The organism is Kosakonia sp. CCTCC M2018092 (assembly GCF_003864115.1).
In the GTDB taxonomy this organism is placed as follows: domain Bacteria; phylum Pseudomonadota; class Gammaproteobacteria; order Enterobacterales; family Enterobacteriaceae; genus Kosakonia; species Kosakonia cowanii.
Genome location: NZ_CP034225.1, coordinates 1,376,889 through 1,490,611 on the forward strand (window position 1 = coordinate 1,376,889; position 113,723 = coordinate 1,490,611).

The 113,723-nt window shown below is 55.5% G+C and carries 109 protein-coding genes, 1 tRNA gene, 4 pseudogenes and 1 riboswitch (2 of these 115 cut by a window edge); of the genes and pseudogenes, 61 read left to right on the plus strand and 53 right to left on the minus strand.

Annotation, left to right across the window (positions count from 1 at the left end):
* The 3 genes in view from EH164_RS06495 to EH164_RS06505 are tightly spaced (at most 14 nt apart) and all read left to right on the plus strand, a layout consistent with a single transcriptional unit that may run on beyond the window.
* Window positions 1-2,964, plus strand: the 3' portion of a protein-coding gene (locus tag EH164_RS06495) for a molybdopterin cofactor-binding domain-containing protein (protein WP_124967674.1). It extends 252 nt beyond the left edge of the window; 2,964 of the gene's 3,216 nt are visible here — the last part of the coding sequence; its start codon lies beyond the left edge, outside the window; the stop codon is at window positions 2,962-2,964.
* Window positions 2,965-2,975: 11 nt separating this feature from the next.
* Complete coding sequence (locus EH164_RS06500) at window positions 2,976-3,440, plus strand: (2Fe-2S)-binding protein (RefSeq protein WP_124967675.1); 465 nt, start codon at window positions 2,976-2,978, stop codon at window positions 3,438-3,440.
* A 14-nt stretch (window positions 3,441-3,454) separates the two neighbouring features.
* Entirely contained in the window at window positions 3,455-4,087 is a 633-nt protein-coding gene (locus tag EH164_RS06505) for an NTP transferase domain-containing protein (RefSeq protein ID WP_124967676.1), read from the plus strand.
* A gap of 5 nt (window positions 4,088-4,092) precedes the next feature.
* On the opposite strand, the gene EH164_RS06510 is transcribed toward EH164_RS06505, so the two are convergent.
* Window positions 4,093-4,971, minus strand: coding sequence for a LysR family transcriptional regulator (locus EH164_RS06510; RefSeq protein WP_241175010.1), 879 nt, complete (start codon window positions 4,969-4,971; stop codon window positions 4,093-4,095).
* A 112-nt stretch (window positions 4,972-5,083) separates the two neighbouring features.
* Here EH164_RS06510 and EH164_RS06515 point away from each other — a divergent pair, with 112 nt between their 5' ends.
* On the plus strand, window positions 5,084-6,313 hold the full coding sequence (locus EH164_RS06515; protein WP_124967677.1) for an alpha/beta fold hydrolase: 1,230 nt from the start codon (window positions 5,084-5,086) through the stop codon (window positions 6,311-6,313).
* Window positions 6,314-6,367: 54 nt separating this feature from the next.
* On the opposite strand, the gene EH164_RS06520 is transcribed toward EH164_RS06515, so the two are convergent.
* From EH164_RS06520 to EH164_RS22700, 3 genes and pseudogenes are all read right to left on the minus strand, one after another.
* The gene (locus EH164_RS06520) at window positions 6,368-7,306 is read right to left on the minus strand and encodes an omptin family outer membrane protease (RefSeq protein ID WP_124967678.1); all 939 of its coding nucleotides are present in this window, start codon (window positions 7,304-7,306) and stop codon (window positions 6,368-6,370) included.
* Between the two features lie 264 nt (window positions 7,307-7,570).
* Entirely contained in the window at window positions 7,571-8,482 is a 912-nt protein-coding gene (locus EH164_RS22695; protein ID WP_312117912.1) for a mechanosensitive ion channel domain-containing protein, read from the minus strand.
* A pseudogene (locus EH164_RS22700) lies at window positions 8,404-8,824 on the minus strand (hypothetical protein). Before EH164_RS22700 ends, EH164_RS22695 begins: the two are co-directional and overlap by 79 nt.
* 216 nt (window positions 8,825-9,040) lie before the next feature.
* Between EH164_RS22700 and EH164_RS06530 the strand changes: the two are divergent.
* Window positions 9,041-10,054, plus strand: coding sequence for an NAD(P)-dependent alcohol dehydrogenase (locus EH164_RS06530; protein WP_124971311.1), 1,014 nt, complete (start codon window positions 9,041-9,043; stop codon window positions 10,052-10,054).
* Between the two features lie 64 nt (window positions 10,055-10,118).
* Here the strand turns inward: EH164_RS06530 and EH164_RS06535 are convergent, their stop codons facing one another.
* The 4 genes from EH164_RS06535 to EH164_RS06550 all read right to left on the minus strand — a co-directional run bounded on the left by EH164_RS06535 (window position 10,119) and on the right by EH164_RS06550 (window position 12,429).
* On the minus strand, window positions 10,119-11,021 hold the full coding sequence (locus EH164_RS06535; protein ID WP_124967679.1) for a pyridoxal-phosphate dependent enzyme: 903 nt from the start codon (window positions 11,019-11,021) through the stop codon (window positions 10,119-10,121).
* A gap of 87 nt (window positions 11,022-11,108) precedes the next feature.
* Entirely contained in the window at window positions 11,109-11,519 is a 411-nt protein-coding gene (locus tag EH164_RS06540; protein WP_124967680.1) for a VOC family protein, read from the minus strand.
* Window positions 11,520-11,558: 39 nt separating this feature from the next.
* Window positions 11,559-12,044, minus strand: a complete 486-nt coding sequence (locus tag EH164_RS06545) for a DinB family protein (protein ID WP_124967681.1) — start codon at window positions 12,042-12,044, stop codon at window positions 11,559-11,561.
* A 154-nt stretch (window positions 12,045-12,198) separates the two neighbouring features.
* A complete protein-coding gene (locus tag EH164_RS06550) occupies window positions 12,199-12,429 on the minus strand; it encodes a hypothetical protein (protein WP_124967682.1) in 231 nt (76 codons plus the stop codon).
* A gap of 133 nt (window positions 12,430-12,562) precedes the next feature.
* Between EH164_RS06550 and EH164_RS06555 the strand changes: the two genes are divergently transcribed.
* Entirely contained in the window at window positions 12,563-12,778 is a 216-nt protein-coding gene (locus EH164_RS06555; protein WP_094421395.1) for a hypothetical protein, read from the plus strand.
* A gap of 39 nt (window positions 12,779-12,817) precedes the next feature.
* Here the strand turns inward: EH164_RS06555 and EH164_RS06560 are convergent, their stop codons facing one another.
* A complete protein-coding gene (locus tag EH164_RS06560) occupies window positions 12,818-13,693 on the minus strand; it encodes a LysR family transcriptional regulator (RefSeq protein ID WP_124967683.1) in 876 nt (291 codons plus the stop codon).
* 108 nt (window positions 13,694-13,801) lie between these two features.
* Between EH164_RS06560 and EH164_RS06565 the strand changes: the two genes are divergently transcribed.
* The gene (locus EH164_RS06565) at window positions 13,802-14,668 is read left to right on the plus strand and encodes an SDR family oxidoreductase (RefSeq protein ID WP_124967684.1); all 867 of its coding nucleotides are present in this window, start codon (window positions 13,802-13,804) and stop codon (window positions 14,666-14,668) included.
* 45 nt (window positions 14,669-14,713) lie between these two features.
* On the opposite strand, the gene EH164_RS06570 is transcribed toward EH164_RS06565, so the two are convergent.
* Complete coding sequence (locus EH164_RS06570; protein ID WP_054803840.1) at window positions 14,714-15,025, minus strand: EthD family reductase; 312 nt, start codon at window positions 15,023-15,025, stop codon at window positions 14,714-14,716.
* A 115-nt stretch (window positions 15,026-15,140) separates the two neighbouring features.
* Between EH164_RS06570 and EH164_RS06575 the strand changes: the two genes are divergently transcribed.
* Entirely contained in the window at window positions 15,141-15,584 is a 444-nt protein-coding gene (locus EH164_RS06575; RefSeq protein ID WP_124967685.1) for a GNAT family N-acetyltransferase, read from the plus strand.
* A gap of 153 nt (window positions 15,585-15,737) precedes the next feature.
* Window positions 15,738-16,511 carry a hypothetical protein gene (locus EH164_RS06580; protein WP_124967686.1) on the plus strand — a complete coding sequence of 258 codons (774 nt, stop codon included), beginning with the start codon at window positions 15,738-15,740 and terminating at the stop codon, window positions 16,509-16,511.
* A gap of 61 nt (window positions 16,512-16,572) precedes the next feature.
* Here EH164_RS06580 and EH164_RS06585 read toward each other — a convergent pair whose 3' ends face one another.
* Window positions 16,573-17,316, minus strand: a complete 744-nt coding sequence (locus EH164_RS06585) for an alpha/beta fold hydrolase (RefSeq protein ID WP_124967687.1) — start codon at window positions 17,314-17,316, stop codon at window positions 16,573-16,575.
* A 138-nt stretch (window positions 17,317-17,454) separates the two neighbouring features.
* Between EH164_RS06585 and EH164_RS06590 the strand changes: the two genes are divergently transcribed.
* On the plus strand, window positions 17,455-17,919 hold the full coding sequence (locus EH164_RS06590) for a hypothetical protein (protein ID WP_124967688.1): 465 nt from the start codon (window positions 17,455-17,457) through the stop codon (window positions 17,917-17,919).
* Window positions 17,920-17,935: 16 nt separating this feature from the next.
* Here EH164_RS06590 and EH164_RS06595 read toward each other — a convergent pair whose 3' ends face one another.
* Entirely contained in the window at window positions 17,936-18,340 is a 405-nt protein-coding gene (locus EH164_RS06595) for a helix-turn-helix domain-containing protein (protein ID WP_124971314.1), read from the minus strand.
* 72 nt (window positions 18,341-18,412) lie between these two features.
* Between EH164_RS06595 and EH164_RS06600 the strand changes: the two genes are divergently transcribed.
* Entirely contained in the window at window positions 18,413-18,898 is a 486-nt protein-coding gene (locus EH164_RS06600; protein ID WP_124967689.1) for a DUF2938 domain-containing protein, read from the plus strand.
* Window positions 18,899-18,915: 17 nt separating this feature from the next.
* On the opposite strand, the gene EH164_RS06605 is transcribed toward EH164_RS06600, so the two are convergent.
* Both EH164_RS06605 and hprR read right to left on the minus strand, forming a co-directional pair.
* Window positions 18,916-20,271, minus strand: a complete 1,356-nt coding sequence (locus EH164_RS06605) for a heavy metal sensor histidine kinase (RefSeq protein WP_124967690.1) — start codon at window positions 20,269-20,271, stop codon at window positions 18,916-18,918.
* A complete protein-coding gene (gene hprR, locus EH164_RS06610) occupies window positions 20,264-20,944 on the minus strand; it encodes a response regulator transcription factor HprR (RefSeq protein ID WP_124967691.1) in 681 nt (226 codons plus the stop codon). The genes EH164_RS06605 and hprR overlap by 8 nt, the downstream gene beginning before the upstream one ends.
* A 135-nt stretch (window positions 20,945-21,079) precedes the next feature.
* On the opposite strand from hprR, the gene uraH reads away from it, so the two are divergent.
* Window positions 21,080-21,490: a hydroxyisourate hydrolase gene (gene uraH / locus EH164_RS06615; protein ID WP_124967692.1), complete on the plus strand. Its 411-nt coding sequence runs from the start codon at window positions 21,080-21,082 to the stop codon at window positions 21,488-21,490.
* Window positions 21,491-21,496: 6 nt separating this feature from the next.
* Entirely contained in the window at window positions 21,497-22,039 is a 543-nt protein-coding gene (locus tag EH164_RS06620) for a heme-binding protein (RefSeq protein ID WP_124967693.1), read from the plus strand.
* 141 nt (window positions 22,040-22,180) lie between these two features.
* On the opposite strand, the gene EH164_RS06625 is transcribed toward EH164_RS06620, so the two are convergent.
* The 3 genes from EH164_RS06625 to EH164_RS06635 all read right to left on the minus strand — a co-directional run bounded on the left by EH164_RS06625 (window position 22,181) and on the right by EH164_RS06635 (window position 25,057).
* Window positions 22,181-23,212: a methionine synthase gene (locus EH164_RS06625; RefSeq protein WP_124967694.1), complete on the minus strand. Its 1,032-nt coding sequence runs from the start codon at window positions 23,210-23,212 to the stop codon at window positions 22,181-22,183.
* 25 nt (window positions 23,213-23,237) lie between these two features.
* A complete protein-coding gene (locus EH164_RS06630) occupies window positions 23,238-24,215 on the minus strand; it encodes a DUF1852 domain-containing protein (RefSeq protein ID WP_124971317.1) in 978 nt (325 codons plus the stop codon).
* 458 nt (window positions 24,216-24,673) lie between these two features.
* Window positions 24,674-25,057 carry a helix-turn-helix domain-containing protein gene (locus EH164_RS06635; RefSeq protein ID WP_124967695.1) on the minus strand — a complete coding sequence of 128 codons (384 nt, stop codon included), beginning with the start codon at window positions 25,055-25,057 and terminating at the stop codon, window positions 24,674-24,676.
* A 99-nt stretch (window positions 25,058-25,156) separates the two neighbouring features.
* Between EH164_RS06635 and EH164_RS06640 the strand changes: the two genes are divergently transcribed.
* Window positions 25,157-25,885 (plus strand): SDR family NAD(P)-dependent oxidoreductase, encoded by a 729-nt coding sequence (locus tag EH164_RS06640; protein ID WP_124967696.1) that lies wholly within the window; start codon window positions 25,157-25,159, stop codon window positions 25,883-25,885.
* 255 nt (window positions 25,886-26,140) lie between these two features.
* Window positions 26,141-26,380 (plus strand): biofilm development regulator YmgB/AriR family protein, encoded by a 240-nt coding sequence (locus EH164_RS06645; RefSeq protein ID WP_124967697.1) that lies wholly within the window; start codon window positions 26,141-26,143, stop codon window positions 26,378-26,380.
* A 56-nt stretch (window positions 26,381-26,436) separates the two neighbouring features.
* On the opposite strand, the gene EH164_RS06650 is transcribed toward EH164_RS06645, so the two are convergent.
* Window positions 26,437-27,339 (minus strand): LysR family transcriptional regulator, encoded by a 903-nt coding sequence (locus tag EH164_RS06650; protein ID WP_124967698.1) that lies wholly within the window; start codon window positions 27,337-27,339, stop codon window positions 26,437-26,439.
* Window positions 27,340-27,428: 89 nt separating this feature from the next.
* Here EH164_RS06650 and EH164_RS06655 point away from each other — a divergent pair, with 89 nt between their 5' ends.
* Window positions 27,429-28,445, plus strand: a complete 1,017-nt coding sequence (locus tag EH164_RS06655; protein WP_124967699.1) for an NADP-dependent oxidoreductase — start codon at window positions 27,429-27,431, stop codon at window positions 28,443-28,445.
* A 114-nt stretch (window positions 28,446-28,559) separates the two neighbouring features.
* Complete coding sequence (locus EH164_RS06660) at window positions 28,560-29,021, plus strand: GNAT family N-acetyltransferase (protein WP_124967700.1); 462 nt, start codon at window positions 28,560-28,562, stop codon at window positions 29,019-29,021.
* 97 nt (window positions 29,022-29,118) lie between these two features.
* Here the strand turns inward: EH164_RS06660 and EH164_RS22640 are convergent, their stop codons facing one another.
* The 4 genes from EH164_RS22640 to EH164_RS06680 form a co-directional block, all read right to left on the minus strand.
* A complete protein-coding gene (locus EH164_RS22640; protein ID WP_206430695.1) occupies window positions 29,119-31,359 on the minus strand; it encodes an immunoglobulin domain-containing protein in 2,241 nt (746 codons plus the stop codon).
* A 487-nt stretch (window positions 31,360-31,846) separates the two neighbouring features.
* Window positions 31,847-32,674 carry an MBL fold metallo-hydrolase gene (locus EH164_RS06670; RefSeq protein ID WP_124967701.1) on the minus strand — a complete coding sequence of 276 codons (828 nt, stop codon included), beginning with the start codon at window positions 32,672-32,674 and terminating at the stop codon, window positions 31,847-31,849.
* A 13-nt stretch (window positions 32,675-32,687) separates the two neighbouring features.
* A complete protein-coding gene (locus EH164_RS06675; protein WP_124967702.1) occupies window positions 32,688-33,014 on the minus strand; it encodes a hypothetical protein in 327 nt (108 codons plus the stop codon).
* 4 nt (window positions 33,015-33,018) lie between these two features.
* A complete protein-coding gene (locus tag EH164_RS06680) occupies window positions 33,019-33,552 on the minus strand; it encodes a sugar ABC transporter (protein ID WP_124967703.1) in 534 nt (177 codons plus the stop codon).
* A gap of 152 nt (window positions 33,553-33,704) precedes the next feature.
* Between EH164_RS06680 and EH164_RS06685 the strand changes: the two genes are divergently transcribed.
* Both EH164_RS06685 and EH164_RS06690 read left to right on the plus strand, forming a co-directional pair.
* On the plus strand, window positions 33,705-34,604 hold the full coding sequence (locus EH164_RS06685) for a LysR substrate-binding domain-containing protein (protein WP_124967704.1): 900 nt from the start codon (window positions 33,705-33,707) through the stop codon (window positions 34,602-34,604).
* A gap of 169 nt (window positions 34,605-34,773) precedes the next feature.
* Entirely contained in the window at window positions 34,774-35,334 is a 561-nt protein-coding gene (locus EH164_RS06690; protein ID WP_124967705.1) for a hypothetical protein, read from the plus strand.
* Window positions 35,335-35,755: 421 nt separating this feature from the next.
* On the opposite strand, the gene EH164_RS06700 is transcribed toward EH164_RS06690, so the two are convergent.
* Together EH164_RS06700 and EH164_RS06705 are read right to left on the minus strand one after the other, a co-directional pair.
* Window positions 35,756-36,187, minus strand: coding sequence for an SRPBCC family protein (locus EH164_RS06700; RefSeq protein WP_124967706.1), 432 nt, complete (start codon window positions 36,185-36,187; stop codon window positions 35,756-35,758).
* 162 nt (window positions 36,188-36,349) lie between these two features.
* Window positions 36,350-36,826, minus strand: a complete 477-nt coding sequence (locus EH164_RS06705; protein WP_023479803.1) for a GNAT family N-acetyltransferase — start codon at window positions 36,824-36,826, stop codon at window positions 36,350-36,352.
* Between the two features lie 92 nt (window positions 36,827-36,918).
* Here EH164_RS06705 and EH164_RS06710 point away from each other — a divergent pair, with 92 nt between their 5' ends.
* Window positions 36,919-37,851: a LysR family transcriptional regulator gene (locus EH164_RS06710; protein ID WP_124967707.1), complete on the plus strand. Its 933-nt coding sequence runs from the start codon at window positions 36,919-36,921 to the stop codon at window positions 37,849-37,851.
* 88 nt (window positions 37,852-37,939) lie between these two features.
* Here EH164_RS06710 and EH164_RS06715 read toward each other — a convergent pair whose 3' ends face one another.
* From EH164_RS06715 to EH164_RS06725, 3 genes are all read right to left on the minus strand, one after another.
* On the minus strand, window positions 37,940-39,871 hold the full coding sequence (locus EH164_RS06715; protein WP_124967708.1) for a methyl-accepting chemotaxis protein: 1,932 nt from the start codon (window positions 39,869-39,871) through the stop codon (window positions 37,940-37,942).
* Window positions 39,872-40,433: 562 nt separating this feature from the next.
* The gene (locus EH164_RS06720) at window positions 40,434-40,844 is read right to left on the minus strand and encodes an ASCH domain-containing protein (RefSeq protein ID WP_124971320.1); all 411 of its coding nucleotides are present in this window, start codon (window positions 40,842-40,844) and stop codon (window positions 40,434-40,436) included.
* A gap of 146 nt (window positions 40,845-40,990) precedes the next feature.
* Complete coding sequence (locus EH164_RS06725) at window positions 40,991-42,004, minus strand: magnesium transporter (protein ID WP_241175011.1); 1,014 nt, start codon at window positions 42,002-42,004, stop codon at window positions 40,991-40,993.
* A 55-nt stretch (window positions 42,005-42,059) separates the two neighbouring features.
* Window positions 42,060-42,238: riboswitch (M-box (ykoK) riboswitch) on the minus strand.
* Window positions 42,239-42,664: 426 nt separating this feature from the next.
* Between EH164_RS06725 and cspA the strand changes: the two genes are divergently transcribed.
* A complete protein-coding gene (cspA, locus tag EH164_RS06730; RefSeq protein WP_023479762.1) occupies window positions 42,665-42,877 on the plus strand; it encodes an RNA chaperone/antiterminator CspA in 213 nt (70 codons plus the stop codon).
* 125 nt (window positions 42,878-43,002) lie between these two features.
* On the opposite strand, the gene yajD is transcribed toward cspA, so the two are convergent.
* The 4 genes from yajD to EH164_RS06750 form a co-directional block, all read right to left on the minus strand.
* The gene (gene yajD, locus EH164_RS06735) at window positions 43,003-43,350 is read right to left on the minus strand and encodes an HNH nuclease YajD (RefSeq protein WP_023479696.1); all 348 of its coding nucleotides are present in this window, start codon (window positions 43,348-43,350) and stop codon (window positions 43,003-43,005) included.
* 90 nt (window positions 43,351-43,440) lie between these two features.
* Window positions 43,441-44,172 carry an SDR family oxidoreductase gene (locus EH164_RS06740; RefSeq protein ID WP_124967709.1) on the minus strand — a complete coding sequence of 244 codons (732 nt, stop codon included), beginning with the start codon at window positions 44,170-44,172 and terminating at the stop codon, window positions 43,441-43,443.
* 154 nt (window positions 44,173-44,326) lie between these two features.
* On the minus strand, window positions 44,327-45,505 hold the full coding sequence (locus EH164_RS06745) for an esterase (protein WP_124967710.1): 1,179 nt from the start codon (window positions 45,503-45,505) through the stop codon (window positions 44,327-44,329).
* 114 nt (window positions 45,506-45,619) lie between these two features.
* The gene (locus EH164_RS06750; protein WP_124967711.1) at window positions 45,620-45,982 is read right to left on the minus strand and encodes a VOC family protein; all 363 of its coding nucleotides are present in this window, start codon (window positions 45,980-45,982) and stop codon (window positions 45,620-45,622) included.
* Window positions 45,983-46,042: 60 nt separating this feature from the next.
* Here EH164_RS06750 and EH164_RS06755 point away from each other — a divergent pair, with 60 nt between their 5' ends.
* On the plus strand, window positions 46,043-46,789 hold the full coding sequence (locus EH164_RS06755; RefSeq protein ID WP_124967712.1) for a YafY family protein: 747 nt from the start codon (window positions 46,043-46,045) through the stop codon (window positions 46,787-46,789).
* Here the strand turns inward: EH164_RS06755 and EH164_RS06760 are convergent.
* Window positions 46,746-47,483 (minus strand): gamma-glutamyl-gamma-aminobutyrate hydrolase family protein, encoded by a 738-nt coding sequence (locus EH164_RS06760; RefSeq protein WP_124967713.1) that lies wholly within the window; start codon window positions 47,481-47,483, stop codon window positions 46,746-46,748. The genes EH164_RS06755 and EH164_RS06760 overlap by 44 nt on opposite strands.
* A gap of 70 nt (window positions 47,484-47,553) precedes the next feature.
* On the opposite strand from EH164_RS06760, the gene EH164_RS06765 reads away from it, so the two are divergent.
* Entirely contained in the window at window positions 47,554-48,327 is a 774-nt protein-coding gene (locus EH164_RS06765; RefSeq protein ID WP_124967714.1) for a helix-turn-helix transcriptional regulator, read from the plus strand.
* Between the two features lie 160 nt (window positions 48,328-48,487).
* Here EH164_RS06765 and EH164_RS06770 read toward each other — a convergent pair whose 3' ends face one another.
* The 3 genes from EH164_RS06770 to ygfK all read right to left on the minus strand — a co-directional run bounded on the left by EH164_RS06770 (window position 48,488) and on the right by ygfK (window position 54,462).
* Entirely contained in the window at window positions 48,488-49,933 is a 1,446-nt protein-coding gene (locus EH164_RS06770) for a nucleobase:cation symporter-2 family protein (RefSeq protein ID WP_124967715.1), read from the minus strand.
* Window positions 49,934-50,026: 93 nt separating this feature from the next.
* Entirely contained in the window at window positions 50,027-51,361 is a 1,335-nt protein-coding gene (ssnA, locus tag EH164_RS06775; protein WP_124967716.1) for a putative aminohydrolase SsnA, read from the minus strand.
* Window positions 51,358-54,462, minus strand: a complete 3,105-nt coding sequence (gene ygfK, locus EH164_RS06780; RefSeq protein ID WP_124967717.1) for a putative selenate reductase subunit YgfK — start codon at window positions 54,460-54,462, stop codon at window positions 51,358-51,360. The genes ssnA and ygfK overlap by 4 nt, the downstream gene beginning before the upstream one ends.
* A 412-nt stretch (window positions 54,463-54,874) precedes the next feature.
* On the opposite strand from ygfK, the pseudogene EH164_RS06785 reads away from it, so the two are divergent.
* Window positions 54,875-55,651 (plus strand): annotated as a pseudogene (locus tag EH164_RS06785) (XdhC family protein); the annotation flags it as partial.
* Between the two features lie 75 nt (window positions 55,652-55,726).
* Here the strand turns inward: EH164_RS06785 and arcC are convergent.
* The 5 genes from arcC to ygeW are packed head-to-tail and all read right to left on the minus strand — an operon-like array spanning window position 55,727 to window position 61,838.
* Window positions 55,727-56,659, minus strand: a complete 933-nt coding sequence (gene arcC, locus EH164_RS06790; RefSeq protein WP_124967719.1) for a carbamate kinase — start codon at window positions 56,657-56,659, stop codon at window positions 55,727-55,729.
* On the minus strand, window positions 56,656-58,077 hold the full coding sequence (gene hydA / locus EH164_RS06795; RefSeq protein ID WP_124967720.1) for a dihydropyrimidinase: 1,422 nt from the start codon (window positions 58,075-58,077) through the stop codon (window positions 56,656-56,658). Before hydA ends, arcC begins: the two co-directional genes overlap by 4 nt.
* A 51-nt stretch (window positions 58,078-58,128) precedes the next feature.
* A complete protein-coding gene (locus tag EH164_RS06800; RefSeq protein ID WP_124967721.1) occupies window positions 58,129-59,340 on the minus strand; it encodes a YgeY family selenium metabolism-linked hydrolase in 1,212 nt (403 codons plus the stop codon).
* Window positions 59,341-59,392: 52 nt separating this feature from the next.
* Window positions 59,393-60,592: a diaminopropionate ammonia-lyase gene (gene dpaL, locus EH164_RS06805; RefSeq protein WP_124967722.1), complete on the minus strand. Its 1,200-nt coding sequence runs from the start codon at window positions 60,590-60,592 to the stop codon at window positions 59,393-59,395.
* Window positions 60,593-60,650: 58 nt separating this feature from the next.
* A complete protein-coding gene (gene ygeW / locus EH164_RS06810; RefSeq protein ID WP_124967723.1) occupies window positions 60,651-61,838 on the minus strand; it encodes a knotted carbamoyltransferase YgeW in 1,188 nt (395 codons plus the stop codon).
* Between the two features lie 480 nt (window positions 61,839-62,318).
* Between ygeW and EH164_RS06815 the strand changes: the two genes are divergently transcribed.
* Window positions 62,319-64,088 carry a sigma-54-dependent Fis family transcriptional regulator gene (locus EH164_RS06815; protein WP_124967724.1) on the plus strand — a complete coding sequence of 590 codons (1,770 nt, stop codon included), beginning with the start codon at window positions 62,319-62,321 and terminating at the stop codon, window positions 64,086-64,088.
* 30 nt (window positions 64,089-64,118) lie between these two features.
* On the opposite strand, the gene EH164_RS22905 is transcribed toward EH164_RS06815, so the two are convergent.
* Window positions 64,119-64,301 carry a DUF987 family protein gene (locus tag EH164_RS22905; RefSeq protein ID WP_124967725.1) on the minus strand — a complete coding sequence of 61 codons (183 nt, stop codon included), beginning with the start codon at window positions 64,299-64,301 and terminating at the stop codon, window positions 64,119-64,121.
* Window positions 64,302-64,718: 417 nt separating this feature from the next.
* On the opposite strand from EH164_RS22905, the pseudogene EH164_RS06825 reads away from it, so the two are divergent.
* From EH164_RS06825 to EH164_RS06850, 7 genes and pseudogenes are all read left to right on the plus strand, one after another.
* Window positions 64,719-64,952: pseudogene (locus EH164_RS06825) on the plus strand (type VI secretion system contractile sheath small subunit); the annotation flags it as partial.
* Window positions 64,948-65,019 (plus strand): annotated as a pseudogene (locus EH164_RS22710) (hypothetical protein); the annotation flags it as partial. The pseudogenes EH164_RS06825 and EH164_RS22710, both read left to right, overlap by 5 nt.
* A 272-nt stretch (window positions 65,020-65,291) precedes the next feature.
* A complete protein-coding gene (locus tag EH164_RS22720; protein ID WP_124971326.1) occupies window positions 65,292-67,958 on the plus strand; it encodes a glycosyltransferase in 2,667 nt (888 codons plus the stop codon).
* Entirely contained in the window at window positions 67,958-69,406 is a 1,449-nt protein-coding gene (locus tag EH164_RS06835) for a radical SAM protein (protein WP_124967726.1), read from the plus strand. The genes EH164_RS22720 and EH164_RS06835 overlap by 1 nt, the downstream gene beginning before the upstream one ends.
* Before the next feature lie 3 nt (window positions 69,407-69,409).
* Window positions 69,410-70,201 (plus strand): hypothetical protein, encoded by a 792-nt coding sequence (locus tag EH164_RS06840; protein WP_124967727.1) that lies wholly within the window; start codon window positions 69,410-69,412, stop codon window positions 70,199-70,201.
* Window positions 70,202-70,304: 103 nt separating this feature from the next.
* Complete coding sequence (locus tag EH164_RS06845; RefSeq protein ID WP_124967728.1) at window positions 70,305-71,468, plus strand: MFS transporter; 1,164 nt, start codon at window positions 70,305-70,307, stop codon at window positions 71,466-71,468.
* A 16-nt stretch (window positions 71,469-71,484) separates the two neighbouring features.
* On the plus strand, window positions 71,485-72,279 hold the full coding sequence (locus tag EH164_RS06850; protein ID WP_124967729.1) for a hypothetical protein: 795 nt from the start codon (window positions 71,485-71,487) through the stop codon (window positions 72,277-72,279).
* A gap of 424 nt (window positions 72,280-72,703) precedes the next feature.
* Here EH164_RS06850 and EH164_RS06855 read toward each other — a convergent pair.
* The 6 genes from EH164_RS06855 to EH164_RS06880 all read right to left on the minus strand — a co-directional run bounded on the left by EH164_RS06855 (window position 72,704) and on the right by EH164_RS06880 (window position 78,021).
* Window positions 72,704-72,778: transfer RNA gene (locus tag EH164_RS06855), tRNA-Arg, on the minus strand.
* 136 nt (window positions 72,779-72,914) lie between these two features.
* The gene (locus EH164_RS06860) at window positions 72,915-73,901 is read right to left on the minus strand and encodes an acyltransferase (protein ID WP_241175012.1); all 987 of its coding nucleotides are present in this window, start codon (window positions 73,899-73,901) and stop codon (window positions 72,915-72,917) included.
* A 217-nt stretch (window positions 73,902-74,118) separates the two neighbouring features.
* Window positions 74,119-75,657: a DUF6056 family protein gene (locus EH164_RS06865; RefSeq protein ID WP_124967731.1), complete on the minus strand. Its 1,539-nt coding sequence runs from the start codon at window positions 75,655-75,657 to the stop codon at window positions 74,119-74,121.
* A 5-nt stretch (window positions 75,658-75,662) separates the two neighbouring features.
* On the minus strand, window positions 75,663-76,595 hold the full coding sequence (locus tag EH164_RS06870) for a glycosyltransferase family 2 protein (RefSeq protein ID WP_124967732.1): 933 nt from the start codon (window positions 76,593-76,595) through the stop codon (window positions 75,663-75,665).
* Complete coding sequence (locus EH164_RS06875) at window positions 76,592-76,954, minus strand: GtrA family protein (protein ID WP_124967733.1); 363 nt, start codon at window positions 76,952-76,954, stop codon at window positions 76,592-76,594. Before EH164_RS06875 ends, EH164_RS06870 begins: the two co-directional genes overlap by 4 nt.
* A 137-nt stretch (window positions 76,955-77,091) precedes the next feature.
* Window positions 77,092-78,021, minus strand: a complete 930-nt coding sequence (locus EH164_RS06880; protein WP_124967734.1) for a formate/nitrite transporter family protein — start codon at window positions 78,019-78,021, stop codon at window positions 77,092-77,094.
* 274 nt (window positions 78,022-78,295) lie between these two features.
* Here EH164_RS06880 and mlaA point away from each other — a divergent pair, with 274 nt between their 5' ends.
* Window positions 78,296-79,048, plus strand: coding sequence for a phospholipid-binding lipoprotein MlaA (mlaA, locus tag EH164_RS06885; protein ID WP_023479799.1), 753 nt, complete (start codon window positions 78,296-78,298; stop codon window positions 79,046-79,048).
* 55 nt (window positions 79,049-79,103) lie between these two features.
* On the opposite strand, the gene fadL is transcribed toward mlaA, so the two are convergent.
* Window positions 79,104-80,423 carry a long-chain fatty acid transporter FadL gene (gene fadL, locus EH164_RS06890; protein WP_124967735.1) on the minus strand — a complete coding sequence of 440 codons (1,320 nt, stop codon included), beginning with the start codon at window positions 80,421-80,423 and terminating at the stop codon, window positions 79,104-79,106.
* A gap of 377 nt (window positions 80,424-80,800) precedes the next feature.
* Between fadL and EH164_RS06895 the strand changes: the two genes are divergently transcribed.
* From EH164_RS06895 to sixA, 4 genes are all read left to right on the plus strand, one after another.
* A complete protein-coding gene (locus EH164_RS06895) occupies window positions 80,801-81,085 on the plus strand; it encodes a YfcZ/YiiS family protein (RefSeq protein ID WP_023479622.1) in 285 nt (94 codons plus the stop codon).
* 164 nt (window positions 81,086-81,249) lie between these two features.
* Window positions 81,250-82,560 (plus strand): acetyl-CoA C-acyltransferase FadI, encoded by a 1,311-nt coding sequence (gene fadI, locus EH164_RS06900; protein WP_124967736.1) that lies wholly within the window; start codon window positions 81,250-81,252, stop codon window positions 82,558-82,560.
* On the plus strand, window positions 82,560-84,704 hold the full coding sequence (fadJ, locus tag EH164_RS06905; RefSeq protein WP_370277068.1) for a fatty acid oxidation complex subunit alpha FadJ: 2,145 nt from the start codon (window positions 82,560-82,562) through the stop codon (window positions 84,702-84,704). Before fadI ends, fadJ begins: the two co-directional genes overlap by 1 nt.
* 209 nt (window positions 84,705-84,913) lie before the next feature.
* Entirely contained in the window at window positions 84,914-85,399 is a 486-nt protein-coding gene (gene sixA, locus EH164_RS06910) for a phosphohistidine phosphatase SixA (RefSeq protein WP_124967738.1), read from the plus strand.
* Between the two features lie 56 nt (window positions 85,400-85,455).
* Here sixA and smrB read toward each other — a convergent pair whose 3' ends face one another.
* Window positions 85,456-86,007 carry an endonuclease SmrB gene (gene smrB / locus EH164_RS06915; RefSeq protein ID WP_023479810.1) on the minus strand — a complete coding sequence of 184 codons (552 nt, stop codon included), beginning with the start codon at window positions 86,005-86,007 and terminating at the stop codon, window positions 85,456-85,458.
* 165 nt (window positions 86,008-86,172) lie between these two features.
* On the opposite strand from smrB, the gene prmB reads away from it, so the two are divergent.
* The 6 genes from prmB to EH164_RS06945 are packed head-to-tail and all read left to right on the plus strand — an operon-like array spanning window position 86,173 to window position 90,708.
* Window positions 86,173-87,105, plus strand: coding sequence for a 50S ribosomal protein L3 N(5)-glutamine methyltransferase (gene prmB / locus EH164_RS06920; RefSeq protein WP_054804316.1), 933 nt, complete (start codon window positions 86,173-86,175; stop codon window positions 87,103-87,105).
* A 36-nt stretch (window positions 87,106-87,141) separates the two neighbouring features.
* Window positions 87,142-88,227, plus strand: coding sequence for a chorismate synthase (gene aroC, locus EH164_RS06925; RefSeq protein WP_076770200.1), 1,086 nt, complete (start codon window positions 87,142-87,144; stop codon window positions 88,225-88,227).
* A gap of 3 nt (window positions 88,228-88,230) precedes the next feature.
* Entirely contained in the window at window positions 88,231-89,055 is an 825-nt protein-coding gene (mepA, locus tag EH164_RS06930; protein ID WP_124967739.1) for a penicillin-insensitive murein endopeptidase, read from the plus strand.
* Window positions 89,055-89,867 (plus strand): sulfite exporter TauE/SafE family protein, encoded by an 813-nt coding sequence (locus EH164_RS06935; RefSeq protein WP_023479690.1) that lies wholly within the window; start codon window positions 89,055-89,057, stop codon window positions 89,865-89,867. Before mepA ends, EH164_RS06935 begins: the two co-directional genes overlap by 1 nt.
* Window positions 89,864-90,403, plus strand: coding sequence for an elongation factor P hydroxylase (locus EH164_RS06940; protein ID WP_054804318.1), 540 nt, complete (start codon window positions 89,864-89,866; stop codon window positions 90,401-90,403). Before EH164_RS06935 ends, EH164_RS06940 begins: the two co-directional genes overlap by 4 nt.
* 26 nt (window positions 90,404-90,429) lie before the next feature.
* Window positions 90,430-90,708, plus strand: a complete 279-nt coding sequence (locus EH164_RS06945; RefSeq protein ID WP_023479659.1) for a YfcL family protein — start codon at window positions 90,430-90,432, stop codon at window positions 90,706-90,708.
* Window positions 90,709-90,973: 265 nt separating this feature from the next.
* Here EH164_RS06945 and mnmC read toward each other — a convergent pair whose 3' ends face one another.
* Window positions 90,974-92,974, minus strand: coding sequence for a bifunctional tRNA (5-methylaminomethyl-2-thiouridine)(34)-methyltransferase MnmD/FAD-dependent 5-carboxymethylaminomethyl-2-thiouridine(34) oxidoreductase MnmC (gene mnmC, locus EH164_RS06950; protein WP_206430696.1), 2,001 nt, complete (start codon window positions 92,972-92,974; stop codon window positions 90,974-90,976).
* A 155-nt stretch (window positions 92,975-93,129) separates the two neighbouring features.
* Between mnmC and fabB the strand changes: the two genes are divergently transcribed.
* From fabB to EH164_RS06965, 3 genes are all read left to right on the plus strand, one after another.
* A complete protein-coding gene (fabB, locus tag EH164_RS06955) occupies window positions 93,130-94,344 on the plus strand; it encodes a beta-ketoacyl-ACP synthase I (RefSeq protein WP_023479827.1) in 1,215 nt (404 codons plus the stop codon).
* Between the two features lie 254 nt (window positions 94,345-94,598).
* Window positions 94,599-95,783, plus strand: coding sequence for an MFS transporter (locus EH164_RS06960; protein ID WP_124967741.1), 1,185 nt, complete (start codon window positions 94,599-94,601; stop codon window positions 95,781-95,783).
* Between the two features lie 108 nt (window positions 95,784-95,891).
* A complete protein-coding gene (locus EH164_RS06965; RefSeq protein ID WP_124967742.1) occupies window positions 95,892-97,325 on the plus strand; it encodes a 6-phospho-beta-glucosidase in 1,434 nt (477 codons plus the stop codon).
* Window positions 97,326-97,421: 96 nt separating this feature from the next.
* On the opposite strand, the gene flk is transcribed toward EH164_RS06965, so the two are convergent.
* The gene (gene flk, locus EH164_RS06970) at window positions 97,422-98,429 is read right to left on the minus strand and encodes a flagella biosynthesis regulator Flk (RefSeq protein WP_034813031.1); all 1,008 of its coding nucleotides are present in this window, start codon (window positions 98,427-98,429) and stop codon (window positions 97,422-97,424) included.
* Window positions 98,430-98,542: 113 nt separating this feature from the next.
* Here flk and pdxB point away from each other — a divergent pair, with 113 nt between their 5' ends.
* The 15 genes from pdxB to hisP all read left to right on the plus strand — a co-directional run bounded on the left by pdxB (window position 98,543) and on the right by hisP (window position 112,783).
* On the plus strand, window positions 98,543-99,679 hold the full coding sequence (pdxB, locus tag EH164_RS06975; RefSeq protein WP_124967743.1) for a 4-phosphoerythronate dehydrogenase PdxB: 1,137 nt from the start codon (window positions 98,543-98,545) through the stop codon (window positions 99,677-99,679).
* A gap of 56 nt (window positions 99,680-99,735) precedes the next feature.
* Window positions 99,736-100,749, plus strand: coding sequence for an aspartate-semialdehyde dehydrogenase (locus EH164_RS06980; protein WP_124967744.1), 1,014 nt, complete (start codon window positions 99,736-99,738; stop codon window positions 100,747-100,749).
* Window positions 100,749-101,561, plus strand: coding sequence for a tRNA pseudouridine(38-40) synthase TruA (gene truA / locus EH164_RS06985; protein WP_124967745.1), 813 nt, complete (start codon window positions 100,749-100,751; stop codon window positions 101,559-101,561). The genes EH164_RS06980 and truA overlap by 1 nt, the downstream gene beginning before the upstream one ends.
* 25 nt (window positions 101,562-101,586) lie before the next feature.
* Window positions 101,587-102,246: a DedA family protein gene (locus EH164_RS06990; protein ID WP_023479742.1), complete on the plus strand. Its 660-nt coding sequence runs from the start codon at window positions 101,587-101,589 to the stop codon at window positions 102,244-102,246.
* A gap of 103 nt (window positions 102,247-102,349) precedes the next feature.
* Window positions 102,350-103,264, plus strand: coding sequence for an acetyl-CoA carboxylase, carboxyltransferase subunit beta (gene accD / locus EH164_RS06995; protein WP_124967746.1), 915 nt, complete (start codon window positions 102,350-102,352; stop codon window positions 103,262-103,264).
* Window positions 103,265-103,456: 192 nt separating this feature from the next.
* Entirely contained in the window at window positions 103,457-104,725 is a 1,269-nt protein-coding gene (gene folC, locus EH164_RS07000; RefSeq protein WP_124967747.1) for a bifunctional tetrahydrofolate synthase/dihydrofolate synthase, read from the plus strand.
* Entirely contained in the window at window positions 104,715-105,401 is a 687-nt protein-coding gene (gene dedD / locus EH164_RS07005; protein ID WP_124967748.1) for a cell division protein DedD, read from the plus strand. The genes folC and dedD overlap by 11 nt, the downstream gene beginning before the upstream one ends.
* Before the next feature lie 220 nt (window positions 105,402-105,621).
* Window positions 105,622-106,110 carry a colicin V production protein gene (gene cvpA / locus EH164_RS07010; protein ID WP_124967749.1) on the plus strand — a complete coding sequence of 163 codons (489 nt, stop codon included), beginning with the start codon at window positions 105,622-105,624 and terminating at the stop codon, window positions 106,108-106,110.
* Between the two features lie 116 nt (window positions 106,111-106,226).
* Window positions 106,227-107,744 (plus strand): amidophosphoribosyltransferase, encoded by a 1,518-nt coding sequence (purF, locus tag EH164_RS07015; protein WP_023479726.1) that lies wholly within the window; start codon window positions 106,227-106,229, stop codon window positions 107,742-107,744.
* A 94-nt stretch (window positions 107,745-107,838) separates the two neighbouring features.
* A complete protein-coding gene (locus tag EH164_RS07020; protein ID WP_023479639.1) occupies window positions 107,839-108,420 on the plus strand; it encodes a UbiX family flavin prenyltransferase in 582 nt (193 codons plus the stop codon).
* Between the two features lie 269 nt (window positions 108,421-108,689).
* Complete coding sequence (gene argT, locus EH164_RS07025; protein ID WP_023479789.1) at window positions 108,690-109,472, plus strand: lysine/arginine/ornithine ABC transporter substrate-binding protein ArgT; 783 nt, start codon at window positions 108,690-108,692, stop codon at window positions 109,470-109,472.
* A gap of 264 nt (window positions 109,473-109,736) precedes the next feature.
* Window positions 109,737-110,519, plus strand: coding sequence for a histidine ABC transporter substrate-binding protein HisJ (hisJ, locus tag EH164_RS07030; protein ID WP_124971329.1), 783 nt, complete (start codon window positions 109,737-109,739; stop codon window positions 110,517-110,519).
* 83 nt (window positions 110,520-110,602) lie between these two features.
* Complete coding sequence (locus tag EH164_RS07035) at window positions 110,603-111,289, plus strand: histidine ABC transporter permease HisQ (RefSeq protein WP_023479875.1); 687 nt, start codon at window positions 110,603-110,605, stop codon at window positions 111,287-111,289.
* Window positions 111,286-112,002 carry an ABC transporter permease gene (locus tag EH164_RS07040; RefSeq protein ID WP_023479676.1) on the plus strand — a complete coding sequence of 239 codons (717 nt, stop codon included), beginning with the start codon at window positions 111,286-111,288 and terminating at the stop codon, window positions 112,000-112,002. Before EH164_RS07035 ends, EH164_RS07040 begins: the two co-directional genes overlap by 4 nt.
* Before the next feature lie 7 nt (window positions 112,003-112,009).
* Complete coding sequence (hisP, locus tag EH164_RS07045; RefSeq protein WP_023479919.1) at window positions 112,010-112,783, plus strand: histidine ABC transporter ATP-binding protein HisP; 774 nt, start codon at window positions 112,010-112,012, stop codon at window positions 112,781-112,783.
* Window positions 112,784-113,022: 239 nt separating this feature from the next.
* Here the strand turns inward: hisP and EH164_RS07050 are convergent, their stop codons facing one another.
* Both EH164_RS07050 and EH164_RS07055 read right to left on the minus strand, forming a co-directional pair.
* Window positions 113,023-113,625: a hypothetical protein gene (locus tag EH164_RS07050; RefSeq protein WP_241175013.1), complete on the minus strand. Its 603-nt coding sequence runs from the start codon at window positions 113,623-113,625 to the stop codon at window positions 113,023-113,025.
* A protein-coding gene (locus EH164_RS07055) for a GNAT family N-acetyltransferase (RefSeq protein ID WP_124967750.1) crosses the window boundary here: on the minus strand, window positions 113,594-113,723 show its final stretch. It continues 368 nt past the right edge of the window; 130 of the gene's 498 nt are visible here — the last part of the coding sequence; the start codon falls outside the window, past its right edge; its stop codon occupies window positions 113,594-113,596. The genes EH164_RS07050 and EH164_RS07055 overlap by 32 nt, the downstream gene beginning before the upstream one ends.

Genomic DNA, 113,723 nt, shown 5'->3' on the forward strand with positions numbered 1-113,723 from the left:
TACCCGCCGATTATTGAAAATGAGGTGGCCTATCGCGGCGACGTGATTGCCGTTGTGGCCGCGGAGAGCTATCAGGCCGCCTGCCTGGCGGTAGACAAAATTAAGCTTACCTACTCGCCCTGCGAGCCGATCACCTCCCCGGAGGAGGCACTGAAACCGGGCGCGCGGCTGATCCACAGTTCGCTTGAGAGCAACGTCATTAACCGCCACCACACGGTAAAAGGGGATATTGAGGCCGGGTTTGCCGCCTCGACGAAGATCATTGAGCGCGACTATGAGGTTGGCTTCCAGGAGCATGCCTATATCGAGCCGGAGTCGATCACCGCGTGGCTGGATGCTGACCAGCACATTATGACCATCGCCGGATCGATTCAGAACGCGCACCGTATTCGCGGCATCGTCGCCAAATACCTCGATCTGCCGCAGAGCAAAGTAAATGTAAAACGCTCGGTGCTCGGCGGCTCCTTTGGCGGCAAAGATGACATTATTGATAACCTCGCCTGCCGCGCGGCGCTGCTGGTGCAGCTTACGGGGCGTCCGGTGAAGATGACCTATAACCGCGAACAGTCGATGCGCGAGAGCTACAAGCGCCATCCTTATAAATTGCATTACCGCATTGGCCTTGATGATGATGCCCGCATTCAGGCGATGCAGATCAATATCATCGCCGACGGCGGCAGCTACGCCGGGCAGACGGTGTTCGTCACCTGGCGCAGCTCGGTGCAGGCGGCGGGCCCCTATAACATTCCCAACGTGCGCGTCGATATTACCGGCGTCTACACCAACAATAACTACACCTCGGCTTATCGCGGCTACGGCGCGCCGCAAATCATCTTCGCCAATGAGTCCCTGATGGATGAGGTGGCAGAGATAGTGGGTCTCTCACCGGTGGAGCTGCGGCTGCGCAATATTCTGCGCCAGGGTGATACCAGCATGGCCGGTCAGCGGATGTGCGATCACACCGTCTCGGCGCAGGAGGTGCTGGAAACCTCGGTGCTGAAAGCCGAATTCGAGGCACGACGGGCGCACTATCAGCAACTGAACGCCGAGGGCGGGCCGGTGCGTTACGGCATCGGCCTTGCACTGAGCCATCGCGGCTGCTCACTTGGTGCGGAGGGGCTGGACGCCTCCTCCGCGCTGATGCAGGTCAATGCCGACGGCAGTATTAACATCTCCACTTCGGTCTCGGAGAACGGGCAGGGGTTGCAAACCACCATGTCGCTGCTGGCGGCGGACGCTTTCGGCATTCCGCTTGCGCACGTCACTTTTAGCGAACCGGCGACGGCGATGATTGCCGATGGCGGCTCTACCGTCGCCTCGCGCGGCACGTTGATGGGCGGGCAGGCGATCCTTAGCGCCGCTAACACCATTAAAAATCGGATGGCCGCCGCTATCCTGGCAACCCTGCACGCCGGTGAGATAGCGGATCTGGTATGGCGCGACGGGCACGTATTCAATCGTCATCAGCCGCAACACCGCCTCTCCTTCCAGCAGGTGATCGATATGACCCGCGCCACCGGCGCGAACTTATCCGCCTACGGCTGGCATGTGGCCCCGCCTATTCACTGGGATGAGGAGAAGGGGAGCGGAAGCCCCTATTTCACCTGGGTCTATGGCTGCCAGATTGCCGATGTGGCGGTCGATCTGCGCACCGGCAAAGTGACGGTCAACAGCGTGGTTGCGACCCACGATGTCGGCAAAGTGATCAACCCGGTCGGCTTCAATGGCCAGGTTTATGGCGGCGTGCTGCAAGGGATGATTGGCTACGGCATGCTGGAGGATTTCAACACCGAGCAAGGGGTGGTGAAGTCAGAGAATTTCGACACCTACCTGCTGCCGACCATCAAAGATATGCCGCCAATTATCATCAACGCCATCGAAAATGCCGATAAAGCAGGCCCAATGGGAGGGAAAGTGATTGGCGAGCCGGTGCTTGAACTTGGTGCCGCGGCGCTCAATAACGCGGTCAGTTTCGCCATCGGCCGCTTTAACCGCACGCTACCGCTGACCCTTGAGCAGGTCAGGCTCGGTTATAACCTGAAAAAACCGGCGCGCCAGAGCGAGCGGCTGTTCGATTGCGGCCCTAAAAAAGAGGTTCACCGGCTCAATACGGTGTCGCTGAAAGTGGCGCATACCTTAAAAGAAGCGTTAACCCTGATGGCGGAAAACGCAGCGCAGCCGATTGCCGGCGGCACAGATGTGCTGGTGCAGGCGCGCCTGCGCTGTGACGCGGTGCCGCTGGTCAATATTGCCGGGCTGGCTGAACTGAAAGAGATCTTCGATCTCGACGGCGGGCTGTCGATTGGTGCCGGGGTCTGCTTCAGCGATTTGATTAAACATCCGCTGGTGCAGCAGCGTTACCCGCTGCTGATTACCGCCTGTAAAACCATCGGATCGTTACAGCTTCGCAACCGCGCCACGCTCGGCGGCAATGTGGTCAATGCCGCGCCCTGCGCCGACTCCCTGCCGCCGCTGATTATCTATGACGCACAGGTGGAGCTGCGCAGCCTGCGCGGTACGCGCCGCTTGCCGGTGAGTGAGTTTGTTACCGATGGCTATCGCACCGCTATCGCTGCCGATGAGCTGGTAACGCGCTTTATTCTGCCGGTGCCGATGACCCAGCCGCTGGTGGAGTGCTACCTGCAACTGGGGCGGCGCAATGCGCTCAATATCACGCGGCAAAGCCTGACCGGACAATTTCATGTCGATAGCCGAGGCACCATCCGCATCTGTCGGCTGGTCGACGGCGCGCTGATGCGTAAACCGCAGCGGCTAAACCCGGTGGAGGAGGCATTAGTCGGCCAGCCTTTGAACGCCGCCTCGATTGATAAAGCGGCGCAGGCGCTGAAAGGGCTGGTGGACGAAGCCATCGGCGGGCGCTGGTCTGCGCCTTACAAAATCCCGGTATTTGTCGATATGTTCCGCCTGATGATGCAGGACGTAATAACCGAGCAGAGCAACTAAGGAGCGCGAAGATGCATCCAATTGAACTGAAAGTGAATGGCATCCGTATTCTCCGCGACGTGGACGATAACCTGCGGCTTATCGATCTGCTGCGCGACGATTTACGCCTGACCGGCACCAAAGAGGGGTGTTCCGTGGGCGAGTGCGGTGCCTGCACCGTGATCCTGGATGGCAAAGCGGTCTGCTCATGCCTGCTGCTCGCCGCCCAGTGCCACGGCGCAGAGGTCACCACCATTGAAGCCCTGCACCACGACCCGGTGGGCAAGCGCCTGCAAAATGCGTTTGTGCGCCACGGCGGCGTCCAGTGCGGCTTCTGCACGCCGGGCGTGTTGATGAGCACTAAAGCACTTTTAGCGGTGAATCCCACGCCGGATGATGACGCGCTGAAAGAGGCGCTGGAGGGGAATCTGTGCCGCTGTACCGGCTATCAGCCGATCATCACCTCCATCAAAGCGGTGCTGAAGGGCGAGGCGTGAAAAAGGAGCGTGTGATGAGTGAAAAGGCGCTGATTGAGTGCGTAATGCTGGCGGCCGGGTTATCAAGCCGGATGGGCGACTGGAAAATGATGCTGCCCTGGGGGGCGGGCACGCTGCTCGACAGTGCGCTTCGCAGCGCCTTCACGCTCTGCGACCGGGTGATTCTGGTCACCGGGCATCGCGGCAATGAGCTGGCGCGTTACTATCGCGGGCAGCCCGCCATTACGCTTGTCCACAACCCTGATTACGCCTCGGGGATGTTCTCTTCAGTAAAGTGTGGCGCGGCGGCGGTGACCTCAAGGCGCTTTTTTCTGGCGCTGGGCGATATGCCGGAGGTGTCGCCCACGGTCTACAGCGCGTTATGGCAGCATCCGGATCATGACCACTGCCTGGTGCCTGGTTATGATCAGGGCCAGGGTCACCCGGTGCTGCTTCCGGCGCAGGCGCTCGCGCTTATCAGCAACGCGCCCGCCGACAGCAGCTTAAAAACGATTGTTCGCCAGATCGGCACCTGCACGGTTGCCGTCGATGAGCCGGGGATCCATTGCGATATCGACACGCCCGCGCAGTATCGCCAGCGAGCCGAGCTAAACCGCTTGCTTGATACGCTACCGCGGCGGCGCATAAACCCGCATGGTGGCCGGTAATTTCGTCAGGTCATGTTTGCCCGGGCGAGGAGAGTCATTAAAAATTCCGCCACCGCTTTGATACGTGCCGAGGCGATAAGATCGGCATGGGTCACCAGCCAGAGATCTTCGCTCAGCACCAGATCTTGCGGGATCACTTCGACTAATCCCGGCTGCTGCGCGGCGATAAAGCAGGGCAGCACCGCCAGCCCAAGCCCGGCGTTGACGGCAGAAAGCTGGGTTACCAGGCTGGTGGTGGCAAGCGCAGAGGTTTTATCTTCAACCTGTTCATCAAACCAACGGGCAGCGGGAAGATGGCTGAACGAACTGTCCCAGGTAATAAAGCGCCGCCCGCGTAAGGGCGCATCTTCCGGCGCGGGGTGAGCGCGCAGATAGCTCTCAGCTGCGTAGACCGCCGAGGCCATCACTCCGGCTTTGCGGATCTTCAGCGTGTTTTGCTCCGGGCGCACCAGGCGCAGCGCGATATCGGCATCGTTTCGTACCACCGAGACGGTGTTGACCCCGGTAATCAGCTCGAGGCGAATCGCCGGGTAATCGGCCTGGAACTGCGGCAGGGCCGGGATAATCAGGTGGTTGGCAAGTGTCTCTGCCGTCGCCAGGCGCACGGTTCCCGCCGCTTCGCCATCGCCTCCGGCAAAGGCGTGCTCCAGCGCGCCAATCCGGCTCTCCACCTCTTCGGCATAATTCAGCAGCGCTTGCCCGGCATCGGTAAGAAAGTAGCCGGTCTGATGATGCAGAAACAGGCTGGTCCGCAGGCTGCTTTCCAGCGCGCTAATTCTGCGCGACACCGTCGACTGGCTCACCTTTAGCGTGGCCGCAGTTTTAGTCAGGCTGTTGGTGCGCGCAACGGCCAAAAAGAAGCGTAAATCATTCCAGTCCATCATCTCTTTTTTCTGTTTATGCAAAATGATTCGCCGATTTTATCTGTAGTTTTCAAAATATGGAAAAAATAGACTTCTGTTACGGCATTACTATTCGAAAAACAGGAGTGAGTAGATGGAATTCACAGCGAATCAGACCCCCGCCAGCGTGGTCGTGGAAACCTACCTTGCAGCTTTTGCTGCGGGCAGAGTCGATGAGATTGTCAGCCTGCTGGCCGACGATGTGGTGTGGCATATCGACGGCGAACCAGGCGTCTCGACAGTTGGATTGTTGCAGGGGCCTGAGCAGGTCCGGCGCTGGTTAATGGCTTTCCCGCAGAACTTCAGGCCGCGGGAATTTGTCATTGATGAGATTATCGCGCAGCACGACAGCGTGCTGGTGCTGGGGCGCTTTCGCCATACGGTGGTGAGCACGCAGAACACCGTCGGCAGCGATATGATCATTCACTTTACGGTTATCAACGGCAAGATTCGCCGTTATCAAATCTTTGAAGATTCGGCGCTGCTGGCAAGAGCCTTTAATGCGGATGATGAGTGGTCGCTGCAGCAGGTGCGCATCAATGGCACGCTCTACCGTTACCGCGATATCGGCGAAGGGCCAACGCTGCTTTTTGCCCACGGGCTTTTCGCCAGCCATCACATCTTCGCCGCACAGGTTCAGACCCTGAGCCACACTTATCGCTGCATTGTTCTCGATATGCCGGGACACGGCCTGAGCGGGTACGATCCCACCGGCTGGACGCTTGACGATCTGAGCCGCGATCTGGCGCTGATGATTGAGGAACTGGCGCTTGGCAAGGTCACCATCGTTGGGCAGAGCCAGGGCGCGATGGTGGCGCTGCGGCTGGCAGCGAATTATCCGAAGCTCCTGACAGGCCTCGTGCTGATTGGCACCAGTGCGCGTGCGGAGTTGCCTGAACGGCTGGAGATGTGGCGCAGGCAGCGCGAAACACTGCTCAGTGGTTCCGATGAGGAGCGCGAAGCGCTTTTTACCACCCTTCAGGCCTATGTAAACAGCGCAGAATGGCTGCAAAACCACCCTCATGAGGCCGCCGAAGAGCGCGCCATGATGGATGCTCACAACCGCGAAGGGTTAGCGCTGGCGCTGGATGCCGCCGTGTTTGACCGGGGCGATATCACCCACCTGTTGCCGACTATCGCTGCGCCGACACTGGTGATTGTCGGGGAAGAGGACAGGGCAACCCCGGTTGAGTTAAGCGAGGAGATCGTCGCGCTTCTGCCCAATGCTCAGTTGCTCACGCTGGCAAAAACCGGCCACCACCCGCCAACGGAAGCCGCCGATGGGGTGACGGCGGCGATTGCCGGGTTTATTGCAGCTAAATAGCGAAGATAAAAAAGCCCCGTCAGGGGCTTAATATGCGGTGGTCATATCGCGGGTTCAGAAGCGATATTGCAGACCTGCGGTGATGGTGTAGTTTTTGTTGGCAATACCCGCAGCATCGCCACCGATGAATTCCGATCCGCCGCTGTTGGTGTCAATAATCTGCGTCCCGCCTTTGCCCTCTTCATATTTGCTGTAAGTGAACTCAGCAAATACTTTCGCGTGCGGCGTGACGTAGTAGCCAGCATCAAGTGACGCGCCGTAATAGCGTGAGTTGCTGGTCTTCTCACGGAAGGTGAGGTCGCGCATATAGTGCTCATCGTTATCATGCGCGCGCACCCAGTCGCTGAATTTCAGCAGTGCATTGAATTCGAAATTATCAATACGGTACTGGCCCGCCAGCCCAACATAGGGCATGGTGAAGCGCTGGCTGTAACCAATCCCGCGTTCGCCTGCCGGGAAGTTGCCCACTGAGGCGCCGTTGTCATAATCGTAAGCGCCGCCGAGCGCCGTCCAGCTGAATCGCGTCTCCTGATAGCCTGCCACCACGCCCGCTTTATAATTCGCGTCCTGGAAAATCCAGCCTTTCAGGTTGAGATCGAATTCATTGGCGTAATTGACATCCGAGTCAGGATGGGTGGAGTGATCGGTCCAGCCTGACTGGCTTTCATTCAGCCAGTCGTAATCATCCATATGGCCTGCCCCGGAGGCGAGGGACGTCCAGCCGCGGGCGTTAAGGGTTAAAAAGGAGTAGGGGGTCCAGGAGAGATCGCCTTTCACGATGGCGACATTCTTTATCTTCCAGTTAAGCTGGCTGATTTTTCTCCCTGTTATTTCGTCATAGACTAGCTCATTCGATTTACCGCTCAGCATCCCGGCAGAGGCGGAGGCGGAAAAGCTTTCGGGGGAAAAATCGGGAATTAACTGCTCTGAGTCTGCGTACGCGGTACCTGAAATAGCGCCTATCATCATCACTACAATACGAGTTTTTTTCATTTTTCTTTGCTCATATCACAACGGTAATAATGATTTTTGCTACGGGTATAAAGTTCCGCAATGGAAAGGGTTTTTTCTTTTTTTATTTTTTGATAAAGATCCTAAGTGTGAAATATATCTTTTTTTGTCCTTTTCTTTTTTCTTTTATGAATTACGCGCATGCACATCTCTTCGGGAAAATATATTTTCCCGAAGAGATGTGGTGATGTTTATCTGAGGTAAGGCGCGGGAGGTGACCCGCGCTGCTGTGACCCGCTAAGCTTGTCAGCCTTCGCTGGATGGCGCGCTTTTCTGCATCGCGTGCTGCTGTGATAAGCGCCAGAAATCGTGGCCTGCGGGATACTGGTATAAGCGCAGGGAGAATTGTCCTGCTACCGCGGTGATATATTCAAATATTGCCGATTGCGTATTCTCATAATCGGCCCACAGGGTTGACGTGGTGAAGCAGTAAATTTCCAGCGGGATACCGGCCGGTGACGGTTTTAGCGTCCTGACGACAATATACATCTCTTTGACAATATCCTGCCGCTCGGCGAGATAAGCCATTAAGTAGTGGCGGAAAAGCGTCAAATTCGTCAGGCCATTATCGATAAACCAGCTGTCCGCCACGCCCAAGGGATCGCGACCATCAAGCAATTTTGACAGCGGTTCACTCACGCCGCGTATCGCCAGCATCGGCGCCAGCATCTCCTGCGAGAGAAACGTTACCGAGTGCTGATCGATATTGGTGCTGCGCATAATGCGGCGCGCGCCGGAGGAGAACATCGCCTGCCAGTTGGTATAGGTTTCGGTGAGGAAGTTTTTCGTCGGAATGCGGGAAATGGTGTTATCCCAGTTCCGGATAGTAATAGTGTGCAGCGCGATATCGGTGACTTCACCGCTCAGGTTTTTATCCGGCATCTCAATCCAGTCCCCGAGTTGCAGGACATCATTTGAGGAGACCTGCACGTTGGCGACCAGCGAAAGCAGGGTGTGTTGAAACACTAGCATCAGCACCGCCGCCACGGCACCGAGGCTGGAGATAATAATGGCAGGTGATTTGTTCGACATCACCGCGAGGATCATGATCGCGGCAATAACGTGAATTAAGATTTTACCTATCTGGATATAGCCCTTAATCGAGTGATTTTTACGCTTCGTCTTGCGCAGATAGGAGCTATTAACGATATCCAGCATCTCGTTGAAAAAAACTGAGAGGAAAATAAAGAACAAAATTCCACAGATGGTATTTATCGCCGTCACCAGCGAGGCTGGCATATTTTCCATAAATTGCAGCAGGTAATAAACTGTCAGTACCGGCACAAAGTTGGATAATTTTTCGGCGATACGGCGATCTTTTTCCAGCGGCACATCTTTTTTATGGCTGGCAAAGAAGACTTTACGCACCACCTTAATCAGCAGGAATTTGCACATCAGGTGCGCGAACATGCCAGAGACGATCAGCAGAATAATATTTAAAACAATGGCCAGCGCCGGCCTGCCTTCGATAAACGTCAATAAAGAATTCAAATACGCCATTACTTATCGCCTGAACGAGTATGCCATCTGTATAAGCCCTGGCTGGCGGGCATATATACAAAAATTTAACCAATTCGCATCATGACATAACACGGGGATATAAGTCCACGCCGGGGCGGCGGTGTGTGCCCGGTCACAAAAACGCTCGCCTTTAACAAAGTGATCCTATGATTTAGGCTGGTTAACGCAAATTTACGCTGTAACAGGAGAAGCATGATGAAAGCAGTCACACTTAACGCGCCGGGCGGCCTGGAAAACATTACCGTCTCAGATATCGCCGATCCGGGCAGACCGGGCAAGGGCGAAATTCGGGTTGCGATTAAAGCCAGCTCGCTGAACTTTCATGATTTGATTGTTGCCAGCGGCCAGTTCCCGACTGAGGATGGCCGCATTCTGCTGTCCGATGGCGCGGGCGTGGTCGAAGAGGTAGGCGAGGACGTTGAGGAGTTTGCCGTCGGCGATCATGTGGTTTCCACCTTTTTCCCCATCTGGCTGGCAGGCAAGCCGGGCCCCGAGGTGAGCGGCTTTGCCCATACTCCCGGCGACGGCATTGACGGCATGGCAAGCGAGTACGTTGTGCGTTCGCAAGACGCCTTTACCCATGCGCCGCAGGGATGGAGCCACAAAGAGGCCGCGACCATCACCACTTCAGCGCTGACCGCCTGGCGGGCACTGGTGGTGGATGGCAGCCTGAAAGCGGGCGAAACGGTGCTGGTTCAGGGCACTGGTGGCGTCTCCATCGCAGCGCTGCAAATTGCGAAAGCGATGGGCGCGAAAGTCATCGCCACCTCCTCTTCCGATAAAAAGCTCGACGTTGTGCGTGAACTGGGCGCGGATGAGACCATCAACTACAAAACCACACCCGAGTGGGGAGACAAAGTGCTGGAGCTGACCCAGGGGTTTGGCGTCGATCACGTCGTGGAGGTGGGCGGCCCGGCTACCCTGAAAGAGTCCCTGAAAGCGGTTAAAGTCGGCGGGCATATCGCGCAGATTGGTATCCTGTCCGGCGATGAGGCCAGCGTATCGGTGCTTTCACTGCTGGCGAAACAGGTGCAGATCAAAGGGGTGATTGTGGCAAGCCGCCAGGATCAGATCGATTTTGTGAAAGCGCTGGAAGTAATGAAGCAAAAGCCGATTATCGATCGCACCTTCAGCTATGAGGCGCTGAGCGAAGCCTTTGGCTACCTGCAAAGCGGTTCCCACCTCGGTAAAATCTGCGTCGAGTGGTAACAGGCCACAGCGGTAGGGGCGTGCGCCCTTACCGCCACGTTTTAACGCGCGGTGGCGCTCTCCTTCAGCCGAGCAGGCTTTCCAGCGTCACCGATGCTCCGCCGCAGACAATCACCAGCACGTTATCGCTGGGATTAAAGCGGAGTTTATTGTCATATAGCAGCGAGAGCGATACGCCGCAGGCGGGCTCGGTCAGCACGCGATGATCGTCCAGCAACAGGCGGCAGGCGCGTACGGCTTCCGCGTCGGAGACAACCTGGCTTCTCACCTCGAGACGGCTGGCAACGTTAAACGCATTTTCACACACCTGGCTTGCGGCAAGGGTCGTTGCAATGCCGCTCACCTTCTCCAGACGCACCAGCTTTCCGGCATTAACCGAGGCGTTAAGCGACGCGGTGCCCTCGGTTTCAACGGCATAGATCGGAATATGGCTCAGGTGATGTTTTTCCAGCCCCTGAGCGATGCCGGACAGCAGGCTGCCTCCGCCGACGGAGAGAATAACGGCATCCGGGATCACGCCTGCGGAGATAACCTCATCCACCAGCGTGCTGATGCCCGCCCACAGAAGTGGATTATCAAAGGGGTGAATATAAATGATCTCATCGTTGGCTAAAGAGAGGGCATAGTCGTTAGCCTCGCTCCACACCTTGCCATGCACCACGAGGCTGGCCCCTTCCTGCTCGATCAGCTCTCTCGCCCGCAGGGAGGTGGTTTCAGGCACCACGACGGTGACCGGCAGACCGAGTTTCCGACAGCTGTGCGCCACCGCGATACCCGCATTGCCGCCCGACGAGCTGATAAAGCCTTTTGCGCCATGCTCTGCGTAATAGCTACAGGCATGGGAAGCGCTGCGAAGTTTGAACGAGCCGGTGGGCTGGGCAGACTCCATTTTCAGCCACACATTGCATCCGCTGCGCTGGCTTAGCGGCAGCGAGTGCAACAGCGGGGTCTGAATGCTGATTTCCATGACATCGAATCCTTATGCATAAGCCCCATACGATAAAGGCCGTTCTGGACAGTTTTTTTAGCCTGACCAGTAATAACACAAGAACTATCAGGCTGGGTTATCTATTTCCGGGTGCCAGGGATGGCATACGCAGGCCAGCTTATGCCCCTGTGGATCCCGCAGATAGGCAACATAGAAATCCGGCCCGTAGGCCTCACGGAGACCGGGCGCGCCCTCATCGCTGCCGCCATTTTTAAGCCCTGCGGCATGAAATTGCCTTACCTGCTCTGCGCTACTGGCCCGGAAGGAGAACATCGTCCCGTTACCCGGCGTCGCCCTTTTGTTATCGAACGGCGGGCAGATGCAAAAACTAAACCCCTTGTCTGGCGGTTCGCCCCACATCGCCCAGGTTTCACTCCACGCGGGAATGCGCGGCACGCCCAGCACCTCGAAAATCGCATCATAGAAACGGGTCATCGTCGGTAAATCGTTGCTGCCTAGCGTGGTGTACATTAACATGGTTTGGCTCCTGATTTGCTTTCAGAAAAGGTGAAGCCGTCAGTGATTATGATCGCGCAGAAAAACCGTCAGCACATCTTTCGGCGCGACGCCGCCGCACTCTGAAATCATCCAGCCCACCGCGCCGCGATGATAGGTGCCATGGAACAGCACATGGTTGAGCATATCAATGGCGCGCATCTCGCCGTGGCCGCCGTCGACAAAACGGAAGGTGATGGCTTTTTCAAGATCGCAGGAGAGGGCACCAATATGCTCGATATACCACGCCGCGCAGTCGGCCATCTTCACTTCAAGCTCTTCCAGGGTGGGCGTTTCCGGGGTATTTAGCGCGGTGTAACCGTGCTGCTGACCGGTGAGATTGCCCCTGAAAATCATGTCGACGACATAAATATGGTTCATCAGCCGGATCATCAGGTGGCGCTTTTGCGGATGCGCCGTTTCGTCGATCGCCTTAATGGCCTTGAGGGTTTCGCCATCCATCCAGCGCTTAAATTTCACCAGGCTAACCAGTGTGTCCTTGTCCATCTTCTGCTCCACATGTGACTGAAGCGGTATCATACCGCGCGTGGACTGTTTAGCTGAGTAGATCCTTAAGCAAAAACCAGGGGGGTAGCATCAGCATATTTCAGCGAGCAGCGCTGGTTAACGTGTCGAAAAAGGCCGGGGCGTTAAGGTTTTTCTAAGCTTTCTCCGCCACACTGGGGGTATAAAGCGCACATGGTTTCGGTGCCGTTGTCGGATTATAGTCGGCAGGAGATGATGTCCCCTGCCACTTTTTTAACTTTTTATTAGCCAGAAAGTTTGTTTCGTCACTCCCTTTTTTATTTTTAATTGTCATAAAATCTTCAGCAGTATCACTATCTAACATCTTCTTTAAAATAGAAAAAATATTTAATTCACCTTCAGACAATCCTCATTAAATAGTGATGATTTTGCAGGTAAATTACTTTATAAATATATGGGACAACATCGCAGACCTTGCTCACGTAACTCCTCGTGCAGCGAGTAATTACAGGTGTGGCATCTACGCGGGAGGGAAGTGAATGGATATCATAAGTTCAGAACGTGTAAGTGAAGTCTATATGGTTATCGGGCACGCGGTATCCTCCTTAATTACAGCGGGAAAACGCGTTGAAAAAGAGGGTATTCTCGAACAGTTGAAAAAGGGAAAAGCGCAGGCGGTCGATGGGATGAACGAAGTTTATGAATCCGCTATCAGCCTCGTTGCGCGTGAGGGCGTTGCCGTCAGCGAGCAGTAATTGGCGCCAATGCTTCTTTCCTCACACTTCCCGCTCGCCTCAGGTAGAGAACCAGCCAGCGGGATAATATTCGCAGATAAACTCCACAAAGGCCTTCACTTTCGGGCTCTGAAGCCGACGTGAGGTGTGCAGCACCCACAGCTCGGTAAGCGTATCGGCCTCTCCCCAGCTCATCAGTTCCCCACTCGCAAGATAAGCGTTGACGATTGACTTCGGCACCATCGCCGCACCAGCACCCGCCAGAACCGCATCGCGGACGGTCAGCAGTGAAGAGAGGCGCATCACCGGCTGCGGAGTAAAGTGGCGCTGTCCGTTCTCAACGATCCAGTCATTTCCTTCTGTATGCGTTGACATGACAATGGCCGGGATCGTCGGCACGCTTTGCCCATCCACTTCGGGCAGGATGACAGAAGGCGCGGCGACCAGCACCAGCTTGTCCCTGGCGAAGCATCGGCCCACCAGCGAACTGTTTGCCTGCGGGTTTATGCGGATCGCCACATCAAAGTGCTCTTCCACCAGATCGCTCATGCGGTTTTCAGAAACCACCTCAATGTGGATCTGCGGAAAGCGCTGGCGAAATTCCGCCATCAGCCGCCCCAGCGCCAGCTGCGAAAAGAGCAGCGGGGCGGCAACGCGCAGCCAACCTGCGGGCGCGGCGTTATCTTCCCGCGCCGATTCAGCCGCTTCATCAATTTCACGGATCGCGCCCAGCGTGCGCGCCAGCAGGCGTTCGCCCGCCTCGGTGATCTTCAGCTTCTGGCCGCCGCGCTCCACCAGCCGCACGCCCAGCGACTCTTCAAGATCGGTCAGCCTGCGCGAAAGGGTGGCCTTCGGCTTCCCGCTGGCGCGGCTGGCGGCACCAATCCCACCTGCTGACGCGATGAGGTGAAACTCTTTTAAGGCATTCATATCCATTGGGTGTCTCATTTTTGGAACATAGTGTGCAAATAATAGCCTCTTCCGGGCAAAAATGGATCGGGATAGTCTCTGGTTACACCCACCAGACAGTACGGAGTAAACATCATGACTATTCTTGTTACCGGAGCGACCGGCCGCGTTGGCCGCCACGTTGTTGAGCAACTGTTTCGCCGCGGCGCTGATGTCCGCGTATTGACCCGCGATCCCGCAAAGGCCGAATTTGTCGGCAATGTGGAGGTGGTTAAAGGCGATCTGCTGGATATCGACGCCCTGCGCGCTGCTTTTAATGGCATCAGAACGGTATTTTTACTCAATGCGGTTGCCGCCGATGAATATACCCAGACGCTGATTACGCTCAATATCGCCCGGGAAGCGGGCGTCGAGCGCGTGGTTTATCTCTCAGTCTTTGGCGCAGACCACGCCGTCAACGTGCCGCATTTCGCGGTTAAATATGGTGCTGAGCGCATGCTTAGCGCGATGAACTTCAGCGCCACCATTCTGCGCCCCACCTACTTTATCGACAATGAGGCGATGATTAAGGAGGTGGTCGTTAACCACGGCGTTTACCCGATGCCGATTGGCAGCCGCGGGCTGGCGATGGTGGATACGCTCGATATCGCCGAGGTGGCGGCTATTGAGCTGATTCGGCGCGACCAGGCGAGCGAGAAGCTGCCCATCGAGACCATTAATCTCGTCGGCCCGGATACGTTGACCGGTAATGATGCGGCGGCAATCTGGCGCGATGTCCTCGGGCGCGAGGTGATGTATGGCGGAGACAGCCCGGATGCCTTTGAAGCGGGCATGGCGGAATTTATGCCGAAATGGATGGCCTATGAAATGCGCCTGATGGCCGAGCGCTACGTCAGCTACGGCATGATCCCAAATGAGGGCGACCGGGAGCGGCTGGTGGCGCTGCTTGGCCGCCCGCTGCACACCTACCGCGACTTCGTAACGGCACTTGCCGCACAGTAAAAATGAGAAGGCCGGTGCATCAGCACCGGCCTTATTGTTTAGCGCTTAAAGCGCAACGGCGCGCAACATGCTCGGCGTCAGATCGGTAAAGTGCGGCACATCGCCCGTTACTTCCGGCGCTTCTGGCGAGTTAAACGCCGCTTTCATCGCCTCCTCATCGCGGAAAACGCACTCGGCGATAGCGACGGTGCCCGTCTGCTCAACGGCCGGGAAGAGGGCGGCTGCGCTGAGCAGGCCATAGGGCTGGAACGCTTTGATCACCAGCGGAATATGACTGTTGACGTAATAGTCCCGGTCAAAACGGCTCTGCGGATCGCCGTAATAGGTGACGTATAGCGTGAAGGTTGAAGTGCTCATCGTGTGACCTCTTTCATAACGGGTTTCGGTTCATTTAAGCCGCTGAAAGTGTAGCTGGCATTGTGGGGTGCTAATATGCATTCCGCGCTGTTAAGCCATCACAGAGAGGGAAATCATGATAACGATTGAAGCGGGCATGCCCGTTCACTACCCGACGTTACTGAAAATCTGGGAGTCATCGGTGCGTGCCACCCACGATTTCTTACCGGAGGAGGATATTGAGGCGCTGCGCCCGCTGTTAGAAAATCTCTATTTTCCTGCCGTCGCGCTGTCGATTGCCCGGCTGGTTGAAGATGGCTCCATCGTCGGCTTTGTTGGCGTCAGCGACAACAGGATTGAGATGCTGTTTATCGATGCCGCCCGGCGCGGAAAAGGCACCGGGAAAGTGCTCCTGCAACACGCCATCGCGCAGGGCGCGGATGAGCTGGACGTCAATGAACAGAATCCGCAAGCGGTGGGTTTTTATCAACAGCAGGGTTTTGTAGTAGTGAGCCGCTCTGAGCACGATGGACAGGGCAGACCCTATCCGCTTTTGCATATGAAATTGCAGAAAACCTGATGCTGCCCATTTTTATATTCACGCTCCATGTTTCGCCCCGACCGTAGCGCAAAATTTCTTCACTTTATTTGCGTTACTTAATCCTCGCTTAAGAATACTCCGATAATGTAAGCGCTACGCTAGCCCATCCCGGGCTGTTCCGGAGCCTCTCCTATGCAAAATAAGTCCGCACATCAAACCGTCGTCAGCAAAGTTCCCGCCGTGACGTTGACGTTCTGGTTAACCAAGATTGCTGCGACAACGCTGGGTGAGACCGGTGGTGATGCAGTGACTATGTCGATGAATCTGGGCTATCTCACCGGAACACTGATTTTCGCCATCATCTTTTTAATCGCCGTGGTGGTGCAGATTGAACGCCACAGTTTTAATAAGTGGATCTACTGGTTTACGGTGGTTGCCACCACCACCGTTGGCACGACGCTTGCGGACTTCGCCGATCGCTCGCTGGGGATAGGTTATCTGGGCGGCACGCTGCTGCTGAGCTCGCTGCTGCTGCTTTCGCTGCTTGTCTGGCGTCTGACCTGCGGCACCATCGCTGTCAGTTCAGTCAACAACGGCGTCACGGAGAGCTTTTACTGGGTCACCATTATGTTTTCACAGACGCTCGGCACCGCGCTGGGTGACTGGACCGCAGACAGCGAAGGGCTGGGCTATGATGGCGGCATCCTGCTGTTTGTCGGCGCACTGGCGATTATCTGGGCTGCCAGCCGCTTTACCTCCCTGTCGCGCACCGCACTCTTCTGGGCCGCGTTTATTCTCACCCGCCCACTGGGTGCGGTAGTCGGCGATTTCCTCGATAAACCTGTCGCCGATGGCGGCCTTGCGTTGAGCCGTTATAGCGCGTCACTGACGCTGGCACTGATTATTATGGCGTTTCTCTGGTTACTGCCGCAGCGCCCGGCAATGAAAGTTGCGGTGACGAACTAAGCGTGTGATAACCACAAAGGGGGAGCAGGCCATGCGTGGCTGCTCCCTCTCGCTACAGAAGTTATGCCCGCCCGGGCGCGTGAGGGTTGCGGACAACGTTGAGGATCGCACTGAGCGTGGCAGCCTCTGGATGATTAGCTTCACTCAGGTGATCGCCCTTACCGGCGAAAAGCGAAATGTCGTAGCGCGTGGCTAACGCAGCCATTGCGGCATAATAGGGATCCTCAGCGCCTGCCCAAAAACGCAGGGGAACAGGGCAGGGGAAAAAGGCGTCCGCGTCCTGAGCGTGTTTTCTCAGTTCATTGAAAAAGTGCTCAGCCCCTTTTTCATCCTCAGGGGTGAGCGAGGCGGTGAGTTCCGGCGCAACCTGTCGGGCATAAGTGATAAACATCTCAAACGTCAGCTTGCCGACAGGCGTTTCAGGCAGGCCAGCCTCACAATCCCATCCCCCCAACACCACAGAGTGCAGGCGATCTGCGTGTGCATTTATCAGCTCCATCGCCAGCCAGGAACCGGCAGAGTAGCCGATGATATGCGCTTTTTCATACCCCAGTTCATCCATCAGATTGACGATGGCTAACGCCTGGCTCTGTTGCGTGTAGGAGGCCTGGTTCGCGGGTTTATCGCTCGCCCCGTGGCCGGGCAGATCCGGACACACCACCTGAAAATGGGGACTCAACGCAGAGATGAAGCCGTTATCCACCCAGCATCTGCTATCCATCAACAGACCATGAAGCATGATGACTAACGGGCCTTCTCCCTGCGTGCGGTAAAAGAGCCGCGGCGTTGCTGATGTATATGGCATAGCGATTCCTGTAATTTGAGCATTTGTTCAATCAATGATTAACGCTATGTTCTAACATGGATAATCCTTTGAAGGACAACAACAGGCGCGCAACCCCTAATATTGGCGAGGCCGTTGATCTGCAAACAGGGAGTAATGATGGCAAGACGACGTGAGCTTAAGGGCATCGCTAATGCGCTCAATTCGAGCTTTGTGAGCCGCAATAATGATTTTCATGGCTACTGGTCTCTGGGGCTGCTTAAGCACTTTGCGATCAGGCACCGATTCACCTCCGTAGGGATTGCATTGCCCGAAACCCGGCTCGAGGCGCGCGAGGCATTGATAAATCATCTGGTGCGCTATTACACGAGTATGCTGACAAAGCTGCTGAACAGACAGCGTATTCGACCGGATTGGGTGAATAACGTCGAGATCATCGTCGATTTTAGTCCCCGGGGAGTCGATACGGCATTAATTGAAGGCGCTGCCTCCGTTGAGCCTTTTGCCTGCCACTGCAAGATTACTGACGATCGCGGTCGCCACTACGCGTCAACCCTCTATGGCCGCTGCTGGATGCACTCGGCGAAGAAGGAGAGTCGCTCGACCCGCTATCATGATGAGTAATGCATTTGCGTTGACGTTATTTGCGCGCGATCAGCCTTAACCCTCGTCTCACCAGTTTTTTGAACGACGCACACTCGGTATGCTCAGGCGCCGGGCAGCGGGCGGCATGCTTTAGCCCCTCGCTGAATAACTGCAACTTACAAATCGTCTCGTCAATTGCCTGCGCGCGCTGCTGAAGTTGCTCGCGGTTGATAGCGACCCTGCCCTGCGGGTTTAACATTGCCGCCATCTCATCCAGCGAGAAGCCCGCCGCCTGGCCGAGCACTATCAGCTGCAACTTATTCAGCACGCTTTGCGGATACTGCCTTCGCAGCCCGTTGCGGCCAATCGGTTTGATTAAGCCCCTCTTTTCGTAAAACCGCAGCGCGGAGGGCTTTATGCCGGAAAGCGCCGCCACTTCCCCAATGTCCAGCTCTTTCACCGTTGACTTAAACCTCACTTCACGTTGCACACTCGCCGACACCTTAGCATCTCTTTATCAGGGGAAGGAAAAATGGATAACACTCTTGTGCTTCAGATTATCGTCACCGGCACTGGCGCAACGCTGCTGATGGATGGCTGGTCGATGTGTCAGAAAAAGCTTCTTCGCGTGCCGCCGCTTAATTATGGGCTGGTGGGGCGCTGGTTGTTGTGGCTCGCGCGGGGAAAGGGACGGCATAACACCATCCTCTCCACGCCTTGCATCAAAGGGGAAAGTTTTACCGGCTGGGCATTCCATTACCTCACCGGCATTCTGTTTGCGGCGATCCCGCTTTTGCTACAGGGTTCGGCATGGCTGCGCGAACCGCTTCTGCTGACGGGTGTGCTGACAGGCTTGCTTACGCTGCCTGCGCCCTGGCTGGTCATGCAGCCCGCGCTGGGTTTTGGCATTGCGGCCTCGCGCACGCCCAAACCGTGGCGGGCGCGGGTATTCAGCCTGCTGACGCATCTGGCCTATGGCCTCGGGCTGTATGGCGCGGCGCTGCTTTACGCCGCTTAATCCCGATCGGCGGCGTGTCAGGAAGGCAAACGCAGGCCGAAGATATTCTTGCCCTGCGCGTGGCGATAACAGGCGCTGCCGCCGTGCAGCGCGGCGATGGCGCTCACCAGCGATAACCCCAGCCCGCTGCCAGCGGTGTGGCGGACGTTATCTCCCCGCCAGAAGCGCTCGAACGCTTTCTCCGGCTCGGCAAGCGGCTCGCCGTCGTTCGCCACTTCAATTTCAACAGCGTTACCGCGATGAGCCGTGCTGACGGCGATCGTCCCTTTTCCCGGCGCATAGCGAATGGCGTTGGTCAGCAGGTTGGTTATCGCCCGCTGAAACAGCATCTTATCGGCGGTGAGGCTGCCCTGCGCATTCAGCTCGATAACCATTTCACGCTCTTCTGCCAGCGGTTCGAGGAAATCGATCACCATCTCCAGCGACTCACTGAGCGAGAAGGTTTCCTGATTGAGTTTGATATTGTGATGCGTGGCGCGCGCAAGAAAGAGGATGTTTTCCGTCAGCCGCGACAGCGCTTCCAGCTCCTCAATATTCCCTTCAAGCAGCGCCTGGTACTCGGCAACGGAACGCTGATGGCTCAGCGCCACCTGATTCTGGCCTAACAGGACATTGATCGGGGTGCGGATCTCATGAGCCAGATCGTCGGCAAACTGGGTGAGGCGGATAAAGTCCGTCGACAGGCTCTGACGCATAGCGTTAAGCGCCTTGCCGAGAGGGAGCAGCTCTTGCGGGATCGCCTGCAACGGCACCGGCTGATTTAACCGGTCGCTGGCGGTCTCGGCCACAATCTGGCTTAAACGGCCAATGGAGCGCAGGCCACGGCGAATCAGCAGCGGGCTGAGGGCGGCGCAGAGCAAAATGGCCGCCAGTGACACCAGAATGCTTTGCTGGCGGTAGCGCTCAAGCATCATTGCCCGCTCGCGCGCCACCCGGGCAAGCGTGACGGTGACCGGCCCACGCGGCGAGTTGGCCTGCAGGCTGAGCGCCGAGGCGTCCATATCATCCGCGCTGCGCCAGCGGTGCAGCTGCTGCGCGTTGGGCGGGGTGTTAACCGGGGTCGGTGCGATATCGGGCAACGCGATGCCGGTATGGTTAATGGTGACGTTTTGCGCCTGCTGCGGGCGGATGCTGAGAATATCCTGGCGAATATCGACCATACGGTTGAAGTAGAGCGGCAGCGACTCCGGCTGGGCACCATCTTCCAGCAGCTGGCGCAGTTGCGCGGCGCGGTTAATCAGCGTCTGATCGTCGCGCCACACCAGCTCGCTGCGCAGGGCGCTGTAGAGGATCAGGCTGATGCCGCCGCAGGCCAGCGCCATAATCAGTGTAAAAATCGCCGTCAGCCTGAGTGTCAGGGAGGGGCTATGCATCGCCTGGCTCCTGCACGGACAGGCAGTACCCCATGCCGCGAACGGTGGCGATCAGCTTTTGTGCAAACGGGTCGTCGACTTTGCGGCGCAGGCGGCGAATGGCGACATCAACAATGTTGGTTTCGCTGTCGAAATTGACGCCCCAAATCTCACTCGCCAGCAGCGTGCGCGGCAGGATCTCACCGTGACGGCTGGCGAGCAGCCACAGCAGCATAAACTCTTTGCGCGTCAGCGCGATGGGCATGCCATCTCGTGTCACCTGAAAACGCGCCGAATCCATCACCAGATCGGCGACGCGAAGCGTCGTGCTGTGCGGCTGGTGCTGACGAAGCTGATTCTTGACGCGCGCCAGCAGCTCCGCAAAAGAGAAGGGTTTGACCAGATAATCGTTCGCGCCCAGCTCCAGCCCTTTGACCCGATCCTCAACCGAATCGCGGGCGGTGAGGCAGATCACCGGCACCGGGCTTGCGGTGCGCAGGGTTTTCAGCACCTGCCAGCCATCCATGCCCGGCAGCATAATATCGAGGATCACCAGGCTATACGGGTGCGCCAGCGCCAGATGCAGGCCATCGCGCCCGTCCGCTGCGTAATCCACGATATAGCCCGCCTCTTCAAGCCCTTTGCGCACCCAGGCGCTGGCTTTCAGGTTGTCTTCAATCAGTAACAGTTTCATCGGCGCAGTGTGCCACGAAACGTTGAGCCGCCCCAGCCTTTCAGCGCCAGATGACAATATGGTCATCTTTCTGACAGGCAATTGCGGCAAGCGGGCAGGTATAAATGCCGGGTCATCAACACAGGAGAATCCAACATGAAAAAGTCTATCGCTGCGTTAACCCTGGCTGCACTGCTTGCCGCGCCCGCTCTCACCTTTGCGGCCGATAAAAACCCGCTGAGCGTGCATGTGCTGAATCAGCAAACCGGGCTGCCGGCCGCCAATGTTGCGGTGACCCTTGAGCAGAAGCAGGGGGACAACTGGACGGTGCTTAACACCGCCAGCACCAATCAGGACGGGCGCATCAGTGCTCTGTGGCCGGAAAAACCGTTTGCCGCGGGCGACTATCGGGTGATTTTCAAAACCGGTAAATACTTTGCTGACCAGAAACAGCCGAGCTTCTTCCCGGAAATTCCGGTGGAGTTTCATATTGATAATACGAAGTCGACCTACCACGTTCCGCTGCTGCTGAGCCAGTACGGCTACTCTACCTACCGCGGGAGCTAAGGGCCGATGAAACGTCTTATGCTCGCGCTGCTGCTGGCGGCAGGCCCCGCGACGACGCTGGCCGCAACGCCCGCCACCGTTTATGAGATGACGCAGGCGCTTGCCACGCAGCTGGCGACCGAAGCGTTATCGGTTTGCCATGGCATGCATCGCCAGGGCGTGGTGGCGGTGGTCGATCGCGGCGGCAATCTGGTAACGCTGATGCGCGATGACAACATCGGGCCGCACAATACGCAGGCCGCCTGGCGCAAAGCGTTTACGGCGCTCTCTACCAAAACGCCGACCCGGCAGTTTGCGAAGCAAGCGCAGGCTTCGCCAGAGACCGCCAACCTCAACACGGTGAATGAGTTATTGCTGCTCGGCGGCGGCGTGCCGGTGAAGTATCGCGGTCAGTGGATCGGGGCCATCGGCATGGCGGGCACCGGCGGCGCGGAGTCCGACGAACGTTGTGGGATGGAAGCGATCAATAAGCTTCCCGATCTCAGTGCTGCAATGGCAACGAATAAAACAGTCTCAGATGAGGGGACAGGAAAAATTCAGAGCCGTTGAAGTAGTCTGATGGCCGGATCGGCTGATGGCTGATTTAGCCGCCGCAAGCAGGAAACTAACTGTGGTTTTTACATACTGATTAAATGTCTGGCGAACGTCCCGGTCGCCAGACAGGTTTATTATTTTCGTCGTGCGTCAGATTTATTTATTCAGAATCTCGCGGCGAATAATATCCGCGCCTGCGCTTAAAGCATTAAGCTTGCCGGTGGCGACCTGACGCGACAACGGAGCCATTCCGCAGTTGGTGCAGGGAAAGAGCTTATCGGCATCGACGAACTGCAGCGCCTTACGCAGCGTCTCAGCAACCTCCTCTGGGGTTTCAACTGTACTGGTCGCCACATCAATGGCCCCGACCATCACTTTTTTGCCACGGATCAGTTCAAGGAGATCCATCGGTACACGGGAGTTATGGCACTCCAGCGAGATAATATCGATACCGGAGGTTTGCAGTTTCGGGAACGCCTGTTCGTACTGACGCCATTCTGAACCCAGCGTCTTTTTCCAGTCGGTGTTGGCTTTGATCCCGTAGCCATAGCAGATGTGCACGGCGGTTTCGCACTTAAGCCCTTCGATAGCTCTTTCCAGAGCGGCAATACCCCAGTCGTTGACCTCATCGAAAAACACATTAAACGCCGGCTCGTCAAACTGGATAATATCCACGCCTGCCGCCTCTAATTCACGGGCTTCTTGATTGAGAATTTTAGCGAACTCCCAGGCGAGCTTTTCACGGCTTTTATAGTGATTATCGTAAAGCGTATCGATCATCGTCATTGGCCCCGGTAGCGCCCATTTGATTGGCTGCTTCGTCAACTGACGTAAATAGCGGGCATCTTCAACAAATACCGGTTTCTGACGCTCCACGGCACCCACAACGGTCGGGACGCTGGCATCGTAACGGTTACGAATTCTGACGGTTTCACGTTTCTCGAAATCGACGCCGCTCAGATGTTCGATAAAAGTGGTGACAAAGTGCTGACGGGTTTGCTCGCCGTCGCTGACAATATCAATTCCGGCCCGTAACTGTTCGTCGAGGGACAAGCGCAGCGCATCCTGTTTCCCGGCGATAAGTTCTGCGTCCTGCAGTTTCCACGGCGACCAGAGCGTTTCAGGCTGGGCCAGCCAGGATGGTTTAGGCAAGCTACCGGCGGTAGAAGTGGGGAGCAATGTTTTCATAGCAGGTGACCTTATATTTAATAAATCAAAGCGGGTAGCGGGCAGACCATTGCTCAAGAATATCCCTGTAGGGTTCGATAAAATGTTTTTCCGTAAACTTCCCCTGCTCAATCGCCAGCTGGCTACGCTCTTCGCGATCGTAAATAATTTTGGTTAATGAGTGATCCTGATTATTCAGGTCGGGCTGATAATGCAGGCCCGCAGCGGCATTTGCGTTGTAAATCTCCGGGCGATAAATCTTCTGGAACGTCTCCATGGTGCTGATAGTACTAATAAGTTCCAGATTGCTGTAATCACTCAGCAGATCGCCAATAAAAAAGAAGGCGAACGGCGCAACGCTACCTGACGGCATGAAGTACCGGACCTGCAGGCCCATTTTTTTGAAATAGGTTTCAGTCAGCGATGTGCCATCCTGCTGGTATTCGAATCCTAAAACAGGGTGCTGATTGCCGGTGCGATAATAGGCGTTTTTATTGGACACACTCAGGCAGATCACCGGTGGTTTTTTAAATGCATTTTTGTATTCATCGGAGCGGACAAAATGCTTAAAAATATTGCCGTGCAGTTCGCCAAAATCATCCGGAATAGTGAGTGCTGACTGGCTTTTATTGTGGTCCAACAGACGCACGCTAAAGTCATAATCGCGCACGTATGAGGAGAAATTATTACCGGTAATTCCTGCGATGCGTCGATCGGTTTTTTTATCGATGATCGTGGTGTTTAATATTTCTATTGCCGGAAAGGCGTTACCACTGCCGTCGATATTCATCGTCACAGAAATAATATCCAGTTCAACGGCATAACGATCGCCTTCAGGATTATCCCAGCAGGCTAAGCTGTTAAAACGATTGTTGATCATCGCCAGAGTATTACGCAGATTCTGCTGGCGGTTCTCACCTCTTGCCAGATTGGCAAAGTTAGTGGTGATACGCGTACTTTCGGAGGGGTTATAATGTTCGTCAAAACGCCCGCTCTTAATCGTGAAGGTAAATTGTGTAGTCATAGAAACCGCATCCGACGTCTGATATAAAATTTTATCGCCTCTGTACTCTAAATAATTCGAGTTGCGCAAAGGCGGCAAGTAAGCGGATCCCCGGAGCGTACAGGAGTACGTGACCGGAGGGGAGCGAGCGCTGTCAATGTATGTGCAACCTGAAGTGTTACCGTTACAGTTCCGCTATAGTTTTGCCAGAAACGTGGAGCAAGAGGAAGTGACCATATCTCACGGTAATATGAATCCCTTTCATGATCGGATGCAGAGCAGGTCAGACGTTGAGGTCTGTCCATGTCGAACATAACCTGATGAGCACTCTGGGCATGTTGTATGCGGCTGCGGATGAGACAGAAACCCCCAGACTTTTCGCTAGCGGTCAATTCAGCTGTTCGCTCTAAGCGGATCTTCTTTGAATTGTTATCTGCTTTCATTGCGTAAATCCTGCACCCGTTGTTTTCATGGGAAAATTACCCCTCTTCTTCCGTGGCGCGCCGCGCGTCGTAAAGCTCCTGTGCCTGCTCAATCGCCACCCCGTATTGCCTCGCCCAGCTCACCAGCGCCACAAAAGGGTCCTGTAAAGAGCGGCCCAGCGGCGTGATGGAGTATTCAACCGCCACGGGTGATGAGGCGATAACACGGCGGTTAACCAGCCCGTTGCGCTCAAGACGGCGCAGCGCCTCGGTCAGGGCTTTATGGGTGATAGGATCGAGCCGCCTTTTAATGGCGTTAAAGCGCGAGGGTTCGCTGCACAGCACGGTGAGGATCAACACCGACCATTTATTGGCGACCTGTTCAAGGATTGGGCGCGTACTGTTGATTTCAGCCAGCAGGGCAGGGATATCGGTCGACATAAGGTTACCTTCTCTATATCTGGTGTATATCAGGTGCGTAATTGACGGTAAATATACGAAATGTATCATCAGGCGTCCATCCTACGTTCTGGAGTAGCCATGTTGAAACTTGAAGGTAAGACCGCCCTGGTAACCGGCGGTAACAGCGGTATCGGCCTTGCGATTGCTCAGCGATTTGCACAAGAGGGCGCGCATGTTTTCATTACCGGTCGACGCGAAGCGCAGCTGGCAGAAGCGGTGACGCTTATTGGCGGTAACGTTGAAGCGATTGCGGGCGATATCACCAATACGGACGACCGTTCTCGCCTGTTTGACACCATTCATACCAGGGCAGGAAAGCTCGACATCCTTGTCTATTCGTCCGGGGTTTCCGAACCGGCGAGCCTTGCGGAGAGCACGGAAGAGCATATCGACCACGCTTTTGGCCTGAACGTGCGCGCAATGGTGCTCACGGTGCAGCAGGCCATCACGCAGATGGGTGAGGGCGGCACCATCGTGCTGCTTGGCTCGATTGCCGGCAGCATGGCGGTTTCCGGATATGGCACTTATGCGGCCAGTAAAGCCGCGGTGCGATCTTATGCGCGAACCTGGACCAGCGAGCTGGCTCCGCGCGGCATCCGGGTCAACACCCTTAGCCCTGGACCCACGGATACGCCGATGTTTAGCCAGGCGAGTGATGACGTCAGGCAGACGCTGAGCGCGCAGATTCCGGCGAAGCGGTTAGGGCATCCCGACGAAGTGGCGGCTGCGGCGCTGTTCCTCGCCTCGGACGAGAGCAGTTACGTCAGCGGAGCCGAACTGGTGATTGATGGCGGCATGTCTGCATAAGCAGGGCTTTTGATATCACCCGGCGCTGGCTTTACCGGCGTCCGGGTGCACGCGTCATATTCACGGCGGAAGGGCGATGCAGCATAACAACTCATTGCGTAGTGAATTATTTCGGATGTGACATTGCAGTTCTGAATGAGTGGCACTATAGTAGCAACTTGTACAAGTTTGCATGGGTAAGTTGTACAACTTACCTCGCTACCAGGCTGCCGGCCCAACCATGCGTAATCCGGGCCCATTTAATGAGTGATAAAAATGAATAATCCGACCGCAACACTCCCGCAGAACCATCAGTCAGTTTTTTCGGTCTTTGAGGCAGAAAAAGAGATCATTGATGAAGTGACTCGTGAGCTTCAGGCCGTGAAAGCGACGGTAGCGAATAAAGATATCATGCTGGCACTTATCGCCCGCGTAGAGACTGAAACGGATGTGATCCGTAAAGATATCCTGCGAAATGCCCTTGAACTGGTGGTGCTTCGCACACTGGACGTTTAATGTTTTGCCAGCGCCTCTGCTCAGCCAGAGGCGCGGATGCTTCTCAAAAACCTGCGTTATAACTGCGCAAATAACAGATCCAGAAAGGCACGCACGGCGGGATTCGCGCGGCGGCTCTCAGGCCACAGCACCGTGAGGTTGTGCTTTTCAACGGCAAAATCTGCCAGCACAGGGACAATCGCACCCCGCTCAACCCATGACGCCGCCATAAAACTTGCTGCCATTCCAATCCCTGCGCCTGCCGCTACCGTAGTCAGCACGACTTCGCTGGCGTCAACGACGATTGCGGCGGGGAGCACTAACTCAATCTCCCGATCTCCCACGTTAAACGGCCAGCGAAACAGCTGCCCGCTGCTTTTATAGCGCAGGTTCACCGTCTCATGATCCACCAGCTCGTCGGGATGTTGCGGCATACCGTGCTTGCTCAGGTAGTCAGGCGAGGCGTAACAACAGAGACGATAGGGCGAGAGGCGGCGCGACAACAGCCGCGAATCGGGCAGATCGCCAATGCGCAGCGCGACATCAATCCCCTCATCTATTACATTCACCCGTTCGTCGCTGAGGCGCAGATCGATGCGCACTTCTGGCTGGCGCTGGCGAAATTGCGCCAGCAGGGGGGCGAGCATATGCAGCCCGACCGGCAGCGAGGCGGCAACCCGCACGGTGCCGCTGGGTTCAGCGCGGGCTCTCTTTGCCGCCTGCTCAATCTCTTGCGCATCCTGTAACAGCCGCAGCACCCGCTCATGCAGATCGCGCCCTTCCGGCGTTAAAGCCAGCGAGCGCGTGGTGCGCGTAAAAAGCACCAGCCCCAGATGCTGCTCCAGGCGCTGAATACTTTTACTTATCGCCGAAGGTGAAATCGACAGAGCACGCGCGGCAGCGGTATAGCTGCCAAGGGATCCGGCGCGCGCGAAAGCAATCAGCCCCGTCAGGCTTTCAAAACCGATTTGTTCTTTCATGGCACAAGTAAAGCGAAATCGAAGCCCATTATCAACCTGAGGTCGCTGTCATATTCTGCTGTTACTGAATACCAGGCAGAGGAAATAAGATGAGTGCAATGATGAAAGCCGTGCGACTGCATGAATTTGGCGGGCCGGAAGTGTTGCGTTATGAAGAGGCGCCCCGTCCAGTGCCTGGCGCTTGCGAGGTATTGGTGCGTGTGCAGGCGGCGAGCATCAACCCGCCCGATCTCTATCTGCGCGATGGCTACCGCACGTTACCGCCGCAATGGCAGCCCAACCCTGTTTTCCCGCTTATTCCCGGAACCGATATCGCCGGTGTTGTGGAGGCTATTGATGAGGATGCACACGGTTTTCGCGCGGGTGATGATGTTTTTTCCATGGTGAGATTTCCGCAGGATCTGATGAAAGGCAGCGGAGCCTATGCCGAGTACATCGCGGTGCCTGCCGACGAACTGGCATTAATGCCGCAGAGCATTGATTATTTGCAGGCCGCCGCCGCACCAATGTCACTGCTGACGGCCTGGCAGTTCCTGATCGATCCCGGTCATCATGTAGCTAACCCTTTCCAGCCTTTTCCACATGTCCCTGTTTCGCTGAAGGGCAAAACGGTTCTGGTTAACGGCGCTGGCGGCGGCGTAGGGCACTTCGCTGTACAACTTGCCCGCTGGCAGGGCGCGCGGGTGATTGCCGTCGCTTCCGGTAAACATGAAGCGCTGCTGCGTGAACTGGGAGCGAGCGAATTTATTGATTACACCCGGCACGCCGCAGAAACGGTCGCGCAGCCGGTCGATCTGGTAGTGGATGCCGTGGGTGGCGTGAATATGGAACGCTTTCTGTCGCTCATTAAACCCGGCGGGGCGCTCTATCTGGTCAATCCGCTTGGCTTTGCCGGGCAACATGAGGCTGCGCGCCGGGGGATCACGGTCTCTTCGACCCAGGTTCGCTCCAGCGGTCAGCAGCTTCAGCAAGCAGGCCAACTGCTGGCAAGCGGTGAAGTGCGCATCGTGACGGACAGCATTTATCCTCTTCGTGACGCTGCCGCCGCGCATCAGCGCGCTTCGCAGGGCGGTATTCAGGGCAAGATTGTGCTTCGCGTTAACTGAGGGGATTCACCTTGCCAGGCGCTTTTATGCTGACAGCGTTCACCGGGCGCTTTATTGTGAACGCCGATAACTCAGGGCGGCGATGCGCATCCCGCTTTAATAAAAGGAATACCGATGATTACATTGCGCCCCATGCGTGAGGATGAATACCCGGCTTATCTGGACTATTTCATTGCGGACTATGCGCAAGAGATTGCCGCAAACTATCGCCTTTCTGAGGCAGAGGCGCAGGCCAGAGCCACCCAGGAGATCGCAGACGATCTCCCGGAAGGCGTTAATACGCCGGGCCACGTTCTGCTCTGCCTGCTGGCGGAGGGCGAGAAGCATGTCGGCTATCTCTGGTACAAACCTGATGCTTCGATGCAAACCGTTTTTATTTATGATTTTCATATCTTCGACGCCTGCCAGGGGCAGGGCCTTGGCAAAGGCGCACTGCGGGCTTTTGAGGATGAGATGCGGGCGAAGGGCGTTGAGCAGATCCGCCTTCGCGTGGCGGGTGATAACGCCCGGGCGCGCCATGTTTATGAGGCCATCGGCTTTGGCGTGACCGGCATCAATATGAGTAAGAATTTATAAGGCGAGCAGGAGCCGGTGCGTCAGCCGAAGGCAAAGAAAATCCACGCAAGCGCGTGGATTTTTATTTATTGGCTTTTCTTCTATTTAGTCAGGCGTATCAGGCGGTTACTGTCACCACTGACGTGTTAGTTGTCACCTGGTTAGTCGTTACCGAGGAGTCCACCGCCCCAACCTGCCCTTTGATCACGCAGCGATACTGTCCTGCATCGCCTGCGGCGACAGCATCTTTACTGTATGTCGCCTTGTTCGCACCGGAGATATTGCTCCAGCTGGTGCCGTTGGTCGATTTTTGCCACTGATAGCTGGCGGCATCATTGGCGTCCACGGTCAGGCTCAGCGTAGCGCCTGTGGCAACAGAAACGGTTGCCGCCGGCTGGGTCTTAATCTGCGGCGTAAAGGCGTAGTAAGGCATCGCATACTCAACGCCGTTGATATTTACCCGCATCCACTGGCGCGGTTTGGACTGCTCGACCGGGACGCTGGATGAGGCCTGCGAACGGGTACTGATTGCCGCGACATCACCCTGCGCGCCAAAGCCCGCCTTACCGTTGTGCATTGAGGCACGGGGTTCGGCGTCCACGCCGTTCGGTGCTTCAGCCTGCACCTGACCATCCGGCGTAAAGAGGGCCCATTCCCCTCTCTCCTGGCTGGTTTCGCCGGTGCCGCGAACGTGCACCGCATACTCGCCAATGGTAGCCGGAAGTTTGATCCACAAGCCCGGTAGCAGCTTGTTGAACTCCTGAGCAATATACTTCACCTCGGTAATGCCCGGCGCACCTTCCATCCAGTAGGTCACGGCCGGAACGTCCGCAGCACCGCGCGCAACGTGAATATGCAACGTTCCCGCAGAGCGATCGTTATTTACCGGCATTGGGCCGCTTCCGCCCAGGCTGCCGTAACTGCTGCGGCAATCTACCTCAATCTTCCAGTGGGTGCCCGTTTGTGGCATCTGGAACGAACCGATATTCAGCCACAGTTTTTTGCTGTCGATGGTGCCGCGCAGTATGCCGCTCAACCACTTAGCGCGTAGCGGGTTGTCCAGATAAGTCACGTTATTTTGAAACAGTGACATGCCCATTTCATAGCCGGAAACCATCGAGGTGATCGCACTGCCGTCCGGGTTTTTCGGGTAGCTGAACCACTTATCGCTGCCAGGCGCGGTGGTGCGGTCATAATTGACGCCGGTTGGGTTTGACCATTGCGACATCACCACGCGTGAGTTGAAGAACACGGCGTCATACGTGGATGATTCAATGCTCAACGCCTCAATCAGCCACTGGCCGTTATTGATATCCATCGGCACCGCGCTGTGCTCGATCCAGCCGTTGCGGATCAGCCCCTGGCCGTGACGCGGGATCCAGATTGCCGGTGCATAGCAGTACTGGAAGTTAAATTCAGAAAGCTCAATCGCCGTGGAGTGATCCCAGGAGCCTGCTGGGCGGTTACTCCAGCCCACTTTGATCACCGGCCCCGCCACCTTGCTGCAGTAGATCTGGTTAAATTTACTGTCGAGGCTGTCGAGATAGTAAATCGCCGCTTCGCCGGTATTGCTGGCCTTGAAATAGGAGACGTTAGCAAAGGTGCCGCCTACGCATTCGTTGGTAATAAACGGCTGCTTATTGGAAGCGGTATCGTTGAACACCCCAAGCGTGGCGCCAATCAGCAGGTTACTCTTTTCATCCTGCTTGACGGTTTGCTGCCCCTCCCACTCAATGCCGTAAATGGAGAAATAGCGGTGGTTCAGCGCCAGCACGGCTGAATTCGATTTATCGGAGACAATGCGGGTCGCAATCTGTTTACCGAAACTGGTGGTCACACCGCGCAGGACAAAGTCGCCCGCGGCAAAGTAACCGCTTGGGTTATAAGGCAGTTCAGCGTCGTTGGCTGCGATCTTGTTGCCGTAACGGCGCATATCGAGCGGCTTAATCAGATAGGTGCCTGCACCGAAACGGACGCCAACTTTGCTGGAGAGATTGTTGGTTGCGCCACGCGCAAAGGTACCGTTCATAAATTCGTACATCGCTTTGACGGCAGGGGCACAGTCAACGGTGCCGCCCGGTACGGCACCAAAATCGTGAACGGTGAGTGCGTCAATATCCGCATCGCGTCGCCAGTGGTATGCCCCGCCGTTGCTGGCGATAAAACCGCCATCGTCGCTGCCCGCCACCAGGTTCCCGATAAACCATCCGTCGCCATAATTGATGGAGCGATCGGAGGCTGACCGCGCATTCCATGAGGTCAGAAAAACACGTTCACCCTCGGTTGCAGGCTTACGTGCACGCAGCGCTGCAAAGGAGGCGACTTCCGTAATGGCGGTGCTGTTTTCATTAGTAGCCATGATATGTGATGTCCTTTAAGTGATGTTTTATACTGTATTTATATACAGTGTTTTTACTGTACGCCGACAATTCAGGCTTTTCAATAGCGATTTTTACTTTTAAATCAGTTGCTTTTTAGTACCGGTTCGTAATAAGGAAATTGCGTTCGTGGCATTAAAACATAAATAAAATTAATCTATTTTTTGATGAAAGAGAGAGGCGAAAGAAGAGGCGTTAAAGCAGGGGAGACGCAGATACGCGCCGACGGAGCGGTAAAAATGGCAACGGGTTAGCTCAGAAAAGTGACATAAATTTTGTCACTGAAAAAGCGGGCATTCATAAGGCTGTCTCGTGATAGCTTTTTGTGAAAAGGTCGAGAAAGGGAGTGATAAAAAAGAGAATGGGTAGCGAATTTTTATCCCTCGTTAGATTCAGAGGGTGAGGAAGGAGTAGATAAATGCCTGGCGCAGCGGCATAACGTCCCTGTCCGCCAGCCAGGCTATTCACTCATTTTTCAGCGTAATCAATGCGGTATCCGCTCCCATCCCGGAGAATGCGGGCAAATCCTGCCTGATTTAAATGCATGCCTGCAATGAGCAGTTTTTCGTTGACCGCTTGTTCCATTATTTTTTTCCGGGTTTCCTCGGCCTGCGCGGGATCAACGTCGAACAGAATCGAAACTGCCGGTTGTGCTGACTGAATATGCGGGTAATGGACAATATCGCCCCATATTAATAAGCATTCATTCCCGGCATCGATGCGAAAACCGCTATGCCCGGGAGTATGGCCCGGTAACCATACTGGCAGAATGCCTTCAGCTATTTTCTCGCCGTTGAAAAAACGGATATTCGGGGTATAAGCCTCTAAGGTTTTCCGCGCCAGCAAAAAATTACGCTGCCCGCGCTCATTCGCCATTTCGCGTTTTTTATCATCCCGCCAGTGCTGCGCTTCAAGAGGATGCAGAATAATTTCAGCGCGTTTAAAAACAGGCTCTTGTTCAGCGTCGAGCAGGCCGCCAATATGATCCGGATGGCAGTGCGTTAATAAAACGGTATCGACCTCGTCAGGGCTGACACCCGCTGCGGCAAGATTGGCGGTGAGTTGCCCCGGCGCGCCTGCGCCAGCGTCGACCAGAATAACCCGCCCCCGGCCGCGAATAAGGTAACAGTTGATATGGATATCGCCGGGCTTATCGATTCCGGCACTGCTTTGAATAACATCTGCATCAGCCTTTTCAATGCCTGACAACAGATCCAGGCTGGCTGACATTGTGCCGTCACTCAACGCGGTTATCTGGAAATCGCCAATCTGGCGGAACGGAAAAGGGTGGTTCATCACGACCTCGGGGTCAGTTGCGGGCGAAAAGGTGTTCTGCTTGCGAGCCAAAGCAGCGTATACGGGCCGTCAGACCAGAGGCCTGTTGCGTGGCAAGATCCACTTCACGCATAAACTTCTCCATCACTTCATGGGTTCGTAATGGAGTGAGACGGAAAAATAGCTCGGCATAGACCGGTTGCCCGCAGCCCGGCTTTACATTGATAAAAATGATATGCACATTTTTACGTTCTGCGCCGAGGATGTCACAGCAGAGGGCGCTGCATTTGTCGGTAAAATCGTAGAGATTTTTGAACTTGTCAGCGTGATTTTCAGAAATATAAAAAGTCAGATTAGGCATGACGTTATGGCATCCCTTTTTCAGTGCTCTGCAACTGCGGTGTAAGAGCCTCGTAGAGATATACACCGGGCATATCCGTAAACGGCGAAGCAACTTCAGCAGGCAAAACATAGGCAACGCGCCGGGCAGGGCTTTTATCCAGCGCCACCGCAGCCATTTTCAGGCCTCGATATCCCAGTTCTGATTCTAAAAAGCCGATTGGTGTTGCGCTCAATAGCAGAACTTCATTGGCAGAGAGCGCTGGCGCAGGGCCCTCAGCGGCATACAGGTTACGGTGCCAGTCAGTAATGCAGGCCTGCCAACGGGAGAAATTACCGCCTCCTTTTAAACGGTACTCCTCACTGCTGAGCACATCCGCATCATCGACAGTGTGAATAGCAAGATAAGTCGGGCAGCCAGATTGAAGAGCACGAAAGCGTTGAGAGGTGGTAAAGCCAGTAACAGATATTAACGCGGGTAGCTTTTGCTGGCTGTAAAACGCATTCCATTCAGCCTCGCTTTCAGCATCGGTATACGAGCACTCTACGGTATAGAACATCAGCCCATCTCCACATGATTCATAACGCGAGCAAACAGGTTCGCTCAATGATTTTTCTTCATGCTACAAGCTGGTTTTGCCGCTTAAAATCGATAATATTTCATTTATCAGTGATATTAAGTCATTAAAGGCGAGAGCAAGGAGCCTCTTCTATGCGCAGAAAAATACCCAGCAGTGCGTCGCTTCAGGCTTTTGATGCCGCAGCGCGGCACGGAAATTTTGCCCGGGCGGCAGAGGAGCTATCGTTAACGGAAGGGGCGATTAGCCGCCAGATTGCGCGCCTTGAAGCGCTGCTGAACTGTAAACTCTTTGACCGTGTGGGAAGCCGGGTAAAGCTTAATCCGCTTGGCGCGCGCTATGCGCATCATGTGCGTGAAACCCTCGATCGCCTCGAAAGAGATACGCAGTACATAATGGGCATGCCGCAAGGCAGTAAAAGCCTCGATATCGCTGTCCTGCCGACCTTTTCCAGCCGCTGGCTGATTCCCCGCCTGAACAGCTTTAACGCGTTGTTCCCGGATATAACCTTAAATATCGCCGCCAGAACGGATCCTTTCATTTTGCCGGGCAGCGGTTTTGACGCCGTTATTCATTTTGAACACTCCGCGTGGGCAGGCATGCGGATGCAGTTTCTGTTTCAGGAAAATCTGCTGCCGGTTTGCCATCCTGCACTCTTGACTCATGATGACGTCAATCAGCAGTTAAACGCACTTCCGCGTATTCATCGCCGACAGAATCCCGATGCATGGCATCGCTATGCCGAGGAGAGCGGAATAGACCTCGATAACCCGGCACAGGGCGCGCGCTACGATCTGCATGAAATGGCTATCGCGGCCGTAATGGCGGGGCAGGGCGTCGCATTGGTTCCGCGTATGTATATTGAGAATGAGTTGCGCTGCGGCACGCTTGTTTCACCATGGCCTGCATCAGAAAGCTTGAGCAAAAGATTCTGTTTAGTAAAACCGACGGAAACGGGAATCAATGAAGCCGCGCTGGAGAGTTTTGAAGGCTGGTTGCTGGCGGAAATGAAGACGCTCGCCAACGCCAGTTAATGCTCTGATGTTAAGCCCGCCTCTTTTCTCATCGGGCCTTCAGTCCAGTTATCTAATCCGTTAAGTGTCGGGAGCTGGTCAGCGTAATATGACAACGTATGACGGTGCTATCGTGTCATCAGCTTGTTAAGTACTATGAGTTACTTTCCTGTCACACATTGGATGCTGAATGACATTACAAGCGACCTATCCAGAACAGACTATGCCCTTTGATGAAACGGAAGGTGTTTCGATCATTGACGTCAATCCTTTTGGGCGTAAGGGAAAAAGGGATCGGCAACTCCTAATCAGTAAGGATGCTGAGCCCCTTCTGATTTTACAGTTGTATATACGTGAAGATGAGCGTGGCTACCTGATTTCCAGCGCCTTTTCTGAATTTCTCCTGAATGAATCCCACGTGGCAATAATTTGTGGCGACTACTTTCATCTTTTTGAGATAAAGACACATTCCTTTAGTAGCTATCCATTAAATGACTACGTTGGCCATATTTATTCAGTTCCTGACATCCATTTTGACAGGCTACATGATCGGGTTATGGTTGCCACTTACTGCCACGTTTTTCTGATTGATATTCCAACGGGCATTCTCTGGAAATCGGATCAGTGCGCCATTGATGGCGTGGTCATTACATCAATAGAGAATGATACTGTGCATGGTATTGGAGAGTGGGATCCGCCAGGAGGCTGGCGGCCTTTTAAGCTCGATCTCAAAACGGGTATCCAGATCTGAAGAAGGCATTACCCTCACAGTATTGCCAACAGCGAACATAGATATTCGTTATGCCGGGTAATCTATTAAGAACGTGATAAATCACGTTTTGACGAGGTACGGGTAATAGTGAGGGAAGAATGAACCCCTAAGCAAACCACATCCGGGTTAGCGTGTCGGCCGATGTGGTTTTTTTCGCGGTGCTTTAAATATTGGATAGTCCGCTTCGTGCCAGAGGCGGGCGTTAATAAAAAGGAGCAGATTAGAGACCACGCTTTTTCTCTAATCTGATATCCGTATTACTTATCTCTGTTTTATTTCCCCATCCGAGCTGAATGTAAAATTTCGCTGCGCGGCTGCGCTTATCTGTTTCCAGCCAGGCAGTCTCGTGCTGTTTAAACAGCTCCTGCCCGGCAGCCATAACCAGCCTGCGTCCGCTCTTTTACCGTGAATCTGTTGCGGCAAGGTATTTCGCCAGCCCTGCAATTACCTCAGGGAAGTCGGCGCTGATGCCTTCGCCGAAAGCCTGCGCGTCCGGGCCTTCTGTGCTGATGGCATAAACAACCCGGCTTTGATCGCTGCTTAAGGGTTCAATTCGGTGTTCCACAACGACGCGGGTTTGATCCACCCAGGTTTCATCAATAAAGTATTTTTCGTCGCAGACATCCACGAACTGGCTGCGGATGCTGTCACCGTCCGGCAGTACCATCGTGAACCAGGTTCCTGTCACAAATGGCCCCTCGGCGTGAATGGATACCACGCCTGGATTCCATCGCTTCCAGTTAGCGGTGTCGGTAAATGCCTGCCAGATCGCTTTAGGGTTGCTGTCGATGGTGAGCGTATAGGCGTGGTTCCAGACGTTATCGGTGCTCATATTTTTCTCGTTAGATTTAGGAAGTGAATAGTACCCGCTATACCTATAATCCAGCGCCGCTCACCAGGTCAAACCACCTGTCGCTGTTTGTTGCTGTTACCACAAAAATCACCGCAGCGGAGTGAGGCGTTTAGCCCCCCACGCTGCTGCGGTGTGCGCCATTTATTCAGCGAACTTCAGCAGCGCGTCGCCATCAAGGCGATAGCGTACCCATTCAGACTGCGGTAGCGCGCCGATGCTCAGGTAAAAATCAATGGCCGGCTGGTTCCAGTCGAGCACGCTCCACTCCAGGCGGCCGCAGCGGCGCTGCACGGCGTATTGCGCGATCTGTTTCAGCATCGCTCTGCCTGCACCCTGACCACGATAATCCGGGGAGATATAGAGATCTTCCATATAGATACCGTTGCGGCCGAGCCAGGTGGAATAACTGGTGAAGAAGACGGCATAACCGACGATCTTACCCGCAATTTCACAGATTAACGCTTCGGTATTGCTGCCCGCGCCAAAGAGCGTCTCGCGGATCTCATCGGGGGTGGTGACCACCTCTTGCGGCGCTTTTTCATACACGGCCAGTTCATAAATCATGTCGTAAATAGCGGATGCGTCTTCCGGGCAGGCCGGGCGAATGGTGAGGCTCATCGGTTTTCCTGTTGGTTTGGTCAAGAGGTGAGATTGCTGGCGCTAAGCATAAGGGGTATCGTCTGAAGAATTAAGTGCAATGAAATCACACAATGATGAATATTATGCATCCGGCGCTACGGCGTCTTGATCTCAATCTGCTGCCGGTTTTTGATGCTGTATACCGTTACCGCTCGGTGCGCCTTGCGGCTGATGAGCTGGCGATGAGCACCTCGGCGCTGAGCCATGCGCTCTCACGGCTGCGAGCCGTGCTCAACGATCCGCTCTTTTACCGGGAAGGGCACCGGATGTGCCCCAGCGTCTATGCCACCCAACTCGCGCCCTCAATCGCTTCGGCGCTGAAATTCCTCAATCAGGAGCTGACGCCGCAGCCGGAGTTCTCACCCGCTACCACGACGGAGCGTTTGCAGATCGCCATCACCGACTTCACCGCGTTTTGCATCTTCCCCGCGCTGATGGAGAAACTGCAACACGACGCACCCGGCCTCGGCTTTGATCTGATCTATCTCCCGCATAGCCCGGCGCTCACTGAATTACTGGCCGGAGAGATCGATCTGGCGCTGGGCTTCAGCACGCCGGATGAGGTTCGCCATCCGGAACTGGATGAGATCGACTGGTTCAGGGATGAGTATGTCGTTATCAGCAATCAAAGCCGCTCCGCGCTGACCCTTGAGGATTATCTTGCCGCGCGGCATCTGGTAGTGACGCCGTGGAATGAGAAGCAGGGAGTGATTGATCTACAGCTTGAGCAGATGGGGTATACGCGGCAGATAGCGCTCAAAACGCCGTCGATGCTGAGCGCGCCGTTTATCGTCGCCCAAAGCGACTTACTGATGGCGATCCCGCGTTTTGCCGCCGAGAAACTGATGCCCGCCGTGGATATCACGCTCTTTGCCCTACCTTTCGACATCGCGCCGTTTGAAGTGAAGATCTACTCCCATAAACGCAGCGGTAAGCGAGGCGCGACAAGCTGGTTGCAGGCGACGCTGCAAACCCTGGCGCAGGAGATGAAAAGCGGGGGGTGAAAAATGGGGCAGGAGAGGATGCCGCCTGGTTATCCGGGCGGCATCAGGGTCGACTGCTCAGAACGGGTTCATTCTGAGCAGCAGAGGGTTACTGCGTTTTGAAGACGGCAACCAGCTGGCGCAGGCGCGCCGCGCGCTCGGCGAGATCGTCTGCCGAAGAGGCTGACTGCTGAACCAGCCCGGCGTTCTGTTGCGTCACCTGATCCATCTGGCTGACCGCGATATTAATCTGCGACACCCCGGAGCTCTGCTCGGCAGAAGAGGCGGAGACTTCGTTGATCAGCATTGAGGTCTGCTCGATTGCGCTGACGCTCTGCTTCACTTTGTCACCGGCGTTTTCCGCCATCTTAATGCCCGATTGCGCATCGCTCACCGAGTTTTCAATCAGCTCTTTAATCTCTTTCGCCGCCACAGCGGAACGCTGCGCCAGGGCTCTCACCTCGGAGGCGACAACGGCAAACCCTTTACCGTGCTCGCCCGCGCGGGCCGCTTCAACCGCGGCGTTCAGCGCCAGGATATTGGTCTGGAAGGCGATGCCATCAATCACCGCGATGATCTCTTCAATCTGACCGGCGCTGTTGCTGATCTTGTGCATCGAGGCCAGCACAGACTCCATCGCTTCACCGCCAAGCAGCGCGGCACTGGTTGCCGAGCCTGCCATCGACGCGGCATGGCGGGTATTGTCTGCATTCTGCTGAATAATTGAGGCGAGCTGCTCCATACTGGCGGCAGTCTGCGCCAGCGAAGCGGCCTGCTCCTCGGTGCGTGAGGAGAGATCGCTGTTGCCGCTGGCGATCTCTTCAGAGGAGGTCGCAATGGTCACGGCGTTGTTCTTAATATCATTTACCAGCGATGAGAGGTGTTCGCTCATCTTCATCAGGGACTGCAACAGCGCGCTCATCTCATTACTGCCGGTGACGGCAATACGGGAGGTGAGGTCGCCGGTTGCCACTTCCTGCGCGATGCGCGCCGCTTCATTCACCGGGCCGGTAATCGAGCGAATAATCATCACCGTCAGGGCAATACCCAACAGCGCGCTGAAAATCAGCACCGCCAGCAGGGTGATCTGTGCGCTACGCTGCGCTGAAATCTGCTTCGTTAACTGCTGCGAGAGCTCATCGCTCATGCCGTTACCCAGCACGGTGAAATTGTTAATGGCTTCGGTAAAGATCGCCACATACTCCGTCGGTGCCATCGCCGGGCGCGAATGGGTAATAAAGATCTCGCGAGCGGTGGAGAGGGCCTGCGTCGCACCCTGAACAGCACCTTCCGTTTTGCGGCCAAACAGATTGCGGATCTCCTCGTTATTGCTCAGGTATTTCTTCATGCCGACGTCAAACAGCTGCAGCGCTTTTTCACCGTTGCCAATCTGAAACTCCATGCGGGCGTTGTCGGTCTCGCTGATGCCATCTTTCTTCGCCAGCAGTGAGGTACCGCTGGCGCGGATTTGGCCCAGAGTTTCGGTCAGCTCAGGCAGGTGAAAGAGTGCCGCCGTAATCAGTTGCGAAGTATCTAAATCGGGATCCAGCGACAGGCCATAAAAATCAAGCACGTCGATATTGAAGTCCAGCAGGCTGCGGATAAGCGTGGCATGGGAGACCAGGCTTTCCGGCGCGGTCAGGCTGCGGCTGTCGATCTGGTTTTGCAGCGCCTGCCACTGTTGATTAACCTTGTCGAGCTGCTGTAAAGGGTGCGCATCTGGGTTTTCAGCTACGATATCTTTTCTGATCTCATCAGCCAGCACGTTGATCTGATCGCGCAGCGCAATGCGCGGCGGGTAAGCCGGGTTGCCTTGCGTAACAGCAATAGCGGATTCGGCGCGGTGGCGCTGAATCAGGTTAAGCAGCTTTAACAGCTTTTTCTCAACCGGAATCGCTTTCAGTTCAACCTGTTTGGCCTGCACTTTTTGGCTGCTTTCATTAACAAATAAAGCAGTCGGCAGTGCAAAGAGGAGAAGTGAAATGATACCCAGCACCATAAATTTCGTGGAGAGGTTAATCTTATTTAATAGGCTTTTCATTTTTACCCTGGTGATTGTAATGTTTTAAATGGCATCAATAAAATGGTTAATGCGCTCATGATAAAAATTACCTCCCTGGATTCAGGAGGTTTTAATTTAAAGAAAGTTGACGACAAGGGAATTATAGATACGCATGGTGAATTGTCCATGAAGTAAATTGTTTAAATTTTCTAATTAAAATTAATAATTAATATCTATATAAATTAAAGACTTGCATTTGTTGTCTGGTAAGGATTTACCGAAAGGGTTTGCTTCGCTTAATGGTTTGTTTTTATTTGGTAAAAAGCATAAAGTTTTAATTCTTAGCGCCGATAACCACCACTTTAATTTAATTTTTCTGGATTTTAATAATTGAATAATAAGCCGGGTGGTTATTATATTTATGATAATGATTCGCAATTAGAAAATAAGCTTACGCAAAGTAATGCTATTTAATAATAGTTACTAAATTAATTTCTATATTAGCCACAATTGATTATTAACCCGTTATTAATGTGGTTATAAGGTGTCGGCCAGGTTTTGTAGCAGTAACTGAAGTAAACGCCGCGCGATGCGGCGTCTTTTAAACACGCTCAATAACTTCAAACTCTTCGGCCACCAACTCCATCTCTTCAGAGAAGATCCCGGCTGCGGTAAAAAAGCGCTGATGCTCTTTACGCCAGTATTCGAGGCTTAAATCGCCTTCACCCTCTTTACGGGCAAACGCTTCGGTGACATCGCAAAAGCGCGTCAGGCGCAGCGAGATGATGCGGATCACGCACACCGGCTCATCCCGTCCGTTAAGAATAATATTGTAGCTGCCGAGTTTGGGCGCGGGATCTTCTGCCTGCCAGCAAGAGAATGCACCGCAGGAGGCGGTTTTGATGCCGCTGGCGACTAAGGTTGCCAGCTCATCAGCAAGCGCCGGGCTGTCGCCGATTTGCCACGCCTGCGCGCCGGGATACTTTGCTTTTAAGTGTTCGAGGGTACTCATCATAAAACCTTTTTTAACAGTCTATTAACGGCTGACGATAGCACGTCTTGATACACAATGAATGCGCCGAAAATTGGGGGGAAGGGGCAGAGCGCGCCGACGGATTAAGCCAGCGCGTTCCGGAAAGAGAGAAAAATGAAGTTATTTCAGTTCAGCCCAAGAAAATATTGCGCAATTTTGAAGTAGATAATCAGGCCGGTGCCGTCTATTAGCGTGGCAATAAATGGCGCGGAAACGACCGCTGGATCGATACCGACGCGTTTAATCACCATCGGGATCACGGAAGAGACCACCGCGCTCCAGAGCGTAATGCAGAGCAACGTCAGGCTGACAATTAAGGTGATCTCCGGGCCGATGCCCATCATCCACGCGCGCAAACATCCGGCTGCGGCGAGGGTGACCGCAATCATCAGCGCGGTGGTCATCTCTTTACGAATCACCCGGCCCAGATCGGCCATCCTGACTTCGCCCAGCGCCATCGCGCGCACCAGCGTAGAGGTGATTTGCGTCCCGCTATTGCCCCCCGTGCCGATCAGCAGCGGAATGAAGAACGCCAGCGCAATCGCTGATTCCAGCGCCTCTTCAAAGTGCTGGATCACGCTGCTGGTATAGGCTTCCGCGACAAACAGCAGTAACAGCCAGAGCGCGCGTTTTTTCCATAACCCGACCGGGCTTATCTCCAGATACGACTTCTCCAGCGGTAAGGTTGCGCCCTGGCGCTGGGCATCCTCTGTTGCTTCATCGGCAAGCAGGTGCGCAATCTCTTTCTCTGCCAGGCAGCCGACAAGCCTGCCGTGCTCCGTGACCGGGATCAGCGTCATGCCCCGGTTTTCGATCAGCTTGGCAGTATCATGGCGCGTATCATCAGGCGCGGCGTGAACCAGATCGCTGGTCATTAAAGAGGTGATGGGCTTCGCGACGTTCTCCTCCTGCAACAACGCTCTGATAGGCAGAGCGCCGCGCAGCATCGCACCGCATACGATAAAAACGTATGTCGGAAAATAGTCATCGCTAATCTGTTGCAGAAATGTCGAGCGGCCCTCTTCAACGGTCAGGTCGTCAGACAATGCAATAAAATCGGCAGACATATAGTGGGCAAGCTTATCGCCAGCCTGATGCGCCTCTGGATAGTGTGCGCCGTGAGTATAAATATGTGACATACAACGTTCCCTATAGAAAACTGCTTACAGGGCGAACAAAACAGGAAGATATAGAAGAAGATCCCTACGTCCCGGTTTTAGCACTGAGCAACGTATCCGCGAAAAACACGCCGGAAGTTACCTTGGCAACACCTTGATTCGATGGATGCCTGTATTTCCCTGTGTGGTCTCTCTCGACACCATCAGGGCGGTAACTTGTTTTTGCTCAGGAGCCTCGCCATAACAAGATCGAACTGCGGGCGGAAGTATACCCCTGGTTTTAGGAGGGGATAATATGAACATGCAAATGATTGAGGGAGCGTTTAAGTTCGTAAAAACGTTCCTGAATGAGGCGATAAATACAAAAATTTTGCCGTTTGGCTTAAGCGGCTGAAGCCGCGCCGCTCAAGCCTTCAGGCTTTAACAAGCAGCCGTCCAGGTGTGTAAGCGTTTAAAATAATTAAACTTAAACGTTGCCAAAAGAAATTTGCTGTGTCTTAATAGCGCCATCGGTTTGGAAGACAGACCTTATGAAAGCAGTTTTAGTAAAGCAGTCCTCAGTTCAAGAGTTATCCAAAGATACCCTTCTTCGTGAGCCTCCTCCTAAGTGCCAAATAAGATACTCTCTAATTACAGGCCATTATCGCCGCGCTAAGTGGCTCATCTATTAAGGATTTATCTATGTCTAATAAAATGACTGGTTTAGTAAAATGGTTCAACTCTGATAAAGGTTTTGGCTTTATCACTCCGGACGACGGCAGCAAAGATGTATTCGTACACTTCTCTGCAATCCAGAGCGACAGCTACAAAACCCTGGATGAAGGTCAGAAAGTTTCCTTCACCATCGAAAACGGCGCTAAAGGCCCTGCAGCTGGCAACGTTACTGCCCTGTAAGCCGCGCTGATTATCAGCAAGCCTTACAACCGCGATGACGGCGATAGCCTGAGCAGTAAGCGCAACTGATAATGAAAAAAAACCCGCCACGAGCGGGTTTTTTATTGCCTGCGTTTCACGCAAACTTACTTCTTCTTACCCAGCATCGACTTTAAATCCGCAAACGGGTTATAGGTCGCCGCGCCCACATCTTTTTGCGCATCCTCTCCAGCAATCACGTTCGTGCCGTACTGATCCGCTTCGGTATATTTCGAGTGCTCATGGTCATGGCAAAACAGGCATAACAGCTCCCAGTTGCTGCCATCTTCCGGGTTATTGGTGTGATCGTGATCGATATGATGAACCGTCAATTCGCGCAGGTTTGAGTAAACAAACTCCCGCGAGCAGCGCCCACAGACCCACGGATAGATTTTGAGTGCTTTCTCACGATAGCCGCTTTCCAGCCGCGCGTAGTTTTTAGGGATTAAAGCCATTACCGACATTACCTGTGTTTTAGAAGAGGGTATTTGTTGACGCAGGCTAGCCTGCCTGGCCTGCGAGTTCAACCGATTCTCGCAACCCTCTTATCCGCGATAGCTTCCGCCAAACTCCACCGGCACCAGATCGCCGCGCGCCGCGCCGCTTTTTATCAGCTCCAGGATCTCGCGGGCGACCTGTTCCGGCGTATGGATAAACGATGCGCTCTGTGCCTCCTGCGCGGTAGCCTGCTGCTGGCCCGCTTTCACCGCATGGTAAAATTCGCTGCGCGTCATGAAAGGCAGCAGGGTGGAGACCGCGATCCCCGCGTCTGCCAGCTCAAGGCGCGCAACGTCGGAGAGCATATTGAGCGCCGCTTTCGAACTGGTATAGGCCGCTGAACCGGGCCATGCCGCCAGCGTTGCGCCGGAGCTGATATTAATAATGCTGCCCGCGCCCTGCTGGCGCATGGCAGGTATCACGGCCTGCATCATCATCAACGGGGCGACGAGATTGAGATCGAGCAGCGCCTTAAAATCCGTTGCCGTAATCTCATCAATCGCGGCGTACAACCCTTGTCCGGCGTTATTCACCAGCACATCAATTCTGCCGAAGGTGGCAAGCGTATGGTCAATCGCCCGCTTCACCTCCTCCTCGCGCGTTACATCACACGCCACGGCGAGCGCACCAGTGCACTCAGCCGCCAGCGCATCTAATCGCGATTTGCGCCGTGCGAGCAGCACCACACGGGCACCCGCCTGCGCCGCGGCGCGCGCGGTCGCTTCACCAATCCCGGAGGATGCGCCGGTGATAACCACAACTGCGTTCTTAATCTCCATAAATCCTTTCCTCTTTATGAGCGTGCCTGATGACGCAGTTTGCCCGTGAATATGCGCGCCTTTTCGGCAAGCCGCCGGCGCGCGATAGCAAAAATCCCAGGCGAACAGCAGGAGCAGATTAGCGCCCTCCCGGGGGATGAGAAGGCGCTTGCCGTTACTTAAACACTTTCTGCACAAACTCGGCGTAGGCCGGGCGCCAGACATCCATCTCATGATTGAGGCCCGGGTACATTTTGTAGTCGAAGTGGACGCCTTTGCTCTCCAGCTCCGTTTTCAGCCCGGCGATATCCTTGCCGGTAACGGAGTCTTTTTCGCCGACCACCACGGTGAAGTTATGCAACTGCTTATTCACCGCCTGCGCGTTATCAAGCTGGCGGGTGATTCCGGCATCCGGCACCGTTGCGGTGGTCACGCCACTGAAGGTCGCCAGCCAGCCAAAGTGCTCAAGATGGTGCATACCGGAGTAGAGCGCCTGGAAACCGCCCTGCGATAAGCCCGCCAGCGCGCGCCCGTCGGCATCTTTACGCACGTTAAAGCGGCTGTCGATGAGCGGAATAATGTCCTGCATCAGTTCGCGATCGGCGGCCTGCGCATTCAGCGGATAGAACTCTTTACGCCGCTCTTTCGGCGGGAAGTTCTCCGGGATCGCCTCAGTAATATCCGTCTCCGTATCCGGCACCACCACCAGCATCGGCTTGATTTTCCCCTCCGCCAGCAGGTTATCCATGATTTGCGGCAGGCGGCCCTGGTCAATCGCCGACAGGCCGGTATCGCCAAAGCCGTGATAGAAGTAGAGCACCGGCAGCGGCTCGCCTTTGCCGTCATAACCCGGCGGCGTCCAGACATACATCCGCCGCTCGGCACCCAGCGCTTTCGCGTGGTAGGTGACCGTCAGCAGATCGCCATGCGCCACCGCGCGATCGTCAAGCAGCGAGCCCGGCACCAGAATCAAGCTGGTGTTTACCTGGCGCTGCGGTTTCTGAAAACGGCTGCCGGTATCGACCGAGCGGAAACCATCAATGTCGAAGTAATACTCATACAGATTAGGGGCCAGCACCTCGCTCTTCCACGACCAGACGCCGCGCTCATCTTTTTGCATATCATGCGAGACATAGCTGTCCGGGCTTGAGCCGGTTACCACCGAGACCCGCTTTGCGCCCGGTGCGAAAAGGCGGAAGGTGACGCTCTTATCGGCGTTAACCTGCGTAATATAGTTACTGACCGGCACCGATTGATCCGGCGTGACAGGAAGCGGCGCAGCCAACGCGGGTAGCGTCGACGCGCCGAGCAGGGCGGAAATAGCGAGTGTCAGGCAGGCGAGGTTTCGTTGCATTGTTGTTCCTTTTTATCGTTATAGGAGGGTTGACCGGGCATCAGGCGATAAGCCCGGCAAACATCCGCTAAGGGATAAAAACAATACCATCTCCCGGGGCTGCGAACAGCCCGCTTAATCCGGAATACAAACCCGGATGCGATGGCCGTCCGGATCGCGGGCGACAAACGTCCGGCCGAAAACCGCCTGCGCAGGCGGCTGCTCGATTTCAACGCCCAGCGCCAGCCACTGCTGGTAAAGCGCATCAACCGCCGCGCTATCCTGCACCATAAAACTTATCTCCATGCGGTTGCCCTCGCCGCCGGAGAGAAAATCCGCGGCGCGGGTGGACCACAATCCGAGGTTAAGCCCGTTGGCAAAAGAGAACGCCGCCCAGGTGGGCAGCACCACATCGGGCGCTTGCTGAAACAGCGTCTGATAAAAATCGCTGCTGCGCTGTGGGTCGGAAACATACAGGATGAATAAATTCGGTATCATTGGGCACTTCTCTTCTCAAGGTAATGGGAAGAGGACTATCGCAGGGAGGAGTGACAAAACATGTCAGCATCAGGACCAACGCGTGCCGCAAGATTGCTCGCGCTTTTGCAGATCCTTGCCCGCCATCGCTATCCGGTGAGCGGTGCAAGCCTGGCGCAGGAGCTTTCCATCAGCCTGCGCACGCTCTATCGCGATATCGCCTCGCTGCGCGCGCAGGGGGCAGATATTCAGGGCGAAGCAGGCACCGGTTATTTGCTCGCTCCGGGCTACCTTCTGCCGCCAATGATGTTTACCCCGGAGCAGCTGGATGCGCTGGCGCTCGGTCTGCGCTGGGTGGCGACCTATGGCGATGCGGAGATTGGCAAGGCGGCGCAAGAGGTGGCAGGCAAAGTGATGCAGAGCATCCCGCCGCCGATGCAATCGCTGTTTGAACACGCCACGCTGCTGGTGGGAAGGGCGGAAACGGCGGTTGAAAGCGAGCATGTTGCCGAACTGCGCGCCGCCATCCGGCGACAGTTGAAAGTGAGCATTCGCTATACGGACCGCCAGGGAAAAACGAGCGAGCGCGTGATCTGGCCTTTCGCGCTCGGCTACTTATCCCGCGATCTGCTGCTCGCCGCATGGTGCGAAACCCGCGGCGATTTCCGCCACTTCGCCGTGGCGCAGATTGAGAGCGTGCAACTGCTTGAGTGTGCCGCTCCCCATTCGCGCCAGCGCCTGCTGCGCATGTGGCGCGAGGCGGGCCGCGACACGCTTGATGAGATCAGTGGCGCAGCGCCTGTGTTGCGTCTTGATAGTACGCCGTAAGCTTATCGAGAAACTGGCACAGGATATCGTTCATCTCGCGGTAATCATGGGCGCGCAGCGCTTCAGCCGTTTCGACAAAACGATATTGCGCAGCGCGGCTCAGATCCGCCTCGGAGTGGGCGATAAGCCGCTCGACCACCTCAGGCGTTAACTCCATATGGCACTGGAAGCCGAACACGCGATCGCTATAGGCGACAATCTGCCGCGGGCACCCTTCACTGAAGGCGAGCACCTGCGCGTCTGCCGTCAGGCCCGGCATATCGTTATGCCAGTGCCCGACCGCCAGCGTTTCAGGGAAATGGGTAAACAGTGGGTGATTTTTGCCCGCCGCCGTCAGCGTAATGGGGAATTTACCGATCTCCTTCTCGGGGCTGTGAGCGAAAGCAGCGCCCAGCGCCTCGCCAATTAATTGCGATCCGAGGCAGATGCCGATCACTGCTTTTCCACCCGCGATCGCCGCAGCGATAAGCGCCTGCTCGGCGCGGGCATCAAAATGAGAACACTCTGCCTGCGTGGTATGCGGATCCTGTGGGCCGCCCATAATAATGAGCAGATCAAAGGCATCAGCCGTGGCCGGAAGCGCATCGCCCGCATAGACGCGGGAGTGGCTAACCGGGTAACCGCGCTGCTGCGCCCAGTTTTCATACGCGCCGGGCGCTTCAAAACTTTCATGAACGATAAAATGAACCCGCATTGATGTTTGCTCCAGATTGCGATGGGGTGATATAACCCGGCCAATCATAAATGCAGGTTTTGAATCTCAAATGCCAAACAGCATAGATAAAGCGCCAAGACATGATGAGGCCATTGGCTGGTCAAACCTTGCCAGAGGTTATCGACGCGGAGAGGTCGATCCGCCCCATTACCATCTGGAAGGGCAGCTGCTGTTTGCCACCCGCGGCGTGTTGCTGGTGGAGACCGGCGAGCGCCGCTGGGTGATCCCGCCGCAGCGCGCGCTATGGCTGCCGCCGTTGCAGGAGCACAGCTATACGCTGCTTTCAGAAACCGACCTGCGCACCCTCTACTTCAGCCGCTCGCTGATCGCGGAATGCAGCAACTTCACCAAGAGCGAACTGGTGCATGTGATTGGCGCGACGCCACTGGTGAAAGAGCTGATTGCGGGGCTGTTCAGCCATGAGTACAAAGCGCCAAGCCAGCGGAGAATGGCGCTGCTGTTGCTGGAGATCCTCAGCGAGACAGAGCAGCTTGCCGCTGAGCTTCCTCTGCCGCAGGACGAACGCCTCGCCCGCGCCGCCAATGAATTACTGCTCGGTCAGCGCTGGGAGGCGTCGCTAAGCGATCTGGCCCATATTGCGGCGATGTCGGAACGCACCTTTTCGCGCCAGTTTATCCGTGACACCGGTTTCAGCTTCAGAAGCTGGAAGCAGCGGGCACGCATCTGCGCCTCGCTGGATCTGCTCTCTAACGGTATTCCGGTGAAGCAGGTCGCTTACCAGCTCGGCTTTTCCTGTCCCGCCGCTTTCACCGCGGCCTTCCGGGCGATTCTTGGCGCCACGCCGCACGAGTTTTTACCCTGACCTGCTTGCCGTTATTCGCTACCCGGCTTCTTGCCGTTGTTGGGCATAAACCACCAGCCGCAGGTGGCGATCTTCGTCGATAATCAGCGTGGTGTGCTCGAACGGCACGGAACGCTGATCAAACCACAAATGGCGCACGCCGTTGCACGGAGCATGTACCTCACGCTTTCTCCTGCCGCTCTTTTTGCACTTTGCGCAGCAGCAGCCACATTCTGACGGTGCGCACCGCCACATTGCGCGCGGCGGCGCTGGGCGGCACCGGATCGGGCGAAGGAGCGTGGTGGGAGAATTTAAACGGCGCACTGCCGTTGAGGGTCAGATTGGCGACAATCGCCGTCAGCGTGCCGATGGTGATGCCGCTATGCAGAAAGAGCTGCACCGTTGGCGGAAACTGGGTAAACAGCGTCGGCACCAGCACCGGCATCATCCCCAGCCCGAGCGTCAGCGCCACCACCATGCCGTTATTGTTGTTGCGATAATCGACCTGCCCGAGGGTGCGAATGCCCGAAACGGCGACCATGCCGAACATCACAATCCCCGCGCCGCCCAGCACCGGTTTGGGGATTAACACCACCAGCGCCGCCAGTTTGGCAAACAACCCCATCAGCATCAATATCACCCCCGACATGGCAACCACAAAACGGCTGCGCACACCGGTGAGTCCGATAAGCCCGACGTTTTGCGCAAAGGCGGCATAGGGGAAGAGGTTAAACAGCCCGCAGATCATGGTTGCCAGCCCGCAGGTGTTAAGGCCGTTACGCAGCATCCGCGCATCGACGTTTTTACCAACAATATCGCCGGTCGCCATCATCGACGACATCGTTTCCACCATGACTACTACCATCACCATCGACAGCAGGGCGACGGGCAGCAGGTGAAATTCCGGTTTCGCAAACGGCAGCGCCTGCGGCAGATGCAGCCAGGGCGTCGCCTGCACCAGCTGAAAATCGAGCGGTTTAAACACGCTCCACAGTAGCGTGCCGACCACCAGCCCAATCAGCACCGAGGTGTTTTTAATCACCCCGGAGGCGAAGGTGTAGATATTGAGGATCACCACCAGCGTCACGGCGGCCATCAGGAGTGAAATCAGGTCGCCAAAGCCGTGCATATCGCTTGCGCCGCCGCCGACCCAGCCACCGGCGACGGGGAGAATCGATAAGCCAATAAGCGTGACGATACTGCCCATCACCACTTTGGGGAAAAAGCGGATCAGCTTACTGATCCACGGTGCGCAGCAGAGGATAAAGATCCCCGAGATAATCACCGCCCCGGAGATGCCGCCAAGGCCATACTCCTTACCAATCAGCACCATCGGGATTAGTGCTGCGAAGGTGCAGCCCTGAATTAGCGGCAGCCGACAGCCAAGCCACTGCGTCACCCCCAGCGACTGCATCAGCGTTGCGCCGCCGCAAATAAACAGATCGGCGCTGATAAGCAAAATAATCTGTTCTGCCGGCAGCCCGACCGCGTTGCCCACCACTAGCGGCACCGCCACCGCACCGGCATACATCACCAGCACATGTTGCAGGCCATAAAAAAACATCTGCGTAACGGGCAGAACCTCATCAACGGACGCGGTCGATGCCGCCATAGCACTCTCTTTCATGAGTTCTCTCTCCTGTGCGGATCGGGCAAACCACTCAACCCTACCGTGTAGCGCCTGCCCGCCCGGCTTGCACCAACGGGCGGGCAGGCGGGGTCAGTTCAGGGCATCCATCCTTGCCCATAGCCGTTTCGCCACCGCCTGCGCCTCGGCGAACAGCGGCGCGCAGTCGAGGGTAAAGCGGCGATCCTGGTAAATCATCCTGCCGTTCACCATCACGCTGTGCACGCTGTTGGAACTAAGGCCAAACGCCAGATGCCCGGCGACATTCGCATCAACCAGCGGCGTCGGCGGCAGATAGTCGCAGATGGTCAAATCCGCTTTATACCCCGCTTCGATGCGGCCAAAGCGGGCGTTAAAGTTGCGGTTCAGCACTTCGTTGCCGTTATAGAGCGCACGGGCGAAGCTGTCGGGCCACAGCGCGCCGCCCGCATCGCGGTGCTTGAAGAAGGCGAACTTTAGCTCTTCAAACATATCGGAGCCGATGCCGTCAGTGCCGAGGGCAAGGTGGCGGAACTGCGCCAGCCGGTGGTTATAGCCGACGTGGTTATTCATGTTTGAACGGGCGTTATGGATCAGAAAACCGTCATGGGCATTGAGCAGCGAGATATCGATGTCGGAGAGATAGAGCCCGTGGGCGACAAGGGTTTTGTCATCAAGCAGGTCATACTCAGCCAGCCGCTCCAGCGGATCCTTTCCGTAATGGTGATGGCTATGGGCGACATCATAGCGATCCTCGGCGACATGGATATGCAGCCCGCGCCCGGTCGCTTTTCGCGCCTCGCTGAGCATCACCAACCCTTCGTGCGGCACGGTGAAGGGCGCATGCGCGCCAATACAGGCCTCGACCAGATAAGGCTCCTGCTCTTTTTGCCGTGCGGCGTCGATCTCTTTGGCAAAGCGGATATTCTCCTCCACGCCTTTACACACTTCGCGCAGCCCTTCGTTGCGATCGGTGGTCTCAAAGCAGGTCATACCGCGCAGCCCGACGGTGAGAAAAGCGCGGCGCAGCTGGCTGAGCGAACCGGCGATATACCCCGGCGAAGCGTGATGATCGATAACCGCCGTGCAGCCGCTGCGCACCGCTTCCAGCGCACAGATAAGCGCGCTGTAGTAGAGCGACTCGGCGTCGATGGCGCGGTCGAGCCGCCACCAGAGGTTTTTCAGCGTCGAGATAAAATCGGGGCTGGGGGCGATTTTCGCCTGGATCCCGCGCGACAGACCAGAGTAGAAGTGGTTATGGGCGCAGACCAGGCCGGGCATTACCAGCCGGCCCTGCATCTCTATCACCTGCGCGCCCATATAGCGCTGCTCCAGCCCGCTGTCGATGGCGAGGATCAGATCATCTTTAATCGCGATATCGACCTGTTGCCACACTTTCGCCGGGAAGAGCTGCGCGGCGGTGGCATTTTTCAGGATGGTGATACTCATTGTTCTACCTCGCTAAGCAGATAGGGATGGTGCTGGTGAACGTGGCCGATAATGCGGCACATCGCCTCCAGCTGCGGCGGCACATGATCGAAATGGCCATCCGCATCGATATCGAGCTGCCACCGCTGGTCATGCTGGCGGATAGAGACGCGCTGGTTGTCGATGAAAAAGCCGGGGTTGTGGCTGTTGAGGAAATCCTCTTCGAGGCTGAAGAGGGTCACTTTGTCCTGATAGGGCTTCCCCTGCCACGGGCAGAACTGCGCGCAGTTGCCGCATTCGTTGCACCAGGCATCCAGATGCAGGGTCTGGAAACGGTTGTTGAAGCCGGGGATCGGCAGCGAGATATTCGCCCGGTTCGGGCAGACATCGACGCATTTGCTGCAAATGTAGTTGCAGGCCAGGCAGCGGCTCGCCTCCTGGGCGACAAACGCTTCGCGATCCGCCTTATCCACCTGCGCCGTGGCGATGTCGCCTTTGCGTCGGTAAATCTCCGCCGGGTCGACGTTGCTCCAGTATTTGTTCTGCTGATGGCTGGCGAGACTTTCGCGCGCGAGGATCGCCTCCGCTGCCCGCCGGGCATTGCCGATGGCGGCAACAATCGACGCCGGGCCGTTTTGCACATCGCCAATTAAAAAGACGTTGGCGAGGCGCGTTTCACCCTCAATATTGACCGCCACGCGCCCCTGATCATCAACAGGCAGGCCGAATGCCGCCAGCGCCGCATTATTCTGCTGCTCGCCGATGGCGGTAATGACGCTATCGACCTGCATGGTGCGCGTTCTCTCTGTCGCCTGCGGCTGGCGACGCCCTGCGGCATCGGCCTCGCCCAGTTGCATCTCGCGCAGGGTCAGCGTGCCGTCTGGCGCAAACTGCTCCGGGTTGCTCAGCCACGCAAACTCCACGCCTGCGCGGCGCGCCTCTTCATACTCTTCACGCCAGGCGGGCATCTCTTTGCGCGAGCGGCGATAAACCACGGTGGCACGCTCAACGCCCGGTATGCGCAGCGCCGCACGGGCGCAATCCATCGCCGTGTTGCCCGCGCCGATAATCGCCACATGTTTACCGGGCTGCAACGGCTCGCCGCGATGAAAGGCGCGCAGAAACGCCAGCGATGAGTGAATATTCGGGTTATCGCCGCCCAGCGCCACGGAGCGGCTCTGATCCGCGCCGGTCGCTACCAGTACGTAGTGGAAACCCTGCTTTCGCAGCTGCGCAACGGTCAGGTGCGGGTCGCAGCCATAGACGATCTTCACGCCGTGCTGCACCACGAAATCAATATCGTGCTCAATCAGCGCAGCCGGAATACGAAACGGTGGAATGATGTTTTTCACTACGCCACCGGCGCTCGCTTCGCGCTCGAACAGTGTTACCGGATGTCCGGCGCGGGCGAGAAAGTAGCCGGCCGCCAGCCCGGCAGGCCCGGCACCGATTACCGCTACCGGATGGCGTGAACCGGAGCCTGCCGGTTTATGCCAGCGGCGTCGGTACTCTTCCCACCCCTTTTCCAGCGCGACCTTCTTCAGCTCACGAATATTCACCGCGCTCTCATAATCGAGGCGCGTGCAGTTGTACTGACACTGGTGATCGCAGATATGACCCGTCATCGCCGGGAGCGCGTTACGCTGGTAAATCAGCGCCAGCGCATCGGCGTAGCGCCCCTCGCCGAGCAGGCGAATATACTCCGGGATATCCTGTTTGATGGCACAGGCGCTGACGCACGGCGCAACATAACAGTCGGTGGCGGGCAGCGGGCGGGCGACGTCGATGCGGTCGTCCGGCTTCCACGCTTTCTGCGTGTACTCCATGGTGATGGCGCGTTCAGCCAGCGCGTCGAGGCGCGCAACGTCAATGGCGGTCATCTCCCAACCCTGCGCCTGCTCCAGCTCGCGCAGGCAGGCGGTGAGGCGCAGATAGCCGCCCGGTTTCAGCAGATCCGTTGCCAGCGTGATGGGGCGAATGCCGGTCTCGAAAATATCGCGGATGGTGAGCTGGCTGGCCCCGCCGGAGTAGGAGATGGGCAGCTTGCCGTCGAAGGCGCGCGACAGCCGGGCGGCAACATTGATGGCGAGCGGGAAGAGGGCGCGCCCGGACATATACATCTCGCCGCCCGGCAACACGCCGCGGGTGTTGACCGTGCCAAGGGTGTTGGTCAGCTTGACGCCGAAGCCGCGCTGCTGCCCGGCCGCCAGCGCCATTAGTCGCGTCAGCATCGCCACCGCCGGGGCAAACTGTAAGTCGTGGGCGAAGGACTCCTCATTAAGCACAATCTCCTCAAAGCCGCAGCGGTCGAGGATCTCGCGTACGCGCCCGTAGCCCAGCAGGGTCGGGTTGAGTTTGACGAAGGTGTTGAGGCGCTTCTCCACCAGCATATAGCGGCAGATCGCTTCAATCTCATCCGGCGGGCAGCCGTGCATGGTGGAGAGCGTCACTCCCTGCACCAGCGTGGCGGGAATGCGCTCAGAGAGGGATTGCAGCCTGGCCGAGCGGGCGTGATTTGGCAGGCGGGCAAGAAAATCGGCGTTATTCAGGCAGTGATGCAGGGTGGTGCGATAGAGGTGAAATTTTGGCTCCGCCGAGGAGTCCATCATGCGGGCGATAAAGGTCTGCATCGGTGGCTGCTTGATCCCTTCAAGGTTGTAGCCGACGCTCATATTGAAAATAAACGATTTCTCTTCTGTTCTCGGCGTCTGCGGGAACACCGCATCGAGCAGATGCAGCACAAACCAGGCTTTCAGGTACTCATCCCAGGCCTTTGCCAGGGTGAACTCCGTCGACCACTCGGTATTAAAACCGGCATCTGCGGCATCAATACAGGGTTTTTCAATCTCAAGGCGATCGAGGATCTGCACGGTTTTTAATTCGATAAAACGCCCGCCCGTCAGCCAGGCGGTAATAATATTTTGCGCCAGTTGCGTATGCGGCCCGGCGGCCGGGCCAAGCGGGGTGGCGCAGGTCTCGCCAAATACCGTAATCGGCCGCGAACGAACGGTTGAACAGAATTGCTGTTCGGGAATGCCAAATATTGACCGCTGGCTCTGATACTCCGCAAAAATACGCGTCAGCAGCGCCTCAAACGGCACGGGGCGCATAATATCTCCCATAACCCTCTCCTCTGGCTTATTCAGATAAACGACATTGCCGCACTATTTTTCATCGCAGCGGCGAGGGGAGAGAAAGCAACAATCACACCACTCCTGGCTTAAGTGATTGAAAGAGCGCGAAAGTGTGAGGTATATCTAAAGTTGTGCTGGTTGAGGGTGCTCTATTAAGCCGTTATTAGGCAGGCGTGATTTTCATTTTCTCAAAAAGCGCAGAGAAACTATCAGAGTGATAATTTCCTGCCCGCCGCTGCGTATTAACGCTGTTATCGCTGATGACTCTTCAGGCAAATAACAGGCTCGTTTACGACGCGGCTCACGCTTTAAAAAATAAAACGGCAGACGAGTATAAATATTGCATTACTCAAAGGTGAAAAAGCGTGCCACGCGCGGACTAAATAACCTTGAGGATGTTATGACGATTTTTGCAGAAGCAGCAAAGCTTGAAGAGCAGAACCGGCCTTTTGCCCTGGCGCAGATTATTGACAGCCGTGGGTCAGCCCCCCGGCACACTGCGCAGATGTTGATTCGCGATGACGGCACGATCATCGGCACCATCGGCGGCGGCGTGATTGAGCGTCACGTTATCAACGAGGCGCTGGAGGCACTGCGGGAGAAAACCGCCCGCGTCTTTCATGGCCGTATGGCACGCAGCGGGCAGAATGCGGTCGGCGCAGACTGCGGCGGCGCAATGACGGTGCATATCAGCGTACATGGCCTGCGTCCCCGGCTGGTGCTGGTTGGCGCAGGGCATGTTAACCGCGCGATGGCGCACGCCGCGGTGCCGCTCGGGTTTGATATCGCCGTTGGCGACACCTATTTACAGAGCCTCACCTCTGATGCCTTCCTCCCCTCCATTCGGCTGGTGTATGGGCAAAACTTTGTCGAGGTGCTCGATAACCTTGCTATTCAGCCGCAGGACTACGTGCTGATCGCCACCCATAACCAGGATCGTGAGGCGCTGGAGCTGCTGATTAGCCAGCCGGTCGCGTGGCTCGGACTGCTGTCGAGTCGGCGTAAGGTGCAATCCTTTCTGCGCCAGCTGCGCGATGCGGGCGTCAGCGACAGCGCGCTTGCCCGCCTGCGTGCGCCGGTGGGGTATGACATTGGTGCCGAGACGCCGCAGGAGATCGCCATCAGCGTGCTGGCGGAGATCCTGCAGGTAAAAAACCGTGCGGCGGGCGGGCTGCTCGGCCTCAACGTGCCCGCACACCAACAGAGTGAAACGCCGATCGCGGTCAGCTGATTGGGCAAGCCCGGCCGCTGGTTACTGGCTAATCAGCGTACCGGTTTTGCCCTCAATGCCCGCTTTCGCCTGGCGTAGCCCGGTGATCAGCGCCTGGCGGCCAGGCCGCGAGCGGGCAAAGGCGACGGCGGCCTCCACCTTCGGCAGCATTGAGCCTGCGGCGAAGTGGCCTTCGGCGATAAAACGCTCCGCATCCCTGACGGAGAGCCTGTCGAGCAGTTGTTGGTTGGGTTTGCCGAAGTGCAGCGCCACTTTCTCCACGGCGGTAAGAATGATCAACATATCGGCATCGATCATGGCGGCGAGCGTGGCGCTGGCCCAGTCCTTATCGATTACCGCGCTGACGCCGCGCAGATGCTGCCCCTCACGCACCACCGGAATACCGCCGCCGCCGCAGGTGATCACCACCTGATCGGCGGCCATCAGCGCTTTTACCGTCTCTTTTTCAATGATATCAACCGGTTTTGGCGAGGCGACAACCCGCCGGTAGCCGCGCCCGGCATCCTCCTTCATGGTGTAACCCTGGCGGATAAGCGCCTGCGCTTCAGCTTCGGAAAAGAAGGAGCCAATCGGTTTGTCCGGCTGGCTGAAGGCGGCATCGCCCGCCGCCACTTCCACCTGGGTTATCACCGTAGCGACGGGAATATCGAGGTTACGGGCGAGCAGGGCTTCACGCAGGGTGTTTTGCAGATCGTAGCCAATATAGCCCTGGCTCAGGGCGACGCAGACCGACATCGGCAGCATCGGCGTGTGCGCCTCGGTTCTGGCGGCGGCCTCGAAAGCGAGGGTGATCATGCCTACCTGCGGACCGTTACCGTGGGTGATCACCACCTGGTGCCCCAGGGCGACCAGCTCTGCAATGGACTGCGCGGTCTGCTGTAGCGCCTGCATCTGCCCGGCGAGATCGCACCCGAGCGCATTTCCGCCGAGGGCAAGAACAATCTTTTTCTTCATAGCACACTCTCTGGTAGCAACGGCTCCGCTGACGGCAGCGTAAGCGGCTGAAAGGGTTGGCGGCGTAAAAAGCGCCCCTGACCGGCGCTGCCGGTAAAGACGCCGTTATCGAAGATCACCCGCCCGCGCGACAGGGTCTGGCGGATCGCCCCCTGGCAGATAAACCCCTCCCACGGCGAGTAGTCCGCATTGTCATGCAGCCGGTCGTGGCGAATGGTGGTGGTGCGCTGCGGATCGATAATCACCACATCGCCATCCGCACCGGGAGCCAATAGCCCTTTTTGCGGCCACATGCCGAACAGTTTGGCCGGGTTGGCGCTGATGAGCGCCACAAAGCGCTCGGGCGAGATGCGCCCGGTCATCACCCCGTAGGAGAAGAGCAGCAGCAGGCGGTTTTCCACTCCCGGCAGCCCGTTCGGGCAGCGGCTAAAATCGCCGCCGGAGAGGGTCTGGCGCTGCGTCAGCGAAAAGGCGCAGTGATCGGTGGCGACGGTATCGATCGCGCCATCGGCAATGCCGCCCCACAGCGCATCATTGTGGCGGGCGTTACGCAGCGGCGGGCTGAGCAGATACTTCAGCGCGTCCTGGCGTTCGTAGCAGCGCTCGTCGAGCAGCAGATACTGCGGGCAGGTCTCCACCCATACCGGCTGCTGCTGCGCGCGGGCCAGACGCAGGTACTCCAGCCCCAGTTGATTGGAGAGGTGCACGATATAGAGCGGCGCATCCCCGGCCAGCCGCGCGAGGTTAATCACTCTGGCGATCGCTTCCGCTTCGCACTCCGGCGGACGGCTCAGAGCGTGGTAGCGCGGCGCAGTTTTCCCGGCATTGAGAAACGCCGCGCGGCGCTGGGCGATGGCGGCATCGTTCTCCGGGTGGACGGTGGTCAGCGCACCCGCCAGATGCAGATGGCGCATCGCCTGCAAAATCTCATCATCGTTCAGCTTGTACTGGTAGGTGAGATAGAGTTTGAAACTGCTGATGCCACTCTCCACCATCATCGGGATCTCATCGAGAATGCCGTGGTTCACATGCTGGATCACGCCGTGAAAGCTGTAGTCGATCACCGCTTTATAGGCGGCATAGTTATGGTAAACGCCGAGCTGGTGGCGCAGATGGCAGCCGGGCGGGCCAAAGCCCATATGATCCACCACCGTGGTGGTGCCACCGCAGGCCGCCGCGCGGGTGCCGGTAAAGAAGTCGTCGCAGCTGCGGGCAAGCCCGGTATCAATATTGAAATGGGTGTGAACATCGACGCCACCGGGCATCACATAACAGCCCGCGGCATCAATCACTTTGCAGGCGGCATCGGCCTCAATCGTGCTGGCTATCTGCTTAACCCGCCCGGCATCGATAAGCAGATCCGCGCAGGCTCTCTTGTCAGCGTTCACGATAAGGCCATTTTTAATCAGTACGCGCATAGAGACTCCATAACGCCCGCCGCCAAATCAAGCGGGCGTGACATCGACAAACTACGCAGTCGCCAGCCAGCTCAGCGGGATCGCGGCATACATCGCCGCGCAGGTGACCAGATGCGACTTCCAGGTCTTCTCATTCGGTGCATGGGCTTCCGGCTCTTTACCGGGGCCAAAACCGATCACCGGAATGCCGTGCCGCCCCATAATCGAGACGCCGTTAGTGGAGAAGGTCCACTTATCAACCACCGGCGCGCTGCCGAACAATCCCTCATAGGCGTTGTAGAGCGCGCGCACGGTGAAATGATCCTCTTCCACTTTCCACGTCGGGAAGTAGCACTCGGTAGGGTAGATAAGCCCGGTCCACGACGGGCGGTCATAGCTGTACATCGACACCACCGCTTCGGCCTTTTTCACCGCGGGCAGCGCGCGGATCTCCTCCAGCGCGCCTTCCCAGCTTTCGCCCCAGGTGAGGCGACGATCGATAGAGATGGCGCAGCTGTCCGCCACCGCGCAGCGGCTTGGTGAGGTGAAGAAGATCTCCGAGACGGTGAGCGTGCCTTTGCCGAGAAAATCGTCATTTCCCAGACGTTGCGACAGCTTCTCAAGCTCGCCGAGAATCGGAGCCATTTTGAAGATGGCGTTATCGCCGCGCTCCGGCGCGGAGCCATGACAGCTGACGCCATGCACATCGACGCGGATCTCCATGCGCCCGCGATGGCCGCGATAGATCTGGCAATCGGTCGGTTCAGTGCTGACGACAAACTCCGGGCGAATGCCGGACTGCTCAATGATGTACTGCCAGCAAAGCCCGTCGCAATCCTCCTCCTGCACGGTACCGGTCACCAGCAGGGTATACTCATCCTCAAGGCCGAGATCTTTGATGATTTTTCCGGCGTAGACCATCGAGGCCATGCCGCCCTCCTGATCGGAGGCGCCGCGCCCGCCGATCAGCTCATCGGTTTCAATCCCGTGATAGGGGTCAAAGCCCCAGTTTTTGATATTGCCGACGCCGACCGTATCAATATGCGCATCCATGGCGAGCAGCCGCGGGCCGTGACCGATATAGCCGAGCACATTGCCCATCGGGTCGATCTCCACTTTGTCGAAGCCGACACGCTCCATCTCCTCTTTGATGCGGTGAACGACGCGCTTCTCATCGCAGCTTTCGCTGGGGATGGCGATCATATCGCGCAAGAAGCGTGTCATCTCCGCTTCGTAGTGGTGTGCTTTTTCAACAATCTGTTTAAACGGGATAGCTTTACCCATTGTTCTCTTCTCCTGTTATGACGCTTGCCGCCTGGCGGTAACGCCGGGGAAATTATTCAGCCGCAGGATGCTTGCCTGCCCACACCACCTCGCGGTAGTGCTGTGCGTCGGTATCGCCTTCGGTGCTGATCAGCAGCACCACCGAGTCGCGATTAAGCTGTAAGCTTTTTCTCAGCGACTCGCCTTGCGGGTGTAGCGGGATGGCGGCGAGCAGACCCGCGCCGACGGCGCCGGATTCGCCGGAGATGATGCGCGGATCGTCACCCAGCGGATGGCCGAGCACACGCATGCCCAGCGCGGCGACGGCATCTTCACAGGCGATAAACTGGCTGGCGCAGTTGCGCAGGATCGTCCAGCCGAGCGGGTTGGGTTCGCCGCAGGCAAGACCCGCCATAATGGTCTCCATCTCGCCGCCGACCTTGACGATCTCCCCCTTCACGGCGGAGCGGTAGAGGCAGTCGGCCCGCTCCGGCTCAATAATCACGCTGTGCAGATGCCGGGCATCAAAGGTTTCTGCCAGGTAGTTGAGGACGCTGGCCGCCATTGCGCCGACGCCCGCTTGCAGGAAAACGTGAGTGGGGCGGGGCGTGCCCATCGCGGCCATCTGTTCGATCGCTTCATCAATCAGCGTGGCGTAGCCCTGCATTATCCAGGTGGGGATTTTGGTGTAGCCGGGCCAGGCGGTATCCTGCACCACCTCCCAGCCATTTTTTTGCGCCCGTTGCAGGGTAAAGCGCACGGTATCGTCGTAATTCATATCGGTGACGATGCACTCAGCGCCGAGGCGCAAAATGGCATCGACCCGCGCCTGCGCGGAGCCTTTTGGCATATAGATAACGGCGTTCTGCCCAAGCTGCTGCGCCGCCCAGGCGACGCCGCGCCCGTGGTTGCCATCGGTGCAGGTAGCAAAGGTGAGCTTCTCTTTGGCGATCGCTTTGACCTGCTCAAAGGAGAAGGCGTTGATATCAAGATGATATTTCTCGCACAACAGCTGCGCGATGGCGTAAACGCCGCCGAGCATTTTGAAGGCGTTAAGGCCGAAGCGCTGCGACTCATCTTTCACCAGAATCGTATCCACACCGACGCACGCCGCCAGCGCGTTCAGGGCATAGAGCGGGGTGGGCTGATAGCCCGCCAGCTTTTGATGGAACTGGCGCGCCTGCTGCGCCTGCTGGCGGGTGAAGCGCGGCGAGGCTTCGCCGGTAAAGAAGTGGTTTTCGGCAATATTGATACGCAATGGAAGAGCGGACATGTTCTAACCTTCTCCATAATGTCAGAAACAGTAAGTGGCCGACTGGCTAGCCGGGCGGTTACAAAATGCGTTTTTGCGCGTCGGTAAACAGCTGTTCCAGCAGCTGGCCCGGCTCGGCATATTTGCGACAGAGGATCATTGAGGCGATGATGTAGGGCTTCCAGCTCGCCTCTTTGTAGGTGGCAATGCGGTATTTTTCGAACACCTCAGCCGCGACTTCGCCTTCGTCGCAGGAGACGCCGCTGATATCCGCCGGCAGGCAGTGCATATAGAGCGCCTCGCCGTTGCGGGTGGTCGCCATCAGCGCTTCGGTACACTCCCACTCTTTATGGCGGGCGTTCTGCGCCAGGCAGTGCTGCTCCAGCGCTTTCAGCCCCTGATGATCGCTGGCGCGCAGTAACTCGGTGCGCTGCTCCATCACCGTGTAGGGCGCCCAGGATTTCGGGTAGACGATATCGGCATCCTTAAACGCTTCTGCCATATCATTGACCTGGCGGAAGCTGCCGCCCGAAGCTGCGGCATTGCTTTTTGCCACTTCAATGACATCCGGGATCAGGTCGTAGCCGTCGGGGTGCGCGAGGGTGACATCCATTCCAAAACGCGTCATCAGCCCGATGATCCCCTGCGGTACCGAGAGGGGTTTGCCGTAGCTTGGCGAGTAGGCCCAGGTCATGGCGATTTTTTTGCCCTTCAGCGCCTCCAGCGAGCCGAAGTGTTCGCGCAGCCAGGCGAGATCCGCCATCGACTGGGTCGGGTGGTCAATGTCGCATTGCAGATTAATCAGCGCCGGACGCTGCGGCAGCACGCCCTGTTTATGACCATCATCCAGCGCTTCGCCCACTTCCCGCATCCAGGCGTTACCGGCACCGAGATACATGTCGTCACGAATACCGATGGCGTCTGCGCAGAAGGCGATCATATTGGCGGTTTCGCGCACCGTTTCGCCGTGGGCAATTTGCGATTTGCCCTCATCAAGATCCTGTTGTGCAAGGCCGAGCAGATTGAGCGCCGAGGCATAGGAGAAGCGAGTGCGGGTGGAGTTATCGCGGAACACCGAAATGCCCAGCCCGCTGTTGAATACGCGGGTGGCGATATTTTCTGCACGCAGTGCCTTCAGGGCCGCGGCGACATCAAGTACCTGCTTCAGCTCATCCGGCGACTGCTCCCACGTCAGCAAAAAATCTTTCTCATGCAGATGCGAGTGAAGGGTGCGGATCTCCTTAATTAATTCATTAACAGTTTTCATTTTGCAATCCTGATTAAGAATGACGGGCTTACGCGTGGCGGTGCGGTTGCAGGGGGAGTGTGACGCGCGACGGCCAACGTGTAGTGGCACCCTAACAATAAGCGTGCCACTTCCCACCGGCTGCGCTGGCGGGCGGGTAAAGGGCAGGGTATATGTGAGGAATGTCACGGATTTTTGCGATGTTGCGCAGAAAAGAAGCAATACGCTGCGGCATGTGAAGAGACGATGCGGTGGCGATAAAAAGGCGAAACGGGAAATGCCGGAAAAATAACCGGGAAATAACCGCTAAATTGATAAAGCACGCAGCGTAATTATCAAATTGATAGCGAAATGTGATAGCTATTACATATTTACCATTCGTCACAAAGCGGTTGGGTGTGGTTATTCCGTAATAAGTGAAGGGGAGTGTTATCCTGCGATAAAGGAAAGCAGAGCGGAAAGATGCTGTTAAAAGTTTGTGAGCAATAAATAAGGACGATTATGATTCCATCCACCACGCCCTCCATTTTGATGCAGATTCAACCTAAGATACAAAAATTCGCCGGAATGCTGGCGAGCGTTCTGCAACTGGAAGTGGAAATTGTTGATAATTCATTATGCAGGGTCGCCGGAACGGGAATTTTTGATACGCAAATTGGGCGTAAATTAAATACAAGTTCACAACTATTGCGCCACATTGTTGAGACAAAAAAGGAGAAGGTGGTTACCCACTCGCGCTTCGATCCCTTCTGCAACGGCTGCCACAGCAAAGCGAACTGCAAAGAGAAGGCCTTTATCGGCACCCCGGTTATCTATCATGGGCAGTGTGTCGGGGTGATTAGCCTGGTGGCGTTAACCCATGAGCAGCAACTTCGCATAAACGATAATATTCAGGCCTTCTCAGATTATGTTCGTCATGTCTCGTCGATATTTGTCTCGCGTTTTCTTCAGGATCTCTCCAGTAACGATAATATTCAGAAAGTCTTTTTGACCATGATTGAATTTATGGATCAGGGCGTGCTGGTGGTCGGCCACGATCATAAAATTAAATTCGCTAACCCTTCGGCGCTGAAAATTATCGGTGCCTCCGCAGGAAATATGATTGGCAAGAGTATTCACTTTCGTCCGCTGACCTTTGAAGACCATTTCCGCCACGGCCATATGCTGCACGTCGTTTCATTCGATGATAAGAAAGAGCTTATCATCGGCCAGCTGCATGCGGTTCAGGATCAGTGGTTATTTTTAATGGCCTTTCACCAGTCCCACTCGTCAGCAGAATTAAGCGCAGCCCATGAGGAGCCCTTAATTGAGAGCCTGATCGGGGAGTGCCGCCCGATGCGGCAGTTGAAAAAGCTGATTCACCGCGTCGCGCCGGTCCCCTCAAGCGTGATGATTGTTGGCGAGAGCGGTACCGGCAAGGAGGTGGTCGCCAGAGCGATCCATAAACTGAGTGACCGCAGCGTCAAACCTTTTGTCGCTATCAACTGCGCGGCGATCCCGGAGCATCTTCTGGAGAGCGAGCTGTTCGGCTACGTTAAAGGCGCGTTTACCGGTGCATCGGCCAATGGCAAAACGGGACTTATTCAGGCGGCAAATCATGGCACCCTGTTTCTCGATGAGATTGGCGATATGCCATTAACCCTGCAGGTAAAGCTGTTGCGCGCTATCGAGTCGCGGGAAGTGCAGCCGGTGGGCGCCTGTCACCCGGTGCCGGTGGATATTCGTATTATCTCCGCGACCAATCAAAACCTTGCGCAGGTTATCGCCGAGGGGAAATTCCGCGAGGATCTCTACTATCGCCTGAATGTGATCCCGCTGCGCTTACCGCCGCTGCGCGAGCGCCAGGAAGATATCGAACTGCTGATCCACTACTTTCTTCATCTGCATACGCACCGGCTGGATCTGGTCTACCCGGGCGTTGCGCCGGAGGTGGTGGCTTTTCTGCAACGCTACCGCTGGCCGGGCAATATCCGCGAGCTTAGCAACCTGATGGAGTACCTGGTCAACGTCGTTCCCTCCGGGGAGATTATTGATATCTCGCTCTTACCGCCCAATCTGTTGAGCAGCGACAACGTGAACGGAACCGGCGCGCATGTTACAGCAGCCGAAGGGCGGGCAGATAGCGTTACGGCGCTGGAGGAGATGGAGCGGCAGATGATCTTTGATGCGCTCTCGCGTTACGGCAATAAAAAGCAGGCGGCGGATGTGCTGGGGATTGGTATCGCTACGCTCTATCGCAAAATTAAAAAGTATGCGCTGGAGGGGGCGTGAATAAAGGGGGAAATAGTCGGGGACAGAATATCAGTATGTCCCTTCAGGAATCGAACCTTTAATCAATCTATGTTTTCCGGTACAGAAGCGAAATAACCGGGACTGCGGATGCTGACAGTATATCGCCAGCGCCTGTTTCAGGCGTTCTGTAATTAACCTGTCGGCCTTACTGGGTTCAACTGACAGTAAATGAAACGTTCTCCGCCGGGACATAAAACCACTTATGTTTCTGATGTGTTCATTATGGCTATTGCTGTGTTTCCCACCTCAAGCAAGGCTATGACTTTCTGCCCCTTTTATCTCTTTCTGATCTAAAACCATATTTTTAAAAAAGCATGGGTAGTTTTATCTCCCTGATATTGATGCAAATCAATACAAGAACATTTTATTAACAACTTTCCGTTTGTTTTTACTACTGCGACATAAATGTTTTTTTTGCGCTGGGGGTAGTTCATTACACAGCTATGACGTCACAACCATTCATTAACATTTAGTAGAAAGTTCTTAAGAAATTTCTATATAACGATTAAAGATCTGAATGTTTGATCCTAAGCCGATTATTATTCTATTATATCGCGTAAATCACTTTAGTCTGAAAGTGCAGGCAGCGATAAACCGAGGGATGATGAGATGGCTGATAGTTTCCAGAATGAAGTGCCAAAGGCACGTATTAATCTGAAGCCTGGACTGCATACAGGGGGAGCCAGCAAGAAAACCGGGCTCCCACTGAAATTACTGGTGGCGGGCGACCTGACAGTTAAAAACACGTTGGCCGATGACGGCAGCGAAGACACCATCAGCCTGATCTTTCAGAGCATGAACGATTTCACCCCGGAGCAGGTCTCCCGGCAAATCCCTCAGCTGCACCTTCTATACCCCGCGTTCGCTGGGGGATGTGAGTCTTGAACTCTTTGCGGTGCTGCGCTCATGAATAAATCCGATCTAAGTCAGATTGAACGTATTTTTTTTATTCTGATTATCTTCGCAGTTATCGCGGGGGATGAAGACTGAAAAGATATCGAAGGTTTTGGCCACATTCATCTGGACTTTTTTTGAAGTTGTACGGTGATTTTGAAAACGGGATGCCTTTACTTGTCACGATCGTCAAAGTAATAAGTTGTGAAAGTACTAAAAAATTTCACGAGAGTTTTATTAACTGAACTAAAGAATGCCATTCAATAAATGAAGGAGGAGAAAGTCATTATGGATGTCTTCGGGCAAAGATATGCAATGTTTATTTCTTTCGATGCCGTAGCCGTATCGGGTATTACGGTGGAAGCGTTGAAAATTTCACAAAGTCTTAAGCAGAAAGGTATTAAGTCCTATCTTGATCTCGGTTACGATATCAAAGTCGACAAAGGCAATTTTAATAAACCCTACGGTCATGAACACGAGATTTATAACGATGTGTTTACGTTGACACGTATCAATGATATTACTTCTGTTCCACATTACTCCCCCGAATTCATTAATAAAATCCATGCCGTGCTGATCGGAGAAAAGCTCGCTGTATCTCCTGAGGAAAAATCAAATATTATCAAAGCCGCAGACGAATCATCACGGGCTTTAGCGGAGAGAATCGTTCATCAGTGGGAACAACTGCAAATCTGTATCGTTATTGTTGAAAACGGTACGCTTCCTGAAAATATTATCTACACCAGAGCACTTTATCTCGCCATAGAGCAGTATGGTCGTCGTCATCAGCTTAAGAATTTCGTTATCTGGCGAGATCACGATCTGATGTGGAACAGCGAAAAAAATATTATGAAATACGGCTTGCCGCCGTACCACCATGCAATTAAGCCGGTGAAATCCCCCTTCATTAGTTACGTCACGCTGAACAACGATCTTAAAGAGAAACTGGAGCACTGGTGCAAGCGGGAAGTAAATATTCACGTCGTCAAAAATACTTACAGTTTTACCCCTCAGCAGTCCCTGAAAAATATTCGTGCTTCGCTGGATATTCCTGCACAGGATATTGTCATCGCCAGAACAACACGCATCATTCCGCAGAAACGCCTGGACCGTGACGTAGTGCTGATTCAGCGTCTTAACCACCTGTTCAGAGAGCATAACATTGATAAAACGGTGTGGTTGCTGATTGCTGGTGATACTCACGAACATCCCGGACATACCGCAGATCTTGAACAATTAATCCATAGGCTGGATGTCGGCTCCTGCGTGAAGTTTCTTGGCCCGCTACACCATAATTTTATGCCGATGAGCCAGGGCAAAATCACAATTGAGGATCTCTATCATTCCTGTGATGTGGTCTCATTCCTTACCTCATGGGACTACGACAGCTATGGAAATCCGATCGGCGAAGCCATCAGTAGCCACCGCTGTTACATCTCCACCCACTACGAATACTACACAGAAGTTTACGGCCAGCACGGTTTCGAAGCCCCGGTAATGAAAATATCAGATGGTGAGGACGGTCTTCCTGACGAGGATTTTATCAATGAAGTCTTTTTACTGCTGACAAATAAACCGGAAATGGATCGAATTGCCGCGAAGAATTTTGCCATTGGCAAAAGAATACTTTCTAACAACGTTATGGATATTCTTAATATAACCGCACCAGGAGTAAATATGCGCGATAACATTTTTGTCTCAGTAGTACTGCCTGTTTACAATGAAAGTGACAGGATTTATGAGGTATTAGCATCATTATTTAATCAACAAACTCATGGCAGATTAATTACGCATGATTCGTATGAAATCATTATTGTAGATAACAATTCTCGTGATGATTCAGTTGAGAAGATAAATCAGTTCAAAGAAAAATATCCAGCTATGGATGTGCATATTATTCAGGAGAAAATTCAGGGTGTCTCTTCGGCTCGTAAATGCGGTATGGATTATGCGTCCCTGCGCTCACGCGCTCGCGATGCCCGGTTGGGAAAAAGCAATAAGCATTATATTGTCTCAGCCGATGCGGATTGCACCGTTGATCCCTACTGGTTGCATGCGCTGATAGAAAAAATGATTGCTGATGATGGCGATCTGGGCACCTGTAATTATTACTACAATCGCGATGTTTTCCTGCAGCGGCCAAATCTGTTTCGAGAAATCCAGAAAACCCTGAGCTGCCGCGACGTTTCATTCTCGCTGTTTGGTGGTTTTCCGGATGGAAAGGGCTTTGCCGTAGAGCGCGGACTCTATGAAAAAATTGGCGGAGTCGAAATATTTTATCAGCTGGAAAAAGGTCGTTTTGTTGAACATCTTTCCGACGACTGGGATTTTGGTATTAAAGTTATTGCCTTTGGCGGCAAACCGGTTTATGCCAAAGAATCTTTTGTTGAAATTAACAGCCGCCGCGTGGATACCATCATTGATGACGTGATTAACGGCATCGCTTACGGCAGCGACGGCATTATTATTATGAAAGACGTTCGTCCGGACGTTTCCCAGCAAAAAAATACCCTTGTTGATCTTAATGAAGAGCAGGCCAGGCAGGGATGGGAATACTCAATAAAGGATTACATTCCGAAGAATATCATTCTGCCGGTACTGCTCAATCCGCATATTTTATTAGAAAATGAGTGCGTACGAAATTTCTTCTCACCTTCAGTTGCAGATCGGCTTTATCAGCGCATTCATGCCATTAAACGCGAAATGAGCATCATCGACTTCAAACCTATTCATAGCTATAAAACGCCGGCCTATCGGCTTTACTTCGAATTCCGCCACGAGATATTTGCTGCCTTGCGCAAAGCGGTCGGGGAAGACATTGGCTTTGCACCGCCACTGCCGGCCTGTTTTGAAGATGTAGCTGAAAAAGATTTTGAACGTTTTGTCTGGTATTTCTGTGAAGATCGCGAGTCCGGTGAAGCCCATAACTACTTTGCCAATGGGGGGGTATTTTGATGGATAATGACGCTATTGCATCATTAAAAGATCTCGATCCTGCTTACCCGGTTCCGGCGGTGTACCATTTTCTTTTACAGCCTGAAAACCGGGAATTTTTGGATTATGTCCACAAAGATCCATTTGGCTGCCACGTCTTTCCTGGTGATATCGAGAACTACCCGCTCGAGTCCTTTTTTTCCGATATGGAACAGGACATTCGCGAAGCAAAACAGATCCATCTTTGGGCTTATATTCCTACCTGCCGGTATCGCTGCCATTTCTGCCAGTTCCCGACGGTTATTCTGAATCCGGAGTCAGCGTCGGCTGAGGGGATATTCCGGGATCTGGTTGATTACAATATTAAAGAAGCCAGAATGTGGCTGGAAAAAGTGCCGAGTCTGGCAAAGGCGGAAATTGGCGAGTTCAATATTTTCGGCGGCACGCCTTCCCTGCTCCCGGAGCCTGAGTTGCGCCGACTTATGGACTTCTATTACACGCATTTCAATTTCTCCGCAGCGACGCTTCGCTTTGAAGGTGAGCCTGGAACGCTGAACCGTGAATATCTCGGCATTCTGAAAGAGCTGGGCTTCAGCAAAATCAGCTTTGGGGCTCAATCCTTTAACGATGCCATCATTGCCTCCAGTGGCCGCCAGCACACCGCCGATGAGTGTGAAGAGACCATTCGCTGTGCTCGGGAACAGGGCATCGACTGGGTAAGCGTTGATCTTATCTACGGTATGCTGGGCCAGACCGTGGATGATGTGAAATACGATATGGAACGCATCCTGGCGCTTGATCTCTCGCATGTGGTATGTACCAAGCTACACATGGAAGAGTTTATGAAAACGCGCACCGGCGTTTCCGGAGAACGCGAAAGCCTCTGGCAAAAGAAAGGGCTTATCGGGACGAATGGTATGACCTTTCCGGGACTGGGCAAGCAATACCAAATGCGTGAGCTGATAGAGAAATACTTCAAAGAGAACTATCGCGAACACCCGACGATGTATTTCCACCAGAATCACCTCGAAGCTGAAAAATGGAAGGGGCTGATTACCGACCTCGATAAGCAATATCCTGAGGTGGCTATAGGTCTGGGCGGCAGTTCAAAATGCACCCGCGCTGAAGCCATTAATATCACCCACTATAAACAATATAAGCAGTACCTCGATGAGGGCCGCCTGCCGATTGAAAAAAGCCATGGCATCTCGCCCGGGCAGCGCGAAGTGAACGCTTTCAAAATGGCGCTCTCCACGTTGATCCCGGTTGATGACATCGTATTCTCGAAACGCTTTGGCGGTAAAAGCTTTTTAAAAAACCACATCATCAAAACCACGCTGGAAAAGCTGCAGGAGAAAAAGCTGGTAGTTATCGAGCAGGGTGTAGTTACTCTGACGCCAGTAGGCACGACGCTTGTAGAAGCGATCATTAATACCCAATTCACCTTAACCGATGCCGGGCAGGAGTAAACCATGAACCATTCTTCAACCTCGCCGGTTTTCAGCCTGTATTATATCGCCATCGACACTGAAGCTGGCATTACTCCGCAGGCGTTTGAAACGTTTGTCCGGAACAAAGGTGTGCATATTCCCTGCTACCCGGGCTGGAGCTGGACGCTACTTCGTGGGCTGCGCGGTGAACGTGCCGGGCAATATCTGATGTTGTTTGAAATTGAAAGTGCAGAATTGCGTGACCGCTACGTGACCGCTGACGGCAACCAGACAGCGCTTGCCCGGCAGTTCTGGCTACAACATCCTGAGGCAGAAACGCTGCTGGCTGAATGGCGTGGCTATGGCACCTTCAGCGAGTTACCAACGCTGTTCACCGATTATCGCCTGCTGGCTGAGAATAAAAAAAGCACCGTTCTGCCCGGGCCCCGCTATCAGCATCAGCCCCCTGTTGCGAGGGTAATTGGTATTCATAATCTCGCGCTGCGCCCGAACATCAGTGCAGAGCAGTTCGAAAGTTTCATTGCAGATAATCATCACCGTATTGAAGATTATCCCGACTGGAAATTCCGGCTGTTAAAAGGAGAACGCGGTAACCGGCTCGATCAATATGTGGTTCTGATGGAAATCGCCAGCCTGGAGGCGCTGGATGTCTTTTATCCCGAACCGGATATTGCCACGGATGAAGCGGCTAAGTTTGCCAAAGCGCACCGGGATACCAAACAAATGTACGAAGAGTGGAAAAAACTTGCGTCATTTTCCGGTTCACCGCAAATTTATACCGACTATATCTCGGTAGCTGAAAACCTTAATTAATCATTATGGGGATACGTGTCTGAAGGACCAGACACGATACAGAAGCATATTCATTCGCCATAAAGCGTGCAATGAATTAACAGAGATGAGTTGTTAACTTACTATGGAAATTAATTCAAAACCTTCCCTGGTGTATATTCAGTCACGGGAGCAGAATGCTACGCGCGCTATATTTTTTATTGCCGGGCTAGCGATGTCATCCTGGGCTCCGCTGATTCCCTTCGTTAAAACACGGCTTAATCTTAACGATAGTACTTTGGGGTTGCTGCTATTTTGCATTGCCGCTGGTTCAATGTTAATTATGCCATTTATCGGCAGTATAATTAAAAAATTTGGCTGTCGCCGCCTGATTATTCTTGGCGTGTTGGGACTTGCTGTTGATTTACCGCTGCTGATGCTATTTGACCAGCGCAGTACAATGGTGATGTCATTGCTGCTGTTCGGCACGTTTAACGGCATGCTCGATGTCGCGATGAATGCCCACGCAGTTGTTGTTGAGCAGGAAAGCGAGCAGGCGAAAATGTCCGGCTTCCATGGATTTTATAGTATCGGTAGTATCGTCGGGGCGGGAAGTGTCAGTCTCTTCCTGTGGCTGGATGCAACGCCTCTGCTTTCCGTTTGCGCTATCTCCGTTTTGTTGGCTCTGCTTCTCGCGACGTATTCCCGCTACATTTTGCCGAAACAGAGCGATGCAACAGGCGGCAAATGCGAAACGCTTCGCGTATTGTGTCATCCTCCCGTTCTGGTTATCGCGGTTCTCTGTTTTTTTGTCTTTATGCTCGAAGGCGCAATGCTGGACTGGTCGGCGGTCTTCATGACGTCAGAGCGGGGGATGAGCGTTTCGCTTGCGGGCTTCGGCTACACCCTCTATTCCATCACTGTTGCTCTTGGACGCCTGAGCGGTGACCGGCTGGCTGGCTCTCTGGGTGGCAAATCTCTGCTGTTACTCGGTTGTGCTATTGCCTGCGCAGGAATTGTGTTACTCGTCTTTACACGCTGGGGCGCGTTGCCTGGATTTATCCTGGTGGGGGCGGGACTGTCAAACATCATCCCCATCCTCTTCACGTTAGCCGGAAACCAGCCGGAAATTTCCCCCGATTTTGCTATCCCTGCCGTCACGCTTTTCGGATACAGCGGCCTGCTTGCCGGGCCTGCTCTTATCGGCTTTATCGCCCACTATATCGGACTCGCTATCACCTTCAGCGGCGCACTGTTACTGCTTTTTTTTGTGGCACTCGGTTCGCAGCTTGTTTCTCGTCAGCGTTAACTAAACAGGAATTTTTATGAGTCAATCTTCATCAGCAGTTTTCAGTCTCCACTATGTTGGCCTTAACCTGAAAAAGGGTGTCACTGAAGAGACATTCGAAACGTTTTTACAGGAGAAGGGTGTGCATATTCCAGCTTATCCCGGCTGGCGATGGACCCTACTTAAGGGCCTGCGTGGCGAACGTCAGAACCAATATTTGATGTTGTACGAGGCAGAGAATGCCGAATGCTACGCGCGCTACATTGATGACCACGGTGAGCAAACTGAGCAGGCGCGCGCGTTCTGGCGCGACCATCCTGAAGGTGTGGAGCTGATCGGCACCTGGAAGACCTTCGCAACGTTTGGTGAATTGCCCACTATTTTCTCGACTTACAGGCTACTGGCTGAAAATGAACATAGTTCCCTGCCAGAAGGGGCAAATTATCAGCGTCGGGAGGGACGGGAACCGGTCAAACGCGTCGTAGGTCTGCATAATCTGGCGTTGCGTTCAGGTGTTTCATCTCAGACCTTTGATGACTTTATCCTTAACAATGTCCACCGGATTGACGATTATCCCGGGTGGAAATTCCATATGCTCAAAGGTACGGGCGGTAACCGCATTGAGCAGTACCTGGTAATGCTGGAGATTGAAAGCCTGGCATCGCTGAACTCTTTCCATCCCGGGCTGGACGTTTCCACTGAAAAATCACTGCAGTTCGTTAAAGAACACCAGGAAAGCGAAAGGATGTACGACGAATGGCGCGAGCTGGCCTCTTTTTCTGGTGCACCGCAGCTATATACTGACTACATAACTATCGCTGGTAGCCTCTAGCCGGGTATTCCCCTTCTCCTGACAGAGAAGGGGAACCTCACGACGAAAGCAGTTTTTCCGTCGTTTCCCCATTTTCGATATCAAAGATCGAACACGGGAATACCTGAAGTATTGCATTAACGGCAATAACTATTGATATGCACAGTATGAACCGGGGAAATTTCACCATTTTCCACTGGACTGGTCCGCATTTCGATTACCGCTTTATTTCACTGAAAGAGATGTGAAAGCTCTGACTGAGCAAATGAATAGTCTGCACACTATAACAACTTTTAGGGGCCTCGTTTTTAATTGAACAGGATAAGCCTCCACTAAGGCCCCAGGTGTTTATTGATTCACCTTGAAATGGGTAGACATCAGTTGACGTCGCATAGCCAGAATAGAGGGTTTTATTGAATTTGGTAGATGTCAGGCGAGGTGTGTATGGTGTCCCCTGCAGGAATCGAACCTGCAACTAGCCCTTAGGAGGGGCTCGTTATATCCATTTAACTAAGGGGACGCAGAGCGGGGCCGTGAATTGGCGTGCGTATGCTACCGTAACTGCTTGCTGCGCTTCAAGGTTTTTGTTCTTTTGTTTTGGCGTGGGGCGATATTGCGTAGGGGCAGGATGCCATCCTGAGATGGCATCCCTCTGCTCAGGCTTTTTTTAATAAGTATTTTCTGAACAGTGAGCTGAGCTTTTTCTCTAGCAAATAGTATGAAATAACGGCAAAGATAAATGAGAGGATCACCGCGAGAATAAACAGCATTAAACCGCCCCATGCAGATTGACTATGGTGCAGAGCTTTGCCGAGCAGTGATTTCGCGCGGTAGTGAACAAGATAAAGTGAGAAAGAAATTTTCCCGGTATAGAGCACCGGCTTCGGTGCCCAAAAAGCGTATTGCGCTTCGTGGTTGGTCAGAGAAAAAACAAGGGCAAAGGCGGCGAGAATATAACCGAGGCCGCCGATCTTGCTGTAATGGGTTAACAGAATAAAGAGAAACAGCGCGAAGCTGAGCACGATTAAAGCAATGCTGACGCCTTTTCCGTAAGCGATCTTTTTATTCACCACCAGCCAGCCGATAAAGGTGCCGACAAGAAATTCCAGCATCAAACTGTTAGTGAGAGTGGCGAGATATCCCGGATAGTTATAGTGGTTTGAGGGCGAAATCGCCACGTTGTGCAGCCAGGCGGGGATGGCGACCGCCAGTGCCACAGTCATAAACAGCACACTGTTTTTGCGTGTTTTAAACAACATGCAGAGGGTAAACAGCGTGTAGAAAATAAATTCGTAGTTGAGCGTCCAGCCAACAAACAGTTTCGCAACGCCAAACCAGGGGGCGATTTGCGTCGTGTCTAACGGAATAAACAGCAGTGAAGTGGCGGTTTGCATCCACGACTCAACGCTACTGCCAGCCACCAACAGCGTAATGGCGAAATAGGGCGGGAAGACACGGCAAAAGCGCTTAATAAAAAAGAGCTTTGCAGAGGGTAAACCGCCATTATCGTCGCGGGTGATGTAGTAAATAATAAACCCGCTGATGACGAAAAAGAGATCGACGCCGATATCACCATTGAGAAATAACCGATCGCCCCAGCCCTGAAATGACTGATTAATAAAGCTTTTAAAATGAAAGCACATCACTATTACCGCAGCGAATGCCCTCAATGCCTGTATTGAATAGAAATTTCTATCAGTCATCACATCATCCATATTTTATGAGTTTTTACTGCCACGTGTTTTTTATTGTGATGCCGCTAACACGCATTTTAAGAGTCATTAAGTCAAGCTAAAACCAGGCCTAAATGCCCGAAAAGAAGCAAACCTCCCCACCATCACCGCGTGGGGAGGCGAAATATCACAATGAAACCTTTTCTACATGACCTTCAGGAATATGGCCGTAATACCAGTGCTCGCCATTGATTTCCGTTGATTTCAGTTTCTCTGCCGCAAGCGTACGGTGTGCGTGACCCACTTCAACGGTGACCGGTTGAGTAATCGGCTGCGGGCTAATAATAATTAAATCACCCTGCGCGTTGCTGTAGGCGGTGATATTGTCCGCAACCCGGATAACCTCACCGTTGGCAATAGCGGAGTAATCAAAGTCCACCGTTTCGCGGTAAACATTATCAACACCAAAATATTCACCATAGACTTCAGGATCGTGGAACAGGCCAAACTGACCGCCGCTGTTCTGCATTTTAATAAAGTGGTAATCAGGAATGGTGATCTCTCTGTTTCCCTGTGCGATCTCTTGTTCGATAATGCTCATCCGCACTTGCTCTTGCAGCGCAATACGCGTGTAGCTTTTATGCATCAGCGTCCAGGACCAGGCGAAAGTGCCCGCGCAAAGCAGGGTGATAATCGCTGTGCAAATAACCGCTTTTCTGACACCGCTCATTAAAATGCCGTAGGCGATAAAAGCGATGGTCAACAGGAAAAACATAAAGGTGCCGTTGACGACCCGGTCCGGATAGGAGGGCGAGGCGAACATAATCAGCACCGTGCCGACGCCAAAAATCGCCGTCAGGATAGCGGGCAGCACCGTGCGGCGGGTAATTTTCGCTTTCACCTCTTTATTAAAGAGAATAACCAGCACCAACAGCAGCAGCACAACGTAGCTAATCCAGATTAATGCCAGATGATTGTGTACCCGCTCGGTTAAATGAATGGTAATACGCTCCAGCAGCGGTTTACCGTACCAGTAGGTTTTATCAGCGGCGCGCACGAAATTACCCGGAGAGAAGATCAGCGTACAGGAGCCCGCCAGCGCTGAAAGGGCATAGATGATTTTATTTTTGGCTACGGATTTCGCCGTGACCATTTCATAGCCAATAGCGACCAGTACGAGAAGCACCACAAAAGGCGACACGCTCTCATTCGAGCAGCCCGCCATAAAAGCGAGCACCATCAGTAATGGATTAATGGTTTTAATATTATCGACGGTGATTCGGTAGAGATAAAAAATCCACGCGGCGACAAACAGGTTTGTCCAGAGATAGTTGGCCGCGCCGACCAGCCAGAAGGTGGTTTGCCCTAAGTTGGGGTTAGCAATCCAGTAGGTGCAGAAGACCAGCGGCAGCAAAATATTATCGCTTTTTTGCCAGCGCAGGGTTTTACCCGGCGTTTTAGCAATGAAATAACAGAAGGCTAAAGCCGCAAACGCAGTTGAAAAAGCGTAGACAAATTGCGAGCGGGTGAAGAGGATCAGCGAGCTGGCGTAATCTGCCACGATCCTGCCGCTCCAGGTCATATAGTGATGATAATGACTGGCAGGGGAGATACCCAACAGATAGTAGCGGTAATCGTCTGAGTGAATCGGCGTCAGCCACTCAATGGCGAACAGGCTCGCAAAGGCGAGCGCAATAAGCAGAACTTTATAAGATTTCTCTAACATAGTAATTAACGTTCCAGGGTTCTTTTTCTGTTCTTAATAAGATAACGCGGTCTCTTTTTCACTTCGGTATAAACGCGTCCCATATATTCGCCAAGAATACCGATGCCGATAAGCTGAATACCACCTAAAAAGAGGATCGCCGTCATCAAAGAGGGATAACCGGGTACCGGATTTCCCCATAACAATTTGTCGATCACCATCCAGATGGCGTAGAAAAAGGAGAGCAACGAGACGCTAAGCCCGATATAGGTCCAGATACGCAGCGGGAAGGTGGAGAAACTGGTGATGCCATCAAGCGCAAGATTCCACAGCTTCCAGCCGTTGAATTTTGACTTACCGGCCACGCGGTCAGCGCGAATATATTCAACAATATCGGTGTTACCGCCGACCCAGGAGAGAATGCCTTTCATAAACAGATTACGTTCAGAAAGCAGTTTGATATTTTCAACGACCTCCCGGGACATCAGCCGAAAATCACCGACGTTCTCTTCTATCTGCGGATAGCTGATTTTATTGTGCAGCTTATAAAACCACTCTGCTGATTTGCGCTTCATGCGGCCATCGGTTGAGCGGTCGCTACGCTTGGCCAGCACCATATCCGCACCCGCTTGCCACTTCGCAATCAGATGGGGGATAACCTCAACCGGATCCTGCAAATCGACATCCATCGGAATAATGGCCTCTCCCGTCGCGTGCTCAAGCCCGGCAAATAACGCCGGCTCTTTGCCGAAATTACGCGTGAAAGATAACGGCACGACAAGCGGATCGGAGAGCGCGAGAGTATTAATAATGGTTTCAGTGGCATCTTTGCTGCCATCATTAATAAAAACCAGCTCAACGGTATAGGGCTTTAACGCGTCATAGCCGCGCACCGTTTTATAAAAGATGGGTATCGCCTCTTCTTCATTAAAGACCGGGACCACCAAAGAGATCTTCATTTCACATCCCTGAAAACAATTAACTTTGACCAGGCGAAGCCGCACACCAGACTGATAGCGGAAAAGAGAATCAGCGTCACGATAGGCGGCATGCCGGAGCGATCGGCCAGCCAGCCAACGGCAACGCTCAGCATGCCCATAAAACCGACATACATCAGATAACGCCCGGCGGTAGTTGATGATTTGAAGGTGAATCTCGCATTAGCGAAAAAGCTGAAACTGACCGCCACAATAAAGCCGGCAAGGTTAGCCAGCGCCTGGCGCGTGGAGAAACCATAAACGCACAGACAAAAAATAAGCCAGTGCAGGGCGGTATTTAATAAACCAATAGAGGCGTAGGTAGAAAATCGTTTAAACATAATTCTGAGCAATGAGTCGCTGATGGCGCGAGTGTAGCAGACAACCCCTGGAAGGTCATTAAAGGGCGCCAGTCCGCGAAAACCAGCGCTCATTGCTCAATGTGATATATCACCGCAATTTATCAGTCGCTGACAAATTACGCTTCACCACGCGCCTGCTTCTCCTCTTTCGCTTTGGCTTTCGCCTCCGCTTTGCGGGCGGTGCTCATATCGTTACGGATCTGCGCATGGCTGAGCAGGGCGAAAATAAAGGTGCCGCCGCAAATATTCCCGGCAAGCGTCGGCAGGGCGAAGGGCCAGAGGAATTCGCTCCAGTGCAGCGAGCCATTAAACACCAGGTAGAAGATCTCTACCGCACCGACGACGATATGGGTGGTGTCGCCGAGCGCGATAAGCCAGGTCATCAGAATAATCACCATCAGTTTTGACGCACCCGCCGCCGGGAACATCCATACCATGGTGGCGATGATCCAGCCGGAGATAATCGCGTTGGAGAACATCTCCAGCGGCGTGTTCTTCATCACATCCATGCCAATTTTGACAAAGGCGTCGCGGGTTGGCTCATCGAAGATCGGCATATACTCAAAGGCAAAGGCGGCTACGGCGGTACCCACCAGGTTACCGAGCAACACCACGCTCCATAAGCGCCCGAGCAGTCCCATATTTTTCCAGCTTGGGTTTTGCATCACCGGCAGAACGGCGGTGACGGTGTTCTCAGTAAAGAGCTGCTGACGCGCCATGATGACGATAATAAAACCGAAGGTGTAACCGAGGTTCTCCAGCAAAAATCCGCCGGGAATGCCCTCCAGTTGGACATGAAAAATGCCCTTTGCCAGCAACGATGCGCCCATCGATAAGCCCGCGGCAATCGCCGACCAGAAGAGCGCCATTGCGTCGCGCTCCATCTCTTTTTCGCCATCCTGGCGAATATGTTCATGGATCGCCATCGCCCGTGAGGGCAGACGCTCTTCATCAACCTCTATCTCCTCGCCGCGCTGCTTCTCTTCGCTTTCGACTTTCATATCATCGCTGTGCTGGTCGATCTTCTCTTCTTCTATTTTGTCCACGAAGGCCTCACTTCATTGATTTTTGTGCGTTAAGCGTAGCGGCTTTCTCCCCGTATTCAGGGCGGTATCCTCCGAAATTATAGTGAAGAGCAAAAAAGGCGATAGATTGCCTGGAAACAATGTATAAGATTATTAACACGCCGCACCGGCAACTGCGGCTATGCTGAAGTGAATCACACAGACCACGACATAGACATCATAAGACGCGCTGTTACAATGCGTTGCATTTTGATGAATGGCCTCGAAGAAGGCCGTATTCTGCAGGGAGAGAATGATGAAATACCGCCTGTCGGCGCTTGCGCTGGCCACCACTGTGCTGGTCGGCTGCGCCAGCTCGAACGAGACGCAAGGGCGCTCGGACCCGTTAGAAGGGTTTAACCGCACCATGTATAACTTCAACTTCAATGTGCTGGATCCCTATGTTGTCAGACCGGTTGCCGTTGCCTGGCGTGATTATGTGCCGCAGCCGGCGCGTAACGGCCTGAGCAACTTTACCAGTAACCTTGAAGAGCCGGCAGTGATGGCGAACTACTTCCTGCAGGGCAACCCTTATCAGGGGATGGTTCACTTCACCCGCTTCTTCCTTAATACCGTACTGGGGATGGGCGGCTTAATGGATGTGGCCGGAATGTCCAACCCGAAACTGCAGCGCGAAGAGCCGCACCGGTTTGGTAGCACGCTGGGTCACTACGGCATGGGTTATGGCCCGTATGTGCAACTGCCGTTCTATGGCAGCTTCACCCTGCGTGAAGATGGCGGCGATATGGCGGATACGCTCTATCCGGTGCTCTCCTGGCTTACTTGGCCGCTCTCCGTCGGTAAATGGACGGTTGAAGGCATCGAATCGCGCGCACAACTGCTCGACTCCGACGGCCTGCTGCGCCAGTCCTCCGATCCGTATATTCTTGTGCGTGAAGCCTACTTCCAGCGCCATGACTTTATCGCCAACGGCGGTAAGCTGAAGCCGCAGGAGAACCCGAATGCGCAGGCGATTGAGGGTGATTTAAAAGATATCGACTCGGAATAAGAGCCAATAAAAAAGGTGAGCCAGAAGCTCACCTTTTTTTATCCCTACGCGTTTATCAGAAGGCGTAGTTGAAGTTGGCACCATACAGCCAGGCGCGACCTTCAGATTTGAAAGTATATTGCCCTTCGGTGAACTTCACTTTCTGACCGTGCATATAGGAGACGCCGACGTCCACTGATGCATCTTTATTAAATGCATAGGTTGCACCGGTGCTCAGCCAGAAGCGATCCTGGTCCGGAATGGAGATAGAGCGTTTATCGGCAGGAACCGGGCTGTCATCAAAGGCGATACCGCCGCGGAAGGTCCAGTTATCATCCATGTAATAGGTGGTACCGAGCGCGATACGGTAGGCGTCTTTAAAGCCCTCTTCTTTATAGAAGAGCTGCTGACCCTGGCTACCCGTCGCTTTCAGCTGCTGGAACTGGCTCCAGCTGGTGTAAGCCAGGCTGTAGTGGATCGCCCACTGCGGATCGACACGGTTATAACCCGACACTTCCCACATTTCCGGCAGGTTGAGCGTCAGCGAGCCAGGAATGGTTGCACCGCCGGTGGCGACAGGCAGGCCTTGTAGACCCAGTCGTTGACCGACTGCGTTAACCGCCAGCGGCAGGTTGCTCTTATAGTCGCCATCGAAGTCAACTTTCACTTCTGAGCGGTAGGTCAGACCCCAGCGGTTATTTTTATCCAGTTCGTACAGGATACCGGCATTCCAGCCGAAGCCCCACTCGTCGCCTTTCAGATGCGCAATCTGCGTATCTGGCGGGATCAGTCGGCTAAGACCAAAAGTATTGCCGGTGCTGGCATCAATCTGCTGCGGCAGATCGCCCGCGTAGCGTTCAATTTTCGCGCGTGCATAGACCGCGTCAAAACCGAGGCCGAAGCTCCAGTTGTTATTAAGACGGTATGCGCCGCTGAGGTTCAGGTTCAGCGTTTCGAGGTCGGTTTTACCGCCCACGGAGCCTGCTGAATAGTTGTTGTTGAACTCTGTCGCCAGACCGTAGTTGGAGGTGACGGATGCGCCCCAGCCAAACTGATCGTTAATCGGCGCAACAAAGTGCAGGTTCGGCACCCATGCCGTCGGTGCGATGTTGTCCTGGCTGGCGTTATTGAAACGAGAGCTGCCGGTGACATCCACACCCGGATCGACAAACACCGCGCCGCCAGAGAAGGTCGGGCGATCAAACATGGTGATCAGTGCCGGGTTACGGCTGGCATTGCCTGCATCATCAGCAATTGCGCCTTCACCAGAGTAAGCGCGACCGAGGCCGGAGGCGGAAAATTCGTTGAGTTGAAAGCCTGCGGACCAGGCCTGGGTAGAAACGAGTGCCACTGCGACTGCCAGAGCAGACTTGGTAAAACGGGTTTTCTGGCTCATGACCATAACCTCATTCGAAGCGAGTTATTTTTATACAAACTTTCTTACGCCTTGTTAAAGAAGCGCGAAGTGTAGGGTCTGAGCTACCGCAGAGAAATCAGACCAGTGGCGAGAGTATAGGTCTGACCAGAACTAATGTTGCAAGTATGTAATCAAGATTTTTCAATTGTGATCTCCGAAACGGGATCTGCGTGGCAAATTTAGCCGTAGCACGGATCCCCGTTTTCGGTAGTTTTTGTTTTAGATCATTTTTAATTGTGATTTCGGTCACTTAAGGCCGTTCCGGCGATTAACGACTGGAGCGCCCCTGCGCGGCGGCGTAAAATATGTGCAATCTTGACCTGGCACCCAGGGTGCAAATTTAGAGGAAATCTTCTATGAGTAAATGCAGTGCTGATGAAACCCCGGTTTGCTGCTGTATGGATGTCGGAACCATTATGGACAACTCCGACTGCACCGCCTCCTACAGCCGCGTATTCGCTAACCGCGCCGAAGCAGAAGAGACGCTGGCGGCACTGAGCGCCAAAGCACGCAGCGTTGAGTCTGAACCATGCGAAATCACCCCGACTTTCACCGAGGTGGCAGAGGGCGTTCAACTTGATATCGATTTTGTTTTCGCCTGCGAAGCGGAAACCCTGATTTTCCAGCTCGGTCTGCGCTAAACCCCGCCCTCAACGCTCCCCTCTGTGGGAGCGTTTTTTTATCCGTTTATCTGTGCCTTAGCTCCCATTTTTATCTCCCTGCCATTGGCTAAATGTAAAAGATTGGTTAAGACTGTTATCAGGTCAGACCACTTTATTGATTCCGTTGTTAACAGGGGAGTGTTATGAGTCAGGCGTTACCGCTTGTCACCCGTCAGGGCGACCGCATTGCCATTGTCTGCGGGTTACGAACCCCATTTGTCCGCCAGGCGACCGCGTTTCACGGCGTACCGGCAATCGATCTCGGCAAAATGGTGGTGGGGGAGATGCTGGCGCGCAACGAAATTCCCCCTGAAGTGATTGAACAACTGGTCTTCGGCCAGGTGGTGCAGATGCCGGAAGCGCCGAATATCGCGCGTGAAATCGTGCTCGGCACCGGCATGAATGTTCACACCGATGCTTACAGCGTCAGCCGCGCCTGCGCGACCAGTTTTCAGGCGGTGGCGAACGTAACGGAAAGCCTGCTGGCTGGCACCATCCGCGCCGGAATCGCGGGTGGAGCGGACTCCTCTTCTGTACTGCCTATTGGCGTCAGTAAAAAACTGGCGCGCGTGCTGGTGGATGCCAACAAAGCGCGCACCGTCGGGCAGAAACTCAAACTCTTCTCGCGCCTGCGTCTGCGCGATCTGCTGCCCGTCCCGCCTGCGGTTGCCGAGTATTCGACCGGCCTGCGTATGGGCGATACCGCCGAACAGATGGCGAAAACCTACGCCATTAGCCGCCAGGAGCAGGATGCGCTGGCGCACCGCTCTCACCAGTTCGCCGCTCAGGCCTGGGCCGAGGGCAAGCTGGCTGAGGAGGTGATGACCGCCTATGCGCCACCGTTCCGCGATCCTATCGGGCAGGACAATAACGTGCGCGGTAACTCCAGCCTCGCCGATTACGCTAAGCTGCGCCCGGCCTTTGACCGCAAACATGGCACCGTCACCGCAGCCAACAGCACGCCGCTCACCGATGGCGCGGCGGCGGTGATCTTAATGACCGAATCACGCGCCAGAGAGCTGGGTCTCGTGCCGCTGGGCTATCTGCGCAGCTACGCCTTTACGGCGATTGGCGTGCAGAAAGATATGCTGCTCGGCCCGGCCTGGGCAACGCCGCTGGCGCTGGATCGTGCCGGGTTAACCATGGCAGACTTGACCCTTTTTGATATGCATGAAGCCTTTGCCGCCCAGACCTTAACCAACCTGAAACTGATGGCCAGCGATCGTTTCGCGCGCGAGGTGCTGGGGCGTTCGCAGGCCACCGGCGAGGTGGATGAGAGCAAATTTAACGTGCTTGGCGGCTCGATTGCCTATGGTCACCCCTTTGCCGCCACCGGCGCGCGGATGATCACGCAAACCCTGCATGAGCTGCGACGTCGCGGCGGCGGTTTCGGTCTGGTCACCGCCTGCGCGGCGGGAGGATTAGGCGCGGCAATGGTTCTGGAGGCGGAATAATGACGGTTTCTGCATTTACCCTTACTGTGCGCCCCGACAATGTCGCGGTCGTTACCATCGATGTACCCAATGAAAAGATGAACACCCTGAAAGCGGAGTTTGGCGCACAGGTGCGCGCCATCTTAAAAGAGATCCGTGATAACCGCGCTCTGCGCGGCGTGGTGTTTATTTCGGCGAAGGCAGACAACTTTATTGCCGGTGCCGATATCAATATGATTGGCCGCTGCCAGAGCGCGAAAGAAGCGGAAGAGCTGGCCCTGCAGGGGCAGAAGATCATGGCGGAGATCCACGCTCTGTCGATCCCGGTTGTTGCCGCCATCCACGGTGCCTGTCTTGGCGGCGGGCTGGAGCTGGCGCTGGCCTGTCATCGCCGCGTCTGCTCGGACGATGGCAAAACCATTCTCGGCCTGCCGGAAGTGCAGCTCGGCTTGCTGCCCGGCTCCGGCGGCACCCAGCGTTTGCCACGGCTTGTCGGTGTCAGCACTGCGCTTGAGATGATCCTGACCGGCAAACAGCTTCGTGCGCGGCAGGCGCTGAAGGTGGGGCTGGTGGATGATGTGGTGCCGCACGATATTCTGCTGGAAACCGCAGTCGAACTGGCGCAGCAGGAGCGCCCCCTCAGCCGCCGTTTGCCGGTACGCGAGCGCATTCTCGCCGGTCCGCTCGGCCGCACGCTGCTGTTTAAGATGGCGGCGAAGCGCACCGAACAGAAAACCCACGGTAACTATCCTGCCGCACCACGAATTTTATCGGTGATTGAGACCGGTCTGGCGCAGGGGCGCAGCAGCGGCTATGAAGCGGAAGCGCGCGCCTTTGGTCAACTGGCGATGACGCCGCAGTCGCAGGCACTGCGTAATATCTTCTTTGCTTCAACCGACATCAAAAAAGATCCTGGCAGCACGGTTGCTGCCGCGCCGCTGCATACCGTCGGTATTCTCGGCGGCGGATTGATGGGCGGCGGCATTGCGTATGTCACCGCCAGCAAGGGCCGTTTGCCGGTTCGCATTAAAGATATCAATGCGAAAGGCATTAACCACGCGCTGAAGTACAGCTGGCAGGAATTAGATAGAAAAGTGCGTCGCCGCTTTATCAAACCCGGCGAGCGCGACAGCCAGATGGCGAAGATCTCCGGCTCGCTTGATTACCTCGGTTTTGCTCATCGCGATGTGGTAATCGAAGCGGTGTTTGAAGATCTCTCCCTCAAACAGAAGATGGTGAGTGAAGTGGAGGCGCACTGCGCGCCGCATACCATTTTTGCCTCTAACACCTCGTCGCTGCCGATTGCGGATATTGCCGAAAATGCGGCGCGTCCCGGCAAGGTGATCGGATTACATTTTTTCAGCCCGGTGGAGAAGATGCCGCTGGTGGAAGTTATTCCGCACGCCGGTACCGATGAGCAGACTATCGCCACCACCGTGAAGCTGGCGAAGAAGCAGGGCAAAACGCCGATTGTCGTTGCAGATAAAGCGGGCTTTTACGTTAACCGTATTCTCGCACCCTATATCAGTGAAGCGATGCGCATGCTGAGCGAGGGCGAGCCGATTGAGGCCATCGACCGGGCGCTGGTGAAGTTTGGTTTCCCGGTAGGCCCGATTCAGCTACTGGATGAAGTGGGCATCGATACCGGAACGAAGATCATTCCTGTGCTTGAGGCCGCTTACGGGGAGCGTTTTAGCGCGCCTGCAACGCTTGTCTCCGCGATTTTGAATGACGATCGCAAAGGGAGAAAAAATGGTCGTGGTTTCTATCTTTACCCGACAAAAGGGCGTAAAAGCAAAAAACAGCCCGACGCCTCGATCTACCGCTTAATCGGCGTGTCGGCGAAAGGGCACTCCTCGGCGCAGCAGATTGCCGAGCGCTGTGTCCTGCTGATGCTTAACGAAGCGGCGCGCTGTTTTGATGAGCAGGTGATCCGTAGCGCGCGCGACGGCGATATCGGTGCCGTTTTCGGCATTGGCTTCCCACCATTTTTAGGGGGGCCTTTCCACTATATGGATACGCTGGGCGCGGCAAGCGTCGTGGCGTCGCTGCAGCAGATGGAGGCGCGTTATGGGGCACGATTTGCACCGTGTGAAGCCCTGTTACGCATGGCTCAGGAGGGGAAACGCTTCTGGCCGACAGCGGAAAGTGAGCCTGTAAGTTAAGGTCGAAAAAAGTAAATGTGTTATACCTCATGGCCTTTGCGGTTATTTCATAAACAGTGATTGACTATACTTGCGCCATTGAGGTAAAAAACAGCGTTTCATTCAACGAATGAATCAGGCAAAATGCCCGGCCATCCCGTTTTTCTGCCAGCGTGATCTCTTTTCACCGGCAGAAGCGCGATGCTTCTGGTTAACAAAAGCGGTGCAATATGCAAGTTTTTATCATGCGTCACGGCGATGCTGCCCTCGATGCAGCCAGTGACTCCGTTCGTCCGCTTACCCCTTGCGGCTGCGACGAATCGCGTCAAATGGCAACGTGGTTGAAAGGCCAAAAAGTGGATATCGATCGTGTTCTGGTTAGCCCGTTTTTACGCGCTGAGCAGACGCTGGAGAAGGTAGGGGAGTGCATGAACCTGCCTGACAAAGTGGATGTCCTGCCGGAGTTGACGCCCTGCGGCGATGTCGGCCTGGTAAGCGCTTATTTACAGGCGCTGGCCAATGAAGGCACCGAAACGGCGCTGGTGATCTCTCACCTGCCGCTGGTAGGCTACCTGGTCGCCGAACTCTGTCCCGGTGAAACGCCGCCCATGTTCACCACCTCGGCTATCGCCAGCGTCACGCTGGATAACGAGGGTAAAGGGGTGTTCAACTGGCAAATGAGTCCCTGCAACCTGAAGATGCCGAAAGCCATCTGATTCATCGGACCGATGCAAAAAAAGAGCCGCACAGTGCGGCTCTTCTCATTTCTGCTTCAGGGCAACTCTGGCGGCTGCCACTCTTCCACTTCAATCAGCACCAGCACTGCCGCATCGCCGCCGTACTCTTTTGGGGCCTGGTGAAACGCCATCACGTGCGGATGTTGTGCCAGCCAGAGCGGCGTTTGCTGCTTGAGAATGTGTTTACCGTGGCCGTGCATCACGCAGGCGCAAAAGACGTGCTCGCGCCGACAGGCGGCAATCAGCGCGCCAAGCTCCTGTTTGGCCTGCATCTGCGTTAAACCGTGCAGATCGAGAAACAGCTCCGGGGAGTAATCACCGCGGCGCAGTTTTTTCAACTCAAAATGGCTGACATCGCTGCGGACATATTTTACCGGGCCATCGGTGTTGAGCAGCGGCTGAAACTCGTCGGAAAAGTAGTGGCTGTTATCCGCCTGCTCCTGCAACAGGCGCTTGACCGGCACCTCGGCGATCTTCTTGCGCGCCGGGCGGTGAACAACGGTGTCCTGCTTCATCTGGCGCGTCCCGGTCATCAGCTGCCGGAACAGGGCCTGCTCCTCCTCGCTAAGCGATGGTTTCTTTTTCATTTGCGCATCCTGTTTTTTCTTTGCGCCAGTGTACCCGACTGCAGGCGGCTGCGGTGCAGCAAAATGCATTTTTACACCGCGCAGATGCGCGTGGATGCTGATTTATCCCCATCTTCATGGCAAACTAGCCGCCGAATTTATTGCGAGCATGCCCTGGGGGATAGTATGGATAAAATTTTCGTCGACGAAGCAGTGAACGAGCTGCACACCATTCAGGACATGTTGCGCTGGTCGGTCAGCCGATTTAGCGCCGCCAACATCTGGTACGGCCACGGCACCGACAACCCCTGGGATGAAGCGGTGCAACTGGTGCTGCCAACCCTCTATTTACCGCTGGATATTCCCGAAGAGATGCGTAACGCGCGCCTCACCTCCAGCGAGCGCCACCGCATCGTTGAGCGGGTGATCCGCCGTGTTAACGAGCGCATTCCGGTGGCCTATCTCACCAATAAAGCCTGGTTCTGCGGCCACGAATTTTATGTCGATGAGCGCGTGCTGGTGCCGCGTTCGCCAATTGGCGAGCTGATTAACAACCACTTCGCCGGGCTTATCGATCAGCAGCCGCAGCACATTCTCGATATGTGCACCGGCAGCGGCTGTATTGCTATCGCCTGCGCGTACGCCTTCCCGGAAGCGGAAGTGGACGCGGTGGATATCTCCGCCGATGCGCTGGCAGTAACAGAACACAATATTGAAGAGCATGGCCTTATTCACCATGTCACGCCGATCCGCTCCGATCTCTTCCGCGATCTGCCGAAAGTGCAGTACGACCTGATTGTCACCAACCCGCCCTACGTTGATGAAGAGGATATGTCCGACCTGCCGTCGGAATACCGTCATGAACCGGAGCTGGGTCTTGCCTCCGGCAGCGATGGTCTGAAATTGACGCGCCGCATTCTCGCCTGCGCCCCGCAGTACCTCTCTGATAACGGCATCCTGATTTGTGAAGTCGGCAACAGCATGGTACATCTGATGGACCAGTATCCCGATGTGCCGTTCACCTGGCTGGAGTTCGACAACGGCGGGGACGGTGTCTTTATGCTGACCAAAGCGCAACTGATTGCGGCGCAAGAACATTTCAGCATCTACAAAGATTGATCAACGCGCAAACACACAACGAATAACGGAGCCGTGATGGCAGGAAACACGATTGGACAACTCTTTCGCGTCACCACTTTCGGTGAATCGCACGGGCTGGCGCTGGGCTGTATTGTTGATGGCGTGCCGCCGGGCATTCCGCTGACGGAAGCGGATTTACAACACGATCTCGACCGCCGCCGTCCTGGCACCTCGCGCTACACTACCCAGCGTCGCGAGCCGGACCAGGTCAAAATCCTCTCCGGCGTGTTTGAGGGCGTGACTACCGGCACCAGCATCGGCCTGCTGATTGAAAACACCGATCAGCGCTCGCAGGACTATGGTGCGATCAAAGATCTCTTCCGCCCCGGCCATGCGGATTACACCTATGAACAGAAATATGGCGTGCGCGACTATCGCGGCGGCGGTCGCTCCTCCGCCCGCGAAACGGCGATGCGCGTCGCGGCTGGCGCAATTGCGAAAAAATACCTCGCACAGAAATTCGGCATCGTCATTCGCGGCTGTTTAAGCCAGATGGGCGACATTCCGCTGGAGATCAAAGCGTGGGATCAGGTTGAGCTTAACCCCTTCTTCTGCCCGGATCCGGACAAGATCGAGGCGCTGGACGAGCTGATGCGCGGCCTGAAGAAAGAGGGCGACTCTATCGGCGCGAAAGTGACGGTGGTGGCTGACAACGTTCCGCCAGGCCTCGGCGAGCCGGTATTTGACCGTCTGGATGCTGATATCGCCCATGCCATGATGAGCATTAATGCGGTGAAAGGCGTTGAGATTGGCGACGGCTTTGAAGTGGTGAAACTGCGTGGCAGCCAGAACCGCGATGAACTGACCCGCGACGGCTTCCAGAGCAACCATGCTGGCGGCATTCTCGGCGGAATCAGCAGCGGTCAGCAGATTGTCGCCAATATCGCACTGAAGCCTACCTCCAGCATTACCGTGCCGGGTAAAACCGTGACGCGTTCCGGCGATGAAGTGGAGATGATCACCAAAGGGCGTCACGATCCCTGCGTTGGCATTCGCGCGGTGCCGATCGCCGAAGCGATGCTGGCGATCGTCTTAATGGATCACTTCCTGCGTCAGCGCGGCCAAAACGCTGATGTCACTCCTTCACTTCCACGCTGGTAACCGATGAAAAACACGGCAATCGCACTGTTTGCGCTGCTGCTGAGCGCCGCCGCTACGGCGGCGACACCGTGGCAAAAACTGACCCATCCGGTTCCCGGCACCCCGCAGTCGATTGGCGCATTCTCGAATGGCTGTATCGTCGGCGCGCAGGAGCTGCCGCTGCAATCCGACGCCTATCAGGTGATGCGTACCGATCAGCGTCGCTATTTCGGCCACCCGGATCTGGTGCTGTTTATTCAGCGCCTCAGCACCCAGGTGCATAACCTTGGGCTTGGCACAGTGCTGGTGGGCGATATGGGCATGCCGGCGGGCGGGCGCTTTAATGGCGGTCACGCCAGCCATCAGTCGGGGCTGGATGTGGATATCTTCCTGCAACTGCCGACCTCGCGCTGGAGCGCGGCGCAGCTGCTAAAACCGCAGGCGCTGGATCTGGTCTCGCAGGATGGAAAAAGCGTGGTGCCTTCGCTGTGGAAGCCGGAAATCAGCAGCCTGATTAAGCTTGCCGCGCAGGATGACGAGGTGACGCGTATTTTCGTCAACCCGGCGATCAAACAGCAGCTCTGCCTCGATGCCGGAACAGATCGCGACTGGCTGCGCAAGGTGCGTCCATGGTTCCAGCACCGCGCGCATATGCACGTGCGCCTGCGCTGCCCGGCCGACAGCCTTGAGTGTGTCGATCAGCCAGTGCCGCCGCCGGGTGACGGCTGTGGCGCAGAATTGCAGAGCTGGTTTGAACCGGCGAAACCGGGCAGCAGTACGCCTGAGAAAAAGACGCCGCCACCGTTGCCGCCTTCCTGTCAGGCTCTACTGGATGAACACGCCCTCTGATGGAACTCTTTGATTCGCTGTTTATGATGACACCGCTGATGCTGGCGGTGCTCTTTTTGGTCGCGCTGCTGGCGGGCTTTATTGATGCGCTGGCGGGCGGCGGCGGGCTGTTAACCGTTCCGGCACTATTAGCCGCCGGAATGACGCCTGCACAGGCGCTGGCGACCAACAAATTGCAGGCCTGCGGTGGATCGCTCTCCTCCTCGCTCTACTTTATTCGCCGCAAAGTGGTCAATATCGCCGACCAGAAGCTCAATATCCTGATGACCTTTATTGGCTCAACCAGCGGCGCGCTGCTGGTGCAGTATGTGAAATCAGACGTGCTGCGCCAGATCCTGCCAATCCTCGTTATCTGTATCGGCCTCTACTTTTTATTGATGCCGAAGCTTGGCGAAGAGGATCGGCAGCGTCGTCTGTATGGCCTGCCGTTTGCGCTGGTGGCAGGCGGCTGCGTCGGTTTCTATGACGGCTTTTTCGGCCCCGGTGCCGGGTCGTTTTACGCGCTGGCGTTTGTCACCCTCTGCGGGTTCAACCTCGCGAAATCGACCGCGCACGCCAAAGTGCTTAACGCCACCTCCAACGTCGGCGGTCTGCTGCTGTTTATCATCGGCGGCAAAGTCGTATGGGGCACCGGTTTTGTGATGCTTGTCGGCCAGTTTCTCGGCGCGCGCATGGGATCGCGGCTGGTGCTCAGTAAAGGGCAGAAGCTTATCCGTCCGATGATTGTGATTGTCTCGGCGGTGATGAGCGCAAAACTTCTCTATGACAGTCACGGCCAGGAGATCCTCCAGTTTCTGGGGGTGAATGTATGACGCACCACTATCAGCAATTAATTGATATTTTTGATGGCTGCTTTGCCAGCGATTTTAATACCCGTCTGATTAAAGGCGACGACGAACCGATCTATCTTCCCGCTGATGCCGACGCGCCTTACAACCGTGTGGTGTTTGCCCACGGTTTTTACGCCAGCGCCCTGCATGAGATTTCACACTGGTGCATCGCCGGAGCCGAGCGGCGCAAGCTGGTTGATTTCGGCTACTGGTACTGCCCGGACGGGCGCGATGCCGCCACCCAGGGGCAGTTTGAGGATGTCGAAGTGAAGCCGCAAGCGCTGGAGTGGTTGTTCTGCGCGGCGGCGGGCTTCCCGTTTAATGTCAGCTGCGACAACCTGGAAGGCGACGTCGAGCCGGATCGCGTGGCGTTTCAGCGCCGCGTACACGCCCAGGTGATGGTGTGGCTGGAGCAGGGGATCCCGGCGCGTCCGGCGCGCTTTATCAAGGCATTACAGGATTATTACCAGACGCCGCCATTAGCGGCAGCACAGTTTCCGTGGCCGGAAGATCTGTAGGCCACGTTTTTACGAGAGGAAGAGAGATGATCGCGGAGTTTGAATCACGCATTCTGGCGTTAATTGACAATATGGTGGATCACGCCAGTGATGATGAACTGTTTGCCGGCGGTTATCTGCGCGGGCACCTGACGCTGGCGGTGGCCGATCTGGAGAGCGGCGACGACCACTCGCCGGAAGCGGTATCCGCACGCGTGACCACCAGTGTGGAACACGCCATTCAGGCCGGTGAGCTGTCGCCGCGTGATCAGGCGCTGGTGCTCAGCATGTGGGAAAATCTTTACCAGCAGGCGAAGGCGCACTAAGCCTGCTTTAACCTGTGGCGGAGTTGCCGGATGGCGGCTCCGCCTTATCCGGCCTACGGTTCGGGGCTGCGGAAACTGCGTGGTTGGGTATGCACGGATTGCCGGATGGCGGCTCCGCCTTATCCGGCCTACGGGTCAAGGATGCGGAAACGTGTATGGAGCGGCTGAAACGGCGTAGGCCGGATAAGCGTTTACGCGCCATCCGGCAATGGGTTTTCGGCAACGTATTGATGGTGACATCTGGCGATATACTTGCCGCAATCCCTTATTTCACCACTTTTCCCTTCAACAACTTTCTCACCCATAACCGATTTGGGTTCATCGCTGCCAGCGTTTCGCCATCCAGCGGAATGGGCTCGTTGCTCATCTGCGCGGCGAGGATTTCCGCCGCCAGCGGCGCGCTGCACAAGCCGCGCGAACCGAGCGCACCGATCATAAATAACCCCTCATGCACCGGCGCGCTGACTGCCGTCTGCGGATGTTCCGCAAGCTGTGCATAAGCCGACAACGTGGCACCGTAATCCGCCACATTACCGACCATCGGCAGATGATCGCGCGTGGCGCAGCGTACGCCGCAACGCGCCTCTCCGGCACTAACATCCACCGTTTGCGCCCATTCTGCCTGCGGGAAGCAGTCAATCAGGCGCTGGCGGTTCTGCTGCTGATCCGCTTCGCTGTAGGTCGCTTCCTGCTGGCCGCGATGGTAGCTCGCGCCGATACAGTGCTGATGATTATGCGGGTTGTGCGGCGTCAGATAGCCGTCATAACAGAGTACCTGGCGCAGACGGGCCAGCGGCTCGGTGGTAGGAATATGGCTTACCTGACCGGCCACCGGATAAACCGGCAACTTCTCCGTTTGGGAAAAGTGCTGAATGCGGTGACCGTTGGCCAGCACCACGCTCTCATGCTGGCGCTCGCTGCCATCGGCGAAACGCAGCTGCCAGCCATCGCTGTTCCGGACAAGCGCTTCAACCTCATGGCAATAGCGCACCTGCAAACCCTGTTCGATTCCCAGGGCGATAGCGCCCGCGGTCAATTGCGCCGGGCACAACCAGCCGCCAGCGGGGTAGGTGATACCGCCGCAACCGGTCTCCACGCCGCTCTGCGCCAGAACCTCCTGCGCATCGATGCGGTGCGCCAGTTCGTGGGGCAGTTCCAGCGTCAGCATCTGCTCGATTTTATGCTGGCTCTTCTCATCCCAGCCAGGTTGCGTGACGCCGCACCACTGGTGATCAAACGCCACCGGCAGCCCATCATACAGCCTGCGGGCAAAGGTAAATGCGGCGCTGAAAAAACGCGCCAGCGCCGGGTCGTGCGCGCTAAGCAGCGGGTAGAGTGCGCCCTGGCGATTACCGGATGCGCCCTCTGCCGGGGCGTCATCCGCGCAGTAGAGCGTGACCTGCCAGCCACGGCGCAGCAGCGCAAGGGCAAGCAGCGCGCTCGCCACGCCGCCGCCGACCAGCGCGACTTCCCGCGTATCCGCACCGCTGCGGGCAAACCACGGCGCGCGCGGTGCAGAAGCAATTCCCTTTTCCAGCACGCCGCTCAGCATCTCCCGCTTACGGCCAAAGCCTTTGCGCTTCTGCATGGTAAAGCCCGCTTCCTGTAAACCGCGGCGCACAAACCCGGCGGAGGTAAAGGTCGCCAGCGTCCCGCCAGGACGGGTGAGGCGCGCCATTGCCTGAAAAAGCGCGGGCGTCCACATATCGGGGTTTTTCGACGGCGCAAAACCATCGAGGAACCAGGCATCAACCTGCTGATTCAGGCTCTCATCGAGGGTATCGGTTAACTGATTGATATCGCCAAACCAGAGATCCAGCGTCACACTTCCCTCATCCAGCAACAGCCGATGACACCCGGCAAACGCCTGCGGCCACTGTGCCTGCAACTGCTCTGCAAACGGTGCCAGTTCCGGCCAGTGGGCGTGGGCTTTTTGCAGGTCATCGCGGGTAAGCGGAAATTTTTCGAAACTGATGAAATGTAATCTTTCCAGGTTAGCGTCAGGGTTATCGGCGCGAAAAGCGGCGAAAGCCTGCCACAGCGTGAAGAAGTTGAGGCCGGTACCAAAGCCGCTTTCCGCAACAATGAATAGCTTCCTTGAATGTTCTGGAAAACGCGTCTGGAGGTCGTTACCGCCGAGAAAAACATAGCGGGTCTCTTCAAGCCCGTTATCATTAGAGAAGTAGACATCGTCAAAATCTCGGGAAACAGGTGTACCCTCAGCGTTGAATTCGAGGTTGGCGGTCTGTATAGCGGTGTGTTTCACGTAAGTTACTCGTCCGGCAAGCAGTGCGCCGATCTTAACGAGGGTCAAAGAAAGGCGCAAATTTCTGTGTGAAATGTCTGATCGGACTTGTTCGGCGTACAAGTGTACGCTATCTTGCGACACGAAACTTAATTAGTGCGACTTAGGGGTATTGAATGAAGCGTGCAGTAATTACTGGCCTGGGCATCGTTTCCAGCATTGGTAGTAACCAGCAGGAAGTCCTGGCATCTCTGCGTGAAGGACGCTCAGGGATCACATTTTCTCAGGAGTTCAAAGATTCCGGCATGCGCAGCCACGTCTGGGGTAACGTCAAACTGGACACTACGGGTTTGATCGACCGTAAAGTGGTTCGTTTCATGAACGATGCCTCTATCTATTCCTACCTCTCCATGCAGCAGGCTATTGAAGATGCCGGCCTGAAAGAAGAGGTCTATCAGAACAACCCGCGCGTGGGCCTGATTGCAGGTTCCGGTGGTTCTTCTAAAGCTCAGGTCTTCGGCGCGGACGCAATGCGCACCCCGCGTGGTCTGAAAGCCGTTGGTCCTTACGTGGTGACCAAAGCGATGGCATCTGCGGTTTCCGCCTGCCTCGCCACGCCGTTCAAAATCCACGGCGTTAACTACTCCATCAGCTCCGCGTGTGCCACTTCCGCACACTGTATCGGTAACGCGGTAGAACAGATTCAACTGGGCAAACAGGACATCGTTTTTGCCGGCGGCGGCGAAGAGCTGTGCTGGGAAATGGCCTGTGAGTTCGACGCGATGGGCGCGCTCTCCACCAAATACAACGAAACGCCGGACAAAGCTTCCCGTACCTACGATAAAGAGCGTGATGGCTTTGTTATCGCTGGCGGCGGCGGCATGGTAGTGGTTGAAGAGCTGGAGCACGCGCTGGCGCGCGGTGCGCATATCTACGCAGAGATCGTCGGCTACGGCGCGACCTCCGATGGCGCTGACATGGTTGCACCATCAGGCGAAGGCGCAGTGCGCTGCATGAAGATGGCAATGCACGGTGTTGATACGCCGATCGATTATCTCAACTCCCACGGCACCTCCACGCCGGTTGGCGACGTGAAAGAGCTGGGTGCGATTCGTGAAGTGTTTGGTGATAACACGCCTGCCATTTCCGCCACCAAAGCAATGACCGGCCACTCACTGGGTGCAGCTGGCGTGCAGGAAGCGATCTACTCTCTGCTGATGCTGGAACACGGCTTTATCGCGCCAAGCATCAACATTGAAGATCTTGACGATCAGGCGGCGGGCATGAATATCGTGACCAAACCGACCGAGCAGACGCTGAACACGGTGATGTCCAACAGCTTCGGCTTCGGCGGTACCAACGCCACGCTGGTAATGCGCAAGCTGAAATAAGTGAGCGATTTCATTCATGTACTGCCACGGCTTTACATGAATGATTGAGCAGCTGAATTAAAAAAGGGAGCCCTCGGCTCCCTTTTTTTGGTATTGACAAGCCGTTGTTACGGCAGGCAAACTCCGGCCCAACATTATCGTTTTGATAATGCGTAAGCGTTTAACGTCAACCAACGCACCCTAATCCTGACTGTCAGGCGGAGGGGGCGTGGTCAAAATCTCTTCCCGCCTTGCTCTGCCCTATGGAGTAATGCATGTCCGTTCAAGCAGACGCTGTTCATACCCCTTCAGCCACGCATTCGCTGTTTCGCATCGCCTTCGCGGTGTTTCTTACCTATATGACGGTTGGCCTGTCGCTGCCGGTCATTCCGCTGTTTGTTCATCATGAGCTGGGCTTTGGCAACACCATGGTCGGTATCGCCGTTGGTGCGCAGTTTCTCGCCACGGTCTTAACGCGCAGCTACGCCGGTCGGCTGGCCGATCAATATGGCGCAAAACGCTCGGCGTTACAGGGCCTGTTTGCCTGCTCGCTGGCGGGTGTCGCCTTGCTACTGGCGGCACTTTTGCCGGTGGATGTATGGGCCAGGTTCGCGCTGTTGATTGTCGGGCGATTGATCCTCGGTTTCGGTGAAAGCCAACTGCTGACCGGCACGCTCACCTGGGGTGTTGGCCTGGTTGGTCCGGCGCGTTCAGGCAAAGTGATGTCGTGGGTCGGTATGGCAATTTATGGCGCGCTGGCCGCTGGGGCACCGCTCGGGCTGCTGATCAATAGTCATTTTGGCTTCACAGCGCTGGGGGCGATCTCTCTTCTCTTACCGCTGCTCGCCTGCCTGTTTAACGGTGGCGTGCGTAAAGTTCCGGCCCATGCCGGAGAGCGCCCGTCGCTCTGGAGCGTGGTCGGCCTTATCTGGCAGCCAGGTTTAGGGCTGGCGCTACAGGGCGTTGGCTTTGCGGTGATCGGCACCTTTATTTCCCTTTATTTCGCCAGTGAAGGCTGGTCGATGGCAGGCTTTACGCTCACCGCGTTTGGCGGCGCATTCGTTCTGATGCGCATCCTGTTTGGCTGGACGCCGGACCGTTTTGGCGGCGTGCGGGTGGCGCTCGTTTCTCTGCTGGTGGAGATCGCCGGGCTGGTATTGCTGTGGCAGGCCAGCGGGGCGTGGATGGCGCTGTTCGGCGCGGCGTTAACCGGCTGTGGCTGCTCGCTAATCTTCCCGGCGTTAGGCGTAGAAGTGGTGAAACGCGTACCGCCGCAGGTTCGCGGGACGGCACTGGGCGGCTATGCGGCGTTTCAGGATATTGCCTATGCCGCCAGCGGCCCGCTGACCGGCTTTCTGGCCACCTCGCTCGGTTACGCCTCCGTCTTTCTTGCAGGGGCGATTTCAGCGGCGATCGGCATTGTCGTAACGCTGATCGCGTTTCGACCGCGCAATAAATAGCAGCAAATACTCTCTTTGCAACCGGTTTCACAAAACGCGACCGTGGCGATGTCATCTCTGCGCGGTCGCGTTTATGCTTTTCGCACTGATGAGCGAAAGGAGAGAGATATGTCCGGTTTTAAAGCGGATTTTCTGTGGGGCGGGGCGGTTGCTGCGCATCAACTGGAAGGCGGCTGGCAGGAGGGCGGTAAAGGCGTCAGCGTGGCGGATGTGATGACCGCAGGCGCGCATGGCGTACCGCGTGAGATCACCGATGGCGTACTGCCGGGGAAAAACTACCCCAACCACGATGCTATCGACTTTTATCACCGCTACAAAGAGGACATCAAACTCTTTGCCGAGATGGGCTTTAAATGTTTTCGCACCTCGATCGCCTGGACGCGTATCTTCCCCAATGGGGATGAGCTGGAGCCAAACGAAGCCGGTTTGCAGTTCTACGACGATCTGTTTGACGAGTGCCTGAAGTACAACATTGAGCCGGTAATCACGCTATCCCATTTCGAAATGCCTTATCACCTCGTCAAAAAATATGGCGGCTGGCGCAACCGTGAAGTCATCACCTTCTTTGTGCGTTTTGCCACCGCCGTCTTCACGCGCTATCGCAGCAAGGTCAAATACTGGATGACCTTCAACGAAATCAACAACCAGGCTAACTACAACGAAGACTTCGCGCCGTTTACCAACTCCGGCGTGAAGTATCAGCCGGGCGAAGATCGCGAAGTGATCATGTACCAGGCCGCGCACTATGAGCTGGTAGCCAGCGCGCTGGCGGTGGAAGCGGGTCATAAAATTAATCCCGATTTCAAAATCGGCTGCATGATCGCCATGTGCCCGATCTACCCGCTCACCTGCGATCCGAACGACATGATGATGTCCGTAGTAGCGATGCACCGCCGCTACTGGTTCACCGATGTTCACGTGCGCGGTTACTACCCGCAGCATCTGCTTAACTACTTTGCCCGCCGGGATTTCAAGCTGGATATCACCGACGAAGACTTACAGATCCTCACCCGCGGTTGCGTCGACTACATCGGCTTTAGCTACTACATGTCTTTTGCCACCAAAGCGACGGAAGATAACCCGCAGCTTGATTACGACGAAACCAAAAGCCTGGTGAAAAACCCGTACGTAAAAGCGTCGGACTGGGGCTGGCAGATTGACCCGGTTGGCCTGCGCTACTCGCTGAACTACTTCTATGACCACTATCAGCTGCCGCTGTTTATTGTTGAAAACGGCTTCGGCGCTATTGATCAGTTGGGAAGCGACGGCGTGGTCGACGACCAGTACCGCATTGAGTACCTGCACAACCACATCCGCGAAATGAAAAAAGCGGTGGTGGAAGATGGGGTCGATTTGATGGGGTATACGCCGTGGGGCTGTATCGATCTGGTTTCTGCCGGCACCGGCGAGATGAAAAAACGCTACGGCTTTATCTACGTCGATAAGGACAACGAAGGCAACGGCACGCTGGCGCGCAGCCGTAAGAAATCCTTCTGGTGGTACCAGGATGTGATCAAACAGAACGGCGATAACATCAAGTAAGAGGTTGGGCCGTAGGTTGATAATGCGCCATCAGGTCATTGCCTGATGGCGCTTCGCTTATCAGGCCTGCGGTTTTTTTACAGGCTTACAGAAAAGTTAGATCACCAGCCACAGTACAAACATCACCACCAGCAGGGCAATAAAAAAGAGGCCCGGACGCATCGACATCGCTTTTACCGTATCGACTATCGGCGCGACGAAGGGGCTGTAAATCGGCTGCACATCACGCACCTCGATCATTCCCGACGCGCGCTCGGTGCGTCGTAAAAAGACCTGGTTGAGAATATCCTGCACCTGGGCATTGGTCAGCACCGTCTGCGGTGTGACCTGGAATGTCTGCTGCGCGTAATCGCTGATGCCGCGCCACTCGGCACTGTCCAGCGGCTGTTTCAGCGCGGCCTGCACCGTTTGCAGTGTCGGTGCCGTATGCGTCGCCAGCGTCTGGCGCGCCTGCAGCCAGGTCATCAGCGGCGTAAAATGTTTCGCCGGGATCAGCTCGCCGCTCTTCACGCCGGAGAGCTCCAGCATCGATTGCCAGATAAGCTTGCTCGATTCGCCGGTTGCCGCCGCCAGTTTCGTCACCGCCTGGTTGAGCGAGTTGTGCTCCGCCGCCACCAGTGGACGCTCGGTTGCCGGGCGCTGCTGCGGCTGCGGTATCGCAATCTGGTTGTTCTGCAACATCGTCAGCACGGTCTTTAACTGCTGCGGCGTAAGCTGGCTGAGCGCCGTCTGGCCGAACTCCTGACGAATAAAATCGCTCACCGCCTGGCGATTGTTCCCCTTGCCGAGCAGCTCGGTCAACTGGGTCACCATCTGGCGCGTGGTGTGGTTCTGCGTGGCCGTCTCCATACGCTGAGTCAGATTCTGCTCAGCCGCAGGGAAGTGGCGCGAGAGCAGGGGCGCATCGTTTTTCAGCCCCAGGTCATGCTTTACGCCTGCCCAGACTTCAGCGCTCTGCTGTTGCGTCAGGGCGATCAAACGCGTCACCAGCCGCTCCAGCACCGTACGCTGCTGGGTGGATAATGGCTGCTCGCCGACAGGGTTAGCGGCTTGCGGTGGCTCTTGCCCGGGAGGACGCGCGGGTGCGCCCGGAATGGGTTGAATCATGGGTTTCCTCTTACTCTCGCATGGCGGTGGCCGGCATTGCGGGTATGCCTGGCGGCGAGATTATGGCACACTTGCGCGCTCAACTCCCGCTCTCAAACAGGTACTGTAGTGTGAAAATCCTTGTTGATGAAAATATGCCTTACGCCCGCGATCTTTTTAGCCGACTGGGCGAGGTTAAGGCCGTTCCCGGACGGCCAATTCCGCTGGCGGAACTGGCTGATGCAGAAGCATTAATGGTGCGATCCGTCACCAGGGTGAATAGCGATTTGCTGCAAGGGACCGGGATCAAATTTGTCGGTACCGCCACGGCGGGGACCGATCATGTTGATGAGGCTTTTCTGAAACAGGCGGGCATCGCATTCTCCGCAGCACCGGGGTGTAACGCTATCGCCGTGGTGGAGTATGTCTTCTCCTCCTTATTAATGCTGGCGGAGCGCGACGGTTTTGCGCTCACGGACCGCACCGTGGGGATTGTCGGTGTCGGTAACGTCGGCGGCCGCTTACAGGCGCGGCTGGAAGCGCTGGGCATCCGCACGCTACTGTGCGATCCGCCGCGCGCCGATCGCGGTGACGCGGGCGACTTCCGCTCGTTGGATGAACTGGTCAATGAAGCGGATATCCTCACCTTCCATACCCCGCTGTTTAAAGAGGGGCGCTATAAAACCCTGCACCTGGTCGATGACGCGCTGCTTAGCCGCCTGAAACCTGGCACCATTCTGATTAACGCCTGTCGTGGGCCGGTGGTGGATAACGCCGCACTGTTGCAGCACCTGCAGGCCGGGCAGGATCTTAGCGTCGTGCTGGATGTCTGGGAGCCGGAGCCGGATCTCAACGTTGAGCTGCTGGCAAAGGTGGATATTGGCACGGCGCATATCGCGGGCTACACGCTGGAAGGGAAAGCGCGCGGCACCACACAGGTGTTTGAAGCCTATAGTGAATTCCTCGGCCAGCCGCAGCAGGTGGCGCTGAATACGCTGCTTCCTGCGCCGGAGTGCAGTCGCATCTCCCTTCATGGTCCGGTCGGGCAGGCAATGTTAAAAAGGTTGGTGCATTTGGTGTATGATGTGCGCCGCGACGATGCCCTGCTGCGAAAAGCGGCGGGCACACCGGGTGAGTTCGATAAGTTGCGTAAGCACTATCTTGAGCGCCGTGAATGGTCGTCACTCACCGTTGAGTGCGACGACGCGGACGCCTCGGCGCTGCTGCAAAAACTGGGCTTCGACGCCGTTTATCACCCGGTACGTTAATTCATCTTTATGCTCCCCGTCGCCGACGGGGACGCTTTTTTCTGGAGTGAATCACCATGTCTGAAGGCTGGAATATTGCCGTTCTCGGCGCCACCGGCGCGGTCGGAGAAGCCTTGCTCGAAACGCTGGCGGAGCGCCAGTTCCCGGTTGGCGAACTCTATGCGCTGGCAAGGAGCGAAAGCGCCGGAGAAAACCTGCGTTATGCCGGTAAAACCGTACGCGTAGAAGATGCTGCCGAATTCGACTGGACGCAGGCGCAGCTGGCGTTCTTTGTCGCTGGTGCGCAAGCCACTGCCACCTATATTGAAGAAGCAACCAATGCCGGTTGTCTGGTGATCGACACCAGCGGTCTGTTTGCCCTCGAGCCGGACGTGCCGCTGGTGATGCCGGACGTCAACCCGTTCGTGCTGGCGGATTACCGCAACCGCAACGTTATCGCTATCCCGGACAGCCTTACCAGCCAGCTGCTGGCAGGACTGAAGCCACTGATCGACGAAGGCGGCCTGTCGCGTATTGCCGTGACCAGCCTGCTCTCTGTTTCCCGCAGCGGTAAACAGGCGGTAGATGCGCTGGCAGGGCAGAGCGCTAAGCTGCTGAACGGTATTCCCATTGATGATGATGACTTCTTCGGTCGCCAGCTGGCATTCAATATGCTGCCGCTGCTGCCGGACAGTGAAGGCAGCGTGCGCGAAGAGCGCGTCATTATCGATCAGATGCGTAAAATCCTGCAGGACGACGGGCTGATGATCTCCGCTAACTGTGTGCAGTCGCCGGTCTTCTACGGTCACGCGCAGATGGTGAATTTTGAAGCGTTACGCCCGCTGGCGGCGGAAGAGGCGCGCGATGCATTTGCCCGCTTTGAGGATATTGCGCTCTCTGAAGCGAATGCGTTTCCGACCCAGGTGGCGGATGCGTCCGGTCAGGCGCATCTCTCCGTCGGCTGCATCCGCAACGACTACGGCATGCCGGAGCAGATCCAGTTCTGGTCAGTCGCTGATAACGTCCGCTTTGGCGGTGCGCTGATGGCGGTGAAAACCGCGGAGAAACTGGTGCAGGAGTATCTGTACTGATGCAGGAAGAAACCACCGCGCCGCGCTACAAAATCGCGCTGGGAATTGAGTATGACGGCAGCCACTACTATGGCTGGCAGCGTCAGCAGGAAGTGCGCAGCGTGCAGGAGAAGCTGGAAAAGGCGCTCTCGCAGGTCGCCAATGAGCCGATCTCGGTCTTTTGCGCCGGGCGCACCGATGCTGGCGTGCATGCGACAGGACAGGTGGTCCATTTTGAGACGACTGCGCTGCGCAAAGACGCCGCCTGGACGCTGGGCGTAAATGCGAATTTGCCTAAAGACATCGCGGTGCGTTGGGTAAAAGATGTGCCCGATGATTTTCATGCGCGTTTTAGCGCGACGGCTCGCCGTTACCGCTACGTCATTTACAATCATCGCTTGCGTCCGGCGGTGCTTGGTCATGGTGTTACGCACTATCATCAGCCGCTGGATGCCGAACGCATGCACTGCGCTGCGCAGTGCCTGATTGGCGAAAACGACTTTACCTCGTTTCGCGCCGTGCAGTGCCAGTCGCGTACGCCCTGGCGCAATCTGATGCATATCAACGTCAGCCGCTACGGCACCTATATTGTGGTCGATATCAAAGCCAATGCCTTTGTACATCATATGGTCAGGAATATTGTCGGCAGCCTGATGGAAGTAGGCGCCCACAACCAGCCGGAGAGCTGGATAGCAGAGCTACTGGCGGCAAAGGACAGAACGCTTGCAGCAGCAACGGCGAAAGCGGAAGGGCTCTATCTGGTGTCGGTGGATTATCCATCCCACTTTGCGCTGCCCGCTGCGCCAATGGGCCCGCTGTTCCTGGCGGACTAGTCGCACATTAATAAGGCATAAGTAGATGGACTTAATACGCTTCCTGATTGACTTCATTCTTCACATTGACGTTCACCTCGCTGAGCTGGTGGCGCAGTATGGCGTCTGGGTCTATGCGATCCTGTTTATTATTCTCTTTTGCGAAACGGGTCTGGTGGTCACGCCGTTCCTGCCGGGCGACTCGCTGCTGTTTGTCGCGGGCGCGCTGGCGTCTCTTGAGACCAACGATCTCAATGTGCATATGATGGTGCTGCTGATGCTGGTGGCCGCTATTGCGGGCGATGCGGTGAACTACACCATCGGGCGGCTGTTCGGTGAGCGGTTATTCAGTAACCCCAACTCAAAGATTTTCCGTCGTAGCCATCTTGATAAAACGCATCAGTTTTATGAGAAACATGGTGGGAAAACGATTATTCTCGCGCGTTTTGTGCCGATTGTGCGTACTTTTGCACCTTTCGTTGCCGGCATGGGGCATATGTCTTATCGCCATTTTGCTCTCTATAATGTCGCGGGCGCGCTGCTGTGGGTGTTACTTTTCACCTACGCCGGATACTTCTTTGGCACCATCCCGATGATTCAGGAGAATCTCAAGCTGATGATTGTCGGAATTATCGTAGTGTCTATACTTCCCGGGGTCTTTGAGATTATCCGCCATCGCCGCGCCGCGTCCCGGCAGACAAAATAATCACCTGTTGGCGGTTCGACCACTTTTTTATCCCAAGTTGCGAACCGTTATGTTTTAATGTGCCCCAGTCAAGGGCTACCAGGTTCATGTAGAAAGGTTATCAATGAGCTGGATTGAAAGAATTAAAAGCAACATCACCCCCACCCGTAAGGCGAGCATCCCTGAGGGCGTGTGGACAAAATGCGATAGCTGTGGTCAGGTGCTTTACCGCGCCGAACTGGAGCGTAACCTTGAAGTCTGCCCAAAATGTGATCACCACATGCGGATGTCAGCGCGTAATCGCCTGCATAGCCTGCTGGATGAAGGATCGCTGGTTGAACTGGGCAGCGAACTTGAGCCGAAAGATGTGCTGAAGTTCCGCGACTCGAAGAAGTATAAAGACCGTCTGGCGACAGCCCAGAAAGAGACCGGCGAGAAAGACGCGCTGGTCGTGATGAAGGGCACGCTGCATGGCATGCCGGTTGTCGCAGCGGCCTTTGAGTTCGCGTTCATGGGCGGTTCGATGGGTTCCGTAGTTGGTGCGCGCTTTGTGCGTGCGGTTGAGCAGGCGCTGGAAGATAACTGCCCGCTGGTCTGCTTCTCCGCTTCCGGCGGTGCACGTATGCAGGAAGCGCTGATGTCGCTGATGCAGATGGCGAAAACCTCTGCGGCGCTGGCGAAAATGCAGGAGCGCGGTCTGCCGTACATCTCCGTGCTGACCGACCCGACCATGGGCGGCGTTTCCGCCAGCTTCGCGATGCTGGGCGATCTCAACATCGCTGAGCCGAAAGCGCTGATCGGCTTTGCCGGCCCGCGCGTTATCGAGCAGACCGTGCGCGAGAAACTGCCTGCCGGTTTCCAGCGCAGTGAGTTCCTGATCGAAAAAGGCGCTATCGATATGATTATTCGCCGCCCGGAGCTGCGCTTTAAGCTGGCGCGTATTCTGGCGAAGATGATGAATCTGCCGGCGCCGGATGCGGACGATACGCATATTGGCACGGTGGTAACGCCAGAGCCGGATCAGGAAGGCGAAGCCTGATAATACACGTCACGCTTTCTGCTGCAGGTGCGTTGACGCGCCTTGCTTAGCTCGCTCTTCCTCCATACCAGGAAAGCGGGATGGCTATGTGACCACGCGCCAGCAGCAAAACGAGCATGTGTATACTCATGAGGGCAGGGCCAGAAGGCACTGCCCTTTTGCTTTTCAAACCGCACACTATCAACGGGCATCATGGACACTCTCTCTACTCCGCAAGCCACGTCGCCCCTGGCCGCATGGCTCTCTTATCTGGAACAGCTGCACAGTAAACCTATCGATTTAGGGCTCGATCGCGTAAGCCAGGTGGCGACGCGGCTTGATGTGCTGCGTCCCGCACCTTTTGTCTTCACCGTCGCCGGAACCAACGGCAAAGGCACCACCTGCCGCACGCTGGAGTCGATCCTGCTGGCGGCCGGTTATCGCGTGGGCGTTTACAGCTCGCCGCATCTGGTGCGCTACACCGAACGCGTACGTGTGCAGGGCGGGGAGCTGGCAGAAAGCGCGCACACCGCTTCCTTCGCGGAGATCGAAGCCGTGCGCGGCGATATCTCTTTAAGCTATTTTGAATTTGGCACCCTGTCGGCGCTGTGGCTCTTTAAGCAGGCACAGCTGGACGTGGTGATCCTCGAAGTGGGCCTCGGTGGACGTCTTGACGCCACCAATATGGTCGATGCCGATGTCGCGGTGGTCACCAGCATTGCGCTCGATCATACCGACTGGCTCGGGCCGGATCGTGAAAGCATCGGTCGTGAAAAAGCGGGTATCTTCCGCACCGGCAAACCCGCGGTGGTTGGCGAGCCGGATATGCCGCACACCATCGCGGAGGTGGCGCAGGAGAAGGGCGCGCAGCTGTTACAGCGCGATGTGGCGTGGCACTACGAGGCTGGCGCACAGAGCTGGCGTTTTCGCGATGCGCAGGGCGAGCTGAACGATCTGCCGCTGCCGCAGGTACCGCAGCCGAACGCGGCTACCGCGCTGGCCGCGCTGCGTGCCAGCAACCTGGTGGTAAGCGAGCAGGCGATCCGCGACGGCATTGAGCGGGCGATTTTACCCGGTCGTTTTCAGATTGTGAGCGAATCACCACGCCTCATCCTGGATGTCGCGCATAATCCTCATGCCGCAAGCTATCTTGCCGGACGCTTGGCAGCGCTGCCGAAAAGCGGTCGCGTGCTGGCGGTGGTTGGCATGCTGCATGATAAAGACATTAGCGGAACGCTTGCCTGTCTGGAGCCGGTGGTCGATAGCTGGTATTGTGCCCCTCTGGAGGGGCCGCGCGGCGCGACGGCGGAGCAGCTGCTGGTGCACCTGACGTCGGGGCAAGCATTCCCGGACGTGGCCCAGGCCTGGCAGGCGGCAATGGCGGAGGCCGACGCCTGCGATACCGTGCTGGTGTGTGGCTCGTTCCACACCGTGGCGCATGTCATGGAAGCGATGGAAGCGGGGAGAACCGGTGGCAAGTAAGTTTCAGAACCGTTTAATGGGCACCGTTATACTGGTCGCGCTCGGGGTGATTATTCTTCCCGGGCTGCTCGACGGGCAGAAAAAGCATTATCAGGATGAGTTCGCGGCGATCCCGCTGGTGCCGAAGCCGGGCGATCGCGACGAACCGGATATGATGCCGGCCGCAACCCAGGCGCTGCCCGCGCAGCCGCCGGAAGGTGCTGCGGAAGAGGTGCGTGCTGGCGATGCCGCCGCGCCGTCACTTGATGCTTCAAGGCTTGCGGCAAACAGTAATCCCGACCCGGAAGTGACCACCACGCCGGTAACGCCGAAGCCAAAACCTGTTGAAAAGCCGCAGCCTAAACCGCAGCCGCAACCGCAGCCTGTGCGCGAGCAGCAGACGGCGGCGAACGAGGCTCCGCCTAAAGCGCAGGAGGAGAAACCTGCTCCGACCGGCAAAGCTTATGTGGTCCAGCTGGGTGCGCTGAAAAACGCCGATAAAGTGAATGAAGTGGTAAGTAAACTGCGCGCGGCGGGCTATCGCGCTTACACATCGCCGACGACGCCAGTTCAGGGTAAAATCACCCGCATTCTGGTTGGCCCTGATGCTTCGCGCGATAAACTCAAAGCGTCGCTTGGTGAGCTGAACCAGCTGTCAGGACTCAATGGCGTGGTGATGAACTACAGCGCCAATTAACCGCGCAACCCTGCGCTAATTTGCTGGCAATGGCCCGTAAAACGGGGCAGGGAAGCCAGATAAATGTGCGGTCATTAGGGCCAATGTTCTGCTGGCGTTGAATGTTTTTTCAGCGCCATTTTTATTTCCGCGCGGGAAGGAAATCCCTACGCAAACGTTTTCTTTTTCTGTTAGAATGCGCCCCGAACTGGATGACAGGGCGTAAAATCGTGGGACACATATGGTCTGGATTGATTACGCCATCATCGCGGTGATTGGTTTTTCCTGTCTGGTAAGCCTGATCCGCGGCTTTGTTCGTGAAGCGTTATCGCTGGTGACATGGGGTTGTGCTTTCTTTGTCGCCAGCCATTACTACACTTACCTGTCAGTCTGGTTCACGGGCTTTGAAGAGGAACTGGTACGTAATGGAATTGCCATCGCGGTGCTGTTTATCGCGACGTTGATTGTGGGCGCTATCGTTAACTACGTTATCGGTACGCTGGTGGAGAAAACCGGCCTGTCGGGTACAGACAGGGTGTTGGGGATCTGCTTTGGTGCGCTTCGCGGCGTGCTAATCGTCGCCGCCATTCTGTTCTTTCTGGATACCTTTACAGGCCTGTCGAAAAGCGAAGACTGGCAAAAGTCGCAGCTTATCCCGCAATTCAGCTTCATCATCAGGTGGTTCTTTGACTATCTGCAAAGCTCGTCGAGTTTCTTGCCCAGGGTTTAAGCCCTGAGATGTGGCTTAGAGTTTGGTTTAACAGGCTGTTTTCGCGCGCTGTACCTGTTCATGTGGTACTTGACGATTACGCCTGGTAAACCAAGCTCTTAACGAGGAAAAGACGTATGTGCGGTATTGTCGGTATCGCCGGTTTCATGCCGGTAAACCAGTCGATTTATGACGCGTTGTCGGTGCTGCAGCACCGTGGGCAGGATGCAGCGGGCATCATCACCATTGATGCCAATAACTGTTTCCGTCTGCGTAAAGCGAATGGCATGGTGAATGATGTATTTGAAGCCCGCCATATGCAGCGCCTGCAGGGCAATATGGGGATTGGCCACGTTCGTTACCCCACCGCGGGCAGCTCCAGCGCTTCAGAAGCGCAACCCTTTTACGTTAACTCCCCGTACGGCATTACGCTTGCGCACAACGGCAACCTGACCAACGCGCACGAACTGCGTAAAAAGCTGTTCGAAGAGAAGCGTCGCCACATTAACACCACCTCAGATTCTGAAATCCTGCTCAATATTTTCGCCAGCGAGCTGGATAACTTCCGTCACTATCCGCTCGAAGCGGATAACGTATTCGCCGCGATTGCCGCGACCAACCGCCAGATCCGTGGTGCCTACGCCTGCGTGGCGATGATTATTGGTCACGGTATGGTTGCCTTCCGCGACCCGAACGGCATTCGCCCGCTGGTGCTGGGCAAGCGCGAACTGGGCGATGGCCGCACTGAATATATGGTGGCATCGGAGAGCGTAGCGCTCGATACGCTGGGCTTTGAGTTCCTGCGCGATGTCGCCCCGGGCGAAGCGGTTTATATCACCGAGAAAGGACAGCTTTACAGCCGTCAGTGCGCGGAAAACCCGGTCAGCAACCCGTGCCTGTTCGAGTATGTCTACTTTGCGCGCCCGGACTCTTTCATCGACAAAATCTCCGTCTACAGCGCCCGCGTCAATATGGGCATGAAGCTCGGCGAGAAGATCGCCCGCGAGTGGGAAGATCTCGATATTGACGTGGTGATCCCGATCCCGGAAACCTCCTGCGATATCGCACTGGAGATCGCCCGCATTCTGGACAAGCCTTACCGTCAGGGTTTTGTGAAAAACCGCTACGTTGGCCGCACCTTTATCATGCCGGGCCAGCAGCTGCGCCGTAAATCGGTGCGCCGCAAGCTGAACGCCAACCGCGCCGAGTTCCGCGATAAGAACGTATTGCTGGTGGATGACTCCATCGTACGCGGCACCACCTCGGAGCAGATTATCGAGATGGCGCGCGAAGCCGGGGCGAAGAAAGTTTACCTCGCTTCCGCGGCACCGGAAATTCGCTTCCCGAACGTCTACGGTATTGATATGCCGACCGCCAATGAGCTGATTGCTCACGGTCGTGAAGTGGATGAAATCCGCCAGATCATCGGCGCAGACGGGCTGATTTTCCAGGATCTCAACGATCTGATTGATGCCGTACGCGCAGAGAACCCGGACATTCAGCAGTTTGAGTGCTCGGTATTTAACGGTATTTACGTCACCAAAGATGTCGATCAGCAGTACCTCGACTACCTCGACTCCCTGCGTAATGACGATGCCAAAGCGGTACAGTTGCAGAACGAAGTTGAAAGCTTAGAGATGCACAACGAAGGCTAATCCCGCCGCGCCCCTCGCTTGAGGGGCGCAACTTGTTGCAACACCCTCTGTAATCAGGCAAAGTTTGCGCTTATGTTAGCGGGTGGATAAGCAGATGAAACGACTGATTGTGGGCATTTCCGGCGCCAGCGGCGCAATTTATGGCGTTCGCCTGTTACAGGTGCTGCGCGATGTCGCTGAAGTAGAGACCCATCTGGTGATGAGCCAGGCCGCCCGGCAAACCCTCTCACTTGAAACCGACTACTCCCTGCGCGATGTACAGGCGCTGGCAAACGTGGTGCATGACGCCCGCGATATTGCCGCCAACATCTCCTCTGGCTCGTTCAAGACCGCAGGCATGGTGATCCTTCCCTGTTCTATCAAAACCCTTTCCGGCATTGTCCACAGCTACACCGACGGGCTGCTGACCCGTGCCGCAGACGTGGTGCTGAAAGAGCGTCGCCCGCTGGTGCTCTGCGTGCGTGAAACGCCGCTGCATCTTGGACACTTGCGCCTGATGACCCAGGCGGCAGAACTCGGTGCGGTGATCATGCCCCCGGTGCCCGCCTTTTACCATCGTCCGCAGAGCGTGATGGATATCGTCGATCAGACCGTCAACCGCGTCGTGGATCAGTTTGATATCGAACTGCCGGAAGATCTCTTTGCCCGCTGGCAGGGCGGCGATGCTGCAAAATAGTGCAACGTATCGCCGGATGCGCTTTTTTAGGGCAATTTTGTAAGCGCGATCATATCCTCAACATTTAATCCTCTTTTCCCCCGCTTACTGCTGCGGTTCGTTCCGCAGACCTGCTATCTTTCATCACAACGGTCAATCTGCAACGTTTTATTAACAATTCCCGCGCCGCATTATTTCGCCACCGGGAAAGTGGCATAAGACGTGCAAGGCTACTGGCTGCAACACAACACACGACACAATAAAAAAAACAGCACACTTGAGGGTAATGTATGAAGAAGACGGTCCTCGCTCTGTCTTTACTGCTGGGGCTCTCCGCCACCGCCAGCGTTTATGCAGCGCTTCCCCAGACAGTCCGTATCGGCACCGATGCCACCTATGCACCTTTCTCCTCGAAAGATGCGAAAGGGGAGTTTGTGGGCTTTGATATCGATCTTGGTAATGAGATGTGCAAACGCATGCAGGTGAAATGCACCTGGGTCGGCAGCGATTTCGATGCCCTGATCCCCTCGCTGAAAGCGAAGAAGATTGACGCCATTATCTCGTCACTCTCCATTACCGAAAAACGCCAGCAGGAGATCGCCTTCTCCGAGAAGCTCTACGCGGCGGATTCACGCCTGATTGCCGCCAAAGGCTCACCCATCAAACCGACACTGGAGTCGCTGAAAGGTAAACATGTCGGCGTGCTGCAAGGCTCAACGCAGGAAGGTTACGCCAACGATAACTGGCGCAGTAAAGGCATCGACGTGGTCGCCTATCAGAATCAGGATCAGATCTACTCTGACCTGGCTGCCGGTCGTCTCGATGCGGCATTCCAGGATGAAGTAGCCGCCAGCGAAGGCTTCCTGAAACAGCCTGCGGGCAAAGAGTTTGCTTTTGCTGGCCCATCGGTGAAAGACAAAAAGTACTTTGGCGACGGCACCGGGATTGGTCTGCGTAAAGATGATACCGAGCTGAAAGCGGCGTTCGACAAAGCCTTTACCGAGCTGCGTAAAGATGGAACCTACGACAAGCTCGCCAAAAAGTATTTCGACTTTAACGTCTACGGCGAGTAAGGCTGTGCGGTCTGCGCCAGCGGGCCGTGAGGGAAACGCTGCGCCATGCGCCTTTCGCGGCATGGTGCAGCAAACGGTGCCTGTTCCAGCGTGGTGCAGCGGCTGCATCACAACAGTGCAGAGCTGCATAGTTACGCATTCAGATTGCAAAAAAAGTTAGGCTGCCGCGTTTATCTTTTGCCTTGCCGGGGGAGATGATGGCACGATAACGCACCGTTAAGTTGTGAGAATTCCCTTAGGAAAGACAGTCTGTTGAGGATAATGATGAAAAAATTGGTGCTCTCCCTTTCTCTGGTGCTCGCTGTATCCAGCGTCTCTACTGTATTTGCTGCCATCCCGCAAAAATTACGTATCGGTACCGATCCGACTTATGCCCCGTTTGAATCAAAAAATGCGCAGGGTGAGTTAGTCGGTTTTGATATCGATCTGGCAAAAGAGCTCTGTAAGCGCATTAATACGCAGTGTGTGTTCGTTGAGAACCCGCTGGACGCGCTGATCCCCTCTTTAAAAGCGAAGAAAATCGACGCGATTATGTCTTCCCTGTCGATCACTGAAAAGCGCCAGCAGGAGATTGACTTCACCGACAAGCTCTACGCGGCGGATTCCCGCCTGGTGGTAGCAAAAGATTCTGATATCCAGCCGGAGCTGGACAAGCTGAAAGGCAAACGCATCGGCGTATTGCAGGGCACCACCCAGGAGACTTACGGCAACGTGCACTGGGCGCCGAAAGGGGTCGAAATTGTCTCCTATCAGGGGCAGGACAATATCTACGCCGACCTGACCGCAGGCCGCATTGACGCCGCGTTCCAGGATGAAGTAGCCGCCAGCGAAGGTTTCCTGAAAACCCCGATGGGCAAAGCCTACAAATTCGGCGGGCCGTCGATTAAAGATGAGAAGCTGTTTGGCGTCGGCACCGGTATGGGCGTGCGCAAAGGCGACAGCGAACTGCGTGAAGCGCTGAATAAAGCCTTCGCCGAGATGCGCGCTGATGGCACCTACGACAAGCTGGCGAAAAAGTATTTCGATTTTAATGTTTACGGTGGTTAATCCCACACAACACTAACGTGCGACCCCTCCCGCAAGGGAGGGGAAGAGACACGGCAAACACCACACACGACAGGACAGGATGCATGCTGCACGGGTTTTCTCAAGTGATATTCCAGGGCGCGCTGGTGACCCTCGAGCTGGCGCTCAGCTCGGTGGTGCTGGCGGTGCTGATTGGCCTGGCGGGCGCGGGCGCGAAGCTGTCGAAAAGCCGCGCGCTGGCGCTGATTTTTGAAGGCTATACCACCCTTATTCGCGGCGTGCCCGATCTGGTGCTGATGCTGCTTATTTTCTACGGCCTGCAAATTGCCCTTAATGCCATTACCGACGCGCTCGGCATGGCGCAGCTGGATATCGATCCGATGGTGGCCGGTATCATTACCCTAGGCTTTATTTACGGCGCTTACTTTACCGAAACCTTTCGCGGCGCTTTTATGGCGGTGCCGAAAGGGCAGATTGAAGCAGCGACGGCGTTTGGCTTTACCGGCCGCCAGGTGTTCCGCCGTATTCTGTTCCCGGCGATGATGCGTTTTGCGCTGCCGGGCATCGGCAACAACTGGCAGGTGATCCTGAAAGCGACCGCGCTGGTTTCATTGCTCGGGCTGGAAGATGTGGTGAAAGCGACCCAACTCGCCGGCAAAAGCACCTGGGAGCCGTTCTACTTCGCCATTGTCTGCGGCGCGATCTATCTCATTTTTACCACGGCCTCCAACGGCGTCCTGCTGCTGCTTGAACGCCGCTACTCGGTGGGTGTGAAGAGGGCCGACCTGTGATTGAGATTATTCAGGAGTACTGGCAATCCCTGCTCTGGAGCGACGGCTACCGTATTACTGGCGTGGCGATTACGTTATGGCTGCTGATCGCTTCCGTGGTGATGGGCGGCATTCTGGCGCTGTTTCTTGCTATCGGGCGCGTCTCCAGTAACAAATTCATCTGCTTCCCGATCTGGTTATTCACCTATATCTTTCGCGGCACGCCGCTCTATGTGCAGCTACTGGTCTTCTACTCCGGCATGTACACGCTGGAGATCGTGAAAGGCACTGAACTGCTAAACGCCTTTTTCCGCAGCGGCCTCAACTGCACGGTGCTGGCGCTGACGCTCAATACCTGCGCCTATACCACCGAGATTTTCGCCGGGGCGATCCGCTCGGTGCCGCACGGTGAAATTGAAGCGGCGCGGGCGTATGGCTTCTCATCCTTTAAAATGTACCGCTGCATTATTTTGCCTTCGGCGCTGCGTATCGCGCTGCCGGCCTACAGCAACGAGGTGATCCTGATGCTGCACTCCACGGCGCTGGCCTTTACCGCGACGGTGCCGGATCTGCTGAAAATCGCCCGTGATATTAACTCCGCCACCTACCAGCCCTTTACGGCGTTCGGTATTGCGGCGGTGCTCTATCTCATTATTTCGTATGTCCTGATTAGCCTCTTCCGCCGCGCGGAAAAGCGCTTTTTACAGCATATGAAGCCCTCTTCGACGCACTGAGAGCACGATGTCTGAGAATAAATTAAACGTTACCGATCTGCATAAGCGCTACGGCCAGCATGAAGTTCTGAAAGGGGTGTCGTTGCAGGCTAACGCCGGGGATGTGATCAGCATCATCGGCTCCTCCGGCTCCGGCAAAAGCACCTTCCTGCGCTGCATCAACTTCCTTGAGAAACCAAGCGAAGGCACCATTGTGGTGAGCGGGCAGAATATCAATCTGGTGCGTGACAAAGATGGTCAGCTGAAAGTGGCCGACAAAAATCAGCTGCGCCTGCTGCGCACGCGTCTGACGATGGTGTTCCAGCACTTCAATTTGTGGAGCCACATGACGGTGCTGGAGAACGTGATGGAAGCGCCGATTCAGGTGCTGGGGTTAAGCAAGCAGGAAGCGCGCGAGCGGGCGGTGAAATATCTGGCGAAAGTGGGCATCGATGCGATGCAGCAGATCAAGTATCCGGTGCATCTCTCCGGCGGCCAGCAGCAGCGCGTGTCGATTGCCCGCGCGCTGGCGATGGAGCCGGAAGTGCTGCTGTTCGATGAACCGACCTCAGCCCTCGATCCGGAGCTGGTGGGTGAAGTGCTGCGCATCATGCAGAAGCTGGCAGAAGAGGGGAAAACCATGGTGGTGGTTACCCACGAAATGGGCTTCGCCCGCGATGTCTCCAGCCATGTGATCTTCCTGCATCAGGGCAAAATTGAAGAAGAGGGCACGCCGGATGAGCTGTTCGGCAACCCGAAAAGCCTGCGCTTGCAGCAGTTCCTCAAGGGATCGCTGAAGTAAGCCATGACTGCCTGATGGCGCTACGCTTATCAGTCCTGGGGGGGAGCGCTGTTGCTGGCCGGATAAGGCTAACTCTCCGCCTGATGGCGCTACGCTTATCAGGTCTGGGGGAGCGCTGTTGCTGGCCGGGTAAGGCGAACTCTCTGCCTGATGGCGCTACGCTTATCAGGCCTGGGGGGAAGTGTTGCTGTAGGCCGGATAAGGCGAACGCCGCCATCCGGCACTGCATTGTTGCAACATCACTTATCCGGGCGATTAACCGGCCACCAACCTTGCGGAATACCTGAGGCGGAAATAAAACGGTAATGGGTGAATATCGCCCCACGTGCGGAGACGCGCTTCTCAAGCTGAACCGTTTGCGCACCGGGCGGCACAAGCGCGTCGCGGGTGCAAATCTCCACCGGACGGTTTAACCACGCATCGTAAAATCGCAGCCCCGCCGGGCAGCGGTTGGCGCGGCTGATAATCGGGCCTGGGTGGGCGATGGTAAAAGTCACCTCGCTCTGTACTATTTCACTTGCGGTAAACTTTACCCACGCTTCCGGCACGTTCCACAGCGTTGCAATGCAATACATAAAGAGAGCCACAAAGCCGATCAGCTTACTGCGCAGCCTGGTGATAAAAGGGATACGCCAGATGATCAGCAGGCTTAACACTACGGCAACGATTAATACCGCCCAGGTGTCCGGCGCACCCGCTTGCAGGTAGACCCGGTTGTCAAGCCCGACGGCGTAAAGCAGCCATATTAACCACAGAAAGAAGAACAGCACGCACAAGGCGAGCTGCACTCTCCCCGATCGCAATATCCGTTTAGCGTTTTTCACGGCGATAGATCCAGTCATCGTAATATTTCCCGCGCAGCAAATAGGCCTGCTCCAGCACCTGTACGCGGGTGAAGCCGCTCTTCTCCAGCACCCGCACCGAGCCGAAGTTGTCCGAC

Bases quoted from the DNA above. Each gene is read 5' to 3' on its own strand.
- EH164_RS06500 (WP_124967675.1), top strand. From the start codon at position 2,976: ATGCATCCAATTGAACTGAAAGTGAATGGCATCCGTATTCTCCGCGAC.
- EH164_RS06505 (WP_124967676.1), top strand. From the start codon at position 3,455: ATGAGTGAAAAGGCGCTGATTGAGTGCGTAATGCTGGCGGCCGGGTTA.
- EH164_RS06510 (WP_241175010.1), bottom strand. From the start codon at position 4,971: ATGATGGACTGGAATGATTTACGCTTCTTTTTGGCCGTTGCGCGCACC.
- EH164_RS06515 (WP_124967677.1), top strand. From the start codon at position 5,084: ATGGAATTCACAGCGAATCAGACCCCCGCCAGCGTGGTCGTGGAAACC.
- EH164_RS06520 (WP_124967678.1), bottom strand. From the start codon at position 7,306: ATGAAAAAAACTCGTATTGTAGTGATGATGATAGGCGCTATTTCAGGT.
- EH164_RS22695 (WP_312117912.1), bottom strand. From the start codon at position 8,482: ATGCTGGATATCGTTAATAGCTCCTATCTGCGCAAGACGAAGCGTAAA.
- EH164_RS06530 (WP_124971311.1), top strand. From the start codon at position 9,041: ATGAAAGCAGTCACACTTAACGCGCCGGGCGGCCTGGAAAACATTACC.
- EH164_RS06535 (WP_124967679.1), bottom strand. From the start codon at position 11,021: ATGGAAATCAGCATTCAGACCCCGCTGTTGCACTCGCTGCCGCTAAGC.
- EH164_RS06540 (WP_124967680.1), bottom strand. From the start codon at position 11,519: ATGTTAATGTACACCACGCTAGGCAGCAACGATTTACCGACGATGACC.
- EH164_RS06545 (WP_124967681.1), bottom strand. From the start codon at position 12,044: ATGGACAAGGACACACTGGTTAGCCTGGTGAAATTTAAGCGCTGGATG.
- EH164_RS06555 (WP_094421395.1), top strand. From the start codon at position 12,563: ATGGATATCATAAGTTCAGAACGTGTAAGTGAAGTCTATATGGTTATC.
- EH164_RS06560 (WP_124967683.1), bottom strand. From the start codon at position 13,693: ATGGATATGAATGCCTTAAAAGAGTTTCACCTCATCGCGTCAGCAGGT.
- EH164_RS06565 (WP_124967684.1), top strand. From the start codon at position 13,802: ATGACTATTCTTGTTACCGGAGCGACCGGCCGCGTTGGCCGCCACGTT.
- EH164_RS06570 (WP_054803840.1), bottom strand. From the start codon at position 15,025: ATGAGCACTTCAACCTTCACGCTATACGTCACCTATTACGGCGATCCG.
- EH164_RS06575 (WP_124967685.1), top strand. From the start codon at position 15,141: ATGATAACGATTGAAGCGGGCATGCCCGTTCACTACCCGACGTTACTG.
- EH164_RS06580 (WP_124967686.1), top strand. From the start codon at position 15,738: ATGCAAAATAAGTCCGCACATCAAACCGTCGTCAGCAAAGTTCCCGCC.
- EH164_RS06585 (WP_124967687.1), bottom strand. From the start codon at position 17,316: ATGCCATATACATCAGCAACGCCGCGGCTCTTTTACCGCACGCAGGGA.
- EH164_RS06590 (WP_124967688.1), top strand. From the start codon at position 17,455: ATGGCAAGACGACGTGAGCTTAAGGGCATCGCTAATGCGCTCAATTCG.
- EH164_RS06600 (WP_124967689.1), top strand. From the start codon at position 18,413: ATGGATAACACTCTTGTGCTTCAGATTATCGTCACCGGCACTGGCGCA.
- EH164_RS06605 (WP_124967690.1), bottom strand. From the start codon at position 20,271: ATGCATAGCCCCTCCCTGACACTCAGGCTGACGGCGATTTTTACACTG.
- hprR (WP_124967691.1), bottom strand. From the start codon at position 20,944: ATGAAACTGTTACTGATTGAAGACAACCTGAAAGCCAGCGCCTGGGTG.
- uraH (WP_124967692.1), top strand. From the start codon at position 21,080: ATGAAAAAGTCTATCGCTGCGTTAACCCTGGCTGCACTGCTTGCCGCG.
- EH164_RS06620 (WP_124967693.1), top strand. From the start codon at position 21,497: ATGAAACGTCTTATGCTCGCGCTGCTGCTGGCGGCAGGCCCCGCGACG.
- EH164_RS06625 (WP_124967694.1), bottom strand. From the start codon at position 23,212: ATGAAAACATTGCTCCCCACTTCTACCGCCGGTAGCTTGCCTAAACCA.
- EH164_RS06630 (WP_124971317.1), bottom strand. From the start codon at position 24,215: ATGACTACACAATTTACCTTCACGATTAAGAGCGGGCGTTTTGACGAA.
- EH164_RS06635 (WP_124967695.1), bottom strand. From the start codon at position 25,057: ATGTCGACCGATATCCCTGCCCTGCTGGCTGAAATCAACAGTACGCGC.
- EH164_RS06640 (WP_124967696.1), top strand. From the start codon at position 25,157: ATGTTGAAACTTGAAGGTAAGACCGCCCTGGTAACCGGCGGTAACAGC.
- EH164_RS06645 (WP_124967697.1), top strand. From the start codon at position 26,141: ATGAATAATCCGACCGCAACACTCCCGCAGAACCATCAGTCAGTTTTT.
- EH164_RS06650 (WP_124967698.1), bottom strand. From the start codon at position 27,339: ATGAAAGAACAAATCGGTTTTGAAAGCCTGACGGGGCTGATTGCTTTC.
- EH164_RS06655 (WP_124967699.1), top strand. From the start codon at position 27,429: ATGAGTGCAATGATGAAAGCCGTGCGACTGCATGAATTTGGCGGGCCG.
- EH164_RS06660 (WP_124967700.1), top strand. From the start codon at position 28,560: ATGATTACATTGCGCCCCATGCGTGAGGATGAATACCCGGCTTATCTG.
- EH164_RS22640 (WP_206430695.1), bottom strand. From the start codon at position 31,359: ATGGCTACTAATGAAAACAGCACCGCCATTACGGAAGTCGCCTCCTTT.
- EH164_RS06670 (WP_124967701.1), bottom strand. From the start codon at position 32,674: ATGAACCACCCTTTTCCGTTCCGCCAGATTGGCGATTTCCAGATAACC.
- EH164_RS06675 (WP_124967702.1), bottom strand. From the start codon at position 33,014: ATGCCTAATCTGACTTTTTATATTTCTGAAAATCACGCTGACAAGTTC.
- EH164_RS06680 (WP_124967703.1), bottom strand. From the start codon at position 33,552: ATGTTCTATACCGTAGAGTGCTCGTATACCGATGCTGAAAGCGAGGCT.
- EH164_RS06685 (WP_124967704.1), top strand. From the start codon at position 33,705: ATGCGCAGAAAAATACCCAGCAGTGCGTCGCTTCAGGCTTTTGATGCC.
- EH164_RS06690 (WP_124967705.1), top strand. From the start codon at position 34,774: ATGACATTACAAGCGACCTATCCAGAACAGACTATGCCCTTTGATGAA.
- EH164_RS06700 (WP_124967706.1), bottom strand. From the start codon at position 36,187: ATGAGCACCGATAACGTCTGGAACCACGCCTATACGCTCACCATCGAC.
- EH164_RS06705 (WP_023479803.1), bottom strand. From the start codon at position 36,826: ATGAGCCTCACCATTCGCCCGGCCTGCCCGGAAGACGCATCCGCTATT.
- EH164_RS06710 (WP_124967707.1), top strand. From the start codon at position 36,919: ATGATGAATATTATGCATCCGGCGCTACGGCGTCTTGATCTCAATCTG.
- EH164_RS06715 (WP_124967708.1), bottom strand. From the start codon at position 39,871: ATGAAAAGCCTATTAAATAAGATTAACCTCTCCACGAAATTTATGGTG.
- EH164_RS06720 (WP_124971320.1), bottom strand. From the start codon at position 40,844: ATGAGTACCCTCGAACACTTAAAAGCAAAGTATCCCGGCGCGCAGGCG.
- EH164_RS06725 (WP_241175011.1), bottom strand. From the start codon at position 42,004: ATGTCACATATTTATACTCACGGCGCACACTATCCAGAGGCGCATCAG.
- cspA (WP_023479762.1), top strand. From the start codon at position 42,665: ATGTCTAATAAAATGACTGGTTTAGTAAAATGGTTCAACTCTGATAAA.
- yajD (WP_023479696.1), bottom strand. From the start codon at position 43,350: ATGGCTTTAATCCCTAAAAACTACGCGCGGCTGGAAAGCGGCTATCGT.
- EH164_RS06740 (WP_124967709.1), bottom strand. From the start codon at position 44,172: ATGGAGATTAAGAACGCAGTTGTGGTTATCACCGGCGCATCCTCCGGG.
- EH164_RS06745 (WP_124967710.1), bottom strand. From the start codon at position 45,505: ATGCAACGAAACCTCGCCTGCCTGACACTCGCTATTTCCGCCCTGCTC.
- EH164_RS06750 (WP_124967711.1), bottom strand. From the start codon at position 45,982: ATGATACCGAATTTATTCATCCTGTATGTTTCCGACCCACAGCGCAGC.
- EH164_RS06755 (WP_124967712.1), top strand. From the start codon at position 46,043: ATGTCAGCATCAGGACCAACGCGTGCCGCAAGATTGCTCGCGCTTTTG.
- EH164_RS06760 (WP_124967713.1), bottom strand. From the start codon at position 47,483: ATGCGGGTTCATTTTATCGTTCATGAAAGTTTTGAAGCGCCCGGCGCG.
- EH164_RS06765 (WP_124967714.1), top strand. From the start codon at position 47,554: ATGCCAAACAGCATAGATAAAGCGCCAAGACATGATGAGGCCATTGGC.
- EH164_RS06770 (WP_124967715.1), bottom strand. From the start codon at position 49,933: ATGAAAGAGAGTGCTATGGCGGCATCGACCGCGTCCGTTGATGAGGTT.
- ssnA (WP_124967716.1), bottom strand. From the start codon at position 51,361: ATGAGTATCACCATCCTGAAAAATGCCACCGCCGCGCAGCTCTTCCCG.
- ygfK (WP_124967717.1), bottom strand. From the start codon at position 54,462: ATGGGAGATATTATGCGCCCCGTGCCGTTTGAGGCGCTGCTGACGCGT.
- arcC (WP_124967719.1), bottom strand. From the start codon at position 56,659: ATGAAGAAAAAGATTGTTCTTGCCCTCGGCGGAAATGCGCTCGGGTGC.
- hydA (WP_124967720.1), bottom strand. From the start codon at position 58,077: ATGCGCGTACTGATTAAAAATGGCCTTATCGTGAACGCTGACAAGAGA.
- EH164_RS06800 (WP_124967721.1), bottom strand. From the start codon at position 59,340: ATGGGTAAAGCTATCCCGTTTAAACAGATTGTTGAAAAAGCACACCAC.
- dpaL (WP_124967722.1), bottom strand. From the start codon at position 60,592: ATGTCCGCTCTTCCATTGCGTATCAATATTGCCGAAAACCACTTCTTT.
- ygeW (WP_124967723.1), bottom strand. From the start codon at position 61,838: ATGAAAACTGTTAATGAATTAATTAAGGAGATCCGCACCCTTCACTCG.
- EH164_RS06815 (WP_124967724.1), top strand. From the start codon at position 62,319: ATGATTCCATCCACCACGCCCTCCATTTTGATGCAGATTCAACCTAAG.
- EH164_RS22905 (WP_124967725.1), bottom strand. From the start codon at position 64,301: ATGTCCCGGCGGAGAACGTTTCATTTACTGTCAGTTGAACCCAGTAAG.
- EH164_RS22720 (WP_124971326.1), top strand. From the start codon at position 65,292: ATGGATGTCTTCGGGCAAAGATATGCAATGTTTATTTCTTTCGATGCC.
- EH164_RS06835 (WP_124967726.1), top strand. From the start codon at position 67,958: ATGGATAATGACGCTATTGCATCATTAAAAGATCTCGATCCTGCTTAC.
- EH164_RS06840 (WP_124967727.1), top strand. From the start codon at position 69,410: ATGAACCATTCTTCAACCTCGCCGGTTTTCAGCCTGTATTATATCGCC.
- EH164_RS06845 (WP_124967728.1), top strand. From the start codon at position 70,305: ATGGAAATTAATTCAAAACCTTCCCTGGTGTATATTCAGTCACGGGAG.
- EH164_RS06850 (WP_124967729.1), top strand. From the start codon at position 71,485: ATGAGTCAATCTTCATCAGCAGTTTTCAGTCTCCACTATGTTGGCCTT.
- EH164_RS06860 (WP_241175012.1), bottom strand. From the start codon at position 73,901: ATGTGCTTTCATTTTAAAAGCTTTATTAATCAGTCATTTCAGGGCTGG.
- EH164_RS06865 (WP_124967731.1), bottom strand. From the start codon at position 75,657: ATGTTAGAGAAATCTTATAAAGTTCTGCTTATTGCGCTCGCCTTTGCG.
- EH164_RS06870 (WP_124967732.1), bottom strand. From the start codon at position 76,595: ATGAAGATCTCTTTGGTGGTCCCGGTCTTTAATGAAGAAGAGGCGATA.
- EH164_RS06875 (WP_124967733.1), bottom strand. From the start codon at position 76,954: ATGTTTAAACGATTTTCTACCTACGCCTCTATTGGTTTATTAAATACC.
- mlaA (WP_023479799.1), top strand. From the start codon at position 78,296: ATGAAATACCGCCTGTCGGCGCTTGCGCTGGCCACCACTGTGCTGGTC.
- fadL (WP_124967735.1), bottom strand. From the start codon at position 80,423: ATGAGCCAGAAAACCCGTTTTACCAAGTCTGCTCTGGCAGTCGCAGTG.
- EH164_RS06895 (WP_023479622.1), top strand. From the start codon at position 80,801: ATGAGTAAATGCAGTGCTGATGAAACCCCGGTTTGCTGCTGTATGGAT.
- fadI (WP_124967736.1), top strand. From the start codon at position 81,250: ATGAGTCAGGCGTTACCGCTTGTCACCCGTCAGGGCGACCGCATTGCC.
- fadJ (WP_370277068.1), top strand. From the start codon at position 82,560: ATGACGGTTTCTGCATTTACCCTTACTGTGCGCCCCGACAATGTCGCG.
- sixA (WP_124967738.1), top strand. From the start codon at position 84,914: ATGCAAGTTTTTATCATGCGTCACGGCGATGCTGCCCTCGATGCAGCC.
- smrB (WP_023479810.1), bottom strand. From the start codon at position 86,007: ATGAAAAAGAAACCATCGCTTAGCGAGGAGGAGCAGGCCCTGTTCCGG.
- prmB (WP_054804316.1), top strand. From the start codon at position 86,173: ATGGATAAAATTTTCGTCGACGAAGCAGTGAACGAGCTGCACACCATT.
- aroC (WP_076770200.1), top strand. From the start codon at position 87,142: ATGGCAGGAAACACGATTGGACAACTCTTTCGCGTCACCACTTTCGGT.
- mepA (WP_124967739.1), top strand. From the start codon at position 88,231: ATGAAAAACACGGCAATCGCACTGTTTGCGCTGCTGCTGAGCGCCGCC.
- EH164_RS06935 (WP_023479690.1), top strand. From the start codon at position 89,055: ATGGAACTCTTTGATTCGCTGTTTATGATGACACCGCTGATGCTGGCG.
- EH164_RS06940 (WP_054804318.1), top strand. From the start codon at position 89,864: ATGACGCACCACTATCAGCAATTAATTGATATTTTTGATGGCTGCTTT.
- EH164_RS06945 (WP_023479659.1), top strand. From the start codon at position 90,430: ATGATCGCGGAGTTTGAATCACGCATTCTGGCGTTAATTGACAATATG.
- fabB (WP_023479827.1), top strand. From the start codon at position 93,130: ATGAAGCGTGCAGTAATTACTGGCCTGGGCATCGTTTCCAGCATTGGT.
- EH164_RS06960 (WP_124967741.1), top strand. From the start codon at position 94,599: ATGTCCGTTCAAGCAGACGCTGTTCATACCCCTTCAGCCACGCATTCG.
- EH164_RS06965 (WP_124967742.1), top strand. From the start codon at position 95,892: ATGTCCGGTTTTAAAGCGGATTTTCTGTGGGGCGGGGCGGTTGCTGCG.
- EH164_RS06980 (WP_124967744.1), top strand. From the start codon at position 99,736: ATGTCTGAAGGCTGGAATATTGCCGTTCTCGGCGCCACCGGCGCGGTC.
- truA (WP_124967745.1), top strand. From the start codon at position 100,749: ATGCAGGAAGAAACCACCGCGCCGCGCTACAAAATCGCGCTGGGAATT.
- EH164_RS06990 (WP_023479742.1), top strand. From the start codon at position 101,587: ATGGACTTAATACGCTTCCTGATTGACTTCATTCTTCACATTGACGTT.
- accD (WP_124967746.1), top strand. From the start codon at position 102,350: ATGAGCTGGATTGAAAGAATTAAAAGCAACATCACCCCCACCCGTAAG.
- folC (WP_124967747.1), top strand. From the start codon at position 103,457: ATGGACACTCTCTCTACTCCGCAAGCCACGTCGCCCCTGGCCGCATGG.
- cvpA (WP_124967749.1), top strand. From the start codon at position 105,622: ATGGTCTGGATTGATTACGCCATCATCGCGGTGATTGGTTTTTCCTGT.
- purF (WP_023479726.1), top strand. From the start codon at position 106,227: ATGTGCGGTATTGTCGGTATCGCCGGTTTCATGCCGGTAAACCAGTCG.
- EH164_RS07020 (WP_023479639.1), top strand. From the start codon at position 107,839: ATGAAACGACTGATTGTGGGCATTTCCGGCGCCAGCGGCGCAATTTAT.
- argT (WP_023479789.1), top strand. From the start codon at position 108,690: ATGAAGAAGACGGTCCTCGCTCTGTCTTTACTGCTGGGGCTCTCCGCC.
- hisJ (WP_124971329.1), top strand. From the start codon at position 109,737: ATGAAAAAATTGGTGCTCTCCCTTTCTCTGGTGCTCGCTGTATCCAGC.
- EH164_RS07035 (WP_023479875.1), top strand. From the start codon at position 110,603: ATGCTGCACGGGTTTTCTCAAGTGATATTCCAGGGCGCGCTGGTGACC.
- hisP (WP_023479919.1), top strand. From the start codon at position 112,010: ATGTCTGAGAATAAATTAAACGTTACCGATCTGCATAAGCGCTACGGC.
- EH164_RS07050 (WP_241175013.1), bottom strand. From the start codon at position 113,625: ATGACTGGATCTATCGCCGTGAAAAACGCTAAACGGATATTGCGATCG.